This is a genomic window from Rhizobium sp. B21/90, from assembly GCF_019355815.1.
GTDB classification, from domain to species: Bacteria; Pseudomonadota; Alphaproteobacteria; order Rhizobiales; family Rhizobiaceae; genus Rhizobium; species Rhizobium rhododendri.
In genome coordinates, this window is sequence record NZ_CP072163.1 from 806,245 (window position 1) to 921,587 (window position 115,343).

Consider the following 115,343-nt stretch of genomic DNA (forward strand, 5'->3'; position numbering starts at 1 on the left):
TTCGTTGTTCAGGCGATCGAATAGCCGCCGTCTATCATCGGAAATTGACCCATAACGCGGCCGATGGCTTCGGCAGTTACCAATGCGACCGCCTAAATGCGGCCGCCGAAATCCAATGGTCAGTGCTCCGGTCAAGCCTTCATGTTGACGAGTATCTTCATGTGGGACGCATTGGGATCGAGCAGCGCCTCGAAGCCCTTTTCGACGACGTCGTCCGGAGAAATCTGCGCGGTGACGATCTGCTCGACCGGAAAGATGCCGGAACCGATCATCTGCGCGATCCTTGGCCAGATCGTCACCGGGTAGCACCAGGTCGCCTCGACGGTGATGTCCTTCAGGGCCCAAAGCATCGCATCGATAGCCGCCGGCTTGACGTGCAGACCAACCTGCACGACCGTACCCTGACGCTTGACGGCCCTGGCACAGAGGTTAAGCGAAGCCTCAGCCCCGACACATTCGAGCGCCACGTCGACGCCGACGCCTTCCTCGGTGTGCTCGCGGAACAGCGCCTCGGCATCCACTTCGCGCGGATCGAAGACGATCGCTTCCGGCACCAGCTTCTTGGCAAGGGCGCGGCGGTTCGGGTTCAGTTCGGAAACGAAAATGGTCGTCGCACCGGCTGCCCGCGTCGCAAGCAGCACCAGCGCACCAATCGGGCCGACGCCGGAGACCAGCACAGTGCTGCCTGCCTCCACGCCGCCACGATCGACGCCGTAGAGAGCAACCGCTGCAGGCTCGATCATGGCTGCCTGCACATCGCTGACGCTGTCCGGCACCGGAAAGACATTGTAGCTGTTGACGACCGCCTGTTCCCCCATGCCGCCCCATTCCCAGGACAGGCCGAAGCAGGCCATTTTCTCGCTGAGATGATACAGTCCCCGGCGACCGTAATAGTCTTCGCGGGGCGAGATCAGCGGCTGGATCGAGACGCGCGATCCCGGCGCGACGTGCGTCACGTTCTTGCCGACAGCCAGGACCCGGGCAGACAGTTCGTGCCCGAGGATCTGCGGCAGGACCGCGCCGGAATAGACGTGCGGCGTGCTCGGCGTGACGATCGGTCCGGCAATATATTCATGCAGATCGGTTCCACAGATGCCGCAAACCAGCGGCTGTATGAGAACCATGTCATCGCCCAGCGGCCCGGACGGAGCGGGTACGTCTTCGACGCGAATGTCTTTCTTCGAATAGTATCGAACGGCTTTCATACGGAAATCCTTTCCAGTGGGGGCGGCGTTGAGGTAATCTCTCGAGGAGCTCTCGCTGCCAGCATTCAGGTGGGAGCAGCGGGTGGCGGCCGCACCTCCCGATGTCATCAGATCAGAACCATTCCTCCGTCCACCATCACCGTCTGCCCGGTGATGTAGTCGGACCCGGCCGAAGCCAGGAATGTGGTAACGCCGGCGATATCCTTCGGCACGGACACACGCCCAAGCAAGATCGACTGCGAGAATTCGTTGATGGCCTGATCCGGCTGGGATGTCAGGCCATGCTCCATGAACTCCCGGTCCAGCTGCTGCCAGAGTTCCGTCGCAACAACGCCCGGACCAAAACAGTTGACCGTGATTTTGTGCTCTGCAAGTGCCCTTGCTGCGGCCTGCGTGATGGCCACCACCGCGAACTTCGATGCGCAATAATGCGCAAACAAGGGATAGCCCTGCTTACCTGCGATAGAGGCTGTGTTGATGATTTTACCGCCTGTACCTTGGGCTATCATCGTCTTGGCAGCCTCTTGCGTGCCGATCAGAACACCGAGACCATTGACCTTCATGATGCGGTTGAAATCGTCTTCGGTGACATCGAGGAAGGGGCATGTCTGGCTGATGCCGGCATTGTTGAACATCACGTCCAGCCGGCCGAAATGCGATACGGTCCGGGCAATCAATTCCTTGACACTCGAGCGGTCCGAAACGTCCACGGCAACACCGAGCGCATCGCCGCCTTCGGACCTGATAGTGGCAGCAACGGCATCAGCGGCGGCTGCCACAAGGTCTGCAATGACGACTTTCGCGCCCTTGGATGCCAGGTCGCCGGCAATACCGGCGCCGATGCCCCTGCCGGAACCCGTGACGATAACGACCCTGCCCTCTAGCGATTCAGTCATCCAATCCTCCTCCTCCAGTCCCGAATATCGACGACAGGCAACGGTGCCGCATTACCGAAGTAAAGCGCGCCAATTTGCAAAATTGTCGGTTCGTGTTCCTCCCGGGAACGGCTGCCCATCCTGCCACGAAGCTAGTGGATAAACACGATGTCCGACAAACCTATATTTGTCCGGATTGGATATTTTCTGCCAAGCATTCCATCCCGACTTCGTCCTATTAATTTCTCCGGGAGGACGGAGACAGTTTATGCGGTCGAATGCCGAGCATCTGTCGACACGCACGTTCCCCCCGCAGACAAGGGATCGGCAAACCGGCGCTGCTGGTCGTCGGGAATAAGGGAGAGGTCGATGAGCGAGAGATTTACAGTAGGCTGGGCAGGCATAGGTAAAATGGGTGCCCCGATGAGCCGCCGCGTTCTCGATGCCGGCTATGCCTTGCACGTCTACGAGCCCTTGCCCGAAAACCGCGCCACCATCGTTGCCGAGGGCGCCAATGTGGCGCATTCGCTTGAAGATCTGGCAGCCGCTTCCGACGTCATCGTCCTGACAATCCCGAACGATGCCGTTCTGCGGGAGCTCGTTTTCTCGCCGGGCGGCCTGGCCACCACGATGAAGACCGGACAGATCCTGGTCGAAATGAGCACGGTGTCGCCGGCAATTTCTATGGAAGTCAACGAGGCAATGTCGGCGCTTGGCGTTTCCTACCTGCGCGCACCCGTTTCCGGCAGCACCGCGACCGCATCGTCCGGAACTCTGTCAGTCATGGCCTCGGGGCCTGAGGAGGCCTACAAACGCGTGGAGCCGATGTTCGAGTGCTTTGCGTCCCGCCGCTTTTATGTCGGCGAGGCCGAGGAGGCACGCTACCTCAAACTCGTGCTCAATGCTCTCGTCGGCGCAACGTCAGCGCTGCTCGGGGAGGCCCTCACCCTCGGATTGAAGGGAAATCTCACGGTCGAGACAATGCTTTCGGTGATTTGCGAGAGCGCCGTCGCCTCACCGCTGATTGCCTACAAGCGGGACTTGCTGGTCAACCGCAATTTCGACCCGGCGTTTTCCGTATCCCAGATGATGAAGGATTTCGACCTCATCCTGGATGCGGCAAGAGCCGATCACACTCCGATGTATCTGGCATCGATGATCCGCCAGCAATACGAGGCGGCCTACGCCGGCGGCCAGGCCGACAAGGACTTCTTCGTGCTGTTCGAGCAATCGGAACGCCTCGCCGGACTTGCTCCCCCTTCCGAAAAATAGCCATCCGGCATTTTGGTTCCGAACTGCACCGATCCTAGCCAAAAGGATCAGGTAGAGCTACGACCATATGTCATGACGCGACGGGCGGGAGGGCCGACGTGAACGAATACGAAATGCTGCGCGTGATCGAATTTCTGGAAAGGACCCGCAGGCCTTTCCAGGACGTCGTCGTCGGTTTTGACGAAGATCCTGTCTGGAGGATCGTCATGTATCTCATCAAGTCCCACATCCACAGCCAGACGGTGTCGATCTCGACGCTGGGCCAGGAATCCGGACTGCCCTATGCCACGTCCATGCGTCTGATAAACCGGCTCGTCGACAGCGGATATATTCTCAAGGTCGCCAAGGGAACGACGGGCAAGAGCTTTGCGCTGCAGCCGAGCGACAGCTTGCTGAAGGCGTTCCAGGTCTATGCCGGCAAGACTAAGTCCCTGCTTGCGCAGACGCTCGGCCTCAGAAGCGGCGAGCAGGAGGACGACTACTATTTTGGCGGCACCCCTCTCGGCTCACACATCATTCCACCGATGCGGCTCATGCAGAAACGTGCCGAATCCCAAATCGAACTGCGTTTCCTGCTCAACAATGACAATTATTTCTCTGCGATGCGCAACATGTGGGCCGATTTCCGCAACAACCTTGCCTCCCGGAAGAGCTTCGATCTCCTGTCGCTTCCGGATCTGTACAACAGGGCCCTGGAAAACCGGAAGAAGAGAGTCTCCGAATACGATGTGATCGCCATCAACATGCCATGGCTCGGCGAGTTCGTCGAAAAGGATATCATTCGCCCGATCGACGCACTGGTCCAGAAGACCGGCATCAATCCCCTCGATTTTCACCCGTCCATCTGGTCGACGGCGAGATGGGACGGGCAGGATTATGGCGTTCCCGGCTACTGCACGGTCGAGATTCTGGCGGCGCGCAAGGACCTGTTTGCCGATGCAGGCCTAGATTTCCCGCGCAATTTCGAGGACGTCATCGCGGCCGGGCGCCATTTTCACGCGCCGAACCACGGCATGTACGGTGCAGTGTGGGACGGTGCGCGCGGCATGCCGATCGCTTCAAGCTTCATGTTTTTCCTCGGCGCCTGCGGCCAGCCGACAATTTCGCTTAGAAAGACCCGTGCCGGCTTTACCCTGGAAGGTGTCGATCTCGAACAGTTGCACTGCACGATTTCCTCCGATTCCGGTTTGGCGGCCCTGGATTTCATGCGCCGGCTGATCGAGATTTCACCGCCGGATATCCTCAACATGGCTTGGGATCGGACGCTCGACGTGTTCATGACCGGCAAGGCCAGTCTCGGTTATTTCTGGACGATGCGCACCGCGCGTTTCGAATACGATGTCCATTCCGTGGTCAAGAGACGGGTCGAATATCTGCCCCAGCCCGCTGGTCCCGGCGGCACGCGCGCCTCGCCCATCGGCGGGTTTCTGTTCTGCATTCCAACCAACCTGCCGGAAGAGCGGGTTGAGCTTGCCGCCGACGCCATCGCCTGGATGGCATCGCGCGAGGCGATGAAGGCTCACGTCAAGAACGGCTTTCCCATCGCGCCGCGTTTTTCCGTCAGCGCCGACCCCGAGGCGGCGGCGAGCTCGCCAATCGTCAGGTTCGTCGACCAGCTGGCAAAAAAGAACCTTCTGCACACCTGGCAGCGACCGAATATCCCTCAGTATACGGCCATAGAGCGGATCCTCGGCGAAGAGATCCACAACGCCCTGTCGGGGGTCAAATCCGACAGGGTGGCACTCGATGACGCTGCAAGACAGATAGACCTGCAGCTCCGTGCAAGCCCTGGAAGTCGCCGCTGAAAAGCGTTTGCCGCACCGATCCATGGCGAGGAGGGACATGGACAGACTCACATGGCAGTCCCTCATGCATTTGAGCAAACTGAAACACTAGAAGCAGGGCATCATGGCTCACCGGACCGGGCCAAAAAGCGGTAAAATATTATGATTTACATCGAGTTAACTTGATTTTGAGGTTGAGTGCGCCACGAATGTCGCGCGTGATGAGACCGCCGGCCAACGCGAGGCGATTACACGCTTCAGGCCGTGGCGCCGGGGAAAATCTCAAAGCCTGTGTCGATGACAACCGGACGGGTGCATCGCTCCGGCGATTCCAGGATAGCCTCGATCGCCTTCTTGCCGATCATGAAACGATTGGAGCGCAGCGTCGAGAGTGGCTGCGGCAGTTCGCGGCCGATTTCGAGACCGTTGAAGCCGAAGATCGCCATGTCGTCGGGCAGGGAAATGCCGGCGCTCAGGCAATGAAAAACGCCCCCCACGGCCATGTCGTCATTGGAATAAACCGCCACGTCGATTTCGGCAGACGCCGCACAAAGATGCTTGGTCTGCTCGCGACCGGTGCCGACCGAACTCGGACCATCCGCAATCGCATGCGCCTCGATCGACAGGCCAGCCTCAGCCAAGGCTTCCCTTAGCCCATCGTAGCGAAGCCGCGCGCGGCGGTCCGCCGCCCAGTCGTGACCGACATAGCCGAAATGACGGTAGCCCCGCGCGATCAGATGCTGCCCTATCGCGTAACCCGCCCGGCGGTGCGACATGCCAACGGCGATGTCGATCGGCGCACTGTCGATATCCATCAGTTCGACAACGCGCACGCCGCTCTGGTCCAGCATCCGTCGCGTCGCCATGGTGTGATCGAATCCTGCAATAAGGATTGCAGCAGGTTTCCAGGCCAGAAGGCCACGCACCATCACCTCTTCTCGGTCGATATCATATTCCGTGGTGCTGATGACGGCTTGGAAATCCGAGGATTTCAGAGCCTCGTGCACGCCCTGGATGACTTCCGGAAAGACGATATTCGACAGCGAGGGAATGACCACGCCAATCAGATGGGAGTTAAGCGACGCGAGCGAACCTGCAATCCGGTTCGGCACATATCCGAGCGCCCGTACGGTTTCCATGACCTTTTCGCGCGTCGCGTCGGCGACCAGCGACTGGTTGCGCATGATGCGGGATACGGTCGATTCGCTCACATCGGCCCGCAGCGCAACTTCGCGCAGGGTAATCTTGGACTTTCTGTCGGGAAGGCGGCGCCGTGTTGTCATTATGCGGATTCCCGTTTCGGCCATGGTCAGGATTGGCCAATCGAGCGACCAACATGCTCCTTGTTCGCACGGTATTTGGCCGAGGCTAAAAATGCAAATCAGCCCCGGCCGGATTAATTTAGCGCTTCACATAGTTCTTCCACGGGTGCGCTTCCCGGAAACCGAGGACATCGCGAGCCTTGCGGTTGGAAATCGGCGCTTCGTCTCTTCCCATCTCACGCTTTACAGGAGTTTGCGGGCAGTATTTGGCGAGGAACTCCGAAGTCGGCAGGTCGGCGGTAATGGTGTCGTTGACCGCATTGAAGACCTGATAGCCGAGGCCGTCCTTCTCGATGCAGAGATGGACGATCTCGCCGAGATCGCGGGCATCGATGTAGCTCCAGGCGTTGCGTTTGCGCGACATTGGGTTGTCGAGGTAGGCCAGGAAATTGGAATACTCATGCGGCTCGATGACGTTGCCGATGCGCAGGGCGTAAATGTCGGCGTTGTAGCGCATCGAAAATGCCCGTGCCGTCTTTTCGTTGACGACCTTCGACAGGCCGTAGCTGTCCATCGGGTCGCTGTCGTAGTCTTCTTCCAGCGGGAAACTGTGAAAATCCTTGTCGCCTTCGGCAAAGCAGACGCCGTAAGTGGTCTCGCTCGATGCGATGATGACCTTGCGGACACCCAGCTTCATGGCCGCCTCGATGACGTTGTAGGTTCCAACGACATTGGCCGAAAACGTCTTGTTGTCCGGCTCGATCATGACGCGGGGAATGGCGGCAAAATGAACGACGGCATCGGGGGCAGACGGTGGGGCGCCATCGTCGTAGCCGTCAAACCCGAAGTGCGTGGTCAACGCGTTGAAGACCTGGCCGCTATCGGTGATGTCGGTAATCAGCGTATTAACGCCCGGCAGGTCGAGAGGCTTCAGGTCGACATTGAGAATGGAATATCCCTTTTCCAGCAGATGGGGAACGGCGTGACGACCGGCCTTCCCCGTACCGCCTGTAAACACAATGCGTTTGGTCATTTTGTAGATCTCCTTTTCGTTGAAAAATGTGCGCCGAAACCAATTCGTCAAGCTGTCGCGGCGAGCATGATGCGCTCCTGCGTCGCCTCGCTGCGCTCGATCTTGCCGGTGATGCGGCCCTCCTTCAGCACGACGATCCGGTCGCTGATGGCCAGGATCTCTGGCAAGTCGGAGGAGACGACGATGATTGCGATCCCCTGCTTTGCAAGGCTGTTGAGAAGCGTGTGAACCTCGGATTTCGCGCCGATGTCGATGCCGCGTGTCGGCTCGTCGACAATCAGGATACGCGGATGCCGCGCCACCCATTTGGCGATGACCACCTTCTGCTGGTTCCCCCCGGAAAGATTGAGCACCTTTTGCTCCGTCGACGGCGTCTTGATGCCGAGAGAGCGGATGAACGCAGCGCAGGCGCTTGTCTCGCGCTTCTGGTTGACGACATCCAGCGTACAATAGTCGGACAGGTGCGTGAGACTGAAATTTTCACGTACCGACATGCCGAGCACGAGCCCAAGTTCCTTTCGGTCTTCAGAAACGAAGCCGATACCGAGATCGATGGCATCGGCGGGATCTCGTATCGTCACTGTCGCGCCTTCTATCATCACATCGCCGACGCGCGGACGCCAGCCAAAGATCATCTCCATGATTTCCGTACGACCGGACCCGACGAGCCCGAAGAAGCCCAAAATCTCGCCTTTGTGCAGGTCGAAAGAAATATCCTCCACCTTGGCACCATGCGCGGTCCTGCTCTTCAGGCCCAGTCCGCGGACGGAAAGCAGGATGTCGGATGTGGCGTAGGACTGATGCTCGCCGAACAGTTGCGACAGGTCGCGATCGACCATCTTGCGCACCAGCAACTCACGGGTCATTTCGGCAATCGGCCGCGTATCGACCGTCTGGCCGTCGCGCAAGACCGTGACCCGGTCGGCAATCTCGAAAATCTCGTCCATGCGATGCGAGATATAGACGATACCGATCTGCTGCGCGACGAGCTTGCGGACGATCCGCATCAGGGTGGACGCTTCGTGATGGCTGAGCGATGCGGTCGGCTCGTCCATGATGATCAATTTCGAGCGATACGAGATCGCCCGCGCGATCTCGACCATCTGTTTCTGGCCGATGCTGAGATTGCCTACCCGCGTCGTCGGTTCGATGGTCATCTCCAGTTCGGCGAGGACGGCCCGTGTTTCGGCATTCATCCTGCGCGTATCGATAAGACCGCCGGGGCCGAGAGGCTCGCGGGCCAGAAAAATGTTTTCGGCCACGGTGAGATTATTCACTACCGCAAGCTCCTGGTAGATGATGCTGATGCCCAGCGACCGTGCGTGGACCGGGTCGCTGATCATTACCTCCTGCCCGTCGACACGGATCGAGCCGCCAGGATCGGCGCGGTAGACACCCGTCATGATCTTCATCAGGGTACTTTTTCCCGCACCATTTTCTCCGGCGAGCACATGGACCTCACCGCTGCTCAGCGAGAGATCGACGTTTTTGAGTGCATGGACACCGGGAAAAGTCTTCGAGATGCCGCGCATTTCCAGAAAAGGCGTCATGATAATCTCCACATGAGGATGCTGCCGGCGGCGCCCTTTCCGGCGCCGTCGGCCTTGACGCCTACTTCGTGTAGCTTCCGAGATTGGAGGCGTTGACAACCGTCACGCCGGTGTCGATATCCTTGCTTTCAGTCTCCGTGCCCTTGATCTGGGCAACCAGGTGCTCGACGGCAAGCTTGCCCATGGTCACAGGACGCTGGACCATGATGCCGGCAATGTATCCGTTTTTGACACCCTTGATCGTGTCGGGCAGGTCGTCGAAGGCGTAGACCTTAACGCCCGCCTTGCGATCGGAGAATTCCTGCTCTGCCAGGACCTTGGCAGCGGCGGGGCCGCCGACTTGGCTGACGCCGATAATGCCGGCCAGCTTGGGGTTTCCGCGCAGCAACGCCTCCGTCACCGAGACGGCCTTTGCGAGGTCGTCTTCGGTGCCCTCGGTAGCGACAACCTTGATATCGGGAAACGCCTTCAGCGCTTCCTTGACGCCGTCGATCCGCTCATTGAGATTGGAGGCGCCGAGCTGGCCGGTGACGATGGCAACCTCGCCCTTGCCGCCGAGCGCTTCGCCCATGGATTTGCCCATGGTGACGCCGGCCTGCTTGTTGATCGTGCCGATATACATGCTGCGGCCGCTCTTGGCGCTGTCGCTATCGAAGGTCAGGACCTTGATGCCGGCCGCCATGGCCTGCTTGATGATCCCCTCCACCGACTTCGGTTCGTTGACCGAGACGGCGATACCGCTGACGTGGCGAGCAATGAGATCCTCTATGATCTTGACCTGTGTCGACCCTTGGGTGTTCTGCGGAACAACCCACTGATAATCGACTCCTGCAGCCTTGGCCGCTTCCTGCGCGCCCTTGTTACAGTCGTCGAAAAACGGCACCGCCACTTTTGGCACCACAGCGATGGTAATGTCCTGAGCCACCGCGCCGCCGACCGCCGTCATCGATACCAATGCGGCAAACACTGCTTTTTTGAACTCGTTCATCTTTCCTTCTCCTCCTCACCCGTACGTCCTCCGCCGGGTATCTCCATTGAAACTTGCAGCCTCCGCGTTATCCGCGACCTCCCGAGAGCCGATTTCTCAAAACGTCCAGGCTCACGGCAATGAGGATCACCCCGCCCGTGATGGCCTGCTGGGCATAGGTATTGATGTTGAGCAGCACAACGCCATTGGCGATGACGCCGACAAGCGCTGCGCCGATGACGGCCCCGGAGACGCTGCCAACCCCACCGGCAAGGCTGGCTCCGCCGATTGCGGCAGCAGCGATCACATCGAGCTCCGATCCAAAGCCGGACGCAGGTTCGGCGGACAGGTATCTGGAAAATGCAATGACGCCGGCTGCCGCCGCGATGGTTGAAGACAGCACGTAGACGGCCAGTTTCACCCGATCTACCTTCACACCGCTCAGGCGCGCCGCATTTTCGTTTCCACCTGTCGCGTAGATATGCCGACCGAAGCGCGTGCGGCGCATGATCAGCGCGAATATCGCCATGAGGACCAGCATGATCACGACGGGCACCGGCACCGGACCGAGATAGCCCTGGCCGAGAATAGAGAAAGCATCGGGCGGCGTCGGCGTGACAGGAACCCCGTGGGTGATCATGTACATAAGGCCACGCCCGATGCTGAGGGTTCCAAGCGTCGCGATGAATGGCGGCAGCCCGATCATGGTGATCAGTGCGCCATTGATAAACCCGAACGCCACGCCGACCGAAAGGCCGGCAGCGACACTGCCGCCGGTCGAAAAACCGGCTTCGAAGCACAGGGCGGTCACCAGCGAGGCGAGACCCATTGCCGAGCCGACCGATAGATCGATGCCGCCGGTGATGATGACCATAACCATGCCGATGCTCATGATCGCCGTCAGCGAGAATGCGCGAAATACGCCCATCAGATTATTGGTCGTCAGGAAATACGGCGTGTACAGGCTGATGAGCGCGCCGACGACCACGAGGGCGACGAGCACGTTGACCTCTCGCACATGACGCAATTTCGCCAACTGGGCAAGAAAGCCCGATGACGAGTTACGGGGCGACGGTTCGTCATTGACGAGTCCGGACATGAATTCTCCTCCCTATCGCCGCTGCTCGCGTGAGCTGTCAGCATATCCGTTTGTCTATCGTCACCACAGATTGCAACCTCCAGATGCGTTTGGTGGTGACGGGGTACGCAAGCCAGCTATTCGAAGACTGCCTTGAAATGTCTATGGCAGCGCTGCCATAACTTCTGCCAATTCCGCCATCTGTCAAGCTCGTTTTCGATTTTATGTAAGATGGAACGAATTTATCGGTGTTATGCGGTCAAGGTGGAAGTGCGCGCGGTCATTCTCCGCGTCTGCCAGTGCCTGAAACGCACAGAATTTCTCTGTTGAATGGCAGCGCTGGTAGTCAGCATGTCGGCTATTAATTGACTGCATCCCTACTGGCGAAAGGTCGCCAGCCATCCGAGGCCTTCGATCGTGCCGCGTGCCGGGCGGTACTCGCAGCCGACAAAACCGTCATATCCCAGCCGATCGAGTTCACGCAGGACGGTAAAGTCGTCGAGCTCTCCCGTTCCAGGCTCGTGGCGGAGCGGCACCGATGCGATCTGAACGTGGCCTATGATGGGCATCATCGTTCGCAGCCCAGAGAGCACATCGCCATGGATGATCTGGCGATGGTAGATATCGAACTGCAATTTCAGGTTTGGATAGCCAAGAGCTGCGATCAAATCCGCTGCGAAATTGAAATTATTGAGGAAATATCCGGGCATGTCGCGCCCGTTGATCGGCTCCAGAACAATATCCAGCCCGGTCTCGCCCGCCTTGTCGCATGCGTAGGCGATTGACTGGCGATACGCGGCGACAGCGGCCGGGTCCGACCGCTCGGCCAGACCGCTCATCACGTGCAACCGCTTCACGCCTGTTGCCGCAGCATATCTGAGCGCTGTCTCGACAGACGCGCGAAATTCATCTGTCCGGTCTGGCAGCGCTGCGAGACCTCTCTCGCCCGATGCCCAATCGCCCGGCGGCAAATTGAAAAGCGCCTGCGAGAGCTTGAGTCGATGCAATCGCTCGGCGATATCGGCTGGGTCGAAATCGTATGGGAACAGATATTCCACCGCATCGAATCCGGCAGCAGCAGCAGCAGCGAACCGGTCGAGGAAGCCTACTTCTGTGAACATCATGGTCAAATTGGCCGCAAAACGTGGCATATCAGGCCTCCAGGCCGGGAAGATCGAGCCCCGTCAGGTTCGCGATCATACGCGCGATCGATGCATCGTCGTCGCGCCCCATGCCGGCGGCAGCCGTCATGACGAACATCTGCAGGGCAGTCGATGCTATGGGCGTGGGAAATTTGAGATTGCGGGCGATATCCGAGACGATGCCGAGATCCTTGGTGAAGATATCGACAGCGCTGCGCGGACGGTAATCGCCCTCCAGGATATGCGGAACCCTGTTCTCAAACATCCAGGAATTGCCGGCGGAGGCCGAGATAACCTCGTAAACCTTGGCAATATCCAGGTCCATGGCCTTCGCGAAGGTCACGGCCTCGCAGGCAGCGGCGATATGCACGCCGGCCAGCAACTGGTTGACGATCTTGAACGCAGCACCGACCCCTGCGGCGTCGCCAAGTTCGTAGATCTTGGTGGCAATGCAGTCGAGGGCAGGACGTGCCGAGGCGAAGGCCTCTGGCGCACCGGACGCCATGATCGTCAGCTCACCAGCGGCAGCACGCGTGGCGCCGCCGCTGATCGGGGCATCGATGTAAAGTAAATCAAGAGCTTGGGCGCGACGCTCAAAATCCCGCGCAGCCTCCGGCGACATGGTGGCACAAGACAAAACGGTGCCGCGCTTGCCCATTTCGGTCACCGCGCCATTCTCACCGAATAGGACGGCATCGGTCTGCGCCGCGTTGACCACGACCGAAATCACGATCTGCGCGTCCCGCCCGGCATCGATCGGCAGTCCTGCAACCCTGCCGCCGAGCGCCTCGAACCGCGCCATCGCGTCCGCACTGACATCGCAGCCGACGACATCGAAGCCGCCGCGAAGAAGAGAGGCCGCTATCCCGAACCCCATGGATCCCAACCCGATCACGCAGGCAGTCTGTTGAGGTTTTGTCGTCATCTGAGCTTCCTTGCCGAATGGAGTGCGGCCGATACCGCAGGATTAAACACGCGCTTGTGCTCGTCAAATTCAAATGATAGCGTTGCCATAAACATAGTTAGCGCGCGTCGGAAAAGCAATGCAAGGGCTTTTTGCGCTGAAGCAACAACAGGGTCGGGCGCGAACGGGAAGGCGCGGAGGAAATTCGATGCTACCGTCGGATGTATCCTCGCTTACACCCTTGGAGCAGCATAACGGCTGGCAGAATGAGGAACGAACGTGCTGATAGGCGCAATTGCGGACGACATTACCGGTGCTACCGATCTCTGCCTGATGCTTTCGCGCGCGGGTCTGCGAACGGTGCAGCGCATCGGCGTACCCGCGCCGGGTGAAAAGTTCGCCGATGCGGATGCTGTCGTTGTTGCCCTCAAGTCACGATCGATTCCAGTCGATGAGGCGGTTGATATGTCTTGCGCAGCAGCCCGGGCCCTGCTTGCTGCGGGGGCGGAAAAGTTTCTATTCAAATACTGCTCGACCTTCGACAGCACGGACGAGGGAAATATCGGGCCGGTCACCGAAGCGCTGATGACGCTCCTCGATGTCGATTTCACAATCGCCTGTCCATCTTTTCCGGCAGCGGGCCGGACCGTTTACAAAGGCCACCTGTTCGTCGGAGATCAGCTGCTGTCGGACAGCCCCCTGAAAGATCATCCGCTGAACCCGATGACCGATGCAAATATCGTGCGGGTGTTGGGCCGTCAGACGTCGCTGGCCGTAGGACTGGTCGATATCAATATCGTAAGGTCCGGACAGGACGCGATATCAGGGGCCTTCGCAGCAGAAAAAGCAGCCGGGCGCCGGATCGTGATCGTGGACACCCTTGCAGACACCGATCTGCATGCCATCGGACAAGCGTGTGCGGAGATGCGGCTTGTAACAGGCGGCTCAGGCATCGGCTTGGGCCTTGCGGAAGATCTCGTTGCCAAGGGCCGCGTCGCACGCCGGCAGGAACAAGTGCAAATGGCGGCGCCAGCGGGTCGGGCAGCCATTCTGGCAGGATCCTGCTCGGTCGCAACCCGCGGCCAGATCGAGGCGGCGCGACACAGCGGCATGCCGACGCTAGCGCTCGATGTAAACGCAATTTCGGACGGGAGGCAGACGGCTTCGGAGATAGCAGACTGGGCTCTTGCGCAGGACAGCTCTGCGCCGGTGCTTATGTATTCGAGCGCAGATCCGGCCGCCCTTGCAGACATTCAGGCATCGATGGGCAGGCACCAATCCGGCGCATTGGTCGAAACGACGCTGGCCGAAGTCGCAAACCATTTGAAGAACAGAGGATTTACGAAGTTTCTGGTTGCCGGTGGCGAAACATCCGGTGCTATCGTTGCTGGGCTGCAGGTGGCGATGCTCGAGATCGGGCCGGAGATCGATCCCGGCGTCCCCTGGACCCGCAGCATCAACGGCCCGGACTTGGCATTGGCGCTGAAATCGGGAAACTTCGGTGCCGAGGATTTCTTTCTGAAGGCTTGGCATCTGTTACGAGCGGAGCACGGGAATGCGTGAGATCAACAAAGCGCGCGACGAAATCTGCCGCGTCGGCGCCTCGCTGTTCAATCGCGGCCTGACTGCCGGCTCAAGCGGAAACATCTCGGTGCGCCTTGCCGATGGCGGATGGTTGATGACGCCGACGAACGCCTCGCTGGGAAACCTCGAGCCAGATCGGCTTTCACATTTCGACGCATCCGGCCAGCTCTTGTCGGGGGACAAGCCGACCAAGGAAGCCTTCCTGCATTTTTCGATGTATGATGAACGGTCAGAAGCGGCAGCCGTCGTCCACCTGCATTCGAGCCATGCCACAGCCGTCAGCATCCTTGCCAACGTCGATCCCAACGATGTGCTTCCAGCGCTGACGGCATATTATGTGATGCGCATCGGCCGCTTGCCGCTGGTGCCCTATTTCGCGCCGGGAGATCCCGAATTGGCGCACGCCGTAAAGGCGCTGGCCGGCAAGCATCACGCGGTGCTTCTGGCAAATCATGGTCCTGTCGTCGCCGGAACTTCGCTTGCCAACGCCCAGTATGCCACCGAGGAGCTTGAGGAAACAGCCAAGCTGTTCCTGATGCTGCAAAACCACGTGTTGCGCGCGCTGACGCCGCAGCAGGTAGACGAGCTGCGCAGCAAATTCAATTTGTCATGATCGCCGACCATTTACGTTCAGGGAGAGAGTAAAATGACCAATACCACTGAGACCATCGGGTTTGTCGGCACAGGGCTGATGGGCCATGGCATGGCAAAGAATATCGTTGAAAAGGGCTACGCGCTGCACGTCGTCGCCCATCGCAACCGGGTGCCGGTCGACGACCTGGTTTCAAGGGGAGCCACCGAGGCAAAGTCTCTTGAAGAACTGGCCCGTCACTCCACCATCGTCTTTCTTTGCCTGACCGGCTCGCCGGAAGTTGCGGCTGCCGTCGCGGCCATGAAACCCGGCCTTGGCGCCGGGACCGTCATCGTCGATTGCTCGACCGGCGAGCCCACGGTGACACAGACGCTGGCCGCAGAGATGGCCGAGATCGGCGTTCTCTACGCCGATGCCCCCTTGAGCCGCACGCCGAAAGAAGCGTGGGCGGGTACTCTCGATTGCATGGTCGGCGCCGACGCGGCGGTTTTTGAGCGCATCAATCCGGTGATCTCGACATGGGCGGGGAAGATTGTCCACATCGGCGGCGTCGCCGACGGCCATCGGATGAAGCTCCTGAACAATTTCATCTCGCTCGGCTATGCCGCGCTCTATTCCGAGGCCCTGGCGCTGTCGAAAAAAGTCGGCATCTCCATAGAGACATTCGACCAGGTGATCCGCGGAGGACGTATGGACTGCGGCTTCTATCAGACCTTCATGGGCTATGCGCTGGAAGGCAACCGGGAAGCCCACAAGTTCACTCTCAGCAATGCTTACAAAGACATGCGCTACGTGGAATCGATGGCAAATGCCGTGACCGTCACCACTACAATGTCGAGCGCAGTGAAGAACTCGTTCGCCGTGGCTATGGCAAATGGCGGTGCCGGGGCAGAAGACTATGTTCCGCACCTTACTGACTTCATAGCCAAGGCAAATGGCGCGAGTTAAGCGTAAAATGACGATGCTTCGGCGGCCTTGTGGCCGCCGGGCACTTTCTGGCGGAGGCAGGCGTTAATCGAGGCCGCCGATAAACGCCAGAATCTCCGCCTCGGAGACGACGTCGGCATATTTTGCGTTCATATCGAAAAGATTGGCCTCGTGCGGAGCCGGATGACGGTCGCCGCAGGCATCGCGCACCACCGTCGTGATGAAGCCGTGCGACATGGCATCCACGCAGGAAGCACGCACGCAGCCGCTGGTGGTCAGACCGGTGAGGATGACATTGTCGACCCCCATCGCAGTCAGCATCGACGCCAGCGACGTGCCAAAGAATGCGCTGGGATATTGCTTCGTGACAATAAACTCATCAGCCCGGGGCTCGAGCCCCTTCGGCCAGGCGCCGAGAGGATTGCCGGCGGTAAAGCTTGCCAGCGGCTTGGCCTTCTGGAAAAACCGGCCGCCATCCAGACCGCTCGGATGCAGGACGACGCCGGTCAGAATGACGGGAAGATTGTTGCCATGCGCTACAGCACGGATGCGCAGGGCACTTTCCAGCGCCGCATCGACACCTGCGAACAGCGGGCTGTCGGGCTCGAAATAGGCCTGGACGAAATCGACAAGCACCAGGGCAGGCTTCCTGCCGAAGCCGATGCGGTTATCATAGGCTTTGGCATAGTTTGCATGCAGGTCGGCTTCGCTCACGGACGGCTCCCTCGAAATTCATGGACAGTCTCGACGACAGAGGCTCTGGTACTCAGGACGGCGGCAATCCGGTCGGCATGAGCCAGAAGATGGCTGTCGGCAAAACGCGGCGCGATCAGCGTGACCCCGATCGGCAGCGATGGTCCGTCGGAATATGCAGGCAGTAGCACTGGAATATTCACGCAGGGCACGCCGAGCAGCGTCCACGAGGCATTGAACACGGGATCGCCGGGTTTGCGGCCGACGGGTGCAAACCCGGCAGCACTCGGCGCGATCACCACATCGTAGTTGGCCGCGATCTCGTCGAAAGCGATCCGCGCCAGCGCCATCCCGTCATAGGCGTCTCTCAGTTCGGCGAGCGTCGTACCATCGCGATTTTCCACCCTGTGATGGAAATCGTCATGCAGCGCGGCGCCATTTCGACGGGCAAGATTGCGAAACGCTGCCTGGCCTTCGCGATGCAGAATGACCCGGTGATAGCGATCGAGCGCTTCGAAGGGCGGCGGAAGTTCGAGCTCATGGACCTGATGGCCGGCCTGTCGCAGGCTGTCCGCGGCTGATGTCATTGCCCGCAGGCTCTCGTCCTGCAGGCGGTCATGGTAGGGGCCTGTGGTCACTGCTATTCTCAGCGCAGCCGGGCGACTGTCCGACCCGCAAGGTTCGTCGAGACCGAAGATATTTGCCAGCAATGCCAGGTCCGCAATCGAGCGACCATACCAGCCGACGGTGTCAAAGCTGATGGAATAGAGCCTCACACCCTCCCGGCTGACACGAGCGTAGCTCGGCTTGAAGGCATAGACGCCGCAGAACGAAGCCGGGCGAATGGTCGAACCGCCGGTCTGCGTGGCGAGCGCCAGCGGCACGTGAAAGTCGGCAACGGCTGCAGCCGAACCAGCAGACGAACCGCCGGACGTGCGCGCAAGATCGTGCGGATTGCCGGTTCTGGCATCCTGCCCGGCGGCGGCAAATTCCGTCGTGTCGGTCTTGCCGAGCACGATGGCACCTTCCGCGCGCAGCAGATCGACGGCCGCAGCATCCGCCGCAGGCTGGAAACCACCATAAAGCGGCGAGTTGTAGGTCGTCGGCAGGTCGTGGGTGTCGAACACATCCTTGACAGCAATCGGCAGGCCATGCAGCCGGCCACGCTTTTCCCTCGGCAAGGCATCCAGACGGGCGGCCTCGGCCAGTGCCTGCGGATTGACGGCGAGCCAGGCCTGCACATCGCCATCCCGCAGGCGGATGCGCTCAAGGCACGCCTCCACCACATCGCTAGCGCTCAACTTGTCATCGGCCAGCATCGCCAGCAAATCCGTGGCAGTCAGCTGGTTCGGCAAGGCCACAAGCGGAGGATCAGCGCTCATATCGCCAATCCCGGCGGCATCAGGCGGTGGAACTCGGTCGCGCGCTGAAAAGCGGCTCCAAGGGAAAGGCACATCGCATCGGCCTGGGGCCTGCCGACGATCTGTATACCGGTCGGCAGGCCGCCGCGACCGAGGCCGGACGGCAGCATCAGGGCTGGCAGGCCGGTGATGTCGAAAATCATCGTATTTCGCGAAATCATCGACTGGAAGGTGTTGGAGATCCCGTTCACGTCGACGGTCAGCCCATCGAGCAGGCCAGCCTCGCCACCGATGCCGGGCGTAACGACCAGATCGACATCGGCCATGGCGTCGAGGAAGCCGGTTTGTGCCTCGGCGCGCATCTGGAGCGCACGCCCGTAATCGACCGCGGAATAGGTGAGGCCGTTCTTCAGCCTGTGAACAAGGCCCGCGTCGAACATCTCCACACGATCGAGACGGGGAGAATGCAGCGTTGCCAATTCACTTTGGAGGATGACCCAGCCGGCCTCATGCCAAGGGGCGATATCGATGGCAGGGAGCGGAATGCAGATGCATCCAAGCCTCTCCATCGTCTTCAGCGCAGCCTCCCAATTGGCGAGAACGGCGTCGTCAACCACATCCGTGAACCAGTTGACGGGCACGCCGATGCGAAGACCCTCTAAAGTCTCGCCCGCCAGAATGGCAGCACATTGCGCAGCCAAGGATGGCTCCCGCTGGGCGGTCATGAAAGACAATACGCGGGCGATGTCCCTTGCCGAGCGGGCCATCGGACCGACATGGTCCAGTGTCCAGGACAGGGGCGCGACACCTTTTCGGGACACGCGGTCCCGGCTCGGCTTCAGGCCCGTCGTGCCACACCAGCAGGATGGGACCCGGATTGATCCACCGGTGTCCGTGCCGAGCGCAAGCGGCATCAGCTGCGCGGCCAGTGCTGCAGCGGATCCCGTCGACGATCCACCCGTCCAGCGGCTTTGATCCCACGGATTGCGCACCGTACCGAAGCGCGGGTTGTGCGGTGAACCGGTGGCAAACTCGGTGGTCGCAGTCATGGCAAAGGGAATGGCGCCGGCGGCACGCAAGCCGGCCACGACATCGGCATCGGCCGGCGCGACGCGATCGCCGGTAAAATGGGAGCCGGATGTGGTGATCGTATCGGCGACATCGATGATGTCCTTGACGCCGAACGGAATGCCTTCCAGCGGCCGCACCGTTCCATTGCGCCAACGCTCGTCGCTTTCACAGGCGGCCTTTTCAGCCTGCGGCACGAAGCGAAGGATAGCCTCGCCACCTGCGGTGCAGGATCGCGACGCACTGATAAGCGAGCGCAGGGCGTGCGAAGGCAACAGTCTCCCACCGGCATACGCGGAAAGAAGCGCGTCCACGCCGGCGGTCCTTATTGGCAAATCTTCGATCGCGGGCTCGACATCAGGGCTTGGCAACGGCTCGCCTGAGGGTGCCAAACGGGCGTAGGGGCGATCTGCGACGCCGGGGTCGACCAGCGTCAGTGGATCGAGGAGGTCGCGGGGGCCGACAAGCGGTGCTGCGGCCCCGGCATCTGGCAGAAGGCGATGCACCTTATTCGGCCGCCATCTGGCTCGGCATGCGCGACGCCATCAACGGCTGGATGCGCTCGCCAAACTTGTCGAGACCGACCAGGAAGTCGTCGAAGGTCAGCATGATGCCCTTTGTACCGGGAACGCTGCCGGCCTCCTCCAGCATCCGGGCGACGCTGGCATAAGAGCCTACCAGGGTGCCCATGTTGAAATTGACAGCACCTTCCGGCAGGTTGATGTGCTTGGCGGTCGAGTTGCTGTCGGCAGTTGCATCCTTGCTGCCCTGGTCCGCCATCCACGCGAGGGCGTCGACATCGGCCCCTTCGCGGTAGCTCTCCCACTTTGCCTTTGCCAGTTCGTCGGTCTCTTCGGCGATCACCATGAACAGCACGTAGGCGCCGACATCGCGGCCGGTCTTGGCAGCCGCTTCAACCAGCTTGGCGTTGTTCGGCGCATAGGCGGTCGGCGTATTGATGCCCGAGCCCATGACGAAGTTGTAATCGGCGTACTCTGCCGCGAATTCCATGCCGCGCGGACTCTGACCTGCTGCAACGATCTCAATCTTGTTCGCCGGCATCGGCTTCATCATGCAATCCTTCATGGTGAAGTGCTTGCCTTCGAAGGAGCATTCGCCCTTGGCCCAAAGCTCTTTCATGATGTGGACGTATTCGGTCGAATAATCGTAGCGGTAGCCGAAATAGTCATTTCCCGGCCACATGCCCATCTGGTCATATTCCGCCATCTGCCAGCCCGACACGATATTGACCCCGAAACGGCCGGGCGCCACGCTGTCGATCGTCGTCGCCATGCGCGCGACAATGGCCGGCGGCAGAGTCAGCACGGCAGTCGAGGCAAACAGCTTGATGCGCTTGGTGACAGCCGCCAGGCTGGCCATAAGCGTGAAGCTCTCAAGATTGTAGTCCCAGAACTCGGCCTTGCCGCCGAAGCCTCTCAGCTTGATCATCGAGAGCGCAAACTCGAGCCCGTATCCCTCTGCTTTCTGGACGATCTGCTTGTTGAGCTCGAAGCTCGGCATGTACTGCGGCGAGGTAGTGGAGATCAGCCAGCCATTGTTTCCGATGGGAATGAAAACACCGATATCCATGTGGTTCCCCTTTTATCTGATGGACATGCAAGGCAGTATGTACGAACTAATGCAAAATTTTTCGGGCCTGTAAAGCCAAAAATGACGCATCTTTAGGCGCGCCTATTTATTAATCAAAAGGCTGATTTGCACGCAGAAGTTTGGCGGCGGGAAATTATCCAAACGGCGAATGACGAGGCAGAAAGCCAATCAGAAAGGCAATTACAGGCGGAATGGGCAGACGAATCATGGCTGCGGGCAGGCCCAGGAACCATTCACGCGGCTGTCAGCCTCAGCTCTCGGCGCGCAGGGTCGTGGTGAAGGTAAAGCGCTCTGCCGGCAGAACCTGGAAAGCATATTCCAGCAGGCGGCGACCGGAGCCGTAGTAGCGGCGCGTGACGACGAGCGCGAGATCGCCCGGGCTGACGCCGAGCTTGTCGGCAATCACCTCATCGAGCGCGATAGGCTTGATTTCCTGCTGGATTTCCTGGATTTTTTCGCCGGTAAACTGTTCGATATAGTGAAAAATAGCACTTCTCGCGACCGTGATGTCCTTCACGGCGCCAGCAAGCCTGGAATCGACGTAGACCTCGTTCCACGAAAACGGCCTGCTTCGATTGCCGGGATAACGGATACCGGCCATGTGGAAGAACTTTCGGCCAGGACGGCAACCCAGCTCGATCGCAAGTTTACCCTGCGCCGAGACCTCCTCCTTCGTGTCGATTACAAATTCGGTCTCGGCGGCGATTTCAAAAAGTTCGGAGCGCGAGTGAGCGATGAAGCGTTTGCGTTCCGGATCGAAGCCGGCCTCAACACGGGTGCCTACCCCCTTGCGCGCCGAAAGACGCCCCTTGTTGCGCAGGGTCCCGATTGCCTGACGCACGGTCTGGCGACTGACGCCCAGCGCTGCGGCAATCTCGTTCTCTGTTGGCAAAAGGGTACCAACCGGGTAGTCGCCATTGCTGATGCGAGACTCCAGGTGATGGGCGACCTGCAGATAGAGCGGCGCCGTATCCAGCTCGGGCTTCCAATCATTGCTTTTCTGATCCAAGCACCCCACCCCTTGCCAGCTAAAATCACCGGCGCATCTCCGTTGTAAAGGTTTCAATCGTCTTTCCCGGCGAAAGGCAATCGAATTCCAGCATGTCCGCAAACGCATCCTGACCCGCTTGTGCCAGCAAAGCAAATCTATTAGTACGTACATATCCCAGCTATAATTTCCCAGGATATTGAGACGCATGTCGGACCTGATTGCCGGAGAGGCCACGCAAACGCGCCGAGCTTCTTCGCTGATGCAAACCCTTGTGGCGGCAACGCTGATCCAGATCGTGGCGACCGCGAGCGTCCTTGCACTCACGGCCATTGCGCCGACGGTGGCAGCAGATCTCGATATCGGCGCCTACTGGATCGGCTATCAGATCAGCCTGATCTATGCCTCTGGCATGTTCTCCTCTGCAATCGCCGGCACGCTGGTCCAGCGCTTCGGGCCGATCCGAATTGAACAGGCTGCACTTGTCTGCTGCGTGATCGGTTTTGCCGGCATTGCCACCGCCAGTATTCCACTGATCGTCATTGCGTCGCTTTTTATCGGCATCGGCTACGGCCTGAACAATCCTGCATCTTCCGAAATGCTGAGCCGAGTCACCCCGCAGAACAAGCGGAACATCGTATTTTCGCTGAAGCAATCCGGCGTCCCGCTGGGCGGCATCCTCGCAAGCTTCGCCTTCCCCTATCTCTCTCGCTATGTCGACTGGAATATCGCACTGCTGATCGGGGCGGCCGCACCGCTGTTGACGATGGGGTTGCTGGCGATGACGCACGCGGCTGAACCCGTCGTAGTCAGCAAGCGCCGATCCCTGTTGCGCGGGTTGATCGAGGAACAATCGACGATCTGGCGCAGCCCGCGTCTGCTGACGCTGAGCGGCCTGGGCTTTGCATATTCCGCCATGCAACTGTCGGTTTCCGCCTTCGCTGTGGTCACGCTTGTGCACGACGCCGGCTGGTCCTTGCTCGCCGCAGGGTCCGTTGCCGCAGCCATGCAGTTCGCTGGCGCCTTCGGTCGCATCTTCTGGGGCGTGGTCGCCGATCGCATCGGCGGCGGCTTCATCACCCTGTCACTGCTTGGCCTACTCGGTGGCGCCGGCTATGCCTTGCTCTACTGGCTGCCCGGCCTGCCACCAGTCGCGCAGGTCGCCCTCTTTGTCTGCATGGGCGGCGTGACGATTGGATGGAACGGCGTGTTGCTCGCAGAGGTGGCCCACAATGCCCCGGAAGGCAGGGTCGGCGCGATCACCGGGGGCGCTCTGGTCTACACCTTCATCGGGGTCATCGTCGGTCCGTCGTCCTTTGCCAGTCTTTATGCTTTGACTGGCCACTATGGTGCGAGCTTCATGGTCTTTTCCCTGTTCGGTTTCGGCGGCATGATCATCGCATGGCGAGCCCATCGCTCAAGCCACTGACCTGAAAATCTCTCCATATGTACTGACATACTGATGACGCATGCATGCGGCGCCGCTTGCTGCAGGCGCTCGCTATAGGCTGACGATTGGCTCCGATGTGCAATTGAACACGATTCAAGCGCCTATCTGATATGGTTTTTAGCAATCGCCGTATAAATGTGCAGTGCAAAAAAATAGGCAAAATCCGGTTGACGTTTCCTTGAGTATGTACGTACTTTAAGTTTAGATAGCTGATCGAAAGCTACGTTGTAGGACCCCGGGCAGACCGGGATCACAGAGGGGAATGTTGATCATGCGCCTGCTTTTCGTGAGTACAATGCTGGCGGTCTCCGCCTTCGCCGGCCTGTCCACAACCGCGATGGCCGACCCCATGGAGGATGCCAAGGCGATCATCACGCAGCACCGCGCCATGCCGGTATTCACGCCCCCGGGCGAACCGTTCAACGCCAAGCAGTGCATGGCCGGCAAGAAGGTTTTGTCGATCCCGATCTCGATGACCATCCCGTTCAATGTCGAATTGCAGAAGGCAATGGCATCGGCTGCAGCCGAAGTGGGCTTCACCTACACCACCTGGGACAACCAGTTGAAGATCGACCAGTGGGTGCAGGGTATCTCGCAGGCGATCAGCCAGAAATATGACGCTCTCGACCTGGCGGGCGGCCTGAACCCGCAAGTTCTCGGTCCGCAACTGGGCGAAGCGCGCGCCGCCGGCCTGAAGATATCGACGACGCATTTCTACGACGTGACCCAGCCGGCAATCGACACCGTCGACTATTCCGGCAAGATCGACTTTAGCGGCGCCGGCAAGCTGCTGGCAGCCTGGGCCTATGTCCAGACCGAAGGTAAACCAAATGTACTGATCATCGGCTCGTCCGACGTCCTCCCCTCGATCCCCTTCGTCAAGTCGATCCAGGATGAACTTAAAACGCTTTGCCCGAGCTGCAAGATGAAGCATCTGGACGTGCCCGTTTCCGAATGGGCAACGAAGATCCAGTCGGGCACGCAATCCGCTCTGCTGGCCGATCCCTCGATCAACTACATCCTGCCGATCTACGACTCCATGTCGCAGTTCGTCATCCCGGCGCTCCGCATCACCGGCTCGGAAGGCAGCGTCAAGCTTGCCAGTTTCAATGGCACGCCATTCGTTCTCGACATGGTGCGCGGAGGCCAGGTGCAGATGGATGTTGGCGAAAGCCTCGGCTGGGCCGGCTATGCGGCGATCGACAACATCATGCGGATGCTGTGCGGCAAGCCTGAAGTCGCCAAGCTCAACGTGCCGCTGCTGGTCTTCGACGACACCAATATCCAGACCGCCGGCACACCTGCCAATTTCAACGACGGCTATGGCGACGCCCACCTCGACGGCTTCCGCAAACTCTGGATGATGAAGTAGGTCAACGCGAACGCAGCAGGAGCGCCTCATGGTCGAAAATGCCGTCCTCACCATGAACAACATCCGTATGCGCTTCGGCAGCTACTATGCGCTCAAGGGTGTTTCGCTGTCGATACGGCGGGGCGAGGTATTCGGCCTTCTCGGCCAGAACGGCTCCGGCAAATCCACCATGATCAAGGTGCTGGCCGGCTTTCACCAGCCGGAAGAGGGCAGCGAGGTCATCCTCTGGGGGCAGAAAATGTCTCTGCCGCTCGATCCGATGGAGATCAAGAAGCGAGGAGTAGCTTTCGTCCACCAGCACCTCGGTCTCGTGCCATCCCTGACGGTGCTCGAGAATATGCGGGTCACAGCGCTTGGCCAGAAGACGCCTTGGTTCGTCAACTGGAAGAAGGAAGCAGCCGCCATCTCCAGGCTGTTTTCCGAATTCGACCTTTCGATCGATCCGTTCCAGACGGTGGCGAACCTTGCGCCGGTGGAGCGGGCCTTTGTCGCCATCATCCGTGCGTTCGAGGACCTCAGGGCGTCCGATGCCGGCTATGGCGGCGAAGGCATCCTGGTCCTCGACGAACCGACGCCATTCCTGCCGGCCGACGACGTGCTGCGACTTTTTGCGCTGATCCGCTCCATCGTCAAGACCGGCGCCTCCGTCGTCATCGTCACGCATGATATCGACGAGGTCCGAGATATCACCGACCGTGTCGCGGTGCTGCGCGACGGAGAGCTGGTCGATATCCTCGATACCCGTACATCACAGCGGCAGTCTATCCTCGACACCATCGTCGGCTCGCGGATCGACGCGTTCGAAAAGAAGCGCATGGCCAGGACAGGCGTGCCGGCGGCGGTCAGCGTGCGCGGTATTTCCAATGGCACCAGCGCACCTTTCGATTTCGAGATCCGGGAGGGCGAGACGCTGGGTGTGACTGGCCTGATCGGCACCGGCTTTGCAGCCCTCCCCTACCTGCTCTATGGTGCGAGACGGGGCAGCGGTGAAATCACCATCGGGGGCAAATCGGCGAAGATCAGCGCGGTGACGCCGCTTGCTGCGCAGAAGCTGGGCATCGCCTTCCTGCCCGGAGATCGCCTGGGTGCTGCCGGCATCGGCACACTGTCGGTGACCGACAATATCACGCTCCCCATGCTGGATGGCCTCACCAGGCCTTACGGACTCGATCGTCCCGGAATGACGCGTGCAGCGGCAGCGCTCGTCCAGAGTTACGACGTCAGGCCAGCCATTCCGCATCTCCCGCTCGGCTCGCTGTCCGGAGGTAATCAGCAAAAGGTGCTGCTGGCCAAATGGCTGCAGACTAAGCCGAAGCTTCTGATGCTCGACGAACCGACGCAGGGCGTCGATTTCGGCGCTCGCCAGCAGATTTTCAGGGCGCTGGACCGGGCGGCGGCGGATGGCACGGCGATACTTTGCGCCTCGACCGACAATGAACAACTCGAACAGATCTGCGACCGCATCATCGTCTTTTCGCGCGGTCGCCCGGTGATCGAACTCAAGGGCGCCGAGATCAGCCGCAAGGCAATCACCGAAGCCTGTTTCCACAGCCATGACGCGGAGGCCGCAGAATGACGACGCTGGATATGCCGACGACCAAGACCTCGATGCCGGCAAGGAGCCGCTTCACGATAAAAACCGAGGGCGAGCGCTTCGCCCTTGTGGGCGCATGGTTGCTGCTCATCGTGATTTTCGGAACGCTGATGCCGGATTCGTTCCTGAGCTGGCGAAGCTTCTCCACCCTGTTCGGCTCACAGGCCGTGCTCGTGGTGCTGACGCTTGCCATCATCATTCCGCTGACATCGGGCGATTTCGACCTGTCTGGGGCCTCGACCCTGACGATGAGCACCATGCTGATCGCCGTGCTCAACGTCAAATTCGGCTGGCCGATCGTCCCCGTGATCGTCATCGCGCTGGTGAGCGGTATCGTCATCGGCGCGGTCAATGCATTCTTCGTCCTCTATTTCCGCATCCATTCGCTGATCGTCACGCTCGGTGTCGGTACGTTCGCGAACGGGCTGATCCTCTGGGTCAGCAATTCGCAGACGATATCAGGCGTCTCCATGGGCCTGGTCAAATGGGTCATCATCAACCGGCTGTTCGGCATTCCCCTCGCCTTCTTCTATGCCCTGATCCTCGCCGTCATCCTTTGGTACGCGCTGGAATTCACCATTGCCGGCCGCAAGCTGCTGTTCGTCGGCCGCGGGCGCGAAGTGTCCCGGCTGAACGGCATCAATGTCGACAGGGTGCGCGCCACCTCCTTCGTGCTCTCCGGGCTGATCTCCGCCTTTGCCGGCATGCTCTATGCCGGCATGACGGGATCAGCCGATCCGCTGTCCGGCCTCAACCTTCTGCTTCCGGCGTTCGCCGCAGCATTCCTCGGCGCAACGACAATCTCGCCCGGCCGCTTCAATGCCTTCGGCGCGGTGATCAGCGTTTATTTCCTCGTGACCGGCATCACCGGCCTGACCATGCTCGGGGCGGATGCCTATGTGCAGAACCTGTTCTACGGAGGCGCCCTGGTCATCGCCGTGTCGCTCAGCCAGCTCGTGCGCAATCGCCAGCCACAGGATTTCAGCTGATGGACCTGATGAAGATCATGGCTGCCCTTGCCGAGACCTATTGGGATCGCCCGGCCGACGAGGCGGAGCTTGTGGCCATGGCCGGTGAAGCCATGCGCGACAAGACCAGCATCGCCAAGCCACTTACCGATAAGGCAGGCGCGTTGTTCAACACCGAACCAGCCCATTTCGAAGCTGTCTTGCGCGTTGAGGCCGGACGATGAGCCTCGATAACCCGACCACGCTCAAGGAGGCTGCGGAGGCGATCCTCGCCGGCCGGATTACTTCCGTCGAGATGACAACCGCCGCACTCGCCCGCGCAAAGTCCAGCCACGAGCGGCTGAACGCCTTTATCGAGATCGAGGAAGGCCCCGTGCTCGAGGCAGCCCGTGCCGCCGATGTTGCGCTTGCCGCCGGCCGGACGGTAGGGCCGCTGCATGGTGTGCCACTCGCCCACAAGGATATGTATGACCGCGCCGGCTTCGTGACCGGTTGCGGCTCGAAGATCCGCAAGGGTCATGTGGCGACCTCGACGTCCACAGTCATGCAGCGTCTGCAAGCAGCGGGTGCGCTCTCCATCGGCCGGCTCAACATGAGCGAATTCGCCATGGGACCGACGGGGCACAATTTTCACCACGGCAGGGCGCTGAACCCGATCGATGCTGCGCGGATCACCGGCGGCTCTTCCTCCGGGTCCGGATCTGCCGTTGGCGGCGGGGTGGTGCTGGCGGCTCTCGGCTCAGACACGGGCGGCTCCATCCGTCTGCCGGCCGCCTGTTGTGGCACGGTCGGGATCAAGCCGACACAGGGACGCGTCAGCCGTCATGGGGCGATGCCGCTGTCATTCTCGCAGGATTGCGTCGGCCCTCTGGCGCGCTCCGTCGCAGACGCCTACCTGCTGTTGCAGCTGATCGCCGGCCCGGACGGACACGACACGACCTGCATGGATGCAGACAAGCCCGGTGCGCTGCTTTCCGACCTGTCATCGCTGCGGATCGGAATTGCCGGCGGTCCGTTTGCCGACGGACTGGAAAGCGACGTTGCAGGCGGGATGGAGACGGCAATCAGGGCTTTGTCGCCAGATGTAGCCGGCATCGCTGCTGCACCCCTGCCCGATCTCTCCGCCATCGCTGAACTCGCCAATGCAGTGGCCATGGCAGAAGCGGGTACGGTGCATTTCGACTGGATGCGCGAGCGTCCGGAAGATTACGGCCCGCAGATCCGCATGCGACTTTCGCAGTCGCTGGCGATCCCGGCGCCGATCTATCTGCGTGCCCTGCAGATGAGGTCGGTGATGCTGAGAGAGTTTCTCGAGACAACCTTTGCCGGCATCGATGTCCTGATTGCGCCGACAATGCCGTTCATTCCACCGCTGTCCAGCGAGGTCGACGTCGGGACGAGCCCGACGATGAACGCTGTCGTCAGCGCGATGACCGCGTTCACGAGACCGTTCAGCTATCTCGGCCTGCCGGTGGTCACCGTGCCGGTTTCGATGTCCGCTGGCGGGCTACCCATTGCGCTGCAGGTCGTCGCGCGTCCATGGCGCGAGGATCTGGCCGCCAGCGTCGCCCTGAGGCTCGAACGAGCAGTTGGCCTGACGGCCTTCACCGACCCATCGCTTGCGCGGCCGGCCGCCTGAGCAAAACATGCAACCCGCCGGAACGGGCGGACACCCCATGAAGGATCATACCGATGGACGCCACGACCCAGATCGAAACCATTGAAGACGTAAGCCCGCAGGTCTTTCGCGACGCAATGGCGAAGATGGGCGCGGCCGTGAACATCATCACGACGGATGGTCCGGCCGGCAAGGCAGGCTTTGCAGCGACCGCTGTCTGCAGCGTCACCGACAGCCCCGCCACCTTGCTCATCTGTCTCAACCGGACGGCGTCGGTATTCAATGCGGTCATGGGCAACAAGGCGCTCTGCGTCAATGTCCTGACCGCCGGGCACGAAGGGCTTTCAGGCCTGTTTGGCGGCAAGACCCCCGTCGAACAGCGCTTTGCCGCAGCCAACTGGCACTATGGGGTTACGGGCGCTCCGGTGCTGGAGGATGCCATGGTATCGTTCGAATGCGTGCTCACCGACATGGTCGATGTCGGCACCCACCGGGTGCTGTTCTGCTCGGTAAAGGCTATCCGCGAAAGCGCTGCGGAAAAGGCGCTGGTCTACTACAAGCGTGCCTACCACCATCTCGGCGCCTGACGATGGCAGGCCTTGCGTCAGCCCAGTTTCACTCCGTTCGCCGTCACGTAGACCGCGTATAGCGATGTTGTTCCGGTGATGAACAGCCGATTGCCTTTCGGACCGCCGAAGGTGAGGTTGGACACGCCTTCGGGGATCCGGACCTTGCCGATCAGGGTGCCATCGGAATCGTAGACGTGAACGCCGTCACTCGCACTGGCCCAGATACGGCCCCTGCGATCGACCCTGAAGCCGTCGAACAGACCTGACGTGCACTCTGCAAAGACGCCGATATTTTCGAGCTTGCCATCGGCGGATACGGCAAGCTTACGGATATGACGCGGTCCGCCGCTGAGATGCGAAACGCCGGTGTCGGAAACGTAGAGAATGGATTCGTCCGGCGAGAATGCCAGCCCGTTCGGCTTGACGAAATCGGCGGCGACACGACGCGTTCCGGTCCGCGGATCATGGCAATAGACATGGCAACCGCCGATCTCCTCCTCGCCATAATCACCTTCGTAATCGGTCAGGATGCCGTAGGTCGGATCGGTGAACCAGATCGTGCCATCCGACTTCACGGTCACATCGTTCGGAGAATTCAGACGCTTGCCGTCGACCTGATCGGCGATGACAGTAATCTTGCCGTCGAAATCCGTCCGGGTGACCCGTCGCGTCAGATGCTCGCAGGTCACGAGCCGACCTTCGTTGTCGACGGTATTGCCGTTGGAATTGTTCGATGGCGACCGAAATACGGAGGTCTGACCGCTGGCTTCATCGTAGCGCATCATCCGATTGTTCGGAATGTCGGAGAACACCAGGTAACGTCCGGGGGCAAACCAGGCAGGCCCCTCCAACCAGCGGCCTCCTGTCCAGAGCCGCTCGACCCGCGCATGGCCGACAAAGCAGGCCTCGAAACGAGGATCGATAACTTCAAAGCCGCTGCCTTCGATTTCACCAAACATCGTCACCTCCATCTGCATTTCGGTTATCGATATCATTTTCTCCCGTCCAGCCAAGACCCTGACGTTGTCGGCGTCAAATTAGTTTGAGACAGATAACACAAGACCCTCAGAGATAGCCCTCTTGGCAATGCGCGCAGCGCGAGAGTGCGCAACTTTGCGATTGTGCGATGGTAGCGATAACTTTATTGGTGAACCTTGCTCGAAGCCGCGCGGTGTTTGGGGCAACCGATACGTATGGGGACACAGTGAAAAAACCAGCCGGGGGCAGGCCGAACGGCGCGCCGCGAGACATCCAGAAGCTGACGATGGCCGAGGTCGCCAAATATGTCGGCGTATCCGCGATGACAGTCTCGCGGGCTTTTCGGCAGGATGCCAGCGTCTCGGAGGAAACGCGCAAGCGGATCATGGATGCCGTCGATGCACTCGGCTACGTGCTTGACCAGTCGGCCGGCAGCCTGTCGTCCCGGCGCACCGGCTTCATTGCGGCGCTGGTGCCATCGATCAACAATTCCAACTTTTCCGACACCGCGCGGGGCATCACCGACGCGCTCGAAAATACCGGCCTGCAGCTGCTTCTCGGCTACACCGACTACGCGGCGGACAAGGAAGAAAAGCTTATCGAGGCGATGCTGCGCCGGCGCCCGGAAGGCATCATCCTGACCGGTGGATCGCACACGATGCGCGCGAGGCGCATGCTGGAAAATGCCAATATCCCGGTTGTCGAGACCTGGGAAATCCCGGAGAAGCCGCTCGGCCATGTCGTCGGTTTCTCGAATGGCGAGGCCATGTCGATGCTTGTGCGCGCGCTCGCCGACAAGGGTTACCGCAAGTTCGGCTATATCGGCGGCACCACGGCGCGCGACACGCGCGGCAGCCAGCGGCGCAGCGGATTCCTGAAGACGGTCGAGGAACTCGGGCTAGGACCTGGCCGCGTCATCTCCTTCGGCGTCCCGCCGATCACCATGCAGCAGGGCGCGCAGGCCATCGTCAGCATGCTCGAAAGCTGGCCCGACACGGAAGTCGTACTGTGCGTTTCCGACCTGTCGGCCTTCGGTGCGATGATGGAATGCCAGCGCCGCGGCATGCGCGTACCGGAAGACATTGCCATCGCCGGCTTCGGTGACTACGAGATCTCGTCGATCTGCCACCCGCGCATCACAACGATCAATGCCGATTGCTATGGCATCGGCAGCCAGGCGGCGGCAAAGCTGCTCGAAGCCATCCAGGGCGGAGAGCCGAAGGGCGACGAGATCACTCTCACCAGCTGCCGCGTCGTGTTGCGCGAAAGCGCCTGAGGCAAATCTAGAAGGCGATCTGCACCTTCATGGCCTTGCTTCGATCGTTCGCCGCCTCGAAGGCTGCCACCGCATCCTCGATCGGGAAAACCGCCGTCAGCAGCGGCTTCAGATCGACGCGCCCGCTGTTGATCAGATCGACCGCCAGAGCGAACTCCTCGTGGAACCGGAAGGTCCCGCGTATCTCGATTTCCTTGGCGACGATCATGTTCTGTGGCAGCGAGATGTCGCCGCCGAGGCCGAGCTGAACCAGCACGGCGCGCGGCGCCAACGCCTCCAGCCCTGCCCTGACCGCCCGTTCATTGCCGGACGCTTCGAACATCACATCGAAATAACCCTTGTCGGCACCATAGGCGGACAGATCTTGCGGGTTGGAAGCGACATTGATCGTCCGGTCAGCACCGATGGTCCGCGCCAGATTGAGAACATTGTCGACGACATCGGTGACGACGATTTCGCGGGCGCCGTGTGCCCGTGCCGCAATGATTGCGAGCGCGCCGATCGGTCCGCAGCCGGTCACCAGCACCCGCTTGCCGAGCAGCGAGCCTGCGCGGTTGACCGCATGCAGGACGACCGCGAACGGTTCGGCGAAGGCCGCTTCCTCGATGGAAACGCCGTCCTTGACCTTGTGGCACTGCCAGCCTTCCGCCACCAGTTGCTGGCGAAAGCCGCCCTGGATATGCGGCATCGGCATCGCGCTGCCGTAGAACTGCATGTTGAGGCATTGGTTCTGCTGCCCCTTGAGGCAATACCGGCAATGATTGCAAGGTCTGCTGGGCGAAACGGCGACGCGGTCGCCGACAGAGAGGCCAGTCACTCCTTCGCCGATGGCGTTGATGGTGCCGGCAATCTCATGCCCGAGGATCATCGGTTCGCGCAGCCGCACGGTGCCGAAGCCACCGTGATTGTAATAGTGCAGGTCGGAACCACAGATGCCGCCGGCCTGAATGGCAATGCCCACCTGTCCCGGCCCCGGCAATCCCGCCTGTACTTCCTCGATCCGAAGATCCTTGGCGGCGTGAATGACAAGTGCTTTCATCGTCTTACCTCAAACAATGGAGTAGGCCTCAAACAACCGGGGTGAGCAGTGTTGCGCCGGAGAAATGCGCCGCGAGATTGTCGCGAACGAGTTGGCCCATCGCCTGCCGCGTTTCCACCGTCCCGGACCCATGATGCGGATGCAGGACGACATTGTCGAGCGTCATGAAACGCGCGTCGATGTTGGGCTCGTTCCAGAACACATCGAGGCCCGCGGCCTGGATGGTTTTTTCCTGCAAGGCAGCAATCAAGGCCGCCTCATCGACGGTGGAACCCCTTGAGACATTAACCAGTATCCCTTGAGCTCCGAGGGCTGCCAGCACCGCGCCATCGACCAGATTTCGGGTAGCCTCCCCACCGGGAACGATGACCACCAGGAAATCGGCCCATTTCGCCAGCGCGATCAGGTCCGGTTCGAACGCGAAGGCAACGTCCGGGCGCTGGTTGCGGGAAAAGTATGCGATATCGCAGCCGAAGGCCGCGCCGCGCCGGGCGATGGCCTGGCCGATGCGCCCCATGCCGACGAGACCGAGCTTCTTGCCCGACACCCGCGTCACCAAAGGCATCGCGCCGTTGCGCCAGTCTCCGGCGCGCACGAACACATCTGCTTGCGCGATGCGCCTGGCTGCGGCCAGCAGCAATCCAATGGCAATATCGGCGACGTCATCGGTGAGAACATCGGGCGTATTGGTGACGCGAATGCCGCGGTCGCGGGCATAGGAAAGATCGATGGCGTCGGTGCCGACGCCGTAGCACGACACGATCTCGAGGTTCGGCAACGCCGCCATGAGTTCGGCGGAGGCGCCAAGCTCGCCCTTGGTGGCGATGGCACGAATGTCCTTGCCGACAGCCTTCAGCAGGGCCTGCCTGTCTTCGGCCTCCCACAGCCGATGGACGATATAATTTTCCTCCAGCGCCGTCATGTCCCAATCCGGATACACGCCGGTCATCAGGATATCTGCCTTCGGCATGTCTTGTCTCCCGTGAATTGTCGATTGATTATGTTATCGATAACATATAGTTCGGTTGGTCATGTCAAGGGATGATTTCTGCCCTGTCGATGCTAAACATTTCCAGATGACCGCAAGAATTGAAGGAGACGAGATGAGGAACCTGTTCGATCTGACCGGCCGGCGCGCGCTGATTACCGGGTCCAGCCAAGGCATCGGATACGCCCTGGCCGAGGGCCTCGCGAGCTATGGCGCGGAGGTGGTGATCAACGGCCGGACTTCATCGGCAGTGGCTGCCGCCGTCGAAACTCTGAGGGCAAAGGGCTTTGTTGCCCATGCATCCGTCTTCGACGTCACCAAAAAGGATGCGACGGATCAGGGCGTTGCGGAAATCGAGGCTGGCATCGGCGCCATCGACATCCTCATCAACAACGCCGGGATGCAGTTTCGCTCGCCACTGGAAGAGTTTCCGGCCGACAAGTGGGAGCTTTTGCTGGCAACAAACATTTCCAGCGTCTTCTACGTGGGCCAGGCGGTCGCCAAGGGCATGATCGCGCGCAAAGAGGGCAAGATCATCAACATCGCTTCGGTCCAGAGCGAGCTGGCAAGGCCCGGTATCGCGCCCTACACCGCAACCAAGGGCGCCGTGCGCAACCTGACGAGAGGGATGTGCGCCGACTGGGCAAAGCACGGCCTGCAGATCAACGCCATTGCCCCCGGCTACTTCAAGACACCGCTGAACCAGGCGCTGGTCGACAATCCGGAGTTCACATCGTGGCTCGAAAAGCGCACGCCGGCCGGACGCTGGGGCGATGTCGAGGAACTGATCGGCGCTGCCGTGTTCCTGTCCGGCAAAAGCTCTTCCTTCGTCAACGGCCACACGCTCTATGTCGATGGCGGCATCACCACTTGCCTTTGAGGTGAGGTATCGCCTGTAGAGGCAACGACGTTGGATTGCAAAGGAGGACATGATGGATAGTGACAGGGCAAGCGTTGCAGTGATCGGCGCCGGCATCATGGGAACGGCGATCGCCACCCGCCTGCTCGAGACGGGCCATGCGACATCTGCTTTCGATCTCAATCCTGATAAAGTCGCGGCCCTCGCAGACAAGGGCGCAACTCCCGCAAAGTCTGTCCGGGCCGCCGTCGAGACGAGCGCATTCTGCATTCTCAGCCTCAACCACGCCGACATCGTGCGGTCCGTCGTGTTCGGCGAGGACGGCGTGGCTGCTGCCGCCAGTGCCGACAAACTGGTGATCGACATGTCGTCCATCGACCCCGCCGAGACGACCTCGATAGCAACCCGACTGCGAGATGAGACAGGCATGGGCTGGGTGGACTGCCCGCTGTCCGGGGGGGTGCCGGGCGCGCTATCGGGACGGCTGACGATCATGGCGGGCGGCAGCGAGACCGATTTCGGGCGGGCCCGCGTCGTCATGCAGCATCTGGCTGCCAACTATACGCTGATGGGCGGATCAGGAGCCGGCCAGACAACGAAGCTCATTAACCAGCTCTTCTGCGCAGTGCTTTTCCAGGCCGTCGCGGAGGCTGTGAAGCTCGCCGAAGCCGGCGGAGTCGATCCGGCGGCAATCCCTGCGGCGTTGGCAGGCGGCAGGGCGGACAGCCGCATTCTGCAGGAATTCATGGGCAAGTTTGCCCAGCGGGATTTCTCGCCGACCGGGCGGATCGACAACATGTTGAAAGACCTGGATTCGCTGCAGGCCTTCGCACTGAAGACGAAAACACCCCTTCCGATGACGGGCGCTGTGGTGGAGATCCACCGGCTGCTGTGTGCCGCCGGTCTCGGCAGCCGCGACTCCGCAGAGATGATCCGCCTGCTCGACGGCTTCTCCGCCGCACCGTAAATTTCCACGCCGCAGGACGTTTTCCGTCGAGAACGGATTTTCGCTTGACCGGTTATCGATGTTATCGATAACATAAAACTCTGTATACGCGTGGCTTTGGGAGGAGCATCGGTGGAAGCGAAAAAACTACTGGAGTTCCAGACGATCACCAAGACGTTTGGCGGAACCCAAGCGCTCTGTGACGTCTCCTTCGATTTGCGCGAAGGCGAGATCCTGGCCCTGCTGGGCGAAAACGGCGCCGGCAAGTCGACGCTGATCAAGACGCTCGCCGGCATCTACAAGCCCGATACCGGCGACATCCTCTTTCGTGGCGAAAGCTATCATCACCGTCCGTCGCGGCCCAACCAACGCCAGCCGGTCGCCTTCATCCACCAGGATCTCGGCTTGATCGAGTGGATGACGGTCGGCGAGAACATGGGCCTGGCGCAAGGGTTCTCCATGCGTCGCGGCGTGATCGACTGGAAGCGGACGCAGGCGCGCGCCGAGGATGCGCTGAAACTGGTGGGCTGCCACTTCGATCCGACGACCCGGGTCTCGTCCCTCAGCAGGACGGAGAAGTCCCTCGTGGCGATTGCCCGCGCCCTTGCCGTCGAAGCCGACGTCCTTGTGCTCGACGAACCCACGGCAAGCCTGCCGGCAGACGAGGTCGAGCGGCTGTTCGACGCCATCAGGCCCCTCAAGGAGCGCGGCGTCGGGATGATCTACGTCTCGCACCGGCTGGACGAGATTTTCCGCATTGCCGACCGCGTCGCCGTCCTTCGAGATGGCAAGATGGTCGGCCAGAAGGCTGTCGCCGACACGACGCCCGACGACCTCGTAACGATGATCATCGGCCGCGCCAATCACGACCTGTTTGCCAAAAAGCCGGCCGTCGCCGGCAAGGCGATCGTCAAGGTCCGCAACCTCGCCTGCGCCGGCACCAGCCCGGTCTCTTTCGATATCCGTGAGGGCGAATTGCTCGGGCTGGTGGGATTGCGGGGCGCCGGACAGGAGTTGATCGGCCGCGCGCTGTTTGGCTGCGAGGGTTTTGCCGGCAGCGTGCTGCTGCATGACCAGACACCCGACCTGTCGAGCCCCCGAAGCGCCATGGCATCCGGAATCGGCCTGATCGCCCGCGACCGGACGGAGGAATCGGTCGCCATGCCGTTATCGGTGCGCGAAAACACCTACCTCAATCCCGGTGCATCGGGCCGGGGATTGCTGTCCTTTCTCTCCCCCCGACGCGAAGCCGATCTTGCCTCGGCCATCGGTCGTTCCGTCGGCCTGCGACCCAACGATCCCGACTTGCCTGTCGAAGCTCTATCCGGCGGCAATCAGCAGAAGGTCGTCGTCGCCCGCTGGCTGGCGACCGGGCGTAAGTTGCTGGTTGCCGAGGATCCGACCGCTGGTGTCGATGTCGGCGCCCGTGCCGATATCTACCGCCTTATCACCCAGGCGCTGGATGCCGGGCTTGCCGTCGTCGTCGTTTCCACCGATTTCGAGGAAATCGCCCACATCTGCCACAGAGCCCTTGTCTTTTCGCGCGGCAGGATCGTCAGCGAACTGGCCGGCAATGCGCTGACGACGGAAGCGGTCATCACAGCTGCGTCCGCGTCCGAAGCCGCATGAACATTCAGGAGGAAAGCCATGCAATCCATTGAATCAACCGCGCTGGAGCCGACGAAGGGCGAAATGGCGGGATTGTCGACCAGCCAGAAGATCGGCCGGCTTATCCCCGTCTACGGACTGGTAATCCTGACCGTCGTGCTGATCCTGCTGTTCTCGCTGCTGCTGCCGGCGACTTTCCCGACACTTCTCAACGTTCGCTCCATCGTGTCGGACAAGGCGATCATCGCGCTGCTGTCGCTGGCCGCGATGATCCCGATGGCGTCGGGCCGCATAGACCTGACCGTCGGTTACGGCATCGTGCTCTGGCACATCCTTGCCATCAGTCTGCAGACCGCCTACGGCCTTCCCTGGCCAGTGGCCGTCCTCATCGTGCTGGCGCTCGGCACCATCACGGGCTTCCTGAACGGACTGCTGGTGGAGGTCGCCAAGATCGACAGCTTTATCGCGACGCTCGGAACAGGCACCGTCCTCTACGCGCTGGCGCTTTGGCACACCGGCGGCCGCCAGGTTGTCGGCGTCCTGCCGCACGGCTTTTATGCACTGAACGGAACGATGCTGTTCGGCCTGCCGATCACTGGCTTTTACGTCCTCGGCATCGCCATCTGCATGTGGGTCGTGCTCGAATACCTGCCGGTCGGGCGATATCTCTACGCAATCGGCGCCAACCCGAAGGCCGCAGCCCTCAATGGCATTCCGGTGCGCAAGTTCGTGATCGGTGCCTTCGTGACGTCGGGACTGTTGGCGGCGCTCACCGGCGTACTTCTGGCCTCGAAGCTGCGCATCGGCCAGGCGAGCGTCGGGCTCGAATATCTGCTGCCGGCCCTCGTCGGCGCCTTCCTCGGCTCGACGACGATCAAGCCCGGACGCGTCAACGTCTGGGGGACGCTCATCGGCGTCATCATCCTGGCGGTCGGGATTTCCGGCATCCAGCAATTCGGCGGCTCCTTCTTCATCGAGCCGCTCTTCAACGGGGTCACCCTGCTTATTGCCATCGGCATAGCCGGTTACGCCCAGCGCAAGCGCGGCGCCGTGAGGAGGATCACGCCCGCGCCCAAGTAGACTACGCCGGGATCAACACCGGTACATCAAAACCAAAATGGAGGAGTGAACATGAAGCGTAGAACGATGTTGCAGGCGACGGTCGCAGCGCTTGCCCTGATGACCAGCCTGCCGGCGCTTGCCGACCCTATGTCCGATGCGAAAGCGGTCGTCGACAAATATGCATCCAAGGCGAGTGCATGGGATGGCCCGACCACCGGACCCAAGGGCGCAGCCGGCAAGTCGATCGTCATCCTTGCCGGCGACATGAAGAACGGCGGCATTCTCGGCGTCGTCAACGGCGTCCAGGAGGCGGCAGGATCGCTCGGCTGGAAAGTGACCGCGCTCGACGGCGCCGGCTCGATCGGCGGCCGGACGGCAGCCTTCGGCCAGGCGATGGCGCTGAAGCCGGATGGCATCATCATCGACGGTTTCGACGCTATCGAGCAGAAGCCGGCGATGGAGCAGGCAAAGGCTGCCGGCATTCCGATGGTCTCCTGGCATGCGGCATCGAATGTCGGTCCCGTCCCGGAAGTCGGCGTGTTCGCCAATGTCACCACCGACGCCATGGAGGTCTCCAAGGCTGCGGCCGACTGGGCATTCGTCGATGCAGGCGGCAAGCCCGGCGTCGTCATCTTCACGGACAGCACCTATGCGATTGCCATCGCCAAGGCCGACCGGATGAAAAAGGAAATCGAGAGCCTCGGCGGCACCGTGCTCGAATATGTCGATACGCCGATCGCCGAAACCTCGCAACGCATGCCGCAGCTGACGACATCGCTGCTGCAGAAATACGGGGAGAAGTGGACGCATTCGCTGGCGATCAATGACCTTTATTTCGACTTCATGGGTCCCTCGCTGGCATCGGCCGGCATCGAGGGAGACGGCAAGCCGGTGAATGTCGCCGCCGGCGACGGCTCGGAAAGCGCCTACCAGCGCATTCGCGCCAAGCAATACCAGGCAGTCACGGTGGCCGAGCCGCTCACCCTGCAGGGATGGCAACTGGTCGACGAACTAAACCGCGCCTTCGCCGGGGTCGCATGGTCCGGCTACGTTTCGCCGCTGCATGTGGTCACGACAGCCAATGTCGAATTCGACGGAGGCCCGAAGAACAGCTTCGATCCCGACAACGGCTATCGGGATCACTACAAGGCAATCTGGGGCAAATAACGTCGCCATGCGGGGCGCGGCCGATGCCTGCGCCCCGCGCTCCGGGCACAGACGGAGCCGCGCCCTCACATCAACCAATTTGGAAAAGTCGATGATCGTTCGATATGCTTTGTTCGAAGGCGAAATCCATGCCGGCAAGGAGGCCGAATTCCGTGCCTTCGTGAAAGAAAAACTGGTGCCGCTCTGGACGCAGTTCCCGGGCGCCAAGGAAGTTCGCGTCCTCGATGGCTTCGATCGCGATGAAGGGGCGCCGGTCTATGCAATGGCCCTTGCAGTTCGCTACCCCGACATGGATGCCGTTGATGCCGCACTTCGCTCGGATGTCCGCTACCAAAGCCGCGAGGTCAGTGGCGAACTTCTGAAGATGTTCACAGGCCGGGTACACCACCACCTGTTTACCGCAAACGATTATGCGCCGGCGGGCCTTTGAGCTAACATGACACATACCGCATCGTTTACAGGATGAAAGCATGATGGATGGCCGGGTTGCAGTTGTCACGGGCGCAGGTTCAGGGATCGGAAGAGCGGTAGCGCTGGCGCTCCTGGGGGATGGCTACGTCGTTGCGCTCGCCGGTCGCCGTGCGGAGCCGCTGGAAGAAACAGCCTCTCTGGCCATGGCGGGCATACCGTTGATCGTTCCGACAGATGTCACCGACCCGGCGTCGGTCGACGCGCTCTTTGCCGAACTGGAGGCTAAGGCAGGGCGGCTGGACGTGCTGTTCAACAATGCCGGCGTGGGTGCGCCCACGACGAATTTCGGCGACGTGACGTTCGAGCAATGGCAAGCCGTCATTTCCGTCAACATCAACGGAATGTTTCTCTGTGCCAACCGGGCCTACCGCATGATGCGCGACCAGACGCCACGGGGCGGACGCATCATCAACAACGGCTCGATCTCGGCCCACACGCCGCGGCCAGGCTCAGCACCCTATACGGCCTCCAAGCACGCTGTGACCGGCCTCACCAAATCGATCAGCCTCGACGGGCGCATCCACAACATCGTTGCCTCGCAGATCGATATCGGCAACGCCGCCACGGATATGACGACGCGCATGGCCAAGGGCGTGCCACAGGCGGATGGCACGATTGCTGTCGAACCCACCATGGACGTCGCAACCGTGGGTGCCACCGTCCTCAATATGGCGAAAATGAGCCTCGACGCCAACGTCCAGTTCATCACCATCATGGCCTCGAGCATGCCGTTCATAGGGCGGGGATAAGGCTCGGAACCCTCCGCACCTGGGTCGATGGTGACGGGATACGACTGCCAGCAAAAAAGATGGCGCCATGTTTTCACACAGGGCGCCATCGTGTTTTAGGTTGGTAATCTCGGGAGACCTAGCGCGCGGCGATTTGCTTCAGGAGCTTGCAGAGAGCAGCCAGACCGGGATCGGCATTTCCGGCTCCGAAGGTCTTGCAGCGGGTGAGGACGAGCTTCTGCTGAGTGGGCGACATCCCCTGGTACGCGATAGCAGCGCGTCGGGTTGCCGCCCGACCGCCCAGACCCGAGCCTACACCTGCATTGTTGCCAGATCCAAGACCAGTCCCGCTGGTGTTGCCGCCGCCGATGGATCCGGTGCTGCCACCGCCGGTGGATCCGTTGCCGCCGCCGCCGGTGGATCCGTTGCCGCCGCCGCCAGTGGATCCATTGCCGCCGCCGCCGGATCCACCAATTGACGCTCCGACACCCGCACTGACGCCATTGCCGCCTCCAACCGACGCACCGACACCAGCATTGACACCGCTTGACCCACCAATCGAGGCAGTTGCTCCCGCGTTCACGCCTTGCGCACCACCGATCGATGCTCCGGCTCCGGCATTAACACCATTGGTACCGCCTACATTTGCGCCGACACCGGCATTCACACCGGTGGAGCCGCCGACGTTCGCACCGACGCCGGCATTAATGCCGCCGACGGAAGCGCCCACGCCGACGCCCAGTCCACGACCTCCGCCGAGTGATACCCCGCCGCCGAGGCCAAGGCCTCCGCGGTTGGAGCCGCCCTGTTGGGCCTGTACGGATACCACAGTTGCCGCAGATAGAAGAACGGCAAGCGAAATGCTCTTTCTGAGATTCTGCATGATTATCATCCTCGTTGGTTTAGCCCGTGACTGATGTCACTGGCGGGACTAGGTCGAGGAGCGCGCGCTTCCTGTTGAAACGGAGTGATAGCGGGTGCTATCGATCCGTCACAATGTAAACGTGTTATGCATTACTAATGTTTCACTCTCTTATGGACCTGAGAGCGCTTCAGTCGATCATGGTGAACTCAGCATTAACAGTCCTTCGGAACGCTCCAGAGTGGGACGTTCTCAACACTTGGCCCTCGCGGCTCCTCTGTGGCGGTTGCCCCAGATACCGCCAGCTTTCCGGCCGTCATGACGTAGCACTGGTCGAAGACGCCCGACGGCGGCTTTGCGTGCGTGGCAAGGATGACCGTTTTTCCTGTCGCCAGATTGCAGAGATCCTCGAAAAACGCGCGCTCTGTCTCCGGATCGAGATTGGACGTCGGTTCGTCCAAAACGAGGATTTGAGCTTTCGAGAGAAGCGCGCGCGCAAGACACAGGCGACGCGCCTGTCCGGCGGACAGTGTCCAGCCCTTTTCGCCGACATAGCCATCCAGCTGGTCTGGCAGCCGCCGGACGACGTCGCCGAGGCGGACCGCGTCGAGCATGTGCCAGAGACGCTCGCTGCTTGCGCCGGGATCGCCCATCAGCAGATTGTCCCGCAGGCTTCCCATGAAGACTTGCGTATCCTGGGTCAGAAGCGCGATGCGCCGATGCAGTTCGTCCTGCCTCAGCCAACGAAGATCGATATCGCCGAGTGTGATCGTGCCAGCCTGCGGATCGAAGAGGCGAAGCAGCAGCGCCATCAACGTCGACTTGCCGGAGCCGCTGGCACCGAGGATCACGACGCGGGACCCTGTGGCGACCTTAAAACTGACATCCACCAGGATCGTCCTGTCGGCATGATGCCCGAAACGCACGCCGTGGAAGGCGATGTCGTTGCCTTCCGGCATTGCCACCGGTCGCCCGGGATCAACCACCGCAGGCGGGCTGTCGGCGACTGCCCGTATCTGTTCGGCCGCAGCAATAGAGGAGCTCAGGCGCGAGACGCTGCGAACGATTGCACCGGTCGCCTCGAAGCTTGCAAGCGTCGCCAGCAGCAGACCGACCAGCAGCGGGCCGCCGATATCGCCACGCTGAAAGCTCTGGATGCCGAACCACAGCACGCCGACCAGCGCCGTGCCGGCCAGAAGCTGGACCATGGCGCTGGCAATGCTTCCCCGTAACGCGAGACGCCGCCGCGCCGATCCCACGGCGTTCGCGGCATCGTCGAACTGCTTCTCTGCCATGGCGATCTGGTCGAAGACGATGAAGTCCGCCAGCCCGTCCATGCTTTGCAGGGCGGCGCTGCGGACTGCAGCCGATGCCGCGATCACGGACCGCCCCTGCGCCAGTGTCGCTCCAACGAGGACGGCGGGCACCGCCAGGGTCGCAGTTGCAAGCGTCACCGCATAGACCACTGCCCCCGCGGGTATGTACCAGCCGAGGATCGCACTCATCGTCGCCCCGAGCACCAGCGCCGTCAGCATCGGGCCAATGGCCACCAGAAACGCCGTGTCGAGCGTATCGATGTCGGCCGTCAGCCGGCTGACGAGGTCGCCGTGGCTGATACCGGTGTCCTTGAGCGGCATACGGGGTATCAGCCGCGAAAACAGCCAACCCCGGAGATCGGCAAGCAGCCACAGCGTTGCATCGTGACCGACGAGCTTTTCTCCATAGCGGGCGCCGATGCGGATCAATGAAAAGCCGCGGATCAGCGACGACGGCCCGAACAGGTTGAAACTCGCAGCTGCGGTCGTCAGGGCAGCCGCAGTCAGGAACCATCCGGAAACGCCAAGCAGTGCCATGCCGGCAACGAGCGTCAGCGCACCAAGGCCGAAGGCGAGGCCGAACCGCAGTGCCCGGGTGCGAAACAGCGGCAGGAAGGACATGAGGGCTATCATGCGGCATTCTCCTCGAACGCGAGCAATACCTTCGGCCTTGGCTTTACGACCGGCACGATATCGCCGCCGGCGACGCGGAATACATGGAAGAAGCGCTCGGCCACGGCGAGCGAATGGGTGGCGACCAGCAGGGTTCGACCGCGTGCAAAGACCTGCAGCGCATCGAGAACGCGGCTCTCGGTTTCGCGGTCGAGATGCGCCGTCGGCTCATCGAGAACAATCAGGCCGGGGTCGCGCAGGAAAATCCTTGCCAGAGCGATCCGCTGCGCCTCGCCGCCGGACACGCCCCGCCCGCCCGCGCCGATTGCCGTATTGAGCCCGTCGGGCAGGGCGTTGGTGAATCCAAGGACGCCCGCGAGTTCTGCCGCGCGGGAAAGATCGCTTTCGCTTGCCAGTCGCGCGCCGAAACGAATGTTATCGGCGATTGTCCCCGCAAACAGCATAGGCCGCTGGCCAAGGAAGGCCACCGCATTGCGCAGCCCGGCGGGGTCAATAGACTGTAGCTCATGTCCTTCAAGACAGATGCGTCCCTCGAAGGCCCTGAGCCCGACAATGGCTTCCAGTAACGTCGACTTTCCGATGCCGCTCTCGCCGAGGAGCGCCGCATGGCTGCCGGCAGCAAGGGACAGGGTGGCATTTTCAAGCAGCCGCCGCCCGCCGTCCGGGGTGGCAAGCCCGAGATGGGAAGCGGCAACAGCGATCGCCCCTCCCCTCAGCGGCATCGAGGCCGGCCGGCTGGATGTTTCGACGCCGTTTTCCGGGAGATCGCCAAACAGCGCGGCGATCTCGACGATGGCCGCCTTGGCGGATTGCCGGTCGTGATAGTGGGCAGCGAGCAGCCGCAGCGGCTGATAGACCTCGGGCGCCATCAGCAGACAGAACAAACCTGCCTGCAGCGTAAAAGGCGCCACCCTGATATGGACGAAACCGAGATAGCTGAGGCCGACATAGAGGGCGACGCCGGCGACGCCGAGCGCCGCAAAGAATTCCAGCACAGCCGACGAAAGGAACGCGATGCGCAGCACGCGCAAGGTCCGCAGCCGCAGGTCATGGCTAGCATCCAGCACCTTCGTCGTCTCACTCTCGGCCCGGCCGAACAGTTTGAGCGTCACGATACCGCGCAAACGGTCGGCGAAGAAGCCGGACAGGCGGGACATCGCCTGCGCCTGGGCATCGGTGGCTGCCTGCGCGCCCCATCCGACCAGTGCCATGAAGATGGGAATGAGCGGCGCAGTCAGCAGGAACAACAGTGCCACGGTCCAGTCGACCGGCATGACGGCCATGGCAAAGACGATGGGCAGCACAGCCGCCTGGATCATCGCCGGGACAAACCGGGCGAAATAGCCATCCAGCGCATCCGTCTGGTCGATGACTGCGGAACTGAGTGCACCCGAGGAGCGCAGCGCCATCCAGTCCGGCCGCTGATCGAAGATGTGGCGATGCAGCAGTCGGCGCAGATACAGCTTGATACGTTCGGCGGCGACGATACCGGCGCTCTCGGCGCCGAGCCCCAGCCCGATCCGCGCGATGAAGATGCCGATGAACAAGCCGACAGCCGGAAGCACCTCCGTGACAGACTGCCGCGACACGATGACCCGACCGAGGATCTCGGAAAGCAGCAGGGCCTGCCCCACCAGCAGCATCCCGGATAACATCGGCAGGGCACAGGCAACCACCATGGCCTTGCCGCCATGCCGCTGAAGCCGGGATAACCACTGTCTTTGATTGATACCGTGTTCTGCCGTCATCGCTGCCCTCAACCGCCGCAGCAGGCTCTCTATCCTGCGAAGGCCATGCCGTTTTCACTGTCACAGTCAGTGCCCGAGCCGCCGGGGGGAGGCATTGACATAAATCAATGCGTGTCCTCGGGGCTGGGCGTAGCAACCTGCAGGCCCGGCATCCGGCCGGCACACTGATAGGAACGCGCGCATGATCGACTTCACCGTTGTGGATTTGGCACGCCTGCAATTTGCGGCGACCGCACTTTACCATTTTCTCTTTGTCCCGCTGACGCTGGGACTGTCCTTCCTCATGGCGATCATGGAAAGCGTCTACGTGATGACCGGCCGTGAAGTCTGGCGGCGCATGACGCTCTTCTGGGGCACCCTGTTCGGCATCAACTTTGCAATGGGCGTCGCGACAGGCATAGTCATGGAGTTCCAGTTCGGCATGAACTGGAGCTATTACAGCCATTATGTCGGCGACGTCTTCGGTGCGCCGCTTGCCATCGAGGGGCTGATGGCCTTCTTCCTGGAGGCAACCTTTATCGGCCTCTTCTTCTTCGGCTGGGACCGTCTGCCGAAGGCCGGCCATCTGGTCGTCACCTGGCTGGTCGCGCTCGGCGCCAATTTCTCGGCCCTGTGGATCCTGATCGCCAACGGCTGGATGCAGAACCCGGTCGGCTCCACCTTCAATCCAGACACGATGCGCATGGAAGTGTCCGATTTCGCCGCCGTGCTGTTCAATCCGGTGGCACAGGCAAAATTCGTTCATACCGTCAGTGCCGGCTATACCACGGGGGCCATGTTCGTCATGGCTGTCAGCGCCTGGTTCATGCTGCGCGGCCGCCACCTCGACCTTGCCAAGCGCTCCATGGCCGTCGCCGCCAGCTTCGGCATCGCCTCGGCCTTATCGGTCGTCGTGCTCGGTGACGAAAGCGGCTATGTCGCCACAGAACACCAGAAGATGAAGATCGCCGCCATCGAGGCGATGTGGCACACCGAGCCTGCACCGGCCGGCCTCACCCTGTTCGCGATACCCGGCAAGGACGGCAACCGCTTCGAGGTCAAGATCCCCTGGGTGCTGGGGCTCATGACGACGCGTAGCCTCAATACCGAAGTCCAGGGCATCCTGCCGCTGGTCGACCATGCCAAAGAGCGTATCCGCAACGGCCTGCTGGCGTCCGCCGATCTCGACGCGATCCGCAAGGATCCGAAGGACCAGGCCGCACGGGCAGCCTTTGCCAAGAACTGGCCGGATCTCGGCTATGCCCTGCTGCTCAAACGCTACCGCGAGGACATCGTCAACGCCACGCCCGATGAGATCGACCAGGCCGCCCGCGATACCATCCCCGACGTCGGCACGCTGTTCTGGACGTTCCGCATCATGGTGGCGCTCGGCCTCTACATGATCGTGTTCTTCGCCACCGCTTTTGTGCTCAGCAGCCTCCACAAGCTTGGAAACAACAGGACGCTGCTCAGGATAGCGCTCTGGAGCATGCCGGTCCCGTGGCTCGCCATCGAATCCGGCTGGCTGGTGGCGGAATATGGCCGTCAGCCCTGGGCTATCGAGGGTGTGCTGCCGACATTCTATGCCGCCTCGGGTCTCAGCGTGATCGACATGCTGATCAGCCTCGGCTTCTTCCTGGTCCTCTATACCGCCCTTCTGGTCGTCATGATCATTCTGATGCTGAAGACCATCAAGGCCGGCCCCGGGGACTACGCCATGCTCGACGGATCCGCCGAACCAATTCAGATGCCTAAAAGCGCGGCCGCCTAACCTCAAGCGCAGAGAGAACGATGATGAACACGATTCCCCTCGACTATGAAATACTGCGAATGATCTGGTGGGCCCTGCTCGGCATCCTGTTGATGGGCTTTGCCATCATGGGCGGCAACGATCTCGGCGTCGGCGCCCTGCTCCCCTTCGTTGCCCGCACGGACGAAGAGCGGCGCGTCGTCATCAACCTTCTCGGCCCGACCTGGGAAGGCAACCAGGTCTGGTTGGTGCTGGGTGGCGGCGCCATCTTCGCCGCCTGGCCGGCCCTCTATGCCGTCTCCTTCTCCGGCTTCTATCTCGCCATGATCGCTATTCTTCTGGCACTCATCCTGCGTCCGGTCGCCTTCAAGTTCCGCGGCAAGATGAAAGATCCGACATGGCGGGCAACCTGGGACTGGGCTCTGTTCATCGGCGGCTTTGTGCCGGCGCTGATCTTCGGCGTGGCCGTAGGCAATGTCCTGCTCGGCGTCCCCTTCGACCTCGACGGAACCCTGCGCGCCAGCTACACCGGCAACTTCTTCGGGCTGCTGCGTCCCTTCGCGCTGCTCGCTGGCCTGCTTAGTGTCTCCATGCTGGTTGCCCATGGCGCAGCGCTCATCACGCTGAGGACAGAGGGCCAGGTTGCGGAGCGGGCGCGCCTCTATGGTCGTGCGGCTGCGCTGGCAAGCATTGTGCTGTTTGCTATGGGCGGTCTCTGGGTTGGCATTGGTATGGATGGCTATGTCGTATCCAGCGTCCAGGATGCGCTTGGCCCTTCCAATCCGCTGTCGAAGACGGTCGTCCTCGTCTCGGGCGGCTGGCTCAGCAACTACGGCACTCATCCCTGGATGATTGCGGCCCCCGCCCTTGGCTTCCTCGGCTCCCTGCTGGCACTCGTCTGCCTTTCCGGTGGAGCCTTGAAAACAGCATTGCTGGGCACGACAATCGCCATCGTCGGCATCATTTCGACGGCCGGCCTGTCGCTTTTTCCCTTCCTGCTGCCAAGCTCCATCCATCCGGCAGCCAGCCTGACGGTCTGGGATGCATCGTCGAGCCACCTGACGCTCTTCATCATGCTGATCGCCACGATTATCTTCCTGCCGATCATTCTCATCTACACGGGCTTCGTCTTCCGCGTCATGCGTGGCACGGTGACGACAGCCTCGCTCGGCCGCAACCCCAACGCCTACTAAGGAGACAACGATATGTGGTATTTCACCTGGATCCTCGGCGTCGGGCTGGCCTGTTCCTTCGCGATCCTCAATGCAATGTGGTTCGAGATGCGCGAGGATCGTCAGCTCGCGCTCGTCCCCGTCAAGCCTGACCGGGACCGCGACGTAAAATGAGCAGCGGCGACGATATCGTACGGCGCTATGCAGCCCTTGCCGTGCCGCGCTACACATCCTATCCGACGGCTGCGGAATTTTCAGCGGCCGTCACTCCGGATCACCACGCCCGCTGGCTCGGGCGCGTGGGTGCCGGTCAACGAGTATCCGTCTACCTGCACGTCCCCTATTGCCGCGAGCTTTGTTTCTATTGCGGCTGCCATACCAAGCTCACCCGCCGCGAGGATGTCATCGACGCCTACAGGCAGGCGCTGGAGACGGAAATCGAGACGGTCGCCGGTCATCTCGGCGGCAGACCCAGTGTTGTCCGGTTGCACTGGGGCGGCGGCACACCGAGCATTCTCGGCGCGTCCGGCATGAAATCCGTGCTGGACGTCCTGCACAGCCACTTCACATTCGAAAAGGCCGGCGAACACGCGATCGAACTCGACCCACGCTATGTCGACCAAGCGCTGGCTGCCGACCTTCGTGCGATGGGCATCAACAGGGCCAGCCTCGGTGTCCAGGACACCGCCCCGCAGGTGCAGGCCGCGATCGGGCGCATCCAGCCGATCGAAACCGTGCAGTCCGCCGTCGCCCATCTGCGGACCGCTGGAATCGACCGACTGAATTTCGACCTTATCTACGGCCTCCCGAAGCAGACGGTATCCTCGTTGACGCAGACCTGTCAGACAGTCGCCGAACTGCGTCCGGATCGCATCGCATGCTATGGTTACGCCCATATGCCGGACCGCCGGGCCAACCAGCGCCAGATAGACGGCAGCGCCCTCCCCACTTCGGCCGAGCGCATCGAGCAAGCGGCAACCGTCTTCTCGGAACTCCTGCGGCATGGCTATGAGGCAGTCGGGCTCGACCATTTCGCCAGGCCGGATGACAGCCTTGCCATCGCGTCCCACGGGCAGCGGCTGCACCGCAACTTCCAGGGCTATACCGATGACGACTGCCCGATGCTTCTCGGCTTCGGCGCCTCGGCGATATCGAGGCTTCCGGATGGATACGTCCAGAACATGGCGGACAATCCGCGCTATTGTCGAACGGTGGGAGAGAAAAAGCTGGCCAGCATCCGTGGCTGCCTGATGGACACCGATGACCAGGTACGGGCGAAAATCATCGAATCCCTGATGTGCAATTTTCGCGTCGACCTTGGCAAGGTCGCTGGCGGAAAGGATTTCGCGGACGAATTCACCGCACTTCAGCCAATGATCGACGACGGACTGGTCGTTGTGCAGGAGGGTGTTGTGGCAATGACCGCAGCAGGACGCGCTGTCGTTCGTGTCGCGGCAGCGATCTTCGACCGCCACCGATGGGACACGACCAGCCGCTTCAGTCTTGCAGTCTGAGGTCCGGGCACAGCATGCGGGTCTCTCGTCAGAATGGCTGGGCTGACGCTGTCTCTGCGGTCTGAGGGGTTTGGCCGCTCAGGCGGCCCATGCACTGGACGAACTCCGGATAAAGCGTCTGCACGCGCGACATTGGCACGGTCCAGTCCGGCTCATTTCCGGAAAACGTCAGCTGCACGTCGGGCCTGCCCTGAAACGCATCGGTGACCAGCCGCCTGATGGGACCGTCGCTGGTCTTGCCATCCTTGGTCCAGACCTGCAGCGTCCTGGCATCGAAGAAGGCGGCAGGCGCGACGATGCGTCGGGTGCCATCGACAATGGTGACGGTGGTCTTGGTTCCTGCGGGGATGGACCAGCCATCCCTGGAGACGAGCCAGCGCGTCGTATCGCGGCTAGCGCGGAATTCCACGGTCTTGCCGAGGTGACTGTCCCAGAGAAGCCGACAGTATGGCGCATCCGTTCCGACGTCGAAGCCGACGGACCACTGGTTGAGCTGTGCCGTCCACTGGGTCTCAGCGGCAGCGAGGCCCGGAAACACAAGCGACGCGATCATCACGGCATAACGGTAAAGGCGCATCGACATGTCAGGCTCCAGCGTGGTTTCGGGCAGGCTAGCGCAAAGGGGTCAACGTTTTGTCAATTCGCACCGACAACGTCCGTCCAGCACCCCGCCGGTATCAGTCGAGCAATTCCCGCAGTCGCACCGCAAGTTCGCGTGCCGTGTAGGGCTTCTTCAGCCAGCTGGCGTCGTTCGACATTTCGCCCTCGGCGATTTGCGGCGACGCATAGCCGGAGGTGAACAGGATCCTGACGTCGGGCCGCAGCAGGCGCGCGCGCTCCGCCAGCTTGTCGCCCGTCATGCCACCCGGCATGGCGATATCGGTCAGGATCAGTGCGATCTCGGGCGTCTTTTCGAACTGGGTGAGCGCATCCGGGCCGTTTGCAGCCTCCAGAACCCGGTAACCGGCCTCCTCCAGCCGCGCCACGACGATGCGGCGCACGCGCGGATCGTCTTCGGCGACCAGGATAAGTTCGCTGCCGCGCGGGCCATCGCCGACCTCGGCCGCGACGGCCATCTCGGGAGGCTGAGCATAGCGCAAGACGGGAAGGAATATCCGAACATTGGTGCCGGACCCCTCGATACTTTCAAGCTCGACATGCCCGCCCGACTGCTTGGCGAAACCATAGACCATGCTGAGGCCGAGACCCGTCCCTGCACCCATGGCCTTGGTCGTGAAAAACGGCTCGAATGCATGCTTGCGGATATCTTCTGGCATTCCCTCGCCGGTGTCAGCCACCGAGATCAGCACGTAATCGCCTGTGCGAACATGGGGATAGCGTGTGACGTAGTCTACATCCAGCCGGACGCGACTGATCTCGATCGTCAGCCGCCCGCCTTCGCTCATTGCATCCCGGGCGTTCAATGTCAGGTTCAAAAGCGCATTCTGCAGCTGCGATGTATCGACCCGCGCCAGATTGGAAGACCCGGAGACGACGGTGCGCAGTTCGACGGTTTCGCCGAGCGTCCTTCGCAAGAGGTCGGAAAAGCTGCCGACCAGCTTGCCGATATCGGCGGGCTTTGGATGCAACGGCTGCCTTCGACCGAAGGCAAGCAGTTGCGCCGTGAGCTTCGCGCCGTCCTCGGCTGCATACTGCGCCTCGCGCAACAGCGACAGCTGCCCCTCGTCGTGCAGCTTGGCTTCCAGCATTTCGAGATTGCCGCTGATCACAGTCAGCAGATTGTTGAAATCGTGGGCAAGGCCGCCTGTCAGCTGCCCGACGGCTTCCATCTTCTGCGCCTGGCGCAATTCTTCCTCAATCCGGTGCCGGCTGGTCAGGTCGCGGATGAACCCGGTAAAAATCCGCTCGCCGTTCGAAATGGCCTCGCCAACGGAGAGCTCCATCGGAAACAGCGTTCCGTCCTTGCGCTGGCCGGTGACGACGCGCCCGTAGCCGATGATGCGCCGCTCGCCGGTGGTCATATAGTGAGACAGATATCCGTCATGGGCGTTGCGATCGGGCTGCGGCATGAGGTCGCGAACGTTCCGCCCGCAGATCTCTGCTGCTCCATAGCCGAAAAGGCGCTCGGCAGCGGCGCTGAAAGATGTGATCTTCCCGACGTCGTCGATGACCACCATGGCCTCCGGCACCGTCTCCAGAATGGAGCTGAGATGGACCTCCCGGCTTGCAAGCTCGCCCTGCGCATGGCGCAGGGCCGTAACGTCGTTGTTAGTCTGGAAAATGACGCGCGTGCCGTCGCCCTCCCGCACGGCGATCACGCAGCGACTTGCGACATGAAGCACCTGTCCGTCCTTGCGCCTCTGCCTGACTTCGCCGGTCCACACGCCGTTGGCGAGCAGGTCACGTTGCACCTCGTCGGCCGGGACTGCGAATTCCGTCGCCAGCAGATCATGGACAAGCCGGCCGAGCGCCTCCTCGCGCTTCCAGCCGTATAGCTCCTCGCATCCGCCGGTCCAGCGGGTCACGACCCCGTCCAGTCCGTGGACGATGATGGTCGCGCCGTCGAGGATGCGCTCGATCTCGCCTTTTCCCAGATCGTCGGAACCGCGATGTGCCGTGAAACTGTCTATCATGCCTCTATCCCGACGGTCAGCAATTGGCCAACTGGCGTCTCTTGTCATCCGGTGTGTTGTTATTGTCTGCATCGCAATCTCCCGCAAGCAAGGAAAGCCTGTTCAACCTCACTTCAATGCTGTGCCTGCCAACCGGACTGATAACGCCTGCTATCGTCAGTCTGGTGATGTTGCGCGAAACGGTCTCGATCGTCAGGCCCAGAAAGTCGGCTATGTCCTGGCGGCTCATGGGCAGGTCAACTGTCATTCTGGACTCTGCAGCGCGCTCGTGCCGGCGGGCCAGCATCAGGAAAAAGCTGCAAAGGCGCTCCTCGGCGGATTTCCGACCGAGCAGAACCATGTGATCCTGCGCTGCCGCCATTTCTTCGCACAACTTCGCAAACAGCTTCGGCTGCAGTCCGGCGTCCTCGTTGATCGCCTGCTGGAAATGGAGCCGCGAGCAGCGGCGTACCCTCGCCGATGTCACGGCCTCTGCCGTATACAGATAGAGATTGCGAAACGAGAGGCCGATGATGTCGCCGGGGAAGAGAAATCCGGTGATGATGCGACGGCCATCGGCAATGATCTTGCAGACCCGAAACAGACCCTCGGTCACCTCGAAAATGTGGCTTGCCTTGTCACCCTCCCAGAACAGGGCATCGCCGGCATCGAGCATTTCCTGGGGCCGCCACTGGAAGGCGCAGGAGAGTGTCGAGGGGCCGCCCGGAGTCATTCGGACTACGTTGGTCGAAAGATGATGAGCACTTTCCGAAAACATGGGTCAAACCTCTGTTCATTTTCACCAGAGCAATTGACCCGTCGCCCGTTACGTAGGAACGATGCCGCTGTGATAAACAGTGCCAAATTGTAACGGACTGTAACAGCCGCCCCGCGTTTACGATCGGCGACGCCATGCCTGATGATTTGATTTCGAAAATTCATATCCTTGTCGTCGATGACGACCCGCGAATTTGCCAGATGCTGCAGCGGTATTTCGAGGAAGAAGGCTACGGGGTCACCGTTGCCCATGACGGCAAATCGATGAAGCGGGCCATGACGACGATGGCATTCGACGCCATACTTCTCGACCTCGTGCTGCCCGGCGACGATGGACTGACGCTGGCGCGGGATATCCGGGCCGGCTCCGACATTCCGATCATCATGCTGACCGGCCGGGACGATGTCATCGACCGGATCGTCGGACTGGAGATCGGTGCCGACGATTACATCGCAAAACCCTTTCACCTGCGGGAAGTCCTTGCCCGCGTCCGGACGATCCTGCGCCGCCGTCGTCCAATGCCGGCAGCCCCGGTAGAGGTGAGGGAGCTGATCCGTTTCGACGGCTTTACACTGGACATCGACCGGCGCGTCCTGTCCTCGAGCGACCATGCTAACATCGAGTTGACGACGGGTGAGTTCGACATGCTCGCGGTTCTGGCGAGAAGCCCCCGACGGGTCCTGACGCGTCAGGCCCTCATGGACATGACCCGGGGCCGCAATCTCGAAGCCTTCGACCGGACGATCGACGCCCAAATCGCCCGTCTGCGCAAGAAGATCGAGCGCGATCCGAAAAAGCCGGAAATTATCAAGTCGGTGCGGGGCATCGGCTACGTGTTCAGCGGCCGCGACGACAGCAGCGAATGAGGGCGACGGTCATTCGCTGCCATTATCTTGATGACTGCTAGTCCGACCAGACCCAATCCTTGATCTCTGGCAGGTCGTCGAAGTGCGCGCGGATATAGCGATCGTGCTCTTTTAGCATCTCGGTGCAGAGGGTCGCAATTTCTCCATGCTCGATCAGCGCGCCCGGCACATAGCGCAGGACATCCAGGCAGAGATGCAGCCTGCTGATCCTGTTCAGAACCACCATGTCGAATGGCGTCGTCGTCGTTCCCTCCTCGAGATAACCGCGAACGTGGAAGCGATCATGGGCGTCACGTCCATGCAGCAGATCGTGGATGACGCCGGGGTAGCCGTGGAAGGTGAAAATGACCGGCGCCGTCTGCGTGAAGATGTCGGTGAAATCGGCATCCGTCATGCCATGGGGATGGCGGTCAGCCGGTGACAGCCGCATCAGGTCGACCACGTTGACAACACGCACCTTGAGGCCGGGCGCGTGCTTCCGGAGCATCCAGGCAGCGGCTATCGTCTCCTGCGTCGGGATGTCGCCGGCGCAGGCCAGCACGACATCCGGTTCGTCCGGCTGGTTGCTGTACATGTCCCAGACGCTGGCGCCCTTGGCACAATGGACCTTGGCTTCGTCTATCGTCAGCCATTGCAACTGCGGCTGCTTGTCGATGACGATCAGGTTCAGGTAGTTGACGCTTCTGAGGCAATGATCGGCAACCGACAGCAGGCAATTGGCATCGGCCGGCAGATAGACGCGCGCTACGGTCCGCTTGCGGTGGATGACGGTATCGATGAAGCCGGGCCCCTGATGGCTGAAACCGTTATGATCGTTGCGCCAGCAGGTGGAGGTCAGCAAGTAATTGAGCGACGGAACGTCGGCGCGCCATGGCACCCGCTTTGCGTGTTCGAGCCACTTGCCGTGCTGCATCGACATGGAATCGACGATCATGGCGAAGGCCTCGTAAGTCGCAAACAGGCCGTGACGGCCGGTCAGCGTGTAGCCCTCCAGCCAGCCGTGGCAGCAGTGCTCGCTGAGTACTTCCATCACCCGCCCATCATGCGACACGTGATCGTCACCGGGCAGGATCTCGCTGACCAGGCATCGGTCGGAAACGTCGAAGATGGCGCCGAGCCGGTTCGAATTGGTCTCATCGGGGCAGAACAGCCGGAAATTATGCGGGTTGTCCTCGTAGATATCGCGCAGATAGTTGCCGAGAACGCTGGTAGAGCCGATGCGTTGGCGGGCACGCTCCTCGAACTTGAACTGATAGTTCTCGAAATCCCGTAGTTTCAAAGGCACCGTCAGCAGGCCGCCATTGGCGTTGGGGTTGGAGCCCATGCGGCGATTGCCGGCAGGTGCAAGATCGGCAAATTCCGCGCGGAAGCATCCCGCGTCATCGAAAAGCTCCTCCGGCTTGTAGCTGCGAAGCCAATCATCGAGGATTTGAAGATGCTCCGGCTTGGTCAGGACGTCCGAAACGGGCACCTGATGGGCGCGGAACGTGCCTTCGATCTGCAGGCCGTCGACAACCTTCGGTCCCGTCCAGCCTTTTGGCGTCCGCAAGACGATCACCGGCCATTGCGGTCGCCCATGCGAGGCACCGCTGCGTGCCTTCGACTGGATCTCGCGGATCTCCAGCACCGCAGTTTCGAGCACCGACGCAAATGCCTGGTGGACTTTTTCGGGCACATCGCCCTCGACGAAATAGGGCTTGTAACCCTGGCCCTCGAAGAATTTGGTCAGGTCCTCGTCGCTGTGCCTGGCCCAGACCGTCGGGCCGGAAATCTTGTAGCCGTTGAGATGCAGGATCGGCAGCACCGCGCCGTCACGGGTGGGATTGATGAAATCGATGCTCTTCCAGCTGCCCGCAAGCGGCCCGGTCTCGGCTTCGCCATCGCCGACGACGGCGGCGACCAGCAGGTCCGGATTGTCCATGACGGCGCCAAAAGCGTGCACCAGCACATAGCCGAGTTCACCGCCCTCGTGGATCGAGCCGGGCGTCGGGACGCTGACATGGCTCGGAACGCCCCCGGGCGTCGAGAACTGCCGGAAGAGCCGCAGCATGCCTGCTTCGTCGCGGGTAATGTCAGGATAGAACTCCGTATAGCTGCCTTCCAGCCAGACGTTGGCGATCAAGGCAGGGCCCCCATGGCCGGGGCCTGCCATATAGATCGTGTCCAGATCGTATTTCTTGATCAGCCGATTGAGGTGGACATAGATCAGGTTGAGGCCGGGCGACGTTCCCCAGTGGCCGAGCAGCCGCGGCTTGATATGGTCTACGGTCAGCTCTTCGCGCAGCAGGGGATTTGCGGACAGGTAGATCTGACCGATGTTGAGGTAGTTCGCCGCCCGCCACCAGGCATCCATGCAGTGAAGTTCTTCGGCACTGAGCGGCATTGCTACCGACTTTGTGTTCCCGTCCATCGTGATCCCTCATGTCGATTGTACACATGGCCTGATAATGTCGACCGAAGCGGTGCAACTGCCGGGCCCACACGGCTAGGCTTCGTCCGCGATACTAACGCAACCGGACGTCAATAATCTGACATGGATCAAATTCGGCCGATAATCGACAGGGCTTCGTCGGCGATCACCTGCTCCTCGTTGGTGGCGACGACATGGATTGCGATCCGGCTTTCGGCTTTGCTTATGACGAAGACGTTCTCGGCATTGGCCGACGCATCGATCTGCGCTCCGAGCCAGGCAAGACGCGTGACGATTTTTTCCCGGATGGCCGCTTGATGCTCGCCGATGCCGGCCGTGAACACCAGCGTATCGACACCGCCGAGCGTCGAGGCCATCCTGCCGATCTCGCCGGCGATCCTCAGCGCAAAGAGATCGATGGCCTCGGCTGCCTCCGGCCGGTCGTCCGCCAGCAGCGCCCGCGTATCGGCACTGGTGCCAGACACACCGAGCAGGCCGGATCGATGATAAAGCAGATCCTCAACCTCGGCATAGGCCATCTTCTTCTGGCCGATCAGATGCAGCAGGACACCAGCGTCCAGCCATCCGGGCCGGGTTGCCATGGGAATGCCGTCGAGGGTGGAAAAGCCCATGCTGCAATCTCGGCTGACCCCATCTTCCAGCGCGCAGAGGCTCGCGCCACTGCCGAGATGGGCGATCACGGTTTTGCCGACCGACTTTTCGGCCCGACGGGAAAGTTCCGCGGCCACGAATTTGTAGGAGAGACCGTGGAACCCGTAACGCTTGATGCCCTCGTCATGCAGCGCGCGCGGAATGGCGAGGCGTCGCACAAGCTCGTCCTGCGTCCCGTGGAAGGCCGTGTCGAACGAGGCCGATTGCGCCAGGTCCGGGCGCAGATGCCGGACAGCGCGGATGAAGCGCAGTGCCTCCGGCTGGTGCAGCGGTGCCAGCGGGGTCAATGCCTCGATGGCATCGATGACGCTGTCGTCGAGCTTGACGGCTTCGAGGAACCTGTCTCCGCCATGCACGACGCGGTGGCCGGCGGCAACCATGGCATCCATCTCGAAATGGCCGGCCAGGATTTTAAAAGCTTCGTCGATGACTTCGTGCAGATCGGCCGTCACCGTGCTTTCCATTTCGGCCTCGAAGGGCTCGGGGCCCTGGCTGACCTCGAACACCAGCGGTTTTGCCCTGAGGTCGATGACGGCCTTGCCGATCATCCTGGCGGTTGCGTCTTCGATCTCGAAAATGCCGATCTTGACGGACGATGAGCCCGCGTTGAATGTGAGGAGAATACTGGGTGACGCCATGTTCGACATGCTCCATTGTCGACCCAAGGCCGATGCTGTCGTGACGGTAGCAGATGAAAGGCCTGCGCGGTGAGAGATCGCGCATATCGGTATATCGGAAAATTGCGCGCCTTGCCCTGTGCGAGACACCCGACGTCGCAGGCCGGTGACCCGTGGAGCGCTGTTCGATGGAATAATGTCCACGCGACCTCGAACATTGGCAACCCAACGGACGAAAATCGCGCTACGATCACTTGTCTGCATCGAGAGGAGTCGATCAGGCAAACAATGGAGGAGATCATCATGAGCAAGAACAGAGGCGTGGTCTATCTGAACCCCGGCAAGGTCGAGGTCCGGGATATCGACGATCCCAAACTTGAGGCCCCGAACGGTCGGCGGATCGAGCACGGCGTCATCCTGAAAGTCATCTCGACCAATATCTGCGGCTCCGACCAGCATATGGTACGCGGTCGCACGACCGCCCTGCCTGGCCTGGTTCTCGGCCATGAAATCACCGGCGAGATCATCGAGAAGGGCATCGATGTCGAAATGCTCGAGATCGGCGACATCGTCTCGGTACCGTTTAACGTCGCCTGCGGTCGCTGCCGCTGCTGCAAGGCGCAAGACACCGGCGTCTGCCTGACGGTCAATCCGGCGCGTGCCGGCGGCGCTTACGGCTATGTCGACATGGGCGGCTGGATCGGCGGGCAGGCCCGTTACGTGACGATCCCCTATGCCGACTTCAACCTTCTGAAATTTCCGGACCGTGACAAGGCCATGGCCAAGATCCGCGATCTCACCATGTTATCCGACATTCTGCCGACCGGATTTCACGGTGCCGTCAAGGCGGGCGTCGGGGTCGGCTCGACCGTCTATGTCGCCGGCGCCGGACCGGTTGGCCTCGCAGCCGCAGCCTCGGCACGCATTCTCGGCGCTGCCGTGGTGATGATCGGCGATTTCAACAAGGAGCGGCTCGCCCATGCCGCCAAGGTCGGCTTCGAGCCGATCGATCTGTCGGCCAGCGACAGGCTCGGCGACATGATTGCCGAGGTGACCGGCAGCAACGAGGTCGACAGCGCGATCGACGCCGTCGGTTTCGAAGCGCGCGGGCATGCCGGTGGCGAACAGCCGGCCATCGTCCTTAACCAGATGATGGAAATCACCCGCGCTGCAGGCTCCATCGGCATCCCCGGGCTTTACGTCACGGAAGACCCCGGCGCCGTCGATAGCGCCGCCAAGCTCGGCAACCTGTCGATGCGGTTCGGACTGGGCTGGGCGAAGGCGCAGTCCTTCCACACAGGCCAGACACCCGTCATCAAGTATAACAGGCAGCTGATGCAGGCGATCCTCCACGACCGACTGCCCATCGCCGATATCGTCAACGCGAAGATCATTTCGCTTGAAGAGGCGGCACAGGGCTACGAAAGCTTCGATCAGGGGGCGGCACAGAAATTCGTGCTTGATCCCCACGGCATGCTCGCCGCCTGACCGGCATGTGAGGGACATGCGGGCAAAACTCGCGCGCATGTCCCGTTTGTCGGGCGAACTGTTTATCCCTTGCACCCGCCATGGGGGAATGTGGCTTCGCACCGACCTTACTGCCGCGAAATTGAAGCGCTACACGCGACAGGCTCTAGCATCGGAGTCGGAAGGCGCCTAATAATCTGGCCGCCGATCGGGTCATCCTGCCGGTCCAATGTCTTCAGATACACGCGGCGTCGTGCTCGAACAGTGCAGATGAACAAGTCCTTCGGCAACCCGGACAGCGATCCGGACACATCCCCGCGATATCAGCGCGCTGCAATCCAGGCCCGTGCCCTCTCGACGCATGGCGGGCGGGTATGGCTCGCTGCGGCCGTCTTGCTCATTGCCAGTTGGGCAACCGGCGCAGTTGCCCCCGCATCGATCTGGCCAACCTTCTTTGGCTGTAACGCCGCAGCCCTGATGCTGTTTGCGACCGGGCTGAGATCCGCGATAGAAGTAGCCGATTGGCGGCGGCGAAAGGCCGGGCTTTCGAGCCTGGCGGTACCGGCATGGTCGCAGCATCTGCGAGCCCTGCTGCTACGACCATGGAACACGACAGAGCCCGCCGACGGTCCGTCGCAGGATCGTATCGAGCGTCTCAGCGGCAAGATCGCCATGCTCGCCGCCTCCTCCATACACCGCCTTGGCGCCCGCGCAGCATCGCTTGCAGCCCTTGCTGTCCTTTCGATGCTCGTTGCCTTCGACACTCTTTCCTGGGTCGCCCAGCCTCTTTTCCTCGGCCCCGTGGCCTACACAATCAGCGGCGTCTGCCTGGTGCTTGCCTTCGGACTGCTGGTGGTGGAGCGCGGCTTTGCCGCCGCCGATGCCGACGAATGGCCCGAAGCCCAATCGCTGATGCTCCTCGCCCGGCTGCCGATTGTCACACTGTCGCTTTCGGCATTTTCCCTGCTGCTGGTGGGCTCCGGCTATCTCTGGGCCGTCAAGGTGCCGGCCCTGCTTGCCTTCCTGTCGATACTGGTGGGACTGGAGTTTCTCGTGCGCGCCGTCGTTGCGATGTTCGGCCCGCAGAGCGATGAACGGCCGCCGCAATTGCTTGCCGAGAGCCTATTTGCCGGCATCTTGCGCTGGCCGCCACGCCCGCTGACAGCGTTGCAGGCGGAATTGCGCAGCCGGCATGGCATCGATCTGCGGCAGATCTGGGCATTGACCTTCATCGGCAGGACTTTCCCCGCCGTCGCGCTGGCCATTGCTGTCGTCGGCTGGCTTCTCAGCGGCGTCACTGCGGTGCCGATGAGCGGGCGCGGCATCTACGAGCGTTTCGGAAGACCCATCGCGGTCATCCATTCCGGCCTGCATGTCGGGCTACCCTGGCCCTTCGGACGGACCGTCTCTGTCGAAAACGGCATTGTCCACGAACTCGCAACCTCCTTCGTCAGCGACGGCAGCGATTTATCGGCGCCCGATGCCGAGGGACCCGCACCGAGCGGTGCCAACAGGCTGTGGGATGGAACCCATGTCAGCGAGAAGTCGCAGATTATCGCCAGCCGGTCCGAGGGCAAGCAGAGCTTCCAGATCGTCAATATGGACGTGCGCTTCGTCTACCGCATCGGTCTGTCCGACCGGGCAGCCCTCGACGCCACCTATCACACGGCCGATATCCCGGCGCTGATGGAGGCGACGGCCAGTCGCGTGCTGGTGCATGATTTCGCCGTCCGGACCCTCGACGATGTGCTGGGCTCAGGCCGGCTGGAGATGGCGGACGAAATTGCCGCTGCCATCCGGACTGACCTCGATCGTCTTCAGAGCGGCATAGAAGTGCTGGCGGTGGTGGTCGAAGCCATCCACCCGCCGGCAGGCGCCGCAAATGCCTACCACGCCGTCCAGGCCGCCGAAATCACAGCGCAGGCGCTGGTCGCCCGCGAGCGCGGTTTTGCCGCCCAATCGGCCAATGAGGCCCAGCGCATCGTCAGCCTCGGGCGCGACAAGGCAACAGCCACGGCGCGTGAAAGCGTTGCTGCGGCAGACGTCGCCAGGCTGCGGTTCGAGGCCGAGCAGACCGCTTACCGCAACGTTGGCCGGGTCTTCCTCGACGAGGCCTATTTCACCCAGCTGACATCGGGGCTGGGCCAGGCCAAGGCGCTCATCCTCGACCATCGTATCGGCGGAGAGATAGCGCCGACCATCGATCTCAGAAGCATGACGATGCCGATTGACCCGGACGCGGCCCCCAAGGCCAGCGCCCCCGCAGGAAACGACGAGGTCGAGCCATGACCCATGTGCATCAGCACGAAGATCACGATCACAATCATCACCACGACCATCATGAGCACGGCAGCGAGGCGATGCCCTTCCGGTGGTATCGGGTCGTGCTCGCCGTCGGACTGGCGCTGATCGTCGTCGCTGCGGCCTGCGTCGTCCAGGTTCGCTCCGGCGCAGCCACGATCATCACGCGCTTCGGAAATCCGACCCGCGTCCTGATCGAGCCGGGTTTGGCGTTGCGCTATCCTCTGCCCTTCGAAACGACGATCGATGTCGACCTGCGCGCCAAGTCCACGTCGAGCGGGCTGCAGGATGTCGGCACCAGGGACGGGTTGCGTGTGATTGCCGAGGTCTACGCGATCTGGCAGGTCCCGCCGGATGCGGAAGACGTAAAGCGCTTCGTTCGCTCGGTGGAAAACCAGCCCGATCAGGCCGCAGCCCAGATCCGCACGTTTCTCGGTTCCTCGCTCGAAACCGTGGCTGCCAACTACGACCTCTCGGCGCTGATAAACCCGGATCCTTCAAAGCTACAGATTTCGGCTCTGGAATCGCGGCTGAAGGACCAGATTGCCCAATCATTGCTTGATACTTATGGCGTCCGCGTTGTCGAGGTCGGTATCGAGCGCCTGACGCTGCCATCGGTGACGCTGGATGCGACCGTCGACCGGATGCGCGCCGAGCGTGAAACGATTGCGACAGAGCGGGCTGCGGTTGGCAAGCGACAGGCGGCGGAAATCCGCTCTGCAGCCGAACGGGACGCGCGGGTGCTGCAAGCCGACGCATCGGTCAAGGCAGCCGGTATCGAAGCCAGGTCCCGTGTCGAGGCTGCCGAGATCTACGGGGCGGCCTACAAGACCGCGCCCGAACTCTACGAGATGCTCCGATCCCTCGATACGCTGGCAACGATCGTCAACGCCAACACGCGGCTGATCCTGCGCACCGATGCTGCGCCGTTCCGGGCCCTGATAGACGGACCGCCGGTCTCGGCTCCACGCGGCCCGACACCGCCTTCGCCAGATCCCGGGAAGCAGTAACATGTCCGGCATGCGACAAAGCAAAGCGGCGCCGCATATACAAGCCGTGCGGCTCGCCTTCATGGCGATGTTCGGCATCATGCTGGTGGCCGCGATCTCCTGGGCGACGTCCAATATCCGCCAGATCCCGCCCCAGAGCCGCGCTGTCGTGATGCGTTTCGGCGCCTTGAACCGCGTCCAGAACGCCGGCCTGACGCTCGCCTGGCCACAGCCTTTCGAGCGGGTTTTGCTGGTACCCGATGCTGCTCAGGTGATTGAGCGCAAGGTCGAAGGTCTGCTGAGGTCACCGACAGCCGACCTCGTGACTTCCAATACAGGTCTCCAGAGCGATGCGGAGGCCGGATCGGGCTATCTGCTGACCGCCGATGCCAGCGCCGTTCATCTCGACGTCCGTGTTTTCTATCGCGTCACCGATCCCGTGGCCTACGTCCTGCAGGGCGCTCATGTGATACCGGCGCTGGACCGGCTTGCGACACGCAGCGCGGTGATGGTCTGCGCCTCCCGCGATCTCGACAGCATTCTTGTCGCCAGGCCCGAGCTGGTCGCCGCCGACAGCGGGGTTGCCGAGAGGCGCGAACGGCTGCGGGCCGACCTGCTCATCGGCATCAACGACGGCCTTCGCGCGCTGGCAACGCAGGGCCTCGGGCTTGGCATCGAGGTTGAACGTGCAGACGTCCAGTCGTCATTGCCAGCTTCAGCCGTTGCAGCCTTCGACGGCGTGCTGACCACCAGCCAGCAGGCGGAGCAGGCCATCGCTGCCGCCCGTAACGATGCTGCAAAGCAGAACCAGGCGGCTGCGCAGGCCGCCGATCTCGTCGTCAAGCTGGCCCAGGCGCAGGCAACCGAGCGCGTCGGCAAGGCCCGCACCGACACAGCCACGATCACCGGTCTTGCGACCACGCAAGGCAGCAACAGCGACCCAGGCCTGCTGCAGCGCCTCTACCGCGCAAGGATCGCAACCATCCTGTCGCAGGCGGGCTCCGTCGTCACCATCGATCCGCGCGACGATGCCCGGCTCATTCTGCAGGGGGTAGAAAAATGAGCGAGGCATCCGGACATTCCCATCATGGTCACGGGTCCCATCACGGCCACGGGCATTCGCACGCGCACAGCCATGTCTTCGGCACCGGCCTGCTGACAGCGAACGAAAAGAGAAGCGCCGGTTTCCAGCTGCTGCTGGCCATGGTAGCCGTCGGGCTGCTGGTGCTGGGCCTCGGCTGGCGATGGCTCCTGCCCGACGAGGCCGGCATCGGCCAGCTGTTGTTTGCCGCAGCATCGATCATCGTCTCCGTGCCTGTCATCCGTTCGGCATGGCACAGCCTGCGCCATCCAAGCCTGCACGGCATCACAGACCAGCTGATCGCGCTGGCGATGCTCGCCGCCTGGGCCACGGGCGACCTTCTGACCGCAGCATTGCTGCCGATCATCATGATCTTCGGCCACGTGCTGGAGGAGCGAAGTGTCATCGGGTCGAAGGAGGCGATGGACGCCCTGGCGCAGCTGACCCGCAGCCTCGCCCGCCGGGTAACTTCCGATGGCAACATCGAGGAGATCGACAATGCGTCGCTAAAGCCCGGCGACATCGTGGAAGTCAGGGCCGGCGACCGCGTTCCGGCGGATGGCCGCGTCGTCGAGGGCCAGGCCAGTCTCGACACCGCGCCGATCACCGGCGAAGCGGTGCCTCTCGAAGTCAGTCTCGGCATGGACATTTTCGGCGGCGCAATCAATCTCGATGGATTGCTGCGTCTCGAGGTGACGCGCACCGGCGAGCAGTCGACCCTCGGCAAGGTCATCGCCCTGATGCAACGCGCCGAAAATGCCAAGCCGCCGATCACGAGGCTGCTCGAGCGCTATGCCTACCAGTATCTTTCACTGGTGCTGATGATTGCGGCCCTTGCCTGGTTCCTCACCTATGACGACCAGATCATGCTTGCCGTGCTGGTTGCTGCCTGCCCTTGCGCCCTCGTCCTGTCCGCTCCGGCCACGGCCGTTGCCGGCATTGCGGTGGCGGCAAGGCACGGCATCCTCATTCGCGGCTCCGCCTTCCTTGAGGAACTGGCCGAGCTGACATCGGTGGTAATCGACAAGACGGGAACACTGACCTACGGGCAACTGCGTCTGCAGCAGATGAATGCCGTCAGCGACGCGGAACGACCGGCCCTGCTGGCTCTTGCCGCCTCGCTCGGCGCTGCCAGCAGCCACCCTGTCAGTCGCGCCCTCGCCTCGCTCGTGCCGCAGGCGAGCTACCTACCGCTGACCGGCCTGCGCGAGGTCCAGGGGCTTGGTGTCGTAGCGATGACCGAAGGCGGCGAAGCGGCACTCGGCCGGGCGGAATTGTTTACCCGACTTTCGGTCGCGGCACCCTCGCCGCCCGATCACGACGGCCCGATAGCCGGCCTGTCGCTCGATGGACGCTTTGCCTGCTGGCTGCTGCTGTCGGACACCATCAAGCCGGAGGCCTCGGTGGCGATGGCCGATCTGCGTGACCTTGGCCTAGCCCGGCAATTGCTGCTGACAGGCGACCTTCGGTCGGTGGCAGACACCCTGGCAGCCGAAGTCGGCATCACCGATATTGCGGCGCAGGCACTGCCGGAAGACAAGCTAATGCGGGTGTCGCGCGAAATCAGCAGCGGTTTCCGGCCGATGGTCGTCGGCGATGGCATCAACGATTCGCTTGCACTGAAGGCTGGCGTCGTCGGCGTGGCGATGGGGGTCGGCGGATCGGACATCGCGCTTGCCTCGGCGGATATCATCCTGATCGGCAGTGATCTGCGCAGGCTCGGCACGTCTGTCCGCCTCAGCCGCCTTTGCCGCCAGACCTTGCAGACCAATGTCGTCATCGGCCTTGGCTGGACCGTCACCATCGTCATCCTTGCAGCCCTCGGCCTTCTTGGCACGGAGGGCGCCCTGGTGGCGGCCATCCTGCACAATGTCAGCACCCTGCTGGTGCTCGGCAACGCCGCCCGGCTGATGCGGTACGACGAGCCGCTGGCGGCCATAGAGGCAGCCTGATCTCGCGGCCAGCGGCACGGTGCTGATGAATTAGTTGCAGAATTTCAGCGCAGGCGAATTGCAATGCAGTTACATTCGTTGTTTTTGTTCGTCCCGACGTGAACTGTGCAGAACCGAAGGACGAGCATCTCTTGGACGTCATCACCACAGCCCTCGTTTTGTTGCTGGCCATCGTCGTCAGCGGCCTGGTGTCGCGGGTTATCCCGATAACACTGCCTTTGCCGCTTATCCAGATCGTGCTTGGCGCAGCGATCGGCCTGTCGGCAAATCTCAGCGTCACGCTGGAACCGGATATCTTCTTTCTGCTGTTCCTGCCGCCGCTGCTGTTTCTCGACGGATGGCGCATTCCGCGCGAGGAATTGATACGGGACCGGAACATCGTTCTTGAACTGGCGCTCGGGCTGGTCGTCTTTACGGTTCTTGGCGTCGGACTTTTTGTCCACTGGCTGATACCTGCCATGCCACTGGCCGTCTGCTTCGCGCTCGCAGCCGTTGTTTCTCCGACCGACCCGATTGCCGTATCGGCCATTGCCAAGCGCGTGAAGATCCCGCCGCGGATGATGCATATCCTCGAGGGCGAATCGCTTCTCAACGACGCATCCGGCCTCGTCTGCCTGCGCTTTGCCATCGCTGCCGCCCTGACCGGCACGTTTTCGCTCTATGACGCAACGTTGAATTTTCTCTGGGTAGCGATTGGCGGGCTGGTGATCGGCATCGCGGTCACCTGGACGATCAACGCGGTCAGTACGCGCCTTTCGCAGCGCTACGGCGAGGAGAGCGGCTCGCAGATCCTGGTGAGCCTGCTTATGCCGTTTGCCGCCTATCTGCTGGCGGAGCATCTGAAGTGCTCCGGGATCCTCGCGGCTGTCTCTGCCGGGGTAACGATGAGCATCGCGGAGAATTCGGGCCGGGCCATGGCCATCACCCGCGTTCGCCGCAGTGCCGTGTGGGACATGATCGCCTTTGCCTTGAACGGCACCATCTTCGTCCTTCTCGGCGAGCAACTGCCGGGCATCCTGTCGCGCGCCGACCAGACGGTAAAGCTGACCGGCCACGAAAACCCGTGGTGGCTGCTGGCCTATGTCCTCGCGCTGACGGTCAGTCTTGCCAGCCTGCGTTTCGTCTGGGTCTGGGTGTCGCTGCAACTGACGCTGCTTCGGGACAAGCGGCGACACGATTCGACGAGTTCGCGCATTGTCGCGGCCTTTTCCGTCGCCGGCGTGCGAGGCGCACTGACGCTGGCCGGCGTGCTGACCCTGCCCTTGACCATGAACGACGGATCGATTTTTCCGGGACGCGACCTTGCGATATTCCTCGCCATGGGGGTCATCGTCTTTTCGCTGATCGCCGCCACCGTGTTCCTACCGCCACTACTGCGCAACCTGGAGCTACCGAAGGAAACCAAGCGGGAAGAGGATGAGGACGCAGCCCGGATCGCTGCGGCGCAGGTCGCCATGAAGGAAGTCGAGGAGGTCCAGCACAATCTTGCCAAGGGCAAGGACGACACCGACCTCTATGTCGAGGCCGCAGCGCGGGTCACCGAATTCTATCGGCGGCGGCTGGAAATCCATACGGGTGCCGAAGATGAGGGCTCGACGTCGCGCGAGATCGCCAAGATCGAAATGCAGTTGCGGCTGGCGGCAGTCCGGGCCGAACGCAGCGAGATTTTCCGCAAGGTCCGCGCCCGCGAGCTCGGCAGCGCGACTGGCCGGAAACTGGTCCAGGAGTTGGATCTGCTCGAAGCGCGCTATCTCAGCTAGCAGCACCTCGCAAGGCGGCATCGGCGCTGCAGGCATTGCGAAGCCGGCCACGGCATTGCAAAAGAAGAGAGACAGAATCACCTAGGTCGGACCCAGCTTGGAAAAAACGCTTTATCTTCCCGTGAAGGCCTTTCTGGAAAGTGCCGGTTACCGGGTCAAGGGCGAGATCGGCGGCTGCGATATGGTGGGGCTCAGCGACGACGACCCCGGCATCGTCGTCATCTGCGAACTGAAGCTGACGTTCAACCTCGAACTCGTCCTGCAAGCAGTCGACCGGGCGTCCGTCTGCGACGAGGTGTGGATTGCGGCCCGTATTTCGGCCAGGGGCAAAGGTCGCGAATCCGACAGTCGCTATCGCGATCTCTGCCGGCGACTGGGCTTCGGCATGCTGGGCGTCTCGGATGCAGGCGTGGTCAGCGTCATCGTCCAGTCGGTAACGCCGATGCCTCGAACCAATTCCAAGCGGCGCTCGCGGCTCGTCCGGGAGCACCAGCGGCGGCGCGGCGATCCCATGCTCGGCGGCTCGACCAAAATTCCCGTCATGACCGCCTACCGCCAGCAGGCGCTTGCTATCGCTGCAGCGCTCGAGGCCGGGCCTCTTCGCCCGAAGGATATGAAACTGGTAGCACCGCAGGCAGGAACGATCCTGCTGCGCAACGTCTACGGCTGGTTCGAACGGGTGGAAAAAGGCGTCTACGCCCTGACCGAGGGCGGCAGGCAGGCGCTGAAACAATGGCCGCAAGTCACGGTCGTCGATTAGTTCTGGACAATGCATCCGCCAAAGTGATTGCCCTTTCGGCGACCGGTCTGCTATCAGCGTCCATGCCCGTATCGAAGAGGAGCTGGCCGATGACTGCAACGCCAAGCCCCGGGGGCAACCTGTGACGGATACAGCATCGCTTGCAGCACTCGGCTGGTCTGAGTTTTTCCAATCGCAAATCGAGGATGCCGACGCCGGTCTGGAACCGCGCCGCATTTCCGGCGTTCACCGCACCCGTCTCGCTGGCATATCGGAGCATGGGCCGGAGCAGCTCATTCTTGGGCCGCACGCTAGTACCGGCGAGTTCGCCGTCGGCGACTGGGTGCTAGCGGAACGCGAGACCGATCTCGTCGTCCGCCGCCTGGACCGCAAGGCGCTGCTGCAGCGCCGCACGGAAGGCAAGGACAACCAGCTGGCCGCCGCCAATGTCGACACCCTGTTCATCGTCACATCCTGCAATGCCGACTTCAATCCTTCGCGGCTCGAGCGCTACCTGGCGCTTGCCAACCAGGCGGGCACCGAGCCGGTGATCTTGCTCACCAAGGCCGACACCGTCGACGACGCCGAAAGCTACAGGCAGCAGGCGCAGGCGCTGCAGCGCGATCTCGCCGTCGTCGTGCTCAACGGCCGCTCTCCGGATGCAGTGGGTGCACTGGCACCGTGGTGCGGAGCTGGCCGCACGGTGGCGCTGGTTGGTTCTTCAGGCGTTGGCAAGTCGACCCTCGTCAATACGCTGGCGGGGCCTGATCGCGAGCAGACCCAGGAGACCGGCGGTATTCGAGAGCAGGATGCCAGAGGCCGTCACACCACCACTTCTCGCTCGCTGCACGCTATCGCCGGCGGCGGTTGGGTGATCGATACGCCCGGCATGCGGACGCTCTATGTCAGCGACGCCTCATTCGGCATCGAAACGCTGTTCGCCGAGATTACAGATCTGGCACCCTTCTGCCGGTTCCGCGATTGCACCCACGCGCACGAGCCCGGTTGCGCTGTCCAGAAGGCGGTCAAGGAAGGCACGCTTTCGGCCGAACGGCTGGATCGCTGGCGCAAGCTTTCCGAGGAAAATGTCCAGAACACCCCGGTGCAGACGGGGCCGCGCGGCAACAAGGTTCCGGGTCGCAAAAAGAAATACTAGGGCAATTCTGTTTTCACGGAGACGTGAAAGCCTCTATCCCTTTGTTTTTACGCATTCCGGACACCAAATCGCCAGGCACTTTTGCAGGAATTGCGCGGATGCGACGGATAGAAGCCCAACCCGGCTTGAGCCAGTCCCGACCCGGCGCTACTTGATCAACCTCAAGTGGACAAACGGGAGGCTGACATGACCGACACAACCGCGAGCACAGCAACGCCGACTGCCGAGGAAACGGTTTTCGGCATCATCATGGCGGTCAGCTTCTGCCATATGCTCAACGATACCATGCAGTCTCTCATCCCGGCACTCTATCCGATGATCAAGGATAGCTACGGGCTCGATTTCACCCAGATCGGCTTCCTCGGCCTGGTCTTCCAGGTAACGGCCTCGCTGCTGCAGCCGCTCATCGGCATCTATACCGACAAGCGGCCGCTGCCATATTCGCTGACGGTCGGCATGGGCTTTACACTGATCGGTCTGCTGCTGCTGGCGTTTGCCCATGCCTACTGGGTACTGCTCGTCGGCGCCGGCGTGGTCGGGCTGGGTTCTGCCGTGTTCCACCCCGAATCCTCGCGCGTCGCGCGGCTTGCCTCCGGCGGACGTCACGGGCTGGCGCAATCGCTGTTTCAGGTCGGCGGCAATTTTGGCTCGGCCATGGGACCGCTGCTGGCAGCCTTCATCGTCCTGCCGCGCGGACAGGTCAGCGTTGCATGGTTTTCGCTGGTCGCCCTGCTCGGCATGATCGTCCTGTGGCGGGTCGGCGTCTGGTATTCCCGCCACCGCATTGCCAACGCCAAGCGAAAGGTGGTCGCGGCCGTCGTGGCCCTGCCGCGCGCAACCATCGTCAAGTCGATTATCGTGCTCGTATTCCTTGTCTTTTCCAAATTCATCTACATGAGCAGTCTGTCGAGCTACTACACTTTCTACATGATCGACCGCTTTGGCGTGTCGGTCCAGCATGCGCAGATTCTGCTGTTCGTGTTCCTCGGGGCTGTTGCGGTCGGCACCGTTGCCGGCGGCCCTGCCGTCGATTGGTTCGGCACCAAGTTCGTGATCTGGTTCTCCATCCTGGGCACCTTGCCGTTCACCCTCGCACTCCCCTATGCCAACTATGAGGTCACGGTGGTGCTCACCGTCATCATCGGCGTCATCCTCGCCTCGGCATTTTCAGCGATCATCGTCTTTGCGCAGGAACTGGTGCCAGGCAGGGTGGGTACGATCGCCGGACTATTTTTCGGCTTTGCCTTCGGCATCGGCGGGATCGGCGCTGCCGGGCTCGGCATTGTCGCCGACCACAAGGGCATCGCCTACGTCTATAGCATCTGCTCCTACCTGCCGCTCCTAGGGCTTCTCACCGTCTTCCTGCCAGATATAGGCAAAGGTCGCCGCCACCGCGCAAGGCAGGCGTAGGAGTTTAGTACCGGCATTTGACGGATTGGATGAGATTGACCGTCAAACCCGGTTCCCTTATTCGCGCTGTGCGCCCTGTTCAACTTTCCCTATGGCGCTCGCCCGAGCGCCATAGGGCAGCATTCAGTCCGCCAATCACCTTGCCGCCCAATTCATGCCGCGATGGAAAATCGTTCTCATCTGCGACACCGAAAACTCCTTGGCCTGGTGCCCGAGCGACGAATAGAAGACCCGGCCTTTGCCATAGTGGCGTTTCCAGGCGACCGGCATAACGACACCGTTGATCCAGTAGGCATACTCGCCGGTAAAGGTAGTCGTTGCCAACACCTCGTTCGATGGGTCGACATGCATGTAGTATTGCTCGGAGGTGTAAGGAAAGTCCTCGATCCCCTCCATGATCGGATCGTCCGGCTTGGTGATATTGACGGTGTAATCGATGATGTTACCGGGATGGGCCACCCACTGGCCGCCGATGATGAACTGGTAGTCGACGCTATCGCGAAAGCTGTCGCCCGCACCGCCGTGATAACCGGCGATACCAACACCGCTCTCGACAGCAGCGGCCAGGTTCTTTACCTCCTCCTTCTCGATCTTCGACATCGTGACGATCGGCACGATCAGGCTCAGGTCGTGGATGGATGGATCGGCAAACGCTTCCGTGCTGTTTTCCAGATAGACCTTGAAACCATCCTCTTCGAGAATGTCGCGGACGATATGGGCGCATTCCTGCGGCTCGTGACCGCTCCAGCCGCCCCAAACGATAAGTGCTTCGCGCATTGTACTGTTCTCCTGTTTCATTGCCCGATCAGCCCGTCCACAAGGGATTCGGACAGGGGAGCGGGACGCCCGGTCTCAGTGGCGATGCTGACCGTACGGCCGGTATCGGACGCGGTCTGGAAGGCTTCCATCACCTCCAGCACATGCAGCGCCAGGCTTCCGCTGGCGCGATGCGGTCGGTTCGAGCGAATGGCATGTGCCATGTCAGCAACCCCGAGCGAGCGGTAGTTGCCGTCTGCATAAGGTCCTGTAACCTCGCGGGTCTCGAACTCGCCGCCCTTCTTCAGATATTCCACCGATCCGCCGAAGTGGTTCGGATCGGGCACGAGAAGCGTGCCTTCCGTCCCGTAGATTTCGATCGGAACATGTTTGTGGCCAGCGACATCGAAGCTCATGCCGATCTGTACGATGGCACCATTTGCGAAAGCCATGACGCCGGCGACATGGGTCGCGACATGCACGGGGATATGCTGGCCGTTGCGCGGCGCGCTGGTGATGATGCGCTCCTTGCGCGGGGTCGTGGCGAAGCCGGCCACCTGCGAGACCGGACCGAGCAGATTGACAAGATCGGTGATATAATAGGGTCCCATATCGAGCATGGGGCCGCCGCCGACCTCGTAATAGAAATCCGGGTTTGGATGCCAGCGCTCGTGGCCGGGGCACATGAAGGTCGCGGTACCACCGACCGGCTGCCCGATGGCGCCCTCATCGATGATGGCACGCGCCGTCTGGTGGCCGCCGCCGAGGAATGTGTCCGGCGCAGCACCGATCCTCAGCCCCTTCGCCGCGGCAGCATCGGCAAGGCGTTTGCCCTCATTGAAGTTGATGCCGAGCGGTTTTTCCGAATAGGTGTGTTTTCCCGCATCGAGCGCTTGCAGGGCGACAGCCACATGGGCCTTCGGGATGGTCAGGTTGACGATGATCTCAACCGCCGGATCGGCGAAAAGCTCTGCGATGTCGACCGCTTTCAGGCCGAATTCCGCAGCCTTTGCCTCCGCCAGGTCGCGATTGAGGTCCGCCACGCCTTTGATATCGAGAATGGGGAACGATCTCATGGCTTTCAGGTAGGCGCCGGATATATTCCCGCAGCCGATAATGCCGATTCCAACTTTTTCCATAACTGCCTCCTCCAAGACCGGTTCGAATTTTTGTGGGTTAGTGCGCCGGCGCGGGCCCTGTCGTGCTCCAGGGCGATTCGTAGAGTTCGCGAAGGGCCACGACCGCTGCTCCCTGTGCCCAGGTCTCATCGGTCGATTGGTCGAAAACAAGTTCGGCGACGCCCCGGATGGAAGGCGGAATAGCCGCCGCATAGGCATGACGCAGGCTATCGAGAAACGGCGCTCCCAGCGCAAGTGTCGATCCGACGACGATGACGCGGGGCGGTGCGAACAACGTGACGATATTGGCGACGGCCATGCCGCAGGCCTCGCCGGCGCGGGTGGCAGCGACGATCAGTCCATTGTCCTCGCCAGCAATGAGTGTTTGCGCGTGCGCCATGCCGCGCCCAAGCCGGACGGCTTCGGCAAAGCGTCCGCCACTCGAATGTGCACCGAAGATGGCGTTTTCCCCCGCCTGGCTGGAGAGACGGATGGCCCCTTCCGATCCCATGCCAATGACGAGATCTCCGAGGTTATGACTAAGACCGCCAGCGCCACGAAACAGCTGGCCACCATGCAGGACGCCGAGACCAAGAGTTTTCTCCAGCGAAACCACGACGACGTCATCGAGCTCGCGGGCGTGTCCAAACCAGTGATGCGCCAGAGTTATCGCATGGGCATCGCTCTCGACGATCGTGGTAATGCCCAGCCGCTCGGACATTTCCCGGGCGAAATCGACGCCGGTTTCGCGAAAAATCGGGCTGGTGCGGACATGCCCGGTGCGGTGTTCGATCAGCCCGGGCAAACCGAGGCAGACGAGATCGATATCATGGATCGACAGATCCGCATCGATAACGCAACGACGGACCCCGTCATCGATAAGGTCGGCAATGACGCTGATCGGCTGCCGATCGACGCGCAGCGCCATCGTCTGTCTCGACAGCACCTCGCCGCAAAAATCAGTCACCACGAAGATCATCCGATCGGCAGCAATCTTTGCGCCCACGACGCGCGCGGCAGCCGGATTGAGCTCCAGCGCCACCCTCGGGCGACCTCGCGCTGCGGGATTGCGAAGATCGCCCTCGTGTCGCGCCAGGATCAGACCATCGTCCAGCAGGGCTGCCGTGATGGCTGACACCGTCGTCGTCGACAATTGCGTGAGTTCACTGATTTCGATCCGCGCGATTGGCCCCGCGCGCCGGATCGTATCAAGGATACTGAAACGGTTGATCGCCCGCATCAGCTCTGGGTCGGCAGTTTTCATTGAGACAAAGCAACCTGTTGGACCAACTATCCCGCCGTGGAATTTAGGCCGGATCATGAATTAAATAGAGACCCCACGTTGAAGACTGTCAAGCCTTGCTGCCTAAAAAACAAGTTTAGCGATTGACAACTGTGCAATTTTCCGATGACTTAATCCGCATAAGGGAAAAATAGTGAGGACTTGTCATTCCCTTGGGAGGAGAAATGATGTTTCAGATCGTCGGGGCGAAAGCCCTTCGCGGTAAGCGGACAGCTATGCTTGTCGCTACCACCGGACTTGCCATGATGCTCGGTGCGGCCAGTGCGATGGCCGATACCACCGTCAAGTGGCTGCACCTTGAGCTTGATCCTGGCTATGTCGCCATCTGGCGCAAGATAGCCGATACCTATGAGACCCAGCATCCCGGCGTCAAAATCCAGATGCAGTTTCTGGAAAACGAAGCATTCAAGGCCAAGCTGCCGACGCTGCTGCAATCGAGCGACGCCCCGGATTTTTTCTATAGCTGGGGTGGCGGCGTCCTGAAGCAGCAGATGGCAACTGGCGCTCTGCTGGATCTGACCACTGCAATGAAGGCCAATGACGGCGCGTGGCTGAAGAGCTTCAATCCTGCTGCCGTCGAGGGCCTGACCTTCGACGGCAAAATCAGCGCCGTACCCTTCAAGCTCGGCACGGTCTCGTTCTATTACAACAAGGCGCTGTTCGCCAAAGCCGGCGTCGACGCAACCGCCATCAAGAGTTGGGAAGACTATCTGGCAGCGGTCAAGAAGATCAAGGCTGCCGGTATCGTGCCGATCGCCGGGGGTGGCGGCGAAAAGTGGCCGATCCACTTCTACTGGAGCTACCTCGTCATGCGCGACGGCGGCCAGAAGGTCTTCGACGCCGCCAAGACCGGACAGGGTGAAGGCTTCAACGATCCCGCCGTCATCAAGGCCGGCGAGCAGCTTGCCGACCTCGGCAAACTCGAACCGTTCCAGCCGGGGTATCTCGGCGCGACATGGCCGCAGACCCTCGGCGTATTTGCCGACGGCAAGGCGGCGATGATCCTTGGCTTCGAGAATACCGAATCCAACCAGCGCACCAATGCCGGCGACGGCAAAGGCCTCGCCAGCGACAATATCGGTCGCTTTGCGTTTCCGGCAGTAACGGGGGGTGCTGGTGCCGCGACGGATACGCTCGGGGGACTGAATGCCTGGGCGGTGTCGAAAAAAGCGCCCCCGGAAGCGCTGGATTTCCTAGCCTATCTCAACAATGCCGACAACCAGCGGGCGATGGCGAAGGCCGGTATGATCATTCCCGTGGCGGTCGGCGCCGAGGATGGGGTCACCAATCCGCTGATGAGGCAGTCCGCCGAACAACTGGCCCATACCACCTGGCACCAGAACTTCTTCGACCAGGATCTGGGACCGTCCGTCGGGCGTGTAGTCAACGATGTTTCCGTTGGCATTGTCTCCGGCCAGCTGACGCCGAAGGATGGAGCTGCGCAGATCCAGGAGGCTTTCGAGCAGGATCAACTCTGAAGCCTGTGTCCGGCGGCAGCACGCGTTGCCCGCCGCCGGCCGCAACCTCGAATCTCGAGACAGGCAATCCCTATGACTGATATCAGCGTCACATCGACCGTCAGTGCGGCGGCACGGCCCAAGCCTGTTGTCCGGCGAAAGAGCTCGGCAAACCACGGCCGCCTGCCGGTGCTGCTCATCTTCCTGCCACCTGCCCTGCTGCTTTTCACGATCTTTGTCATCCTGCCGATGGGAGAAGCGGCTTGGTACAGCCTCTATAAATGGAGTGGCTACGGCGCACCGACGGATTTTGTCGGCCTGCGGAATTTCCAGGTCCTGTTCAACAACCAGGCCTTTCTGACATCTCTGAAAAACAACGCGTTGATCATTGTCGTCTCGATCATCGTGCAGATTCCGTTGGCGATCTGGCTGTCGACGATGCTCGCCAACAGGATTGCCGGCGTGGTGATGTTCCGGCTGATTTTCTTTCTGCCCTACGTGCTCGCCGAGGTGGCCGCCGGCCTGATCTGGCGCTTCGTCTACGATGGCGACTATGGCCTGTTCGCGTCGCTGGCGCATCTGTTCGGCGTTGCGACGCCCTATGTGCTCGCCGATAAGGACCTGGCGATCTACGCCGTCCTGGCGGTCATCGTCTGGAAGTATTTCGGCTTTCACATGATGTTGTTCATCGCCGGGCTGCAATCGCTCGACAAGAGCATTCTGGAAGCCGCCGAGATCGACGGTGCTACGGGCTGGCAGAAATTCCGTTATGTTACGCTACCCCTGCTTGCCTCCACACTGCGTCTTTCCGTCTTCTTCGCGATCGTCGGCTCGCTGCAACTGTTTGACCTGATCATGCCGCTGACCGGTGGCGGACCGTTCAACTCGACCCAGACGATGGTGACTTTCCTCTTCAATTTCGGCGTCACCAGGATGCAGGTCGGCCTCGGCAGCGCCGTCGGGGTGGTGCTGTTCGTGATCTGCGTCACCCTCGCCTTCGGTTACAAACGGATATTTATGCGCAATGACTGATATGGCCACATCCATTCGCGTCAGCCCCGGCACCAGGGCCTACCTGTACCTGTCGCTGACCATCATCGCAGCCATCGTCCTCGTGCCACTGCTGACAACCGCGCTCGGCGGCTTCAAGTCGCTCGGCGATCTCAGGGTCAATCCTTTCGGCCTGCCAGCGGAATGGCATGTCGAAAACTACACCGACATCCTGTTTGGCGATCGCTACTGGCGACAGATGATGAATTCGCTGATCATCGCCCTGCTGACGGTGTTCCTGACCGTCAGCGTCTCGGCGATGGCCGCCTTCACCTTTGCCCACGTGCGCTTCTTCGGCTCGGATTTTCTGCTGAATTACTTCCTGATCGGCCTGATGTTCCCGGCGGCAACAGCCATACTGCCGCTGTTCATCCGCATCCGCGATCTTGGCCTTCTCAATACCTATTGGGGCGTCGTTCTGCCGCAGGTCGCGTTCGGACTTGGAATGAGCATCCTGCTCCTGCGGAATTATTTCAAAAACCTGCCGGAGGAATTGTTCCAGGCAGCGCTGGTCGACGGCTGCGGCTACATGCGCTTCTTCTGGTACATCACCCTTCCGCTTTCGCGACCGATCATCGCCACTGTCAGCATCATTTCCTTCGTCGGCAGCTGGAATAGCTACATCCTGCCGCTGATCATGCTGAACTCGGAATCGATCTATCCCTGGCCACTCGGGATCATGGTCTATCGCGGCGAGTTCGGGACACAGTGGCAGCTGGTGCTGGCCTTCATCACGCTGACCATCCTGCCGACCATCATCGTCTTCTTCCTCGCGCAAAAACACATCATCGCTGGCCTGACAGCCGGTGCGGTGAAGTCCTGACAGGCGCAACTGGAGCATCCAAAGCATGGCATCCGTCGAACTTCAGAACCTCCGCAAATCCTATGGTGCGCTCGATGTCATTCATGACATCTCGCTCTCGATCAGCGACGGGGAATTCATCGCTCTGGTCGGTCCATCCGGTTGTGGCAAGTCGACATTGCTGAGGATGATCGCCGGGCTGGAGGAGGTTACCGGCGGCGATGTGCTGATCGGTGGCGACATCGTCAACGCGCTGACGCCCCGCGAGCGCAACATTGCCATGGTGTTCCAGTCATACGCGCTCTATCCGCACATGACAGTGGCGCAGAACATGGCATTCAATCTCAAATTGTCAGGGCAGCCGAAGACTGTGATCGACCAGCGCGTCAACGAGGCGGCACGGATGCTGGATCTGACCGCGCTTCTTGAGAGGAAACCGGCCCAGCTCTCCGGAGGCCAGCGCCAGCGGGTGGCCATGGGCAGGGCCGTCGTGCGAAATCCCTCCGTCTTCCTCTTCGACGAGCCCCTGTCCAATCTCGACGCCAAACTCCGTGTCCAGATGCGTGCCGAGATCAAGACGCTCCACCAGAAGGTCCAGACGACGTCCATCTACGTCACCCATGACCAGATCGAAGCCATGACGCTTGCCGACCGGATCGTCGTGCTCAACCAGGGCAGGATAGAGCAGCACGGCACGCCCCTGGAACTTTACCGAACCCCCGCCAACCTGTTCGTCGCGGGCTTTATTGGCTCGCCTGCCATGAATGTGCTCGACGGCGTGGTGGAGGGTCTGGCGGGCGAGCCAGTTGTCCGGCTGAAGGACGGGACTGCGCTGCGCATTGCCGCCGAGAGGCGGGTCACGTCGGGACAGGAGGTTACGATCGGCTTGCGTCCAGAGAACTTGAACCCGGCAGGAAAGGGATCACCACTCAGCGGTCGGACCCTGCTTGTTGAACCAACCGGTGCGCAGACACATGTGTTGTTCGAGATTGCCGGCCAACAAATGACAGCCGTTGTGGATGGCGAGTTCCCTGTCAGCTACGGCGCCGCGCTCAACGTCAACATCAACCCTGACCAGGTTTACGTCTTCGATCGCATCAGCGGGATCGCGCTTTAAGTCGTTGACACAGCAGCGCCTTCTCGGATTCCGGCATAACAGCCGATCAGGTCGCTCTGTTTCCTTCGCCGTCAAACACATGCAGATGCTGGGTCGGGAAGGCGACGGAGACTTTCGGGCCCATCGACATGGTTTCGCGATCGAGTGTGAAGATCTTGAATGGCAGGCCGTGCAGCTTCAGGTGGAGGATAATACCGAAACCGGTCGGCTCTATCAGGTCCACGTCGGCACTGATACCAGATCCATTCCGTGTCACGACCACGTGTTCCGGGCGGATGCCGAGCGTTGCCTTTTCGCCGGTCGTGACGATTGGTGTTGAGGCAAGCGGAACTGGAGTGCCATCCCCGAGGATCATCTGGTGCCCGTCGTAGCTGGCCTCGAGAAAATTCATGCCGGGAGAGCCGATAAAACCTGCGACGAAAAGATTGGCGGGGCGGTCATAGAGTTCGAGCGGGCTTCCGACCTGCTGGACAACGCCTCCATGCATGGCGACGATCCGGTCCGCCAGCGTCATCGCCTCGATCTGGTCATGGGTGACGTAAATCGAAGTCGCTTTCAGATCGGCATGCAGTTTCTTGATTTCGGCACGCATCTGTTCGCGCAGACGCGCATCGAGGTTGGAGAGCGGTTCGTCGAAGAGAAACGCCTTTGGCTCCCGCACGATTGCCCGACCCATGGCGACACGCTGCCTCTGTCCGCCGGACAGTGCCTTGGGGCGCCGCTCGAGGAGCGGATCGAGACCCAGCTTGGAAGACGCCAGCGACACCGCCGCGGCGATCTTCTCCTTGGCGATCTTCCGGATTTTCAGGCTGTAGCTCATGTTGCCGGCGACATTCATGTGCGGGTAGAGAGCATAGGACTGGAACACCATGGCGATGTCGCGGTCCTTCGGGTGCAATTCGTTGACCCGGCGACCGGCGATCCGGATTTCACCACCGGTGACGTCCTCGAGACCGGCGATCATGCGCAGCAGCGTGGACTTTCCGCATCCGGAGGGACCGACCAACACGATGAATTCGCCGTCCTCGATCTGCAGGTCTACGTCGTGCAGCACCTGCACATGGCCGTAGGCCTTCCTGACGTTCTGGATATCGATCGATGCCATGGTGACTATCCCTTGACCGCGCCGGCCGTCAGGCCCTGGACGAGGTAACGTTGAATGAGCAGGAAGAACAGCCCGGCCGGAATGAGTGCCATGACGCCCGCCGCCATCATCTGACCGAAATCGACCGAGAATTTGGAAACGAAGGTCAAGAGCCCGACCGGGAAGGTGGCCGCCTGGTTGCCGTTGATCAGCATCAGGGCAAAGAGCAGCTCGCTCCAGGCTGCGGTGAAAACGAAGCCGAGCGTTGCCGCAATGCCGGGCAAGGTCAGCGGCAGGATGATCTGCCGGAAGGCGATGAATTGCGTTGCGCCGTCGATCATCGCGGCTTCTTCTAGTTCCTTCGGAATGCCGTCGAAGAATGACTGCATCAGGAAGGTCGCGAAGGGCACGTTGAACGCCGTGTAGACAATCACCAGGCCGGTCAGGCTGTTTGTCAGGTGCAGAGGCGAGAGGATCTTGAAGATCGGCGCCACCAGCATGACCAGCGGAAACATCTGCGTCAGCAGCATGAGCGCCACGATCCAGTATTTGCCCCGAAAATCGAAGCGGGACAGCGCATAGCCGGCCAATGACGCGCAGATCGTCACGGCAATGGCGGTAGAGGCCGAGACGATCACGCTGTTTTTGAAGAACGTCGGAAAATCGCTGTGCTCCAGCACGAACGCGTAGTGCTCCCAGGTCGTGCGCGAAGGCCACATCCGCACCCCCTCGGTATAGAGGAGGTCGTTCGGCGTCAGCGAAACTTTCAACAGCCAGAACAGCGGAAACAGGGCGAATACGATGTAGACGAGGATAGCGAGCCGATGGGCGATGATGGGCAGGAAAGATCGTCTCATGGGCCTAGTCCTTGTTCAGCAATGTCTGCCGGAGCAGAATGATCACCATCGAATAGGCGAGCAACAGCACCAGCAGCACCAGCGCGATGGCCGACGCATAACCAAAATCCAGCCGCTTGAAGGCCTGGGTGAAGATGTAGCTGGCGACGATCTGCGTACGATCAGCAGGGCCACCGCCGGTCATGACGACGATGAGGTCAGCGAAATTGGAGACCCAGACCGTTCGCAGCAGGACGGTGATGGCGATGGTCGGTGCCAGGAATGGAAGCGTGATCGATTGGAACCGCTGGAACCAGCTGGCCCCATCGATGGAGGCCGCCTCGTAGAGATCGCGCGGGATTGCCTGCAGCGCGGCCAGAAGCGTGATCGCGAAAAACGGAATCCCCCACCAGACATTGGCAACGATCGGCCCCCACATCGCATAATGCGGGTTGGACAGGATGTTGTCGGGCTGATCCATCAGGCCGAGTGCGAACAGCCAATGCGGGATCGGTCCGATCACCGGATTGAAGAGCCAGGCCCAGTTGAGACCGGCCAGAAAGGAGGGCACGGCCCAGGGCAGGAACACCAGGGCCTGAACGAGGCCACGCCCCCAGAATGGCTTGTCCAGCAGCAGGGCAAGGATCAGCCCGAAGGCAAATTGCAGGACGACCGATGCGCCGGTCCACCACAGGGTGTTTCTCAGCGCGCCGTAAAAGGCTGCATCTTTGGAAAGATCGCGAAAGTGATCGAGGCCGATGAAGCCGCCGGAAAACGGTTTCAGCAGCTGGACATCCCGGAAGGCATAAGAGACGCCAATCACCAGCGGCACCAGCATGACGGCGACGATCAGGATCAGTGCCGGTGCACTGTAGAGATAGGGTTCCGAGGCATCGGCGAGCCGCTTTTTCCAGGGCCTGCGGTCTCGACGCCTGTCATCGGTATAGGCGGTCATGGTCATCGGCCAAAGGTCCGTTCAGGTTTGCAGCGGCAATGCGGCTGGCAACAGTGTGTGCGAAAACGGCGACGGATTGCTCCGTCGCCGCATCAAGCCCTATTTCTTGGAGAGAAATTTCTGCTGCGCCTTGGTCAGATAGTCGGCCCATTGATCGGCAAGATCCTTGGCGGAGATATCGCCCAGCAAAGCCTGCTGCGAGGTCTTGATGGCCAGCGAATCCTTGAAGAAGGCAAATTCCTCCAGATAGGTCGGCATGACAGTCGGCACCGTGTTCTTGTCGGCCAGTTCCTCGAACCAGCCCTTGAACTGGTCACCGGCATAGAACGGATCCTTCTCTGCCGATGTATAGGCCGGCAGCGCACCGATCTTCTTGTTCCATTCGAGGTTGCCTTCCTGGCCCTCGAGGGTGGCGATCAGCTTCCAGGACAGGTCCTTGTTCTGGGTTGTCGCAAACATCGACCAGCCAGCATAGCCGATCGTCGGGAAAGACTTGCCGGACGGTCCCTTCGGCAAGGGCGCGACGCCGAAATCGTCCTTGCTCATGCGCTCGGCAACGGCGATCAGTGCATCCGGATCCTGGTCGAGGAAGGCGCAGGTGCCCGAATAGAAGCCGGCTACGACCTCATTGAAGCCCCAGTTGACGCTATCCTTTGGCGCATATCCCTTCTTGTAGAGATCGACCATCCACTCGATGCCCTTGGCCCAGCCTTCGTCGTTCATGGTCGACGTGCCGTCCGGCTTGAAATACGTGTTGTCGCCCGCCATGGAGGCCGCAAAGATCATCCAGCCATTAAGGCCGCCGGGGCCGCCGCGCATGCAGTAGCCGTATTTTCCGGGGATCTTCGAGACCGCCGCGGAGGCTTTGACGAAATCGTCCATGGTCTTCGGTGGCTCGGAAATGCCGGCCTGTGCCAACAGCTTCTTGTTGTAGAACATCGCGCGCAGGTAGAAGCCGTAGGGTAGCATGTAGGCGGTGTTCTTGACGTCCCGGCCGAGTTCCAGCGCACGTGGCGTCAGTTCCTTGGTGTGCTCCCATTTCGCCAGATAGGGCTCGAGGCTTTCGAGCATACCGTTATTGCCATAGAGCGACAGCCAGGTATCCGGCATCTCCATGACATCGGGCGTATCGCCGGCCGAGACCATCGTTGCGAATTTCTGGAAGGCTTCGTTCCAGGGCAGCGAAATGATATCGACCTTTGTACCGGGGTTGGCCGCTTCGAACTTGCCAACGAGCGATTTGAGCGTCTCGGTACGCTCGGGGCTGGTGATGACTTCGACGAGCTTGAGTGTCGTATCGGCGAACGCGGTTCCCGCCATCATCGCGGTAAAGAGTGCCGCTGTTATCAGTCTTTTCATGCTATTCCCCCTTTTCGGTTTTTCTTCCTGTTGATGGTTCCTACGAGGCTGCAGCGATTGCTTCCTCGATATCTCTCCACAAGGCCTCGGTTCCTTCGAGACCGACATGCAGGCGGACGGACCGCGCGCTGATCCCGAAGGTGTGCGCGGAATTGGGCTGGGCCTTCTGCTGCAGGACGACTTCGCCGGGCACGATGAGGCTCTCGTGGCCACCCCAGCTCACGCCCAGCTTGAAAAGCCTGAGATGGTCGGAGAAGGCCCGGATATCGACGCCCTCGCGGAAAATGAAAGAGAACAGGCCGGACGTGCCGTTGAGGCCTGCCGGCAATCGGTTGGCAAGGCCGGGATGGCAGACCTCCTCGACGACGTCGAGGTTATGCAGCCGTCTGGCGATCGTCATGGCTGCGGCTTCGTGCGCCTTCATGCGCAGCGGTAATGTGCGCATGCCGCGGATGAGCAACCAGGCATCGAAAGGCGAAAGCTTGCCGCCGAGATAGGGGTAGGCCTCGGCCTTTATCCTTGCGATCAGCGCCTTCGAGCCCGCGACAACGCCAGCGACGACATCGCTATGGCCGCCGAGATATTTGGAGGCGGAATGAATGACCAGATCGACGCCCAGCGTCAGCGGCTGCTGGAAAAAGGGGCTGGCCCAGCTGTTGTCGATCATCGAAACGACACCGTGCTGCCTGGCGAGCGTTGCAAGGGCGCCGACGTCGTGGGCTTCCATCACCCAGCTGGTCGGGCTTTCCATGTAGAATACCTTGGCGCCCGGAAGCGCCTTTGCGACGGCCTCCTCGTCGCGACCATCGACATAGGTCACCTCGACCTTCATGCGCTTGAGGATCGTGCCGAACAGGCGAAAGGCATCGGGGTAGATATGCTTGACGGCGACGATCCGGTCGCCCGGTTCCACGAATGTGAGCACGGCTGACGAGATCGCCGACATGCCGCTGGCAAATCCGAGCGCATCCTCGGCCGCCTCGAGCTTGGCCAGCATCTCCTCGAACATCCGGACCGTCGGGTTCAGGCCGCGGGTGTAGATGGGCCGGACCTTTTCGCCGCGATAGGAGGCGATCATATCGTCGTAATCGGAGAAGGTGAAAAGCGATGTCTGGAAGATCGGAGGCACCACCGCTTCGGCATAATTGCCTTCGTCATGAGCGGTAATCAGTGATGCGAGATCGAATGGCCCGAGCTCTGCGGTCATTTTGACATTTCCTTGATGTCTTCCTCGACGACGTCGAGAATCTTCAATGTTTCGAGGCGCGCTGCCTCCGGATCCTGTGCCACGATCGCGTTGAACAGGGTGCGGTGGAACGGAAACGACCGACGCGCAAAGTCTTCCCGGTCGAAAGGATGGGTCCAGAAGCGCTCGAAGGTGCCACGCATCTGCTCCAGCAACTGCTTGAATAGTGGATTGTGGGTGGCGTCATAGACGGCGAGGTGAAACGCCAGGTCTTCGGGGCCGGAGGCGCCCTTGGCGATGTGGACGCGCTCCATCTCGTCGAGCTTTTCCTCGATGATCGCAAGATCTTCCGGAGTGCGCTTCCTGGCAGCCACCATCCCAGCTTCGCATTCGATACCGCGCCGAACCTCGAGTGTCTGCAACAGGACGTCGCGCAAATGCGTGGTGTCCATTGACAGCGGCATATGGATCGTTGCCTTGGAAACCGGCTTCAGCAGGTAGGTGCCACTCCCCTTGCGCGTCTCTACGACCCCAAGCGCCTGGAAGTGGGTCATGACCTCGCGAATGGTCGAGCGACCGACGGACAAGGCACCCATCATCTCGCGCTCGGTCGGCAGTTGGTCGCCGGATTGGAGGTTGGTTTTCTCTATGAAATCGGACAACGCATCGATGACCTGGCGCGTCCGATCCTGAGTAGGCAATGGTGTCAGCAAACGTACGTTCCCTCGTTGCCGATAGATTGGTCTGACATCTGCTATCAGGTCAATCTTTTTTTCGTGCGACCCGCGGAAAGCCACAGCAATAGAAATTCGTCGTCCGCTGAGAGGCGAACGCGGAAGTATTGCGGGATGAACGGTCGGCGCGATAATCGATCAGACAACGATCACGCCGATTGCCTCAGCTCTCCAGCCAGACGCGTGATGCGATGTATCCGTTGCTGAGATCGTTGCCGACGTCCGGTACGAAGCCCTTCAGGGCGGGGCTCGACGCATTCAGGTAGTTGTTGAACACGGGAATGATCGAACCCGACTCGTCGCGCACGAGGAGTGCCATATCACGGTACATCTCCTTGCGCTTCGCTTCGTCTGCTTCGGCCCGTGCGGCCAGCAGCAGCGTGTCGAATTTCGCATTGTCGAACTTCGACTCGTTGCTTGCTGATTTCGAATAGAATTCGAGCGAATAGATCAGGTCCTGCGTCAGGCGCGTTCCGAAAAACGAGACGCAGAAAGGCTTGTTGCGCCAGACGCCGCTCCAGTAGCCGTCCGTCGGAACGCGGTTGACGGCGACCTTGATGCCGGCCTTCGCCGCGCCATCCCGCAGGATGACCGCCATATCGACGCCGCCCTGCATGACGTCGGCAGCATAGATTGGAACGGCCCCGTCGAAACCGGACTTCTTGTAGTGGAAGGCAGCCTTCTCCGGATCGAATTCACGCTGCGGAATGTCGCCGGGAAACATGTCGAAGGCAGCATTCACAGGAAAGTCGTTGCCGAGCGTCCCGTATCCACCAAGGACCTGCTTCAGCAGAAATTTGCGATCGATGGCGTATTTCAAGGCAAGGCGAAGATCGACGTTGTCGAACGGTTTCTGGTCGACCAGCATGGGCATCGTATAGTGGCTGCGCCCGGGCGTGTTGTGAATGGTGATATTCTTCATTCGCCCCAGCAGTGGGATCGTATTGGGGTTGATTGCATTGATGAAATGAACCTGCCCCGAGGCCAGAGCGGCCGTTCGCGCCGATACGTCGGCAATCGCCAGGATCTCGACACTGTCGACCCAGCCACGGTTGGGATGCCAGTCGTCCTTGTTCTTCTCAAGCAGGATTTGGACGCCGGGATTGTTGCGGACGATCTTGAAGGGACCGGTGCCGATACCGGCATTGGGATCGCCCCTGCCACCGTTCGGCTGGATGACGAGGTTGTAGACGCTGAAGATCAGCGGCAGGTCGCGGTTTTGCTCGGTCAGCGTCACGACGACATTCTCGCCCGAAGCCTCTACGGACTTGATGCTGGCGAGGTAGCCGAGCGCGCCTGATTTGGAGGCTTTGTCGCTGTGGCGGCGCAGCGTCTCGACGACGTCCTCGACTTTCAGCGCATCGCCATTATGAAAGCGCACGTTCTTCCGGATCTTGAACGACCAGGTCGTTCCGCCATCGGTCGTCTCCCATGATTCAGCCAGAGCCGGAACCGCCTTGCCGGTCGTCGGGTCGGTCTCGACCAGGGTATCGCCCCAGCTGCGGGCCAGCACAAATTGCAGGGCGCTGATGTAGCTTGCGGGGTCGAGTGCATCGGTCGACGCGCCGCCGTTCATGGCGATCTTCAGATGGCCGCCGCTCTTGGGTGTTGCAGCCTGTGCAAATGCGCCGCTGCCCGTAAACATCAATGCGGCGCCTGCGAGCGAACCCTGCAAGACGGTACGCCTAGTCACGCCTTCGGCAGACTGAACCGTCGAAAGGGGGTCCCGGTTCTCATTTCCAAACTTCGACGTCATTCGGCATCCCCTTTTCGATAAAGTGCACAACGGACGGATCATCTCTAGACGAGCAGCTTCCATAGACACTAATGTCCATTATTACGGCTCGTCAATCCTGCATTTCGCCAGAACTTTATCCGGCGCATGGGCTATTTGATAATGAGCGAAGATGAAACTACGGGTGCAGGCATGAGTAGCAGCAACACCAGGGTAAAGGCCGATGCCCCAGAGAGGGTTGGCCGCACGACGAAGGAGGAATGGCTCGACCTGTCCATCCAGGCGCTGATCAGCGACGGGATAGATCGTGTCAAGGTTCAGATCATTGCCAAGACACTCGGCGTGTCCCGCTCGAGCTTCTATTTCTTCTTCAAGAACACCAAGGACCTTCACGCCCAGATGCTCGATTTGTGGCTCCGCAAGAACACGGGCCCGATCATCGAGCGTGCCATGCGACCGGCAGACACGATAACGCAGGCAATCCTCAACGTCTTCGAATGCTGGGTGGACGCCAGCCTTTTCGACTTCCAGCTCGATATGGCGGTGCGGTTTTGGGCTAAGCGTTCCTCGTCCGTGAACGCCGTGGTGGTACAGGCAGACGATCAGCGCGTAGACGCTTTACAGAAGATGTTCATTCGCCACGGCTACCCCGCCAAGGAAGCTCTTGTTAGGGCACGGGTCCTCTATTTCACGCAGATCGGTCACTATGCGCTCGATGTACCGGAGAGCATGAAGGTCAGGTTTACCTATGTGGAATCCTACGTCCTGGCTTTCAGCGGACAGCATGTGACGGAGGATGAGATGGAGGCCTTCAGGCGGTTCGCTCGTCGCTTTCACCCGGACGTCTGAGCAGCCGAGCGGCTAGGCAGAGAGAAATTCAAGCCTTGAAATTCATAGACATTAGTGTCCATTATTGGCAGGTTGGAAATAGAGAACGTTGCCCGCCAACATGGAAAGGACCGGACCCATGCAAAGCCATTACCGAGTTGCCATTATCGGTGGCGGGGTTGTCGGCGCCTCTGTGGCCTATCATCTGGCGAAGCTCGGCTGGACGGATGTGGCGCTCTTCGAGCGGAACGTACTGACGGCGGGATCGAGCTGGCATGCGGCGGGTGGCTTTCACGCCCTCAATGCCGATCCCAATATCGCTGCGCTGCAATCCTACACGATCGACCTTCTGTCGGAGATAGAGGCTGAATCGGGCCAGAATATCGGCATGCACATGACCGGCGGCATTTCCATTGCGTCCGCTCCCGAACGCTGGGAATGGCTGCAATCCACTTACCGCGTCTTCCAGACCATGGGCATATCCGACGTCCACCTCGTCGGCCCCGAAGAGATCAAGAAGCTTTGCCCGATCGTCAGTATCGAAGGCGTGCTGGGTGGCCTGTATGCCGGGCGCGAGGGGCATATCGACCCGTCGGGCGTTGTGCATGCCTATGCACGCAGCGCCAAAAAACGCGGCGCCACGATCATCGAGCACAACCGGGTGCTGGAACTGACGCAACGTCCCGACAAATCCTGGAACGTCGTCACGGAAAAAGGAACCGTGATCGCCGAGCATGTGGTGAATGCAGGCGGTCTCTGGGCCAAGCAGATCGGCCGCATGGCCGGCATCGACCTGCCGGTGACGCCGATGGAGCATCACTATCTGGTCACGGAGTCTATCCCGGAAATTGCGGCTCTCGACCACGAACTGCCGATGATCGTCGATCTCGAAGGCTTCACCTACATGCGACAGGAGCAGAAAGGCCTGCTACTGGGGATATACGAGACCGACTACCGGCACTGGAACATGGACGGCGCGCCATGGGATTTCGGCATTGAGCTTATTCAGGAGGATACGGACCGCATTGCCAGCGAGCTGACACTCGGCTTCGAGCGTTTCCCGTGCCTGCAGACGGCAGGCATCAAGCGATGGGTCAACGGCGCCTTCACCTTTTCTCCGGACGGCAACCCGCTTGTCGGGCCGGTGCGCGGCGTGCCGAACTACTGGGTTGCCTGCGGTGTGATGGCGGGCTTCCTGCAGGGCGGCGGCGTCGGCAAGTCGCTGGCCGAGTGGATGGTGCACGGCGAGCCCGAGGCGGACATCTTCGGTATGGATATCGCCCGGTACGGCGATTTCGCCTCCAACCGCGAATATATTCGCCAGACGACAGGACAGTTCTACTCGCGCCGCTTCGTCATGAGCTACCCGAACGAGCAATTGCCGGCCGGAAGACCGTTGCGCACGCCACCCGCGTTCGACGCGATGACTGCGGCCGGCGCCCGCTGGGGCAGCAGCTGGGGCCTTGAAATCCCGCTTTATTTCGCCGACCCCGACTTCGTCGAAAAACCAAGCCTCAAGCGCTCCAACGCAGATGCCATCATCGGCGCCGAAGTCGCTGCCGTCCGCCAGAAAGCGGGGCTCCTGGATACGTCTGCTTTCTCGCGCTACCGGGTATCGGGTCCGGGCGCGCAGGGCTGGCTCGACAGGACCTTCGCATGTCGCCTGCCCAAACCGGGGCAGGCAAGGCTTGCACCGATGCTCTCGGACAGCGGCAAGCTGAAGGGCGACCTGACGCTGTTCAACTGGGGCGATGGCAGCTGGTGGATCATGGGCTCCTATTACCTCAGGCACTGGCACATGCGCTGGTTCGAGAGCCATCTTTCCTGCGACGTGACCGTAGATGACATCTCGGACGACTTCACCGGTTTCGCGCTATCCGGTCCCGCCTCCCGGGAGATCCTGCAAAGTCTCACCCATCAAAATATAGCGCGCTCCGCGCTGCCTTTCATGGGCTGCGATACAATCGATATCGGCCTTATTCGGGCCCGGGTGGCAAGGCTCTCGATTACCGGCGAACTGGGCTACGAGATCAACTGCCGGGCCTTCGAACACGCCACGCTCCGCCGCATCCTGCTGGACGCTGGCAAAGATGCCGGCCTTCGCGAGATCGGCTATGGCGCGACAAATGCCCTGCGTCTGGAGAAAAGCTTCGGCATCTGGTCGCGCGAATTTACCCAGGCCTACACGCCTTCAATGACCGGGCTGGAGCGCTTCATAGCGTTCGACAAGGGTGATTTCGTCGGCCGGGAGGCGGCGCTGGCGGAGCGTAACGCCGGTGGAGCTGCCAGGGTGCTCGTCACGCTCGAAGTCGACGCGACCGATGCCGATGCCAGCGGCTACGAACCGGTCTGGAAGGAAGACAGCCTGATCGGCTACATCACCTCCGGCGGCTACGTCCATACACTTGGAAAGAGCATCGCCCTTGCCCTCGTCGATCGGCAGTTTGCAGCCGAAGGCATGAAGCTTGTGGTCCACGTCGTCGGGCAGCCCCGCGCGGCGCGGATCATTCCCAACTCGCCTTACGATCCAGCCGGGCGCGCGATGCGCAGCTGATGCACACACCCCGGCTAACGAGCGAATGACAGGCATACGTGAAGGTGGAGCAAAAAATGATGGACTGGTCGTCCTACCTCGATCAAGAGCAGTCTCGTTTTATCGACGAACTCACGGAGTTCGTGCGCATTCCGTCCGTTTCGGCCAAGCCGGAAAACACGAGCGATGTCTATCGCGCCGCCGAATGGGTCGTCTCCCGCCTCAAGGCGGCAGGTGTCGAAAAGGCCGAGGTGATGCCGACCAAAGGGCACCCCGTCGTCTATGGCGAATGGCTGGATGCGGGTCCGGGAAAGCCGACAGTATTGATCTACGGTCATTTCGACGTACAGCCTGCCGAACCGCTGGATCTCTGGGACAACCCTCCCTTCGAGCCGACGCTGAGAGACGGCAAGCTTTGGGGACGTGGCGTATCCGACGACAAGGGTGGCATGCTGACCCCGATCCTCGCGGTCGAAGCCATGCTGAAGACCACCAACACCCTGCCAGTGAATGTGAAATTCCTGTTCGAAGGCGAGGAAGAGGTCGGCTCGGCTTCGCTGCGGGCATTCATCGCGGAGAACGCTGCGCGTCTTGAGGCCGACATGGCGTTTTCGGCCGACGGCCTGCAATGGGCACCGGACCAGCCGCAGATCATGCAGGCGATGAAGGGAACGCTGGCTTTTGAAATTAAGGTCACCGGGCCGAAGGCAGACCAGCACTCCGGCTTGCACGGCGGCGGGATAGCCAACCCGGCCATGGCACTGGCGCAGATCCTGTCAACGATGAAATCACCGGATGGGCTGGTGACGGTCGAAGGTTTCTACGATGACGTCGTTCCCCTGACGCAGGAAATGCGGAACGCCATAGCCTTGTTGCCCTACGACGAGCATGACTATCTCGACGCAACGGGCGCCCCTTCGACCCACGGGGAGCCCGGCTACTCCGTGCTGGAGCGCATCGGTGCACGGCCTATGCTGGATGTGAATGGCCTGACATCCGGCTGGCAGGGCGAAGGCGCAAAGACCGTCCTGCCTGCCTCAGCCAGTGCCAAGCTCACCTGCCGGATCGTTCATGCACAATCGTCGGAGAAACTTACGGAGGCGATCCGCAAGCATGTCGAAGCCCATTGCCCGCCGGGGGTTGCCGTGGAGTTCTCCGCGACCGAGCGGGAAGCCCGCGCTTTCAGCATTCCGGACATCCACCCTGCAAGCGGACTAGCAGGGGAGGTGCTCGAGGAAGTCTATGGTAAGGCCCCCTACCGTATCTGGGCCGGTGGCTCGATCCCGGCATTCTCGCCATTTGTCGATATTCTGGGGCTACATGCGGTCATGCTCGGCTTTTCCCACGGCGACGAGAACCTGCATGCCCCTAATGAATTCTTCCGCCTCGACGTTTTTCGCCGAGGCCAGCAAGTCTATGGGCGGCTTTTTGAGAAAGCCCAGAACTGGACCCGATCTTCTTCGTAAAACAGGCAAACGTGGGGGCGAACTTGCATCGCCTTTGCCTACATGGCGGCGTCAAGTTTCTGCTTCCATGCTCCGCTCGCCAGTTCCTTGTTTACAAAAGCATCGACAGCCGCCTTCAACTCAGGATCTTTGCGCAACAAATAGGCGTTTTGAAAGTGCGTGAAAGGCTCCTTGACTGCCGCCGGGCAAAGGACGCCGCTGTGTAATTTCGATTGCAGGTCGGCTTCAATTCCGTCCGTTACCATGACATCGGCCTTGCCGGCAGCAATCTCATCGAAAATCATTTTGTTGTCGGGAAGAACGTCAATCGCGGCTTTGGTAAAGTGCTCATGGGCGAATTTGTCATTGGTGCCGCCGGCATTGACGATCACCCTCACCGAAGGCTGGTCGATGGCTTCGATCGTCGTGTATTTGTCCTTGTCGGCGCAACGAGCGATGGGTCGCTTGCCGTCGCTGACGTTTGGCAATGAAAAGTCGCCCACCTCGGCGCGTGCCGGATTGACGGTAATGCCGCCCACGGCAACGTCGAACTGGCCCGCCTTGAAGTCGTCCAGCATGGTTTTCCAGGTGGTCGTCACGAATTCCACCTTGACGCCGAGGCTTGCCGCCAGGTCCTTTGCCATGTTAATATCGGCACCGACTAGCGCGCCATCCGCACCCTTGTAGCTGAACGGCTTATAGTCGCCCGTCGTACCTACCTTGAGCACACCAGCCTGCCTGATGGCAGCCAATGCACCATCCTGCGCATGGCAAACAGGCGCCGCCGCCATCAGGCCGACAAAAGCCATCGCAATCGAAAACTTCATAAAATATCTCTTCCCATCAATTTTGGTGCTCGAGCAAAGAGGTCGGCACCTGATGACGGATGACGATGCAAGATTCATTCCAATCAATGAAGGGAATGGTCTGTCACCCTGTTGCATCACATGTAGGTAGCCCCCTACCCCACCCTCCTGCGCTATCCCATCAAGACGGCCGCTTGGCGACGAGGTCGATCTCGATGCGGGCGTTGTAGGCGAGGCCCGTCACGCCAACGCATGTTCTGGCGGGAAGGCGGCCTTCTGGAAAATAGCTGCAATAAACCTCGTTCATGGCGGCATAGTCGTCGTCAAAATGCGTCAGGTAGATGCGCGCCATCGCAATGTGCTCCAGACCGAGGCCGAGTCCGGAGAGAACGGTGAGCAAATTTGCCATGACGTTGCGCGTCTGGGCTTCGATGCCCTCCGGTAGCTGGCCGGGCGTTCCCGGCGTGTCGGGCATCTGCCCTGTTACGTATACCGTGCCATCGACTTCGACGGCATGGCTAAACGGTGCAACGGGCTTGGGGCCGCCGGCTATCATGTGGAACTGCATGATCGATTTCCTTTATCCTTGAAGACTTTGAATTTTATACCCTGAAGAGGGATTTCCTGATGATTGCATGGACAGCCCAGTTGCCGTCGACGACCTGCGTCACGCCGAAATCGACCGCCGCAGACATCAGGGCGATCGCCTCGTCTTCCGTAAGTCCCTTGCTTTCCATGAGAAAACGCCGGGCTTTTCGGAACGCGTCCTTCATGGCCAGATCGAGCGAAGAGTTTGCGTAGACCTCTCCCTGTCCCTTCTTGCCGAATTCCGCGAGATAGTTCGGGTGGCTGAAACCGATCAAAATCCATTCCGTCGGCGTTTCGAGCAAGGGATAGCTCAACTCCACAAAGAGCTCGCCCTTCTTGTGCAGGATGACGGTGACGTCGCCGGTCATCGAGCACTCGATGGCTGTCCCGCCGAGTTCGCCATCGCCCTGCGCCGCATGGGGATCGCCGATCGACAACAGCGCACCCGGCACCGATACCGGCAGGTAGACGGCGGATCCTTGGCCGAGCCGCCAATTGTCGAGATTGCCGCCGAAATAGGAGGGTGGCACGGAATCGACCAGCTCCGCTTCGCGTGGTGCCACTGCGATTACGCCGAAATGCGGCCTGAGCGGGATGCGGACGCCCTCCAGAACAGGCGAGCAAATCTCGACCGAGCTTCGATCGACCGGAACGCCCGGATAATCATAGGTTCGGTGAACGACCCCGAAGGGATCGGCCTGCGGCTGCCAGCGATAGGAATACAGCGCCTCGGCATAGCCTTCGTCTGCGAAGACTTCGTAGATCGTGATATTTTCACGCGCTTTGGGCTCCTGAATGAACTCGTTATAATGGTAACCCCACCAGGCAGCGACGCTGCTGCCGAAAGCTCGTCCTTCATAGCCGGGGCTGTTGGACGGTCGTGGCGAAATCGAATTGATGCGGACCTCGATGACGTCGCCCGGCTCCGCGTCCTTCATATAGATCGGCCCCGTGCAGATATGTACCCCGAAGCCTTCGCCCGCACCGCGGCCGTAAATCGAGGCGTCGATCGGACCCGCACCCCGGCGATCTACGGACTTTTTCTGGGCAGTCCAGTAAAACACGTCCTCGGCCCCCGCATCCCCGTGGATCATCAGTTCCGGCGCGTCGGAGGCGTGCTGCGTCAACGTCTGGATTTCAACGGTATCGCCCGAGCGGATCTCGAGGACAGGCGGCAGCGCCCGGCTGAAATAGCCCCAGTGCACGGTCGCAGCAGAGGCGGCAAGAACGTGATGGACCGATGAGCCTGCCTCGGCCTCGCTGCCATCGCTATCGGCAAATGCATCGCCCGTGTCGATAGATCGTTGCTGGAGCCGCTTGGCGACCAGCGCGCTCAACGGCCAGCCACGCTGCTCTGCATTCGTGTTGGCAGCCAGCTTCTCCAGGTGCCGGCTGCGAAATGCGCCCGGCGGCAAGCCGAAGCGCTCCTTGAACAGACGGTTGAAATTGGCTGCATCTCCGAAACCGCAGCTATAGGCGATTTCGGCAATCGGCAGACGGATCTCGCCGGGGGCGACGAGCGCTGCCCTCGCACGCTGGAGACGGCGTTCACGAATATAGTTGCTAACGCTTTCGCCGTTCTGCAAGAACAGCTTTTGCAGGTAGCGTTCCGAAATGCCTTCGAGGCGCGCAATGCGCAGTGCGGTCAATTCCGGCTCGTGAAGATGGCGCTCGATACCCAGCGTGACGCGATGAAATAGCGCCGCGGAACCGGGGCTTGCGGCGGCGTCATGTGTCTCGGCCTGCAGCACGATGGCAACAAACAGATCCGCAATGGCGCCTTCGAGCGATCGCCATTCCAACTCCGAGACGCTATCCATCTCGCCAGCGGCCGTCTCGACAGTCTTTATGAAGATTGCCGCAATCCCTGTGGCCACGTAATGCCGCGGCGCCTTCAAGGTCTGCAGGCCGGCCTTGTGGCCGGGAAACAGGCTGTCCGCAATGGAAAGAACGATCATCCGGGCGCTTTTGCGAAGGCATAGCTGCCACTCGCCGACAGCCGGCACGATCACCAGACTACCAGCCTCGATCAACAGCGTCTCGCTGCCGAGCCGCATCCCAAGGCTTTCGTCGAGGGAGATCAGTGCAATCGGGCCGCCGGGTCGCCGGACGAGCGGTGACAACGTCTGGTCGCCGGCGGTCAGGCGCGCCAGGAGCAACGACTGACGATCGCCCCTCAGCGAGGCAGTGGCAAAGCTTTCCAGCCCCTGATCGGCAGCATCGGATCTAAGGCCGAACTCGGACAGGATATCCTGCCACGCCCCTTTACGAGAGCGTGTCGGATAGGCTTCGCTGAGAAATTGCCTAATGGTCATCCCTTGATCTGCAGTGGCGGCAGGGTCTGCAACAGCCCCCGCCTGGATCCCTTCGGATCCATATTGCACATGCGAAGAAGAGAATGCCAGCCTGCTCGTCATTTGCTGGCGAACACGCATTTCCGGATCGAACCGGTGACCCCCCAATTGGCATCGACGACCTGCGTCACCGAGAAATCCGCAGCCACCGACATCAGCGAAATTGCCTCGTCCTCCGACAGATTATGCGCCGTCATCAGGAAGCGGCGGAGCTTGCGAAAGGCATCGCGCATGGCGAGATCGAGGCTGGACCGCTTTAAAATTTCCTGTTGGTGATCGGGACCGAGCTCGGACAGATAGTTGGCGTAGCTGAAACCGTAGACCGACCAGACGTCGTCATTCTCCAGCAGCGGATGGTTCAGCCCCTCGAGCACGGTGCCGGGCAGGTCTGCCTTTTTATGCAGGATGAACTCGAACTCTCCCGTCAGCGATATCTCGACCGCGGTGCCGCTCAACTCGCTATCGCCTTGTGAGGCATGGGCATCACCGACGGAGAACAGGCCGCCGGGCACCGCGACCGGATAATACATCCGAGCGCCTGAGGTAATCCGCCAATCGTCCATGTTGCCGCCGGTATAGTTCGGCGGGATCGTGCTGACGAAATCGGCTTCGGCCGGAGCCAGCCCCATCGTGCCGAAATGCAGGCGGGCCGGCACCTTGATACCTGCGAGAACCCCGTCTTTCTTGACAACGGTATTGTGGTCCACCCTGACGCCAGGATAATCGATCGTCGCATGGACAATGCCATCCGGATCGGTCTGCGGCGTCCAAAGGTAGGAGTATACGGCCGAGACGGTGGCGGGCTCCTTCATATCGAGCTCGTAGATCGTCACCACTTCCCGCTGCTTCGGCTCCTCGACCAAATCATTGTACTGAAAGCCCCAGTTTGCCGAGGGGTTGGAGCCGAAATAGCGGCCTTCATAGGCGGGGTTGGCGCTGGGTCGTGGATAGGCATTCAGGATCCGGACTTCGATCACATCGCCGGGCTCTGCACCCTCGATGGCAATCGGACCCGTCAGCAGATGCACGCCGAGGCCTTCGCCGGCGCCATGGGTGAACGGACCCTCGGTAGCGCCGGCGCCACGACGGCCCATGGTCTTCTGCTCGCTCGTCCAGCGAAAAATCTTTTCTGCCTCAGCATCTCCGGCAATCATGCGATCATAGTCGTCATTGGCATGGTGGGTGATGGTTTCGATGGTGGCGCGGTCATGGGATTTCAGCGTCAGCACGGGGGCAAGCGTCTTGCTGAAATAGCCCCAGTGGACGGTGGAAGACGTCGCTGGCAAATGATGGTTCGTCATGGAAGACCTCTTTGAGAATACAGACTGGAAGGCAGGAACCGCAGGTTCACTCGCCTTCCATCTTACTAAGGAAGCGCGCCGTCAGCGGATGCCGGGGCCTGTTCAGTATTTCCTCGGCCGGTCCTTCCTCGACGATGGAGCCGCCGGAGAGAAAGACAACGCGATCTGCGACTTCGGCAGCAAAACGGAGCTGATGGGTGGAGATGATCATCGCCAGGCCGTCTTCGACAGCAAGGCGGCGAATGACTTCGAGCACTTCGTTGACCAGTTCCGGATCGAGTGCCGAAGTCGGTTCGTCCAGCAGAAGGACGGTCGGACCGGGAGCAACGGCGCGGGCAATGGCGACACGCTGTTGCTGGCCGCCGGACAGATGGCGCGGCAGGGCATCGGCTCGGTGTGACAGACCCACTCTCTGCAGCAGCGCTTCGGCCCGACGATTTGCGTCGAGGCGTGAAAGCCGCTGAACCCATTGCAGCGGATCGGCGACATTCTCCCTGGCCGTGAGATGGGCGAACAAATTGAACTGCTGGAACACCATGCCGACACCGACACTGGCCCGCATCTGCGCGATTGCCCGTGGCGACAGGGTCCTGCCGCTTTCATTCAACGCCAGAGACCTTCCCCCGACCTCGATGGAGCCCTCCTCCCAGCCTTCGAGACGGTTGATGCAGCGGAGCAAGGTGCTCTTGCCGGAGCCGCTTGGTCCGAGCAGGGCCACGACTTCGCCGGCCTTGACTGTCAGATTGATGCCGTCGAGAACAACATTCGGGCCATAGGCCTTGTGCAGGCCGCGCACGTCCACCGCGACCTGGTTTCCGGCCAGCCGTGCGGCGCGGGCCTGTCGATCGATGCCGCGCGCCGCCGCCGTCACTTTCGGCGAGGCCGGCGGCAGCGGATCGCGTTCCGCTGCCGGAATATCCGTGCCCACAGCAGCCGGCGTCGCGGTGGTGGCTATCACAGCGCGGCCCGGGGATAGCGCGCGGAAAAACCGTGCTATCTGTTCCTTGGGTTTGGGGCGATCGAGATCCAGAAGCATTTCGACGACAATCTGGATGATCGCAATTGCGCCGGTCAGTATGAGGTACATCAGCCCGGAGGCGCAGAAGATCGAAAAGAAGTCGAACGTTGCAGACGCCAGCTGTGTGCTTCGAAGCGTCAGTTCTTGCACGGAGACGACAGAGGCAAGCGACGAATTCTTCAGCGCGCTGACGGCTTCGTTGCCGAGCGCCGGCACCATTGATCGCATCGCCTGCGGCGCAATCACGCGCCACATGATGGCACCTGGCGTCATGCCCAAGGCCTGCGCGGCACTCACCTGGCCGCGATCGACGCCGATGACATTGGCCCTGATGATTTCGGCGATAAACGGCGCTTCATTGAGAGCAAGGGCAAGGCTGGCTGCCTCGATGGCCGTGAGCTTGATGCCGATCATCGGCAAAACGTTGTAGCAGAAGATCATCTGCAGAATGAGCGGCGTGCCGCGGAAAATGATGGCGTAGGTGCGGGAAAGCAGCGAAAGGGCGCGAAACCGGCTCAATTGCATGCCGGCCAGAAGAAGGCCCATGACCAAGCCGCCGGCGAGACCGAAAACCGTGATCAGGAGAGTGTAGACGATCCCGGTCATGAGGTAGGGCTGGCTGAGATAGTGGAGGAAAAGATCCATGATGGCCTTCGCAATGTCCAGGGAAAAGCGGCCGGGCCAATGAGCCCGGCCGGGAGAAGGTGCATTAGTCGGCCAGAATGAGCGAAGGCGCTTCGATCTGGTCTGCCGGCAGGCTCCACTTCTTCATCAGCTCCAGCTGCAGGCCCGACTTCTGGATCTCCGTCACGGCCGCAACGACTGCATCGCGAAATGCGACATTGTTGCGCGGCACAGCGATGCCGACCGAATAGGGCAGCGTCACTGCGGTGGCCTTGCTGAGCTTGTCCGGATAGGCCTTGACCGCGCCATCGACGGTGTTGGCGTCGTTGATGTAAGTATCGGCACGGCCGGCGAGGATCGCCTGGATGCAATTGTCGTTATTGTCGTAGAGCTGGATTTCAGGCGCCGGCTTGCCGGCAGCCTTGCATTCTGCTTCCAGCGCCTGGATGAGCGGCACCTCGACATAACCGGTGTTTTCAGCCGCGACCGCGCCGCACAGCGAGATATTGATGCCGGTGATCTTCTTCGGATTGTCCTTGGCGACGAGCACGCCGTCGACGACCTTCAGGTAAGTCACGAAGTCGGCGGCCTTGGCACGGTCCTTCGTTGCGTAGATGTCGGAGATGACGATATCAGCCTGGCCGGCCTGGACCGTGGTCAGCAACGCGGCAAAGGTCACCGGCTTGTAAGTCAGCTTGAAGCCGAGGCAATCACCGATGGCTTCGCCAAAATCGACGTCGAAGCCGATATAGGCGTCCGGATTGTTCGGGTCGATCGTCTCGTAGCCGGGCGTATGCGGATTGATGGCATTGACGAGCGTCTTGCCTTTCAGGGCCGGGTATTTGGCTTGCAGATCGGCGCAGGCGGCAGGCGTCGCGGAAGCCGCCTCGGCACCTCCCATTGAAACCAGCGTTGCGCCGGTCACCGTCGCTACAAACAACTGCGCCATGATGCACAGGCCCAGCCATGGCTTCAGTGCCTTGCGGCTCCCATTTTTCAGCTTCATCATTTCCCGCTCCGTTCTTGTGAGTGGTGCAGTGTTCTGCACTCGACGGAGGGAAGCTTAGCGATGTTGCCGATGGGAGCGATTGTCGCAAGCCACACGATTTATTGTAGATTTATGCCGAAAAAATCGCGCCTCTCATGTTGCGCATATTATTTAGGCGATGCATGGCCGCTAATTAGTCGTCCTGACGCCGTTTTACGCTCTTCGAATTTGCGGCTTCAAATCAGCGGGCAGGATGTGCGGGACAGGAGTGAGCCCTGCCCCGCGTCTTCACTGGAGGGACGAATGAGCAGCTAAGCGACCTGCTGCGGCTGTGACCTCTGCTCGGCAAGCTTCCGCGCGGACACGAAATCGACTTTTCCGGAGCCCAGCACCGGGACCACGCCGATGGTGACTTCGGCCGGAACCATCATGTCCATTGCTCCTTTGGACTTCGCGAACGCCGAGAAGGCCGATCGGCTGGCGGCAGGCGCATCTGTCAGCAAGACCAGCCGTTCTCCTTTCTTCTCGTCCGGCAGCGCCGAGACAACGGAAAGGGCGGTGGGCCACAATTCTCCGGCCAGTGCTTCGACAGCCGCCAGGGAAACCATTTCGCCGGCGATCTTTGCAAAGCGCTTGGCGCGGCCGCGGATCCTGACGAAACCGTCGTCGTCGATGGTGACGATATCGCCGGTATCGTGCCAGCCGTCCTTCAGGGGCTCGAGGACACCGGGGTTTTCAGCCCTGAGATAGCCGGCCATGACATTGGCGCCGCGCACGTGAAGACGGCCTCCCTCGTCGATGCCGGGAACAGGCTCCAGTTTCCATTCCATGCCGGGGAGGATTTTACCGACCGTTCCGGAGCGATTGTACATCGGGGTGTTCAGCGAAATCACCGGTGCAGTCTCGGTGACGCCGTAGCCTTCGAGAATCCGGAGCCCGAACTTCTCGGTATACGTCTCGCGGGTCGAAGGCTTCACCGGTTCTGCCCCGGAGAAGATATAGCGAATGGACCGGAAATCGTAGGGATGCGCCGTTCTAGCATAGCCGTTGAGAAAGGTATCGGTGCCGAAGATGATCGTGGCGTTGGAGACGTAGACCAGTTCCGGCACGATCCTGTAGTGCAGCGGCGACGGGTAGAAGAACACCGGTACGCCGGAAATCAGCGGCAGCACGGTTCCCGCCGTCAGCCCGAACGAGTGGAACATAGGCAAGACATTGAAAACCTTGTCGCCCGGGTGGAAGTCGATGCGCGCTGCTGCCTGTGCTGCGTTCGACAGGATATTGCGGTGAGTGAGGACCACGCCCTTCGGCGAGCCCTCAGAGCCCGACGTGAACAGGATAACGGCGTGGTCTTCTGGCGAACGACGGACGAGCGGGCGATATTTGTTGAACAGCCCACGGATTTTTTCGAAGGTTGAAATCGTCGTGCGGAGTTCGTCCAGCCAGACGAACTTTACCTCGCGCTGCATTTCCTCGACGAGGGCGCCGAGCTTGCCCTGGGTTACGAAGGCCCGCGAACAGAGCACGTGCTTGACCTCCGCGGCCTTGCAGGCGGACAAGACATTAGCCGCACCCGCTGTAAAGTTCAGCATGGCCGGAACCTTGCCCGCTGACATGACGCCGAGCAGGGTGGCTGCCGTGCCGTTGGCGTTGGGCAGCATGATGCCCAGCGTAGTTTCATTCGGAAACATGGTCTTGAAGCGCGCACCGAGAACGGCAGCCCCCGTCAAAAGCTTGGAATAGGAAAGCTTTCCAGCTATCGGATCCTCGACCGCCAGCGTCTTTCCGCCCATGGTGATTGCTGTCTGGATGACGCGTTCGATAAGCGTAGCATCCGTATTCGTCGTGCGAAAAATCAGCGTCGACATGATCTGATAGAGCGCCGCACCAGCAGCAACGCGGCGTTTCTTGCCTTTGAGATCAGCGGCGACTTCAAGCTTTACCGGCTCCAGAATGGTCACCTTGACCTTCGGGAAGAGACGGCGGCGGACGTGGTTGTCGTTCATGTAGGAGGCGTAGCTTTTTTCGAGGCCATCGATGCGCACGGGCACGATCATCGCCCCGGTCTTGTCGGCCACCATGGCGGCGCCGTCATAGACCTTCATCAGGCTACCGGTAACGGTCAGCCGACCTTCGGGGAAAATGCCGATCGGGTTGCCGTCCTGAACGACCTTGATGAGCGACCGCGTCGCCATTGGCTTGGTCGGGTCGAGCGGCAGGAACTTGCACATTTTGAGGAATGGCTTCACCCACCACACTTGGGCAATATTGGTATCGATAGCAAAGACAGGTTCCTCCTCGGTGATGGCAAGCGCCAGGGCGCCGTCGAGCAGGCTAACATGGTTCAAGGCGATGATCGGCGCGGGTCCAGCCTTCTTGATGTTCTCCAGCCCTTCGACCTCAAGGCGCATGAAGGCACGGAAGAGGATTGAGATCAAATCCCGAAAAGCGTTGGTGGGCAGCGTTCTAAGCATCACCCAGGCAACGCCGGCGTTGATGATCGACAGCGTCAGGATGATGGCCGGGATCGACATGCCGACCACCTGCAGGAGGGCAACGAGTCCAAGCCCGACGACGATGAACAGCGCGGACAGCACATTTGCAGCCCCTATGACGCGGGCACGGCGATGTTCGTCTGCCCAGCTCTGCATGGCGGCAAAGGTCGGAACAGCGAGGAAGGCACCGCCGATTGCCATGCCGGCAAGATCGATGGCCACGCGGATGGTGTTCGGCCCGGCGAAGAATGCGGAAATCGTCTCGGCCTGGGTTATGGAGGTGAGGCCCCAGAGGTTCCATGCGAGATCGAGGCCGAACAGAGCGATGATCAGCGTGCCGATCGGAGCCGGCAAAAGGACCACGCGGCCGGCCGACATCCAGCCGGCAATAGCGGAGCCGATGGCAATGGAGATTGCAAAGACGCCGAGATAGACCGGAACGATAATTTCCGACCCGCCGAGGATCTCCTTGATCATGACCGGCAGCATCGACATGACGAAGGCGCCGACAAACCAGAACCAGCAGTTCATCAGGGCGGAGCGCCAGATCCGTGTATCGGCGCGCAGTTCGTTGATCAGGCGGATGCTCGAGCGCAGGACATTCCGGTCGACAACCAGATCCGGCGCCTTTGCCCCTGTTGGCGGGATGAGGCGGGCGCAAAACCAGCAAAGCAACGACAGGCCCATCATCATCGGCCCGAACACCCAGACATTATCGCCCTTGGTAAAGGCGAGCGCCGCAACGATGGTGCCGGTCAGGATGGCGATAAAGGTGCCGCCCTCGATCCAGGCGTTGGCCTTGGGCAAATCGTTGCGATGAAGATGATCGGGCAGAATGCCGTACTTGATGGGCCCGAACAGAGCTGAGATGATGCCGAAGCCGAGAAGGGCGATCATCAGGATCGAGATCGAGGAGAACGCAATGCCGACGACCGAGATGGCAGCGACGGCAATCTCCCAGCGTTTCAGAAGCTCCGCCATTTTCGCCTTGTCGTATTTATCCGCCAGTTCGCCGGCAATGGCGGAAAGCAGCAGGAACGGCACGATGAAGATGCCGCCGGCCAGGGTGACCAGCGAGGCCCCCTCTGCCGCCATCTGCACGAGGATCACGAAAACCAGCGTCTGCTTGAGAAAATTGTCGTTGAACGCGGTCAGGAATTGCGTCCAGAAAAGTGGCGCGAATTTCCTTGAGGTCATCAGATTGCGTTGCATGTCGGTACTCCTGGAGATGAGTGGAGAGAGGGCCACAGAGTTGTTACGCAACGGTTTCCGCACCTAACAACTCTGTCGTGTAGTTAACGAAACTAGTTCTCGCCAGACCGGTTGAAATTGACCAGGAGCTTCTCGGTGCGGGCATCCTCGACCTTGCGGATCAGCTTTTCAGCTTCGGAATTGTCGCGGAGGGTCTTGGTGATGTTGACGGTTGTCTGGACCAGCATGACGATACCCATCGTCAGGTATCCCTTCCCCCAGAGATCGAGGGGCATCATGTAAAGCCCGACCGCCAGCATGATGGCAGCAGAAGCGAATGAGACATAAGAAAAGCTGATCCAGCTTGACGAGTGCTTCTGGAAACTGTCGTTCATTGTCGTCGTCCTTTGTCAGTTGATGTTGATTTAAGCGGCGGAGTTCATGCGAGTGCGCAGGCGGCCCAGTACCTCGTCAGCGGAAACACGCAGCGGCGCGCCGCAACCCGCATCCGCGAGTTTTTCGAGGACAGAAGCGGTGTTTCTCGTGCCATCCAATTCCCGCAGGACCGAGGTGGCCATGTCATTCCGCATCTGGCGCTCGCTGAGCCGGGCCAGCGTCTGTTCGGCCTCGTCGAGCGAGGCTGAGCCGACACCATGGATCAGGCTATTGAGTTTTTGCACTTGGCCTGTCGCACGTGTGATGCGCTGGCCGCGCTGCAGTTCCTGCAACCTCGCTTCTGCCGCCCGGACCAGGCTCTTTAATTTGCCGATAGAAGCTGTGAACTGGGCTTCGGCCTTTTCTGATGTATCCCTGTCCGCTTCCAGCTGGATGATCGCCTCGGCCGCTTCCCGGGCCAGCACATCATGCCCCGTTTCAAGAGCCGCCATGGTCCGCGCCTCGAGATCGGCGATCCGCGAGACGACAAGTGCGCGCCGGCTCTTCTCCTGCTCGTTCTGGGCGGTGGCAACCGCCACGGCCCGCCGTGCTGACTGTATGTCGCCTGCCGCATCCCGTATCTGCTGGTCCAGCAACACCGCTGCATTCCGGTCGACGACAGCCTCTTGTGCTTCGAAAAGCCTGCCGCGGATCAAGGTACGAATTTGTTTGATCATTTTCACTCTCCCGTTTATGAACAATGTTCATGAATATCTATGTGACACATACATGAACATTGTTCAAGAATAAAAATGAACGTCGTTCACTTTTACAGAGAGATAGTCGCTTGGCCGGCAAAAGAGAGATGAAGCGCGAGGATTTGAAGGTGCGGCTGATAGAGGCCGCAAGGCGCCGGATCGAAGCGGAAGGGCTTTCAAACCTGAGGGCCCGCGATGTCGCTCTCGATGCAGGCTGCGCGCTCGGTGGTTTATATACGGTCTTCAAGGATCTGGACGACCTGGTCATCCACGTGAACTCCGCGACCTTGCGGATGCTTGAGCAGACTTTGGTCCTTGGCGAAGTCGGGGATCGCTCTCCGACGGACCGGCTGCGCAACTTGGCGCGAGGCTATCTGAAGTTTGCCGTCGCCCATCGCAATCTCTGGAGCGCGCTCTTCGACCATGTTTTTGCCGATGGACGCCTTGCCCCGCAATGGCATCTCGACGAGCACCTGGCCCTGATGGAAGTCATCGCCGAACCGGTTGCCGGACTCCAGACCGGTTTGTCGGCGGAAGAAAGATCGATCCGGGCGAGGACACTCTTCGGCGCCGTTCACGGCGTCATCAGCATCAGCCTGGCAGGCCGCTTCGTCGGCCTCCCACTCGAACGCCTCGAACGCGAGGTCGACCAGTTCGTGCTTACCATCGCAGCGGGAACAATACGGACGAGTTGAATTTCCGAGCGACCCTGCAACTTCGCCGGCAGGCTTCCCACTGTTTGAACACGAGAACAGACGGGCCCGTAGTTTACAACGCTATCCGCCATCGCCCACGCGATTGCCTTTTTGGGGTCGAGCGAAATTGCTAGGATTTCGAGCGACGGGGCGGGCGTAGAGCGTCTATCAGGCGGTGGACCTTGTCAGTCGCGTAGACAATGTCTTCCTGCGGCAGGTGGACTGTGATCTCGACTTCGTTCCAGCGGCCGGCATTTTCCTTGGCGTACCTGACGGCCGCCTTCAGGCCACGGAATTGCACGGCCGTCGCGCCCGGAACCCAGAACTGCACGGAGCAATCGGCCATGGCGTAGTCGTTCAGAACTTTGATCGGGTCCAGAGCCATCGCGGCCTCCTTGTTTTGGCGCCATGATATCGCACGGCTGACCGGCGGCATCCAGCGTGGCGAACGGCATGACTGATCGGCGTCCCGACTTCAAGCTGCGATACACATCTGCGTGGCGCCCGAGATGCTATTTCGCATCCGCAAAGATAGCGCTGACCTTCCAGGGAAACTGCGCCCCCTTGTCCTCGATGTCGTCGACCTTCCAGCCGTCAGCCTGATGAACGAGGCTGTAGTGCAAGGTCACCGGCACACCGTTGATGAACTTGACCAAGACCGTCGCCCTGTCGCCCTTGATGTCCGGCTTGCCGATCTTCAGGTGCTCGGCCTCCCCGTCCTGACCCGCAATGACGGGATCGAAGTCTAGAGACAGCGAATCCCCGGGGTCGGTCTTTGCCGCATCGGCCTTGAACAGACCGTTCAGATGATCCGAAAAGTAGTCCTGGTACCGGGTCACGGAGGCGGGATCGGACGAGCCGACCTTGTCGTCATAGAGCGCCTTCAAAAGCGCCTGCGGTGTTTCGAAACTGCTAGCAAAGGCTGGACCGGCGGCGACGGCAGCAAGAACGGCGAAAACGAAGGCAGGCAGGCGCATGAAGGACTCCTCTCGAGACAGGGAGCAGGCTAACGGAAGAGAAATCCGATATCCAGAGTTCATTCCTGGGTTGCTAACCTGCCGGCGATTGTCGCCCCCCAAAGCCGCGCGGAGTAAAATTCGGACCTTGCTGCATCGCACCCCATACAGCAGGTAAAAATTTACTGATGGAAAAGGCTTCCCATTGCGGTGCCGCAAGCGCAAATATGAATATAATCTTGGGGCAGACTCGGCACTGCGGCGATGCAGTGATAGGCAATCAGTAGAATGGTGACGATCAAGGAAATAGCAAATGCGGTCGGCGTCTCCTCGGCTACGGTTTCCCGCGTCCTGAACTACGATGCGACCTTGTCGATTTCCGCGTCCAAGCGCCAGGCTGTCATCGAAACCGCCGAGGCATTGAACTACGCGACGCCGCGCAGCCGCAACCGGGCAAACGGCCTCAATGGCGCGCAAGCACTGGTCTCCGGTGCGGGGCGGATTGCCCTCGTCCACTTCCTGCGGCCGCCGCAGGAGCTGACAGATCCCTACTATATCGGCGTTCGCCTCGGCATCGAGAACCGCTGTCGCGCGCTGCAGATCGATGTGGTCAAGGTCTACCACGCCGACAGCCTGCCGGATGCCACACTCCTGCGCGAGGCCTCGGGCGTCATCGCCATCGGCCGCCACACCGACGAGGAGGTGGAATGGCTGCGCGAACACAGCCGTACGGTGGTTTTTGCGGACTTTTCGCCGCAGATCGACCTCGAGGACAGTGTCGAGAGCAACATCCAGCTGGCCATGCGCAAGCTGCTTTCGGCACTCCGCGACCGCGGCTACCGGCGCATCGGCTTTATTGGCTGGCTCGAACATATCAACCAGGTCCCCAATCATTTCACCGAGCGGCGCTGCAGGACCTATATCGAGTGGATGAAGCAGCACGACCTTTTCGACCCGGAGCTTTGCGTTACCGAACACCTCACCCCCGACAGTGGCTACACCCTTGCGAAATCCCTGATGCAGATCGCGTCGCCGCCAGACATCATCGTCGCCTGTAACGACAACATGGCCATCGGCGCCTACCGGGCAATGCTGGAACTCGGCCTCAAGATCCCGGACGATGTGGCTATTGCCAGCTTCAACGACATTCCGGTGGCGCAGCTGCTCAATCCGCCGCTGTCGACCGTGCGTATCCCGGCCGAACTGATCGGCGAGACCGCTGTCGACCTGCTGCTGGAGCGGTTTGCCGGCCGCGATATCGTCAAGACGGTGATCTTATCCACAGACATTATCTGGCGGGAAAGCACGCGTTGACGGGCCAAAACGGTGCCGACAAAGGGGCTCTTTGTGCAGCGCAGTAAAAATTTACTGAAAATATTGCTTCTTTTTCTTTTATGAGGAATACTGCGTTTCGGAGACAGGAGGCTTGTCTCGTCAACGTGACTTCTGGGAGGAAGCAATGGATAATTTTCTGCGCGCCCGCGCGCCGCGCATCATCGCTCTGGCTCTGGCCGGCGTCAGCCTTTTGGCGGTTACAGCCGCCGAGGCAAAAGAAATCACCGTCTGGTGCTGGGATCCGAACTTCAACGTCGCAATCATGAAGGAAGCCGGCGCCCGCTACACCAAGACACACCCGGACACCACCTTCAACGTCGTCGACTTTGCCAAGGCTGACGTCGAGCAGAAGCTGCAGACCGGCCTGTCGTCGGGTGCTGGCGGCGGCCTGCCGGATATCGTCCTCATAGAGGACTACGGCGCACAGAAATATCTCCAGTCCTTCCCGGGTGCATTTGCGCCGATGTCTGACAAGGTCGACTACAAGGCGTTCGCCCCCTACAAGGTCGAACTGATGACGGTCGACGGCAAGGTCTACGGCATGCCGTTCGATTCCGGCGTCACCGGCCTCTACTATCGCAAGGACTATCTGGAAGCCGCTGGCTTCAAGGCAGAAGATCTCAACAACATCACCTGGGACCGTTTCATCGAGATCGGCAAGCAGGTCGAAGCCAAGACCGGCAAGAAAATGATGGGCACCGACCCGAACGACGCCGGTCTCGTCCGCATCCTGATGCAGTCGGCTGGTGGCTGGTATTTCGACAAGGATGGCAACCCCAACATCCTCAACAATCCGGCGCTCAAGGCATCGCTTGAAACCTTCGGCAAGATCATGGCCTCGGGCATTGCCAAGCAGGCTGTCGGCTGGTCGAACTACGTCAACACGTTCACCTCGGGCGATGTTGCCTCGACAGTGACCGGGGTGTGGATTACCGGCACAATCAAGGCCCAGAAGGACCAGTCCGGCAAATGGGGTGTTGCCCCGATCCCGGCATTGAACGTCGAGGGCGCAACGCATGCATCGAACCTCGGTGGTTCCAGCTGGTACGTTCTGTCTGCGTCCAAGCAGAAGGACGAGGCGATCGACTTCCTCAATGCGGAATACGCAAAGGACATCGATTTCTACCAGAAGATCCTGACCGATCGTGGCGCTGTCGGCTCACTGACGGCCGCCCGCACCGGTGCTGCCTATGAACAGGCCGACGCGTTCTTCGGCGGCCAGAAGGTGTGGCAGAGCTTTGCCGATTGGCTGGCCAAGGTTCCCCCGGTCAATTACGGCATCTACACAAACGAAGTCGATGCGGCTGTAACGGCGCAGATCCCGGCGATTGCCAAGGGCGGTTCCGTCGACGAAGCGCTGAAGGCCATCGACGCCCAGGCAAAGACCCAGATCCAGTAGGACTTCCTCCCCGAAGGGGCGGCTTTCGAGCCGCCCCCATCTCTTTCTGCAGCTTCGAGGGCGATCGATGGCTTCTGCGCGTCCCAGCGGCGTTCGCCGCTTCTATAATGTCAACGGATGGCTCTTCATTGCCCCGGCGCTGGTGCTGATCGGCCTGTTCATGGTCTATCCGATCCTCTGGTCGCTGTTCATGTCGTCCCAGTCCGGCCGCGGAGCGATGGTAAAATTCGTCGGTTTCGGCAATATCGTCCGCCTCGCCAACGATCCGGTCTTCCTGCACGCGCTGACCAATACGGTGACGTTCTTCATCATCCAGGTTCCCATCATGATCCTGCTGGCCCTGTCGCTGGCGGCCGTGCTGAACATGCCGAAGCTCGTCGGACGGGGCCTGTTCCGTACCGCGATCTTCTTGCCGTGCGTCACCTCGCTGGTGGCCTATTCCGCGCTTTTCAAAGGGATGTTCGCCGAGCAGGGCGTGGTCAACAGCACGCTGGAGGCCATCGGCATCATCGCGTCGCCGATCCCGTGGCTGACCGACGGTTTCTGGGCCAAGGTGCTGATCATTCTTGCCATCACCTGGCGGTGGACCGGCTACAACATGATTTTCTACCTCTCCGCCATGCAGAACATCGACAAGTCAATCTATGAGGCGGCGCGCATCGACGGAATCAATGCCTGGGGACGGTTCGTCTACATCACCATCCCGCTGCTGAAGCCGGTTATCCTGTTCACCTCAGTAATCTCGACCATCGGCACGCTGCAGCTGTTCGATGAGGTGATGAACATCACCCAGGGCGGTCCTTCGGATTCGACGCTGACCCTGTCGCTCTACATCTACAACCTGACCTTCAAGTTCATACCGAACCTCGGCTATGCCGCGACGGTCTCCTACGTCATCGTCGTGCTGGTGGCGATGCTGGCCTTCGTGCAGTTCTACGCGGCACGGGAGAAAGACCAATGAGCGGCGATCGTTTCAAGGCACTCGCCATCCAGGTTTTCACCTATGGCTTCATCGGCGTCATGTCGTTCATCTCGGTCTTCCCGTTTCTCTGGATGATCATTAGCACCAGCAATTCTTCGATCGACATCGTCAAGGGTAGCGTGACCATTGGTTCGGCTTTCTGGATCAACGTGCAGGGCTTCTTCTCGCAAGTCGACGTGCCGTTGATCTTCTGGAACTCGGCCAAGATCGCCATCCTCAGCACCGTGCTGACGCTCGCCATCTCTTCCTGTGCCGGCTATGGCTTCGAGATGTTCAAGTCAAAGGCTCGCGAGCGGGTCTACAGCGCCATCCTCCTGACGCTGATGATCCCGTTTGCCGCCCTTATGATCCCGCTCTTCGTGCTGATGGGCCATGCCGGTCTTATCAACAGCCATATCGCTGTTCTTCTGCCGACAATCAGCTCAGCCTTCATCATCTTCTATTTCCGCCAGAGCACGAAGGCCTTTCCGTCCGAACTGCGCGATGCCGCCAAGGTCGACGGGCTGAAGGAATGGCAGATCTTCCTGTTCATCTACGTGCCGGTGATGCGCTCGACCTATGCGGCCGCCTTCATCATCGTCTTCATGACGGCGTGGAACAACTATCTCTGGCCGCTGATCGTGCTGCAGTCGAACGACACCAAGACCATCACGCTGGTCGTCTCGTCACTGGCTTCCGCCTACTACCCCGATTTCGGTGTCGTCATGGTCGGCACCGTGCTTGCGACGCTGCCCACGCTCGTCGTCTTCTTTCTCATGCAACGTCAATTCGTCCAGGGCATGCTGGGCTCCGTCAAATAGGAATGAAAATGCGTTCTGTTGTTTCCTTCAACGATACCTGGACCTTTCACGAGGGTTTCGCCCCTGGTCTCACCGAGGCCCTGACCGCCGGCCAAATGGTCACCCTGCCGCACAATGCGGTAGACCTGCCGTTCAACTATTTCGACGAGAAATCCTATCAGCGCGCCTTCACCTACCAGGCCGTCCTGAAGTGGCAGCCGGAGTTCGTCGGTCGCGAAGTGTCGCTGGTATTCGACGGCGCCATGGCCGACTCCGTCGTTTATCTCAATGGCAAGGAGATTGTCGCCCACAAGGATGGCTACACGCCCTTCGAGGCGCGCCTGACCGACGGTCTGCATCAGGGCGACAACCTGATCACCGTCAAGATCGACGGCAGCGAAAACCCGGAAATCCCGCCCTTCGGTGGCCGAATCGATTATCTCACCTATGCCGGCATCTATCGCGATGTCTGGCTGAAGGTCACCGATACGGTGTCGATCGGCAACATCAAGATCGAGACCGGCCATGTGCTCAGCGAGGCAAAGTCGGCGACGGTGCGTTGCGACTTCTCCAATCCACAGGGTGTGGCGTTCAACGGCACCGTGACCGCCGTCATCACCGACGCCGCAGGCAAGGAAATTGCCACGGCCTCGTCCGAAACGACAGGCACAAGCGTGACGCTGGCCTTCGCCAACCTCACAGGCCTGTCGCTCTGGGATATCGACGACCCTGTCCTCTATACCGTCGCCGTCTCGCTCGAGAGCGACCAGGGCTCGGACCAGGTCGGCACGCATTTCGGCTTTCGCACGGCCGAGTTCACGACCGAAGGCTTCAAGCTCAATGGTCGCAAGCTAAAGATCCGCGGCCTCAACCGTCACCAGTCCTACCCCTATGTCGGCTATGCCGCCGGCCGCTCCGCCCAGGAGCTGGACGCCGACATCATGAAGAACACGCTGAAGTGCAATCTCGTCCGCACCTCACACTATCCGCAGTCCAAATGGTTTCTCGATCGGTGCGATCGCATTGGCCTCTTGGTGTTCGAGGAAATCCCCGGCTGGCAGCATATCGGCGGCGAGGAGTGGAAGCAGGAATCGATCCAGAACGTCCGCCGCATGATCGAGCGCGACTGGAACCATCCGTCGATCATCATCTGGGGCGTGCGCATCAACGAATCCAAGGATAGCCACGACTTCTATCTCGAGACCAACCGGCTCGCCCATGAGTTAGACAGCACGCGCCAGACCGGCGGCGTCCGATTCATCCTCGACAGCGAATTCCTCGAAGACGTCTTCACGATGAACGACTTTATCCTCGGCAACGAGGAGCTGCCGGGCAGCAACCGCCCGCGCACGGCGCTGAGAAGCCAGCAGGAATGCACGGGCCTGCAGAAGGTCGTGCCATACCTGATCACCGAATTCGGCGGCCATATGTATCCGACGAAAATCTACGACCAGGAACAGCGGCAGGCCGAGCATGTGCGGCGCCATCTGGAAGTGCTGAACGCTGCCTATGGTGATCCCAACATTTCCGGTGCCATCGGCTGGTGCATGTTCGACTACAACACCCACAAGGACTTCGGCTCCGGCGACCGGATCTGCTACCATGGCGTCATGGACATGTTCCGCGAACCGAAATTTGCAGCCTATGTCTATGCCAGCCAGTGCGAGCCATCAGAAGAAGTGGTGATGAAACCAGTCACCTTCTGGGCGCGTGGCGAGCGCAACATCGGCGGCGTGCTGCCACTGATCATCCTCAGCAACTGCGACGAGATCGAATTGCGTTACGGCTCGCTGGTCAAGCGCGTCGGTCCTGACCGCGAGACGTTTCCACACCTGCCGCACCCGCCCATCGTCGTCGACCATCGTCATTTCACCAAGGACGAACTCGGCGTCTGGGGCATGCAGTGGGAAGACGCCCATTTCACTGGATTTGTCGCCGGCGAAGCCGTCGCAAAACTGCACATGGTCGCCGATCCGCTGCCGACGACACTGCAGGTCGAAGCGGACAGCAAGACGATCCGTGCCGAAGGGCGCGACAGCACCCGCGTTATCGTCCGCGCGCTCGATCAGGTCGGCTCGCGCCTCCCGTTCATCAACGATGTCGTGACACTAAAGGTGTCTGGTCCGGCAAAGATCGTCGGCCCCCACGTCATTCCGTTCCAGGGCGGCACGACCGGCTTCTGGCTGGAATCGACAGGCGAGAGCGGCGATATTACCATAGAGGTCACCTCGCCCCGCTTTACCGGCACCACGGTAGAACTCACGGCGGTCAACTCGACCCAGCAGGAAGCGGTAACCCCATGAGCGAAGTCTCTCTCCGCAATATCCGCAAATCCTTCGGCAGCCTCGACGTCATCAAGGGCGTTGACCTTGACGTCCAGTCCGGCGAATTTGTCGTCTTCGTCGGGCCGTCGGGCTGCGGGAAGTCGACCCTGCTGCGGATGATCGCCGGCCTCGAGGATATCACCTCGGGGACGCTGTCGATTGCCGGCAAGGAAGTCAACGATGTCGATCCGTCAAAGCGCGGCATCGCCATGGTGTTTCAGTCCTACGCGCTTTATCCCCATATGACAGTGCGCGAAAACATGGGCTTTGCGCTGCGCTTCGCCGGCGTCGCCAAGGCCGAGGTTGCGCGTCAGGTGGAGGAAGCAGCCCGCATTCTCGAACTGGAGCCGTTGCTCGACCGCAAGCCGAAGCAGCTTTCGGGCGGCCAGCGCCAGCGCGTCGCCATCGGCCGTGCCATCGTCCGCCATCCCAAGGTGTTCCTGTTCGATGAACCGCTGTCGAACCTCGATGCAGAATTGCGCGTGCATATGCGCATCGAGATCGCCCGGCTGCACAAGAAGCTGGCGACGACCATCATCTATGTGACGCACGATCAGGTCGAGGCGATGACGCTGGCCGACAAGATCGTCGTCTTGCGCAGCGGCACGGTCGAGCAGGTCGGCGCGCCGCTCGATCTCTACGACGATCCGGCCAACCTGTTCGTCGCCGGCTTCATTGGCTCGCCAAAGATGAATTTTTTCAAGGGCGTGCTGGCTCGAAACGCCGATGGCCGCTGGTCTGCAAAGCTCCCGGAGCTTGGCGACACCACCATTCCGCTGGTGATCGGCGCCGACAAGGCAGCAGAGGGAACACCGGTGACGATCGGCGTCCGGCCTGAACATTTTGACGAGGTCGGGGATGCGTCACTCGATATGGTCGTCGACATGCTGGAACATCTGGGCGGCGAAACATACGCCTTTGCCCGCTATGGCGAAGGCGAACTCGTCACAGTGCTGACCCGCAACGGCCGCGGCCTGAAATCAGGCCAGACCATCACCGCCCGCTTCGATCCGGCTAAGGCATTGGTGTTCGACGCTGCCGGCGAGCGGTTGCGCTAGCCCCGCGCTATCGTCCGATTGGCATTGGCGCCCTGCCGTGCTATCTTACCTCCGTCTTACAAGGAGCTTGTGATGGCCGTGCCGGAAAAACTGACAACCGTCGTGTCCACCAAAGGGCAGGTCATCCTGCCCAAGGCGGTGCGTCTGCACCAGCAGTGGGAGCCGGGCACGCGCCTGGTGGTCGAGGAAACCGCCGACGGTGTGCTTTTACGCGCGGCACCGCATTTCGCAGCCACCGAGCCGGACGAGGTTTTCGGATCGCTTGCCTATGCCGGCACCTCGAAATCGATAGAGGATATGGACGCGGGCATCATCGCCGAGGCAAGGCGTCGCCATGCTGGCGATTGATACCAATATCATCATTCGCTACCTCACCGGCGATCATCCAGAGCAATCGACGAAAGCACGCAGCCTTGTCGAGAATAAGGATGTGTTCGTGGCAACAACTGTCATGCTCGAATGCGAATGGGTCCTGCGGAGCGTCTACAGTTATCAGCCGCAGCAGGTTTGTGCGGCGCTCCGGGCCTTCGCCGGCCTGCGTCGGGTGACGCTAGAAAGTCCAGCGCTGGTGGCGCGGGCGCTCGATCGCACCGAGCAAGGCATGGATTTCGCCGATGCCCTCCATCTGGGCAGAATCGGCAGCTGTGAAGCCATGATGACGTTCGACCGCAGGTTTATCAAGGCGGCCCAAGCTGCCGGCTCCCACGACGTCCGCGAACCCTGATCAGCCGTGCAGGCCGGGGGCCTCGTGGCCGGTGCGCGCCACATATTCCGTGTAGCCACCGCCATATTGCTGCACGCCATCGGGCGTGACTTCCAGCACGCGGTTCGACAGGGCGCCGAGGAAATGGCGGTCGTGCGAGACGAACAGCATCGTGCCCTCGTACTCGGACAATGCCTTGATCAGCATTTCCTTCGTGTCGAGGTCCAGATGGTTGGTGGGCTCGTCCAGCACCAGCAGGTTTGGCGGGTCGAACAGCATCGCTGCCATGACAAGGCGGGCCTTCTCGCCGCCTGACAGCACCCGGCATTTCTTTTCGACATCGTCGCCGGAAAAGCCGAAGCAGCCGGCCAGCGCCCGCAAAGGCCCCTGCCCCGCCTGCGGGAAGGAATCCTCGAGCCACTGGAACACGGTACGCTCGCCATCGAGCAGGTCCATGGCGTGCTGGGCGAAATAGCCCATCTTGACGCTGGCGCCGAGTGCAACCGCACCCTCGTCCGGATCGGTAGAGCCGGTAACCAGCTTCAGCAATGTCGATTTACCGGCACCGTTGATGCCCATGACACACCAGCGCTCGCGCCTGCGGACCATGAAATCGAGGCCGGCATAGATGCTGCGGCTACCGTAGCTCTTGTAGACGTTTTTCAGGTTCACCACGTCTTCACCGGAGCGGGGCGCCGGCGCGAAATCGAAGGAGACGACCTGCCGGCGCTTCGGCGGCTCGACACGGTCGATCTTTTCCAACTTTTTCACCCGGCTCTGCACCTGCGAAGCATGGGAAGCGCGCGCCTTGAAGCGTTCGATGAACTTGATTTCCTTGGCAAGCATCGCCTGCTGGCGTTCGAACTGCGCCATCTGGTGCTTTTCATTGAGCGCCCGCTGCTGCTCGTAGAAGGCATAGTCGCCGGAGAACGTCGTCAGCGTGCCGCCGTCGATCTCGATCAGCTTGGTGACGATGCGGTTCATGAACTCGCGGTCGTGCGAGGTCATCAACAATGCGCCCTCGTAGTTCTTGAGGAATTCCTCCAGCCAGATCAGACTTTCCAAATCCAGATGGTTGCTCGGCTCGTCGAGCAGCATCACGTCGGGGCGCATCAGCAGGATGCGACCGAGCGCCACGCGCATCTTCCAGCCGCCCGACAGCCCGCCGACATCGCCGTCCATCATTTCCTGGCTGAAGCTGAGGCCAGCCAGCACTTCCCGGGCGCGGCCTTCCAGCGCATAGCCGTCCAGCTCTTCGTAGCGCGCCTGGACTTCTCCGTAGCGTTCGATGATTTCATCCATCTCGTCGAGACGATCGGGATCGACCATGGCAGCTTCGAGTTCGCGCAGTTCGCCGGCGACGATGCTGACCGGGCCGGCACCTTCCATAACTTCGGCAACGGCACTGCGACCGTGCATCTCGCCGACATCCTGGTTGAAATAGCCGATGGTCACGCCCTTATCGACGGCGACCTGACCTTCGTCGGGATGTTCCTCGCCGGTGATCATACGGAAGACCGTGGTCTTGCCGGCGCCGTTCGGCCCAACCAGCCCAACCTTCTCACCCTTGTTGAGGGCGGCAGATGCCTCGATGAACAGGATGCGATGGCTGAGCTGCTTGCTGATATTCTCGATACGTATCATCGTCGGGCAAAGTCCAGAGAGTGCTGCGCCGGATGGCACGGTTGTGAAGAGGCTGTTGCAGGTTTTCAGTTTCCGCGTCAACCGGGAAGGTTGAGGCACACCATCCAGAAAACGCCGAGGCCACCGGCGCTGCATAGGAACTATGCTTTGCCGGTGGCCTCTTCGATGGTCATATATGAGATGCTCAGGCGATCGGATCCTTGTCCGACGGCTTGACGGTTTTGGCTTCGATACCGCCATTGCCAAACAGCGGCGTCACGTTTGAGCGCCCGGTCGAGGCATTCTTCTGCGACTTGCGACGGCGATCCGTGAAGTCCACGGCCAGTGCGACACCTTCC

General features: G+C 60.9%; 98 protein-coding genes (1 of these 98 running past the window's edge). 50 read left to right on the forward strand and 48 right to left on the reverse strand.

Translation table 11 applies throughout. The annotated features are described in order from the left end of the window. Window positions 1-131 precede the first annotated feature (131 nt). Window positions 132-1,205, reverse strand: a complete 1,074-nt coding sequence (locus J5278_RS21885; protein ID WP_209186487.1) for a 2,3-butanediol dehydrogenase — start codon at window positions 1,203-1,205, stop codon at window positions 132-134. A gap of 107 nt (window positions 1,206-1,312) precedes the next feature. Further along, entirely contained in the window at window positions 1,313-2,101 is a 789-nt protein-coding gene (locus J5278_RS21890) for a glucose 1-dehydrogenase (RefSeq protein ID WP_209186486.1), read from the reverse strand. Between the two features lie 348 nt (window positions 2,102-2,449). Between J5278_RS21890 and J5278_RS21895 the strand changes: the two genes are divergently transcribed. Next, window positions 2,450-3,352 (forward strand): NAD(P)-dependent oxidoreductase, encoded by a 903-nt coding sequence (locus J5278_RS21895; protein ID WP_209186485.1) that lies wholly within the window; start codon window positions 2,450-2,452, stop codon window positions 3,350-3,352. A 98-nt stretch (window positions 3,353-3,450) separates the two neighbouring features. Next, window positions 3,451-5,157, forward strand: a complete 1,707-nt coding sequence (locus J5278_RS21900) for an extracellular solute-binding protein (RefSeq protein ID WP_209186484.1) — start codon at window positions 3,451-3,453, stop codon at window positions 5,155-5,157. A gap of 236 nt (window positions 5,158-5,393) precedes the next feature. Here the strand turns inward: J5278_RS21900 and J5278_RS21905 are convergent, their stop codons facing one another. From J5278_RS21905 to ltnD, 7 genes are all read right to left on the reverse strand, one after another. Then, entirely contained in the window at window positions 5,394-6,419 is a 1,026-nt protein-coding gene (locus tag J5278_RS21905; RefSeq protein ID WP_209186483.1) for a LacI family DNA-binding transcriptional regulator, read from the reverse strand. Window positions 6,420-6,537: 118 nt separating this feature from the next. Next, the gene (locus J5278_RS21910; protein WP_219259142.1) at window positions 6,538-7,431 is read right to left on the reverse strand and encodes an NAD(P)-dependent oxidoreductase; all 894 of its coding nucleotides are present in this window, start codon (window positions 7,429-7,431) and stop codon (window positions 6,538-6,540) included. Window positions 7,432-7,478: 47 nt separating this feature from the next. After that, on the reverse strand, window positions 7,479-8,981 hold the full coding sequence (locus tag J5278_RS21915) for a sugar ABC transporter ATP-binding protein (protein WP_219259144.1): 1,503 nt from the start codon (window positions 8,979-8,981) through the stop codon (window positions 7,479-7,481). A gap of 61 nt (window positions 8,982-9,042) precedes the next feature. Then, window positions 9,043-9,969 carry a sugar-binding protein gene (locus J5278_RS21920; RefSeq protein ID WP_209186482.1) on the reverse strand — a complete coding sequence of 309 codons (927 nt, stop codon included), beginning with the start codon at window positions 9,967-9,969 and terminating at the stop codon, window positions 9,043-9,045. A gap of 67 nt (window positions 9,970-10,036) precedes the next feature. After that, window positions 10,037-11,047 carry an ABC transporter permease gene (locus tag J5278_RS21925; RefSeq protein WP_142830984.1) on the reverse strand — a complete coding sequence of 337 codons (1,011 nt, stop codon included), beginning with the start codon at window positions 11,045-11,047 and terminating at the stop codon, window positions 10,037-10,039. A 356-nt stretch (window positions 11,048-11,403) separates the two neighbouring features. Further along, window positions 11,404-12,177, reverse strand: a complete 774-nt coding sequence (gene otnI, locus J5278_RS21930; RefSeq protein WP_219259145.1) for a 2-oxo-tetronate isomerase — start codon at window positions 12,175-12,177, stop codon at window positions 11,404-11,406. A gap of 1 nt (window position 12,178) precedes the next feature. After that, window positions 12,179-13,093 (reverse strand): L-threonate dehydrogenase, encoded by a 915-nt coding sequence (gene ltnD / locus J5278_RS21935; RefSeq protein WP_209186473.1) that lies wholly within the window; start codon window positions 13,091-13,093, stop codon window positions 12,179-12,181. 258 nt (window positions 13,094-13,351) lie between these two features. Between ltnD and otnK the strand changes: the two genes are divergently transcribed. Genes otnK through J5278_RS21950 form a run of 3 tightly spaced genes read left to right on the forward strand, consistent with a single transcriptional unit; the run spans window position 13,352 to window position 16,196 of the window. Then, window positions 13,352-14,635 carry a 3-oxo-tetronate kinase gene (gene otnK, locus J5278_RS21940; RefSeq protein ID WP_209186471.1) on the forward strand — a complete coding sequence of 428 codons (1,284 nt, stop codon included), beginning with the start codon at window positions 13,352-13,354 and terminating at the stop codon, window positions 14,633-14,635. Then, the gene (gene otnC, locus J5278_RS21945; protein ID WP_219259147.1) at window positions 14,628-15,269 is read left to right on the forward strand and encodes a 3-oxo-tetronate 4-phosphate decarboxylase; all 642 of its coding nucleotides are present in this window, start codon (window positions 14,628-14,630) and stop codon (window positions 15,267-15,269) included. The genes otnK and otnC overlap by 8 nt, the downstream gene beginning before the upstream one ends. A gap of 33 nt (window positions 15,270-15,302) precedes the next feature. After that, window positions 15,303-16,196 carry an NAD(P)-dependent oxidoreductase gene (locus tag J5278_RS21950; RefSeq protein WP_219259149.1) on the forward strand — a complete coding sequence of 298 codons (894 nt, stop codon included), beginning with the start codon at window positions 15,303-15,305 and terminating at the stop codon, window positions 16,194-16,196. 63 nt (window positions 16,197-16,259) lie between these two features. On the opposite strand, the gene J5278_RS21955 is transcribed toward J5278_RS21950, so the two are convergent. From J5278_RS21955 to J5278_RS21975, 5 genes are all read right to left on the reverse strand, one after another. Beyond that, a complete protein-coding gene (locus tag J5278_RS21955; protein WP_219259152.1) occupies window positions 16,260-16,889 on the reverse strand; it encodes an isochorismatase family protein in 630 nt (209 codons plus the stop codon). Continuing rightward, window positions 16,886-18,250 (reverse strand): amidase, encoded by a 1,365-nt coding sequence (locus J5278_RS21960; protein ID WP_209186463.1) that lies wholly within the window; start codon window positions 18,248-18,250, stop codon window positions 16,886-16,888. The genes J5278_RS21955 and J5278_RS21960 overlap by 4 nt, the downstream gene beginning before the upstream one ends. Next, entirely contained in the window at window positions 18,247-19,803 is a 1,557-nt protein-coding gene (locus J5278_RS21965) for an amidase (protein ID WP_209186461.1), read from the reverse strand. Before J5278_RS21965 ends, J5278_RS21960 begins: the two co-directional genes overlap by 4 nt. Before the next feature lies 1 nt (window position 19,804). Further along, complete coding sequence (rutA, locus tag J5278_RS21970) at window positions 19,805-20,887, reverse strand: pyrimidine utilization protein A (protein WP_142830975.1); 1,083 nt, start codon at window positions 20,885-20,887, stop codon at window positions 19,805-19,807. A gap of 271 nt (window positions 20,888-21,158) precedes the next feature. Further along, window positions 21,159-22,106 (reverse strand): GntR family transcriptional regulator, encoded by a 948-nt coding sequence (locus tag J5278_RS21975; protein ID WP_219259153.1) that lies wholly within the window; start codon window positions 22,104-22,106, stop codon window positions 21,159-21,161. On the opposite strand from J5278_RS21975, the gene J5278_RS21980 reads away from it, so the two are divergent. The 7 genes from J5278_RS21980 to J5278_RS22010 all read left to right on the forward strand — a co-directional run bounded on the left by J5278_RS21980 (window position 22,105) and on the right by J5278_RS22010 (window position 29,485). Further along, a complete protein-coding gene (locus J5278_RS21980) occupies window positions 22,105-23,325 on the forward strand; it encodes an MFS transporter (protein ID WP_209186458.1) in 1,221 nt (406 codons plus the stop codon). The two genes, J5278_RS21975 and J5278_RS21980, sit on opposite strands and share 2 nt — an antisense overlap. 292 nt (window positions 23,326-23,617) lie before the next feature. Continuing rightward, window positions 23,618-24,718, forward strand: coding sequence for a sugar ABC transporter substrate-binding protein (locus J5278_RS21985; RefSeq protein WP_209186456.1), 1,101 nt, complete (start codon window positions 23,618-23,620; stop codon window positions 24,716-24,718). 28 nt (window positions 24,719-24,746) lie between these two features. Further along, a complete protein-coding gene (locus J5278_RS21990; RefSeq protein WP_209186454.1) occupies window positions 24,747-26,294 on the forward strand; it encodes a sugar ABC transporter ATP-binding protein in 1,548 nt (515 codons plus the stop codon). Then, on the forward strand, window positions 26,291-27,301 hold the full coding sequence (locus tag J5278_RS21995) for an ABC transporter permease (protein ID WP_209186452.1): 1,011 nt from the start codon (window positions 26,291-26,293) through the stop codon (window positions 27,299-27,301). The genes J5278_RS21990 and J5278_RS21995 overlap by 4 nt, the downstream gene beginning before the upstream one ends. After that, a complete protein-coding gene (locus tag J5278_RS22000; RefSeq protein WP_143123110.1) occupies window positions 27,301-27,504 on the forward strand; it encodes a hypothetical protein in 204 nt (67 codons plus the stop codon). The genes J5278_RS21995 and J5278_RS22000 overlap by 1 nt, the downstream gene beginning before the upstream one ends. Beyond that, window positions 27,501-28,919 (forward strand): amidase, encoded by a 1,419-nt coding sequence (locus J5278_RS22005; RefSeq protein WP_209186450.1) that lies wholly within the window; start codon window positions 27,501-27,503, stop codon window positions 28,917-28,919. The genes J5278_RS22000 and J5278_RS22005 overlap by 4 nt, the downstream gene beginning before the upstream one ends. 53 nt (window positions 28,920-28,972) lie before the next feature. Beyond that, window positions 28,973-29,485 carry a flavin reductase gene (locus tag J5278_RS22010; protein WP_142830967.1) on the forward strand — a complete coding sequence of 171 codons (513 nt, stop codon included), beginning with the start codon at window positions 28,973-28,975 and terminating at the stop codon, window positions 29,483-29,485. A 17-nt stretch (window positions 29,486-29,502) separates the two neighbouring features. Here the strand turns inward: J5278_RS22010 and J5278_RS22015 are convergent, their stop codons facing one another. Then, entirely contained in the window at window positions 29,503-30,426 is a 924-nt protein-coding gene (locus J5278_RS22015) for an SMP-30/gluconolactonase/LRE family protein (RefSeq protein WP_209186500.1), read from the reverse strand. Between the two features lie 305 nt (window positions 30,427-30,731). Between J5278_RS22015 and J5278_RS22020 the strand changes: the two genes are divergently transcribed. Further along, a complete protein-coding gene (locus J5278_RS22020) occupies window positions 30,732-31,721 on the forward strand; it encodes a LacI family DNA-binding transcriptional regulator (protein WP_142831010.1) in 990 nt (329 codons plus the stop codon). A gap of 7 nt (window positions 31,722-31,728) precedes the next feature. Here J5278_RS22020 and J5278_RS22025 read toward each other — a convergent pair whose 3' ends face one another. Continuing rightward, entirely contained in the window at window positions 31,729-32,760 is a 1,032-nt protein-coding gene (locus J5278_RS22025) for an L-idonate 5-dehydrogenase (RefSeq protein WP_142830966.1), read from the reverse strand. Window positions 32,761-32,788: 28 nt separating this feature from the next. After that, entirely contained in the window at window positions 32,789-33,730 is a 942-nt protein-coding gene (locus tag J5278_RS22030) for a 2-hydroxyacid dehydrogenase (protein WP_219259155.1), read from the reverse strand. 133 nt (window positions 33,731-33,863) lie between these two features. Between J5278_RS22030 and J5278_RS22035 the strand changes: the two genes are divergently transcribed. The 7 genes from J5278_RS22035 (at window position 33,864) to J5278_RS22065 (ending at window position 40,610) form a co-directional block, all read left to right on the forward strand. After that, window positions 33,864-34,628 (forward strand): SDR family oxidoreductase, encoded by a 765-nt coding sequence (locus tag J5278_RS22035; protein ID WP_142830964.1) that lies wholly within the window; start codon window positions 33,864-33,866, stop codon window positions 34,626-34,628. Between the two features lie 49 nt (window positions 34,629-34,677). Beyond that, window positions 34,678-35,574, forward strand: coding sequence for an NAD(P)-dependent oxidoreductase (locus tag J5278_RS22040; protein ID WP_209186446.1), 897 nt, complete (start codon window positions 34,678-34,680; stop codon window positions 35,572-35,574). 111 nt (window positions 35,575-35,685) lie between these two features. Beyond that, entirely contained in the window at window positions 35,686-37,182 is a 1,497-nt protein-coding gene (locus J5278_RS22045) for a sugar ABC transporter ATP-binding protein (protein ID WP_219259157.1), read from the forward strand. Between the two features lie 18 nt (window positions 37,183-37,200). After that, the gene (locus J5278_RS22050) at window positions 37,201-38,241 is read left to right on the forward strand and encodes an ABC transporter permease (protein ID WP_142830961.1); all 1,041 of its coding nucleotides are present in this window, start codon (window positions 37,201-37,203) and stop codon (window positions 38,239-38,241) included. A 51-nt stretch (window positions 38,242-38,292) separates the two neighbouring features. Next, window positions 38,293-39,390, forward strand: a complete 1,098-nt coding sequence (locus tag J5278_RS22055; RefSeq protein WP_142830960.1) for a substrate-binding domain-containing protein — start codon at window positions 38,293-38,295, stop codon at window positions 39,388-39,390. Window positions 39,391-39,481: 91 nt separating this feature from the next. Then, on the forward strand, window positions 39,482-39,820 hold the full coding sequence (locus J5278_RS22060) for a hypothetical protein (protein ID WP_143123115.1): 339 nt from the start codon (window positions 39,482-39,484) through the stop codon (window positions 39,818-39,820). A 43-nt stretch (window positions 39,821-39,863) separates the two neighbouring features. Further along, window positions 39,864-40,610: an SDR family oxidoreductase gene (locus J5278_RS22065; RefSeq protein WP_143123181.1), complete on the forward strand. Its 747-nt coding sequence runs from the start codon at window positions 39,864-39,866 to the stop codon at window positions 40,608-40,610. A gap of 118 nt (window positions 40,611-40,728) precedes the next feature. Here the strand turns inward: J5278_RS22065 and J5278_RS22070 are convergent, their stop codons facing one another. The 3 genes from J5278_RS22070 to cydD all read right to left on the reverse strand — a co-directional run bounded on the left by J5278_RS22070 (window position 40,729) and on the right by cydD (window position 45,148). Then, window positions 40,729-41,472: a hypothetical protein gene (locus tag J5278_RS22070; protein WP_219259159.1), complete on the reverse strand. Its 744-nt coding sequence runs from the start codon at window positions 41,470-41,472 to the stop codon at window positions 40,729-40,731. A 194-nt stretch (window positions 41,473-41,666) separates the two neighbouring features. Next, window positions 41,667-43,400: a thiol reductant ABC exporter subunit CydC gene (cydC, locus tag J5278_RS22075; protein ID WP_219259161.1), complete on the reverse strand. Its 1,734-nt coding sequence runs from the start codon at window positions 43,398-43,400 to the stop codon at window positions 41,667-41,669. After that, window positions 43,397-45,148 carry a thiol reductant ABC exporter subunit CydD gene (gene cydD, locus J5278_RS22080; protein WP_209186439.1) on the reverse strand — a complete coding sequence of 584 codons (1,752 nt, stop codon included), beginning with the start codon at window positions 45,146-45,148 and terminating at the stop codon, window positions 43,397-43,399. The genes cydC and cydD overlap by 4 nt, the downstream gene beginning before the upstream one ends. A 184-nt stretch (window positions 45,149-45,332) precedes the next feature. On the opposite strand from cydD, the gene J5278_RS22085 reads away from it, so the two are divergent. From J5278_RS22085 to hemN, 4 genes are read left to right on the forward strand one after another with little or no spacing between them, the layout of a single operon-like run. Then, complete coding sequence (locus J5278_RS22085) at window positions 45,333-46,898, forward strand: cytochrome ubiquinol oxidase subunit I (protein WP_202617192.1); 1,566 nt, start codon at window positions 45,333-45,335, stop codon at window positions 46,896-46,898. A gap of 23 nt (window positions 46,899-46,921) precedes the next feature. Next, entirely contained in the window at window positions 46,922-48,070 is a 1,149-nt protein-coding gene (gene cydB / locus J5278_RS22090) for a cytochrome d ubiquinol oxidase subunit II (RefSeq protein WP_142830955.1), read from the forward strand. Between the two features lie 12 nt (window positions 48,071-48,082). After that, window positions 48,083-48,223: a cytochrome bd-I oxidase subunit CydX gene (gene cydX / locus J5278_RS22095; protein WP_143123119.1), complete on the forward strand. Its 141-nt coding sequence runs from the start codon at window positions 48,083-48,085 to the stop codon at window positions 48,221-48,223. Next, window positions 48,220-49,563 carry an oxygen-independent coproporphyrinogen III oxidase gene (hemN, locus tag J5278_RS22100; RefSeq protein WP_219259163.1) on the forward strand — a complete coding sequence of 448 codons (1,344 nt, stop codon included), beginning with the start codon at window positions 48,220-48,222 and terminating at the stop codon, window positions 49,561-49,563. Before cydX ends, hemN begins: the two co-directional genes overlap by 4 nt. 28 nt (window positions 49,564-49,591) lie before the next feature. On the opposite strand, the gene J5278_RS22105 is transcribed toward hemN, so the two are convergent. The 3 genes from J5278_RS22105 to J5278_RS22115 all read right to left on the reverse strand — a co-directional run bounded on the left by J5278_RS22105 (window position 49,592) and on the right by J5278_RS22115 (window position 52,914). Then, window positions 49,592-50,146 (reverse strand): hypothetical protein, encoded by a 555-nt coding sequence (locus J5278_RS22105; protein ID WP_142830952.1) that lies wholly within the window; start codon window positions 50,144-50,146, stop codon window positions 49,592-49,594. A 94-nt stretch (window positions 50,147-50,240) separates the two neighbouring features. Then, a complete protein-coding gene (locus tag J5278_RS22110) occupies window positions 50,241-52,157 on the reverse strand; it encodes a PAS domain-containing sensor histidine kinase (RefSeq protein ID WP_219258339.1) in 1,917 nt (638 codons plus the stop codon). A 16-nt stretch (window positions 52,158-52,173) separates the two neighbouring features. Then, window positions 52,174-52,914, reverse strand: coding sequence for a helix-turn-helix domain-containing protein (locus tag J5278_RS22115; RefSeq protein WP_224128394.1), 741 nt, complete (start codon window positions 52,912-52,914; stop codon window positions 52,174-52,176). A gap of 134 nt (window positions 52,915-53,048) precedes the next feature. Here J5278_RS22115 and J5278_RS22120 point away from each other — a divergent pair, with 134 nt between their 5' ends. Next, window positions 53,049-53,780 (forward strand): response regulator, encoded by a 732-nt coding sequence (locus J5278_RS22120; RefSeq protein WP_142830950.1) that lies wholly within the window; start codon window positions 53,049-53,051, stop codon window positions 53,778-53,780. Window positions 53,781-53,817: 37 nt separating this feature from the next. Here the strand turns inward: J5278_RS22120 and J5278_RS22125 are convergent, their stop codons facing one another. Then, complete coding sequence (locus J5278_RS22125; protein WP_257623409.1) at window positions 53,818-56,190, reverse strand: phosphoketolase; 2,373 nt, start codon at window positions 56,188-56,190, stop codon at window positions 53,818-53,820. A gap of 128 nt (window positions 56,191-56,318) precedes the next feature. Further along, window positions 56,319-57,500, reverse strand: coding sequence for an acetate/propionate family kinase (locus tag J5278_RS22130; protein WP_219258340.1), 1,182 nt, complete (start codon window positions 57,498-57,500; stop codon window positions 56,319-56,321). A gap of 282 nt (window positions 57,501-57,782) precedes the next feature. Here J5278_RS22130 and fdhA point away from each other — a divergent pair, with 282 nt between their 5' ends. From fdhA to J5278_RS22175, 9 genes are all read left to right on the forward strand, one after another. Continuing rightward, window positions 57,783-58,967: a formaldehyde dehydrogenase, glutathione-independent gene (gene fdhA, locus J5278_RS22135; RefSeq protein ID WP_142830947.1), complete on the forward strand. Its 1,185-nt coding sequence runs from the start codon at window positions 57,783-57,785 to the stop codon at window positions 58,965-58,967. Between the two features lie 249 nt (window positions 58,968-59,216). Beyond that, window positions 59,217-61,235 carry a protease modulator HflK gene (gene hflK / locus J5278_RS22140; RefSeq protein ID WP_219258341.1) on the forward strand — a complete coding sequence of 673 codons (2,019 nt, stop codon included), beginning with the start codon at window positions 59,217-59,219 and terminating at the stop codon, window positions 61,233-61,235. Further along, entirely contained in the window at window positions 61,232-62,257 is a 1,026-nt protein-coding gene (locus J5278_RS22145) for an SPFH domain-containing protein (protein ID WP_219258342.1), read from the forward strand. Before hflK ends, J5278_RS22145 begins: the two co-directional genes overlap by 4 nt. A 1-nt stretch (window position 62,258) precedes the next feature. After that, window positions 62,259-63,299: an SPFH domain-containing protein gene (locus J5278_RS22150; protein ID WP_219258343.1), complete on the forward strand. Its 1,041-nt coding sequence runs from the start codon at window positions 62,259-62,261 to the stop codon at window positions 63,297-63,299. Beyond that, on the forward strand, window positions 63,296-65,269 hold the full coding sequence (locus J5278_RS22155; RefSeq protein WP_219258344.1) for a heavy metal translocating P-type ATPase: 1,974 nt from the start codon (window positions 63,296-63,298) through the stop codon (window positions 65,267-65,269). Before J5278_RS22150 ends, J5278_RS22155 begins: the two co-directional genes overlap by 4 nt. A 131-nt stretch (window positions 65,270-65,400) precedes the next feature. After that, window positions 65,401-67,029: a Na+/H+ antiporter gene (locus J5278_RS22160; RefSeq protein ID WP_142830943.1), complete on the forward strand. Its 1,629-nt coding sequence runs from the start codon at window positions 65,401-65,403 to the stop codon at window positions 67,027-67,029. Window positions 67,030-67,126: 97 nt separating this feature from the next. Continuing rightward, the gene (locus tag J5278_RS22165; protein WP_143123131.1) at window positions 67,127-67,789 is read left to right on the forward strand and encodes a DUF2161 domain-containing phosphodiesterase; all 663 of its coding nucleotides are present in this window, start codon (window positions 67,127-67,129) and stop codon (window positions 67,787-67,789) included. Window positions 67,790-67,910: 121 nt separating this feature from the next. Beyond that, window positions 67,911-68,924, forward strand: coding sequence for a ribosome small subunit-dependent GTPase A (gene rsgA / locus J5278_RS22170; protein WP_257623410.1), 1,014 nt, complete (start codon window positions 67,911-67,913; stop codon window positions 68,922-68,924). A gap of 186 nt (window positions 68,925-69,110) precedes the next feature. Then, a complete protein-coding gene (locus tag J5278_RS22175) occupies window positions 69,111-70,334 on the forward strand; it encodes an MFS transporter (RefSeq protein ID WP_209186420.1) in 1,224 nt (407 codons plus the stop codon). A 135-nt stretch (window positions 70,335-70,469) separates the two neighbouring features. Here the strand turns inward: J5278_RS22175 and J5278_RS22180 are convergent, their stop codons facing one another. From J5278_RS22180 to J5278_RS22190, 3 genes are read right to left on the reverse strand one after another with little or no spacing between them, the layout of a single operon-like run. Continuing rightward, on the reverse strand, window positions 70,470-71,111 hold the full coding sequence (locus J5278_RS22180; protein ID WP_219258345.1) for a ThuA domain-containing protein: 642 nt from the start codon (window positions 71,109-71,111) through the stop codon (window positions 70,470-70,472). Between the two features lie 17 nt (window positions 71,112-71,128). Further along, window positions 71,129-72,229, reverse strand: a complete 1,101-nt coding sequence (locus J5278_RS22185) for a Gfo/Idh/MocA family protein (RefSeq protein WP_143123134.1) — start codon at window positions 72,227-72,229, stop codon at window positions 71,129-71,131. 37 nt (window positions 72,230-72,266) lie between these two features. After that, window positions 72,267-73,472 carry an ROK family transcriptional regulator gene (locus J5278_RS22190; RefSeq protein WP_142830937.1) on the reverse strand — a complete coding sequence of 402 codons (1,206 nt, stop codon included), beginning with the start codon at window positions 73,470-73,472 and terminating at the stop codon, window positions 72,267-72,269. A gap of 206 nt (window positions 73,473-73,678) precedes the next feature. Here J5278_RS22190 and J5278_RS22195 point away from each other — a divergent pair, with 206 nt between their 5' ends. The 4 genes from J5278_RS22195 (at window position 73,679) to J5278_RS22210 (ending at window position 77,937) form a co-directional block, all read left to right on the forward strand. Next, on the forward strand, window positions 73,679-74,989 hold the full coding sequence (locus J5278_RS22195) for an ABC transporter substrate-binding protein (protein ID WP_142830936.1): 1,311 nt from the start codon (window positions 73,679-73,681) through the stop codon (window positions 74,987-74,989). 72 nt (window positions 74,990-75,061) lie between these two features. After that, window positions 75,062-76,000, forward strand: a complete 939-nt coding sequence (locus J5278_RS22200; RefSeq protein ID WP_209186416.1) for a carbohydrate ABC transporter permease — start codon at window positions 75,062-75,064, stop codon at window positions 75,998-76,000. After that, window positions 75,993-76,841 carry a carbohydrate ABC transporter permease gene (locus tag J5278_RS22205; RefSeq protein ID WP_142830934.1) on the forward strand — a complete coding sequence of 283 codons (849 nt, stop codon included), beginning with the start codon at window positions 75,993-75,995 and terminating at the stop codon, window positions 76,839-76,841. The genes J5278_RS22200 and J5278_RS22205 overlap by 8 nt, the downstream gene beginning before the upstream one ends. A gap of 25 nt (window positions 76,842-76,866) precedes the next feature. Further along, window positions 76,867-77,937: an ABC transporter ATP-binding protein gene (locus J5278_RS22210; protein ID WP_142830933.1), complete on the forward strand. Its 1,071-nt coding sequence runs from the start codon at window positions 76,867-76,869 to the stop codon at window positions 77,935-77,937. Window positions 77,938-77,983: 46 nt separating this feature from the next. Here J5278_RS22210 and J5278_RS22215 read toward each other — a convergent pair whose 3' ends face one another. The 7 genes from J5278_RS22215 to J5278_RS22245 form a co-directional block, all read right to left on the reverse strand. Then, a complete protein-coding gene (locus J5278_RS22215; RefSeq protein ID WP_142830931.1) occupies window positions 77,984-79,042 on the reverse strand; it encodes an ABC transporter ATP-binding protein in 1,059 nt (352 codons plus the stop codon). Between the two features lie 5 nt (window positions 79,043-79,047). Then, window positions 79,048-79,878, reverse strand: a complete 831-nt coding sequence (locus J5278_RS22220) for a carbohydrate ABC transporter permease (protein ID WP_142830929.1) — start codon at window positions 79,876-79,878, stop codon at window positions 79,048-79,050. 4 nt (window positions 79,879-79,882) lie between these two features. Further along, window positions 79,883-80,818 carry a carbohydrate ABC transporter permease gene (locus J5278_RS22225; RefSeq protein WP_142830927.1) on the reverse strand — a complete coding sequence of 312 codons (936 nt, stop codon included), beginning with the start codon at window positions 80,816-80,818 and terminating at the stop codon, window positions 79,883-79,885. A 93-nt stretch (window positions 80,819-80,911) separates the two neighbouring features. Next, window positions 80,912-82,171, reverse strand: a complete 1,260-nt coding sequence (locus tag J5278_RS22230) for a sugar ABC transporter substrate-binding protein (protein WP_143123138.1) — start codon at window positions 82,169-82,171, stop codon at window positions 80,912-80,914. A gap of 40 nt (window positions 82,172-82,211) precedes the next feature. Further along, window positions 82,212-83,378 (reverse strand): PLP-dependent transferase, encoded by a 1,167-nt coding sequence (locus J5278_RS22235; protein WP_209186414.1) that lies wholly within the window; start codon window positions 83,376-83,378, stop codon window positions 82,212-82,214. After that, window positions 83,375-84,070: a FadR/GntR family transcriptional regulator gene (locus tag J5278_RS22240; protein WP_143123140.1), complete on the reverse strand. Its 696-nt coding sequence runs from the start codon at window positions 84,068-84,070 to the stop codon at window positions 83,375-83,377. The genes J5278_RS22235 and J5278_RS22240 overlap by 4 nt, the downstream gene beginning before the upstream one ends. Window positions 84,071-84,254: 184 nt before the next feature. Then, window positions 84,255-85,847, reverse strand: coding sequence for an ABC transporter substrate-binding protein (locus J5278_RS22245; protein WP_142830919.1), 1,593 nt, complete (start codon window positions 85,845-85,847; stop codon window positions 84,255-84,257). 171 nt (window positions 85,848-86,018) lie between these two features. Between J5278_RS22245 and J5278_RS22250 the strand changes: the two genes are divergently transcribed. The 3 genes from J5278_RS22250 to J5278_RS22260 all read left to right on the forward strand — a co-directional run bounded on the left by J5278_RS22250 (window position 86,019) and on the right by J5278_RS22260 (window position 90,653). After that, window positions 86,019-86,675, forward strand: a complete 657-nt coding sequence (locus J5278_RS22250; RefSeq protein ID WP_142830917.1) for a TetR/AcrR family transcriptional regulator — start codon at window positions 86,019-86,021, stop codon at window positions 86,673-86,675. 118 nt (window positions 86,676-86,793) lie between these two features. Beyond that, on the forward strand, window positions 86,794-89,208 hold the full coding sequence (locus J5278_RS22255) for an FAD-dependent oxidoreductase (protein WP_219258346.1): 2,415 nt from the start codon (window positions 86,794-86,796) through the stop codon (window positions 89,206-89,208). Window positions 89,209-89,264: 56 nt separating this feature from the next. Next, on the forward strand, window positions 89,265-90,653 hold the full coding sequence (locus J5278_RS22260; RefSeq protein WP_219258347.1) for a dipeptidase: 1,389 nt from the start codon (window positions 89,265-89,267) through the stop codon (window positions 90,651-90,653). 38 nt (window positions 90,654-90,691) lie between these two features. Here J5278_RS22260 and J5278_RS22265 read toward each other — a convergent pair whose 3' ends face one another. The 9 genes from J5278_RS22265 to J5278_RS22305 form a co-directional block, all read right to left on the reverse strand. Beyond that, on the reverse strand, window positions 90,692-91,459 hold the full coding sequence (locus tag J5278_RS22265) for a transporter substrate-binding domain-containing protein (RefSeq protein WP_374108314.1): 768 nt from the start codon (window positions 91,457-91,459) through the stop codon (window positions 90,692-90,694). 160 nt (window positions 91,460-91,619) lie between these two features. Continuing rightward, window positions 91,620-92,006 carry a RidA family protein gene (locus tag J5278_RS22270; protein ID WP_219258348.1) on the reverse strand — a complete coding sequence of 129 codons (387 nt, stop codon included), beginning with the start codon at window positions 92,004-92,006 and terminating at the stop codon, window positions 91,620-91,622. A 34-nt stretch (window positions 92,007-92,040) separates the two neighbouring features. Continuing rightward, entirely contained in the window at window positions 92,041-94,341 is a 2,301-nt protein-coding gene (locus tag J5278_RS22275) for an acetamidase/formamidase family protein (RefSeq protein ID WP_209186408.1), read from the reverse strand. Between the two features lie 98 nt (window positions 94,342-94,439). Then, window positions 94,440-95,681, reverse strand: coding sequence for an acetamidase/formamidase family protein (locus tag J5278_RS22280; RefSeq protein ID WP_209186407.1), 1,242 nt, complete (start codon window positions 95,679-95,681; stop codon window positions 94,440-94,442). 46 nt (window positions 95,682-95,727) lie between these two features. Further along, window positions 95,728-97,344 carry an ABC transporter permease subunit gene (locus tag J5278_RS22285; protein WP_143123147.1) on the reverse strand — a complete coding sequence of 539 codons (1,617 nt, stop codon included), beginning with the start codon at window positions 97,342-97,344 and terminating at the stop codon, window positions 95,728-95,730. Window positions 97,345-97,408: 64 nt separating this feature from the next. Next, complete coding sequence (locus J5278_RS22290) at window positions 97,409-98,272, reverse strand: ABC transporter substrate-binding protein (RefSeq protein ID WP_161990976.1); 864 nt, start codon at window positions 98,270-98,272, stop codon at window positions 97,409-97,411. 350 nt (window positions 98,273-98,622) lie between these two features. Beyond that, window positions 98,623-102,018 carry an acyl-[ACP]--phospholipid O-acyltransferase gene (locus J5278_RS22295; RefSeq protein WP_219258349.1) on the reverse strand — a complete coding sequence of 1,132 codons (3,396 nt, stop codon included), beginning with the start codon at window positions 102,016-102,018 and terminating at the stop codon, window positions 98,623-98,625. Window positions 102,019-102,110: 92 nt separating this feature from the next. Continuing rightward, window positions 102,111-102,392 (reverse strand): YiaA/YiaB family inner membrane protein, encoded by a 282-nt coding sequence (locus J5278_RS22300; protein WP_142830901.1) that lies wholly within the window; start codon window positions 102,390-102,392, stop codon window positions 102,111-102,113. A 30-nt stretch (window positions 102,393-102,422) separates the two neighbouring features. Further along, window positions 102,423-103,109, reverse strand: a complete 687-nt coding sequence (locus J5278_RS22305; RefSeq protein WP_142830900.1) for a PspA/IM30 family protein — start codon at window positions 103,107-103,109, stop codon at window positions 102,423-102,425. 110 nt (window positions 103,110-103,219) lie between these two features. Between J5278_RS22305 and J5278_RS22310 the strand changes: the two genes are divergently transcribed. After that, entirely contained in the window at window positions 103,220-103,825 is a 606-nt protein-coding gene (locus J5278_RS22310; RefSeq protein ID WP_142830898.1) for a TetR/AcrR family transcriptional regulator, read from the forward strand. Window positions 103,826-103,955: 130 nt separating this feature from the next. On the opposite strand, the gene J5278_RS22315 is transcribed toward J5278_RS22310, so the two are convergent. Together J5278_RS22315 and J5278_RS22320 are read right to left on the reverse strand one after the other, a co-directional pair. After that, complete coding sequence (locus tag J5278_RS22315; protein WP_142830897.1) at window positions 103,956-104,210, reverse strand: hypothetical protein; 255 nt, start codon at window positions 104,208-104,210, stop codon at window positions 103,956-103,958. Window positions 104,211-104,337: 127 nt separating this feature from the next. Further along, on the reverse strand, window positions 104,338-104,802 hold the full coding sequence (locus J5278_RS22320) for a DUF3828 domain-containing protein (RefSeq protein WP_219258350.1): 465 nt from the start codon (window positions 104,800-104,802) through the stop codon (window positions 104,338-104,340). A gap of 267 nt (window positions 104,803-105,069) precedes the next feature. Between J5278_RS22320 and J5278_RS22325 the strand changes: the two genes are divergently transcribed. The 8 genes from J5278_RS22325 to J5278_RS22360 all read left to right on the forward strand — a co-directional run bounded on the left by J5278_RS22325 (window position 105,070) and on the right by J5278_RS22360 (window position 113,382). Further along, window positions 105,070-106,095 carry a LacI family DNA-binding transcriptional regulator gene (locus tag J5278_RS22325; RefSeq protein ID WP_143123151.1) on the forward strand — a complete coding sequence of 342 codons (1,026 nt, stop codon included), beginning with the start codon at window positions 105,070-105,072 and terminating at the stop codon, window positions 106,093-106,095. Between the two features lie 145 nt (window positions 106,096-106,240). Then, complete coding sequence (locus tag J5278_RS22330) at window positions 106,241-107,515, forward strand: sugar ABC transporter substrate-binding protein (protein WP_142830891.1); 1,275 nt, start codon at window positions 106,241-106,243, stop codon at window positions 107,513-107,515. A gap of 67 nt (window positions 107,516-107,582) precedes the next feature. Further along, window positions 107,583-108,476, forward strand: coding sequence for a carbohydrate ABC transporter permease (locus J5278_RS22335; protein WP_142830889.1), 894 nt, complete (start codon window positions 107,583-107,585; stop codon window positions 108,474-108,476). After that, the gene (locus J5278_RS22340; protein ID WP_219258351.1) at window positions 108,473-109,297 is read left to right on the forward strand and encodes a carbohydrate ABC transporter permease; all 825 of its coding nucleotides are present in this window, start codon (window positions 108,473-108,475) and stop codon (window positions 109,295-109,297) included. The genes J5278_RS22335 and J5278_RS22340 overlap by 4 nt, the downstream gene beginning before the upstream one ends. Window positions 109,298-109,305: 8 nt before the next feature. Continuing rightward, window positions 109,306-111,579 carry a glycoside hydrolase family 2 protein gene (locus J5278_RS22345; protein ID WP_209186399.1) on the forward strand — a complete coding sequence of 758 codons (2,274 nt, stop codon included), beginning with the start codon at window positions 109,306-109,308 and terminating at the stop codon, window positions 111,577-111,579. After that, window positions 111,576-112,658, forward strand: a complete 1,083-nt coding sequence (locus tag J5278_RS22350) for an ABC transporter ATP-binding protein (RefSeq protein ID WP_142830883.1) — start codon at window positions 111,576-111,578, stop codon at window positions 112,656-112,658. The genes J5278_RS22345 and J5278_RS22350 overlap by 4 nt, the downstream gene beginning before the upstream one ends. A 72-nt stretch (window positions 112,659-112,730) precedes the next feature. Next, the gene (locus tag J5278_RS22355; protein WP_111218560.1) at window positions 112,731-113,006 is read left to right on the forward strand and encodes an AbrB/MazE/SpoVT family DNA-binding domain-containing protein; all 276 of its coding nucleotides are present in this window, start codon (window positions 112,731-112,733) and stop codon (window positions 113,004-113,006) included. Next, complete coding sequence (locus tag J5278_RS22360) at window positions 112,993-113,382, forward strand: type II toxin-antitoxin system VapC family toxin (protein ID WP_209186397.1); 390 nt, start codon at window positions 112,993-112,995, stop codon at window positions 113,380-113,382. Before J5278_RS22355 ends, J5278_RS22360 begins: the two co-directional genes overlap by 14 nt. Here J5278_RS22360 and J5278_RS22365 read toward each other — a convergent pair whose 3' ends face one another. Both J5278_RS22365 and J5278_RS22370 read right to left on the reverse strand, forming a co-directional pair. Continuing rightward, window positions 113,383-115,005 carry an ABC-F family ATP-binding cassette domain-containing protein gene (locus J5278_RS22365; protein ID WP_111218564.1) on the reverse strand — a complete coding sequence of 541 codons (1,623 nt, stop codon included), beginning with the start codon at window positions 115,003-115,005 and terminating at the stop codon, window positions 113,383-113,385. It abuts the gene before it with no gap. A gap of 184 nt (window positions 115,006-115,189) precedes the next feature. Beyond that, window positions 115,190-115,343, reverse strand: the 3' portion of a protein-coding gene (locus tag J5278_RS22370) for a hypothetical protein (RefSeq protein WP_142830877.1). 566 nt of this gene lie beyond the right edge of the window; 154 of the gene's 720 nt are visible here — the last part of the coding sequence; its start codon lies off the right edge, out of view; it ends in the stop codon at window positions 115,190-115,192.

Bases quoted from the DNA above. Each gene is read 5' to 3' on its own strand.
- J5278_RS21885 (WP_209186487.1), bottom strand. From the start codon at position 1,205: ATGAAAGCCGTTCGATACTATTCGAAGAAAGACATTCGCGTCGAAGAC.
- J5278_RS21890 (WP_209186486.1), bottom strand. From the start codon at position 2,101: ATGACTGAATCGCTAGAGGGCAGGGTCGTTATCGTCACGGGTTCCGGC.
- J5278_RS21895 (WP_209186485.1), top strand. From the start codon at position 2,450: ATGAGCGAGAGATTTACAGTAGGCTGGGCAGGCATAGGTAAAATGGGT.
- J5278_RS21905 (WP_209186483.1), bottom strand. From the start codon at position 6,419: ATGACAACACGGCGCCGCCTTCCCGACAGAAAGTCCAAGATTACCCTG.
- J5278_RS21910 (WP_219259142.1), bottom strand. From the start codon at position 7,431: ATGACCAAACGCATTGTGTTTACAGGCGGTACGGGGAAGGCCGGTCGT.
- J5278_RS21915 (WP_219259144.1), bottom strand. From the start codon at position 8,981: ATGACGCCTTTTCTGGAAATGCGCGGCATCTCGAAGACTTTTCCCGGT.
- J5278_RS21920 (WP_209186482.1), bottom strand. From the start codon at position 9,969: ATGAACGAGTTCAAAAAAGCAGTGTTTGCCGCATTGGTATCGATGACG.
- J5278_RS21925 (WP_142830984.1), bottom strand. From the start codon at position 11,047: ATGTCCGGACTCGTCAATGACGAACCGTCGCCCCGTAACTCGTCATCG.
- otnI (WP_219259145.1), bottom strand. From the start codon at position 12,177: ATGCCACGTTTTGCGGCCAATTTGACCATGATGTTCACAGAAGTAGGC.
- ltnD (WP_209186473.1), bottom strand. From the start codon at position 13,093: ATGACGACAAAACCTCAACAGACTGCCTGCGTGATCGGGTTGGGATCC.
- otnC (WP_219259147.1), top strand. From the start codon at position 14,628: ATGCGTGAGATCAACAAAGCGCGCGACGAAATCTGCCGCGTCGGCGCC.
- J5278_RS21950 (WP_219259149.1), top strand. From the start codon at position 15,303: ATGACCAATACCACTGAGACCATCGGGTTTGTCGGCACAGGGCTGATG.
- J5278_RS21960 (WP_209186463.1), bottom strand. From the start codon at position 18,250: ATGAGCGCTGATCCTCCGCTTGTGGCCTTGCCGAACCAGCTGACTGCC.
- rutA (WP_142830975.1), bottom strand. From the start codon at position 20,887: ATGGATATCGGTGTTTTCATTCCCATCGGAAACAATGGCTGGCTGATC.
- J5278_RS21980 (WP_209186458.1), top strand. From the start codon at position 22,105: ATGTCGGACCTGATTGCCGGAGAGGCCACGCAAACGCGCCGAGCTTCT.
- J5278_RS21975 (WP_219259153.1), bottom strand. From the start codon at position 22,106: ATGCGTCTCAATATCCTGGGAAATTATAGCTGGGATATGTACGTACTA.
- J5278_RS21985 (WP_209186456.1), top strand. From the start codon at position 23,618: ATGCGCCTGCTTTTCGTGAGTACAATGCTGGCGGTCTCCGCCTTCGCC.
- J5278_RS21990 (WP_209186454.1), top strand. From the start codon at position 24,747: ATGGTCGAAAATGCCGTCCTCACCATGAACAACATCCGTATGCGCTTC.
- J5278_RS21995 (WP_209186452.1), top strand. From the start codon at position 26,291: ATGACGACGCTGGATATGCCGACGACCAAGACCTCGATGCCGGCAAGG.
- J5278_RS22000 (WP_143123110.1), top strand. From the start codon at position 27,301: ATGGACCTGATGAAGATCATGGCTGCCCTTGCCGAGACCTATTGGGAT.
- J5278_RS22005 (WP_209186450.1), top strand. From the start codon at position 27,501: ATGAGCCTCGATAACCCGACCACGCTCAAGGAGGCTGCGGAGGCGATC.
- J5278_RS22010 (WP_142830967.1), top strand. From the start codon at position 28,973: ATGGACGCCACGACCCAGATCGAAACCATTGAAGACGTAAGCCCGCAG.
- J5278_RS22015 (WP_209186500.1), bottom strand. From the start codon at position 30,426: ATGTTTGGTGAAATCGAAGGCAGCGGCTTTGAAGTTATCGATCCTCGT.
- J5278_RS22020 (WP_142831010.1), top strand. From the start codon at position 30,732: ATGGCCGAGGTCGCCAAATATGTCGGCGTATCCGCGATGACAGTCTCG.
- J5278_RS22025 (WP_142830966.1), bottom strand. From the start codon at position 32,760: ATGAAAGCACTTGTCATTCACGCCGCCAAGGATCTTCGGATCGAGGAA.
- J5278_RS22030 (WP_219259155.1), bottom strand. From the start codon at position 33,730: ATGCCGAAGGCAGATATCCTGATGACCGGCGTGTATCCGGATTGGGAC.
- J5278_RS22035 (WP_142830964.1), top strand. From the start codon at position 33,864: ATGAGGAACCTGTTCGATCTGACCGGCCGGCGCGCGCTGATTACCGGG.
- J5278_RS22040 (WP_209186446.1), top strand. From the start codon at position 34,678: ATGATGGATAGTGACAGGGCAAGCGTTGCAGTGATCGGCGCCGGCATC.
- J5278_RS22050 (WP_142830961.1), top strand. From the start codon at position 37,201: ATGCAATCCATTGAATCAACCGCGCTGGAGCCGACGAAGGGCGAAATG.
- J5278_RS22055 (WP_142830960.1), top strand. From the start codon at position 38,293: ATGAAGCGTAGAACGATGTTGCAGGCGACGGTCGCAGCGCTTGCCCTG.
- J5278_RS22060 (WP_143123115.1), top strand. From the start codon at position 39,482: ATGATCGTTCGATATGCTTTGTTCGAAGGCGAAATCCATGCCGGCAAG.
- J5278_RS22065 (WP_143123181.1), top strand. From the start codon at position 39,864: ATGGATGGCCGGGTTGCAGTTGTCACGGGCGCAGGTTCAGGGATCGGA.
- J5278_RS22070 (WP_219259159.1), bottom strand. From the start codon at position 41,472: ATGCAGAATCTCAGAAAGAGCATTTCGCTTGCCGTTCTTCTATCTGCG.
- cydC (WP_219259161.1), bottom strand. From the start codon at position 43,400: ATGATAGCCCTCATGTCCTTCCTGCCGCTGTTTCGCACCCGGGCACTG.
- cydD (WP_209186439.1), bottom strand. From the start codon at position 45,148: ATGACGGCAGAACACGGTATCAATCAAAGACAGTGGTTATCCCGGCTT.
- cydB (WP_142830955.1), top strand. From the start codon at position 46,922: ATGAACACGATTCCCCTCGACTATGAAATACTGCGAATGATCTGGTGG.
- cydX (WP_143123119.1), top strand. From the start codon at position 48,083: ATGTGGTATTTCACCTGGATCCTCGGCGTCGGGCTGGCCTGTTCCTTC.
- hemN (WP_219259163.1), top strand. From the start codon at position 48,220: ATGAGCAGCGGCGACGATATCGTACGGCGCTATGCAGCCCTTGCCGTG.
- J5278_RS22105 (WP_142830952.1), bottom strand. From the start codon at position 50,146: ATGTCGATGCGCCTTTACCGTTATGCCGTGATGATCGCGTCGCTTGTG.
- J5278_RS22110 (WP_219258339.1), bottom strand. From the start codon at position 52,157: ATGATAGACAGTTTCACGGCACATCGCGGTTCCGACGATCTGGGAAAA.
- J5278_RS22115 (WP_224128394.1), bottom strand. From the start codon at position 52,914: ATGTTTTCGGAAAGTGCTCATCATCTTTCGACCAACGTAGTCCGAATG.
- J5278_RS22120 (WP_142830950.1), top strand. From the start codon at position 53,049: ATGCCTGATGATTTGATTTCGAAAATTCATATCCTTGTCGTCGATGAC.
- J5278_RS22125 (WP_257623409.1), bottom strand. From the start codon at position 56,190: ATGGACGGGAACACAAAGTCGGTAGCAATGCCGCTCAGTGCCGAAGAA.
- J5278_RS22130 (WP_219258340.1), bottom strand. From the start codon at position 57,500: ATGGCGTCACCCAGTATTCTCCTCACATTCAACGCGGGCTCATCGTCC.
- fdhA (WP_142830947.1), top strand. From the start codon at position 57,783: ATGAGCAAGAACAGAGGCGTGGTCTATCTGAACCCCGGCAAGGTCGAG.
- hflK (WP_219258341.1), top strand. From the start codon at position 59,217: ATGAACAAGTCCTTCGGCAACCCGGACAGCGATCCGGACACATCCCCG.
- J5278_RS22145 (WP_219258342.1), top strand. From the start codon at position 61,232: ATGACCCATGTGCATCAGCACGAAGATCACGATCACAATCATCACCAC.
- J5278_RS22150 (WP_219258343.1), top strand. From the start codon at position 62,259: ATGTCCGGCATGCGACAAAGCAAAGCGGCGCCGCATATACAAGCCGTG.
- J5278_RS22155 (WP_219258344.1), top strand. From the start codon at position 63,296: ATGAGCGAGGCATCCGGACATTCCCATCATGGTCACGGGTCCCATCAC.
- J5278_RS22175 (WP_209186420.1), top strand. From the start codon at position 69,111: ATGACCGACACAACCGCGAGCACAGCAACGCCGACTGCCGAGGAAACG.
- J5278_RS22180 (WP_219258345.1), bottom strand. From the start codon at position 71,111: ATGCGCGAAGCACTTATCGTTTGGGGCGGCTGGAGCGGTCACGAGCCG.
- J5278_RS22185 (WP_143123134.1), bottom strand. From the start codon at position 72,229: ATGGAAAAAGTTGGAATCGGCATTATCGGCTGCGGGAATATATCCGGC.
- J5278_RS22190 (WP_142830937.1), bottom strand. From the start codon at position 73,472: ATGAAAACTGCCGACCCAGAGCTGATGCGGGCGATCAACCGTTTCAGT.
- J5278_RS22195 (WP_142830936.1), top strand. From the start codon at position 73,679: ATGTTTCAGATCGTCGGGGCGAAAGCCCTTCGCGGTAAGCGGACAGCT.
- J5278_RS22200 (WP_209186416.1), top strand. From the start codon at position 75,062: ATGACTGATATCAGCGTCACATCGACCGTCAGTGCGGCGGCACGGCCC.
- J5278_RS22205 (WP_142830934.1), top strand. From the start codon at position 75,993: ATGACTGATATGGCCACATCCATTCGCGTCAGCCCCGGCACCAGGGCC.
- J5278_RS22210 (WP_142830933.1), top strand. From the start codon at position 76,867: ATGGCATCCGTCGAACTTCAGAACCTCCGCAAATCCTATGGTGCGCTC.
- J5278_RS22215 (WP_142830931.1), bottom strand. From the start codon at position 79,042: ATGGCATCGATCGATATCCAGAACGTCAGGAAGGCCTACGGCCATGTG.
- J5278_RS22220 (WP_142830929.1), bottom strand. From the start codon at position 79,878: ATGAGACGATCTTTCCTGCCCATCATCGCCCATCGGCTCGCTATCCTC.
- J5278_RS22225 (WP_142830927.1), bottom strand. From the start codon at position 80,818: ATGACCATGACCGCCTATACCGATGACAGGCGTCGAGACCGCAGGCCC.
- J5278_RS22230 (WP_143123138.1), bottom strand. From the start codon at position 82,171: ATGAAAAGACTGATAACAGCGGCACTCTTTACCGCGATGATGGCGGGA.
- J5278_RS22235 (WP_209186414.1), bottom strand. From the start codon at position 83,378: ATGACCGCAGAGCTCGGGCCATTCGATCTCGCATCACTGATTACCGCT.
- J5278_RS22245 (WP_142830919.1), bottom strand. From the start codon at position 85,847: ATGACGTCGAAGTTTGGAAATGAGAACCGGGACCCCCTTTCGACGGTT.
- J5278_RS22250 (WP_142830917.1), top strand. From the start codon at position 86,019: ATGAGTAGCAGCAACACCAGGGTAAAGGCCGATGCCCCAGAGAGGGTT.
- J5278_RS22255 (WP_219258346.1), top strand. From the start codon at position 86,794: ATGCAAAGCCATTACCGAGTTGCCATTATCGGTGGCGGGGTTGTCGGC.
- J5278_RS22260 (WP_219258347.1), top strand. From the start codon at position 89,265: ATGATGGACTGGTCGTCCTACCTCGATCAAGAGCAGTCTCGTTTTATC.
- J5278_RS22265 (WP_374108314.1), bottom strand. From the start codon at position 91,459: ATGAAGTTTTCGATTGCGATGGCTTTTGTCGGCCTGATGGCGGCGGCG.
- J5278_RS22270 (WP_219258348.1), bottom strand. From the start codon at position 92,006: ATGCAGTTCCACATGATAGCCGGCGGCCCCAAGCCCGTTGCACCGTTT.
- J5278_RS22275 (WP_209186408.1), bottom strand. From the start codon at position 94,341: ATGACCATTAGGCAATTTCTCAGCGAAGCCTATCCGACACGCTCTCGT.
- J5278_RS22280 (WP_209186407.1), bottom strand. From the start codon at position 95,681: ATGACGAACCATCATTTGCCAGCGACGTCTTCCACCGTCCACTGGGGC.
- J5278_RS22285 (WP_143123147.1), bottom strand. From the start codon at position 97,344: ATGGATCTTTTCCTCCACTATCTCAGCCAGCCCTACCTCATGACCGGG.
- J5278_RS22290 (WP_161990976.1), bottom strand. From the start codon at position 98,272: ATGGCGCAGTTGTTTGTAGCGACGGTGACCGGCGCAACGCTGGTTTCA.
- J5278_RS22295 (WP_219258349.1), bottom strand. From the start codon at position 102,018: ATGCAACGCAATCTGATGACCTCAAGGAAATTCGCGCCACTTTTCTGG.
- J5278_RS22300 (WP_142830901.1), bottom strand. From the start codon at position 102,392: ATGAACGACAGTTTCCAGAAGCACTCGTCAAGCTGGATCAGCTTTTCT.
- J5278_RS22305 (WP_142830900.1), bottom strand. From the start codon at position 103,109: ATGATCAAACAAATTCGTACCTTGATCCGCGGCAGGCTTTTCGAAGCA.
- J5278_RS22315 (WP_142830897.1), bottom strand. From the start codon at position 104,210: ATGGCTCTGGACCCGATCAAAGTTCTGAACGACTACGCCATGGCCGAT.
- J5278_RS22320 (WP_219258350.1), bottom strand. From the start codon at position 104,802: ATGCGCCTGCCTGCCTTCGTTTTCGCCGTTCTTGCTGCCGTCGCCGCC.
- J5278_RS22325 (WP_143123151.1), top strand. From the start codon at position 105,070: ATGGTGACGATCAAGGAAATAGCAAATGCGGTCGGCGTCTCCTCGGCT.
- J5278_RS22330 (WP_142830891.1), top strand. From the start codon at position 106,241: ATGGATAATTTTCTGCGCGCCCGCGCGCCGCGCATCATCGCTCTGGCT.
- J5278_RS22335 (WP_142830889.1), top strand. From the start codon at position 107,583: ATGGCTTCTGCGCGTCCCAGCGGCGTTCGCCGCTTCTATAATGTCAAC.
- J5278_RS22340 (WP_219258351.1), top strand. From the start codon at position 108,473: ATGAGCGGCGATCGTTTCAAGGCACTCGCCATCCAGGTTTTCACCTAT.
- J5278_RS22345 (WP_209186399.1), top strand. From the start codon at position 109,306: ATGCGTTCTGTTGTTTCCTTCAACGATACCTGGACCTTTCACGAGGGT.
- J5278_RS22350 (WP_142830883.1), top strand. From the start codon at position 111,576: ATGAGCGAAGTCTCTCTCCGCAATATCCGCAAATCCTTCGGCAGCCTC.
- J5278_RS22355 (WP_111218560.1), top strand. From the start codon at position 112,731: ATGGCCGTGCCGGAAAAACTGACAACCGTCGTGTCCACCAAAGGGCAG.
- J5278_RS22360 (WP_209186397.1), top strand. From the start codon at position 112,993: ATGCTGGCGATTGATACCAATATCATCATTCGCTACCTCACCGGCGAT.
- J5278_RS22365 (WP_111218564.1), bottom strand. From the start codon at position 115,005: ATGATACGTATCGAGAATATCAGCAAGCAGCTCAGCCATCGCATCCTG.